The sequence below is a fragment of the Achromobacter sp. LC458 genome, from assembly GCF_001005835.2.
In the GTDB taxonomy this organism is placed as follows: Bacteria; Pseudomonadota; Gammaproteobacteria; order Burkholderiales; family Burkholderiaceae_B; genus Achromobacter; species Achromobacter spanius_B.
Map to the genome: position 1 here is coordinate 57,672 of NZ_LBHW02000013.1, position 101,960 is coordinate 159,631.

Consider the following 101,960-nt stretch of genomic DNA (forward strand, 5'->3'; position numbering starts at 1 on the left):
CACCGGCTTGGCGCCGCCCTGCCCGTCGATGGTCAGGCGCATCAGGCCCAGGCCATACGAACCGGTCGTGGTGGCGTTAAAGCGCAAGGTGGTGCGCTGCTTGTCCTTCAGCGTCACCGTGCGCACGCCGTCCGTAATGGCCAGCGGGTCCAGCGCTTCCAGTTTGATGCTGATCTTTTGCTCGGCGCCGCTCAGGTTGGTCAGGTCCAGCGCAATGGCGGCCTGGTCGCCCGGCGTGATGAAGCGCGGCGTGTTCAATTCGGCGACGATCGGCGCGGCCACCACCATTTCGGTGTCGGTGCTGCCGTAGTTGTCGGCCGTGAACGCCACCGCCATCAGGCGCAAGGTGCCGTTGAAATCGGGCAGGTCCAGCGGGATGTCCGCTTCGCCTTGCGCGTTCAGCGTGACCGGACCCGAGAACAGGTCGACCAGCTTGACCTTCTTGGGCAGGCTCTTGCTGTCGCCGCGCATGGCGGCGTCACCGCCCCACTTCAGCTTGCCCTTGGTGCCGTCCATTTTTTCGATCAGCTTGCCGTACATGTCCAACAGTTCGGGCGCGTAGCGGTGCTTGCCGAAGAAGTAGTCCAGCGGGTCGGGCGTGGCGTACTGGTTGATGTTCAAGATGCCCACGTCCACCGCGGACAGCGTGACCGTGGCTTGCTTGCCCTGCGCGCCGTCGACCTTGACGCGCACCGTCGTCTTGGTTTCGGGCACGGCCTTGGGCGCGGCCGTCAGCTTTACATCCAGCTTGCGATCGGTGCTGGCAATCGGCAGGAATGCCAGGCCCAGCGCACGGGCCGGCGTCACGCGGTCGCCTTCACTGCCCGGGCGGAACACGGCGGCGGCCACGTACAGATCGTGGCGCTTCCAGTCCTTGCTGACCGGGATCTCGACCACGGTGCCCGTTGCCTTCACGGCCACCCAGGTGGACCACAACATGCGGTCGCCTTCGACGGTGACCAGCGCCTGGCCGTCGTGCGGCGGCGTCAAGGTGACCTTGACGGTGTCGCCCGGCTTGGCCGGCACGCCTTCCAGCTTCATCTGCACGCGATCGGGGCGGTTGCCCATCGCGTCGGCGTCCTGCGCGTTCCAGCCGGCATAGAAGCGGTAGCGCATCGTCTCGCCCGTTTCCGGGTCGGCGATTTCAAGGCGGTAACGGCCCCACTTGACCGGCACGGTCAGCTGGGCGCGATCGTTCAGCGCCACTTCGCGCGAATCGATCAGTTCTTCGGTTTCGGTGTAGCCGCTGTTCCAGCCGCGCTGGTCGTCAAAGCGCCAATAGTATTGGCGTTCTTCGCGGAACAAACGCATCTGGGCCTGAGCCAGGGGCTGGATCTCGCCCTGGGCGTTGACGCGGATCACTTCGAATCCGGCGGGTGCGCTCTCGCGCGCCACGTCGCTATCGAACTGGGGCCGCACGGCGATCAGTTTGTCGGCGGGCCAGACGCTGCGTTCGATGGAACGCACCACCGGGCGGCCGCCCGATTCCAGCAGACTGGCCGACACGCGCACCTTCATGGGCGAATGCGTGCCTGCCGCGTTGGGGTTGACGCTGATCTGAGCAGCACCCTTGTCGTCCAGCGCCTCTTCGGGCAGTTCGCCAAACGTGCGGCGCGTGTCATCGGCGACGTCGCCGAAGATGAAGCCGGGCCATTTCTGGGCCTGCGCGAATCGGTCGCGCTTGACCTGGAAGGTGGACAGCAGGCGGTTGCCGGCGGCGGGTGCGCCGTAAAGGTAATCGCCCTGCACATCGACAAGCAGTTCCTCGTCCGGCGACAGCACCTCTTGCTCAGAGGTCAGTGCCATCTTCATACGTTCAGGCAGGAATTCCTCGACCTGGAACTTCCACGACGCATCGGGCGCGCGCGAGGCCGGGTCAACACGCAGCTCCAGCAGCCACGAGCCGGTCTGCGCATCCAGCGGCAATTCGATTGCGCGCTCGACATAGCCGACCAGATCCTTTTTGGGCTGCCACAGCGTGTTCTGCACCACGCGGCCATCGGGACGCTTGATGGTGGCCGTCAGCGGCGCGGGCGTCAGCATGCGGCCGTCCAGGTCGCGCGGCAGCACCGACACGTTGAACGTTTCGCCAGGGCGATACAGATTGCGGCCGGCGTAAATGAACAAGTTATTCGGGCGCGACACATGGCCGCCCGTATCGAACTCCGACAGATCCAGCGCCGGCTCGGCCAATGCCAATACCGTCATTTCCTTGTCGCGCGATGCACGGATGACGCGCGCGTTGGTGAAGCTGCCATCAAAGCGCACATGACCTTGCCCATCGGCGGCGGCCTTGGCCAGCGTCTTGCCGGCGCCGTCGACCAGTTCAAAGACTGCGCCGGAGATGGCCTGGCCGGACTTCAGCGACACGGAATAGGCTTCCACGCGGTCGCTGTAGCGGCGCGCGTGCAGGCCGATATCGCTGACGTAGAAGTACGTGACCTGGTATTCGTAGCGGAAACGGCCGGGCTGGCTCATGACCGCGATATAGATGCCGGGCTCTTGCAGTTCCTTCACGCCTTCAACGGGCAGGAAGGTAACGTGGCGGCGGTTGGGTTTATCGTCGGTAATGAATCGGCCTTGATAGACGCTGGTGGTCAGCGAATTCAGGCGGTCCAGATCCCAGTTGCTGACCGAACCCTTCAGGCCACGGTTGTCGGAATAGCGCCAACTGTCTTCTTCGTTGTAGCCGCCCTCTTCTTCGTCATCGGACGCCTGCGCGGTGTTGCGGCCAATGCCCAGCACCGTTTCGAACAGTTCCGGCACGCGGTCGGGCGCGACACGCAGGAATTGCACGTCCACTTCTGGCACGTTGACGGTAGCCACGGGCAAACCGCCGTTCTGGCCGGCCGGCAGCACCACGCCACGGCTGGCGAAATAGAACGACGGCGGCATCGCCTGCGTGTTCACTTCGCAATTGGACGATTGCGCCAGCACGACCTTGTCACCCACGCCGGGCAAACCGGAGCGGACGGTGATGGCGTACTTGCGTTGCGGCTGGATATACGGGAAATACACCATGCGCGGGTTGTCACCCACAATCCAGCTGCCTTTGACGATCTTGCCTTGCGGGGCGGAGTCGCCCGGCTTCACCGAGGCGGGCTGGTCGCCGGCGTTGGAGGCCGTTTCGCTGTCCTGGTCGGCTTTGCCCGACGAGGCGCCCAGATCGGTGACCTGCAGGAAGTCATCCAGCTTGCCCTTGGCATCCACCGGCTGGGTGAACGTGACGGACAACGACAGCGCGTCGTTATATTGGCGTGGTTGGCAGGTCAGTGCGGCGAACGGATCGGGCGCGCCGACCGTGGCGCTGGCGCCCAGCGTGGGTTTTGCCTCGCCCGGCGGGGCCGCCGCGGGGCTTTGAGCCGGGGCGGACACCGCAGGGGCCGCACCCGGAACCGCAGCCTGCTTGTCCTTGCCCATCCACCAGCCCACGCCTATGGCGCCGGCCAACACCACAACGCCGGCAACCGCCAGCCAGGTCTTACTAACCTTTCCACTCACGGCAAACCCCTCCGCCTACTCGAATACAACGCTCCTTAGCGGCGGAGCTGCCGACCATCCGGATCCGCGCGCTTCCCCAAACGCGGACATTGCCGTGCCATTGGCGCACAGCAGAACGCCGCCTTCGAGGGCGGCGTCTTCATTCTTGGTATTAAACGGGTTCCATCACACATTGCAGCGGGTGCTGGCGCGCCCGCGCATACTGTCCTACCTGGGCGATGCGGGTGGCGGCGAGGTCACGGGGGTACACCCCGCAAACTCCGCGCCCTTCGTGATGCACTTGCAACATGATCCGCGTGGCCTCTTCATGATTTTTATTGAAGAATTTTTGCAGGACTTTCACGACGAATTCCATCGGCGTGTAGTCATCGTTCAACAGCAGAACCTGATACATCGGAGGCGGCGCGGCGCGTGCCGGTGCCTTCTCGACGGCCAAATCATGCTGGGTATCCAAGGTAGAACTCATAGGGCGGCTATTCTATTTAAACTGGGGACGCCTAACGCGCAACTTACTTAAAATTACACGCGGAAATACGTAGTTTCCATACTTGACGACACAAAGAAAAGCGGCGCATTATCACCGCATTCTGGGGTTTTCAACTCATCGAAAATCTGCCAGGAAGCCGGAGGGGGGGACAGAGGTCTAGACCGCGATGCCCTTCTGTCAACATACGATTCAATGAGGCAGTCCGCATGTCTGATACGACCGCAACCGCCGTCCAAGGGGACAATCCCAAATCGACGGGTACCGTCAAATGGTTCAACGATGCAAAGGGGTTTGGCTTCATTACGCCCGACGACGGCGGTGAAGATCTGTTCGCCCACTTCTCGTCCATACAGATGAATGGTTTTAAAACCCTGAAGGAAGGCCAGAAAGTGGCTTTCGAAATCATCCAGGGGCCTAAGGGCAAGCAGGCGCTTAATATCACGGCCGCCTAACACCCTATAAAGTGCAGCGGTAAGGTTGCACCATTATCCAGGCGGGGCTTTCGGGCCCCGCCTTATTATTTTCTTTTTACTGCGCCAGTCATGCTGAAGAATGCGAAGTTATTACCTGCCACTCCTACGTTGTTCAAGACGGCGTTCATAAAACCCGCATTCCTTAAAGCCGTATCGGCGGCACTGGCAAGCGCGGCATTGATGCTGGGCGCGGGCGCCCATGCGCAAACCGGGCCGCAACCGCCCTTGCCCACCACGCAACTGTCAGCCGGCATCCATATTATCCGCGCCGAAGTTGCCAACACCGACGCCACGCGCCAAGCCGGCCTGATGTTCCGCAAAGAGCTGCCAGGCAACGACGGCATGCTGTTCGTCTTCGAGCGGCCCGACGTGCAGTGCTTCTGGATGCGCAACACGCTTTTGCCGCTCTCGATAGCCTTTATCGCCGACGACGGCACGATCGTCAACATCGACGACATGGCGCCGCAGACCGAAGATCCGCATTGCGCCCGCAAGCCCGTGCGCTACGCCCTGGAAATGACCCAAGGTTGGTTCGACGAGCATGGCATCAAGGCGGGCCGGAAAATAGACGGTCTGCCCTGAGCCGGGCGCCCCGGGGCGCCAGTGCGCCAGTCGGATGTAGAAAGGGAGCCCCGAGAGGCTCCCTTTTTTGATTCCGCCGCGAACCGCGCGGCGGAAAAAACAACACTTCAGGTTGCAGGCTTGAAGCCGCAAGCTCAGACGCGTTCGATGATGAGCGCGATGCCCTGGCCCACGCCGATGCACATCGTGCACAGCGCATAGCGACCGCCGGTGCGGTGCAGCTGGTTGATCGCGGTGGTAGCCAGGCGGGCGCCGGATGCGCCCAGCGGGTGACCCAGGGCGATTGCGCCGCCGTTGGGATTCACGCGCGGGTCGTTGTCGGCAATGCCCAGTTGGCGCAGCACGGCCAGGCCCTGCGCGGCAAAGGCTTCGTTCAGTTCAATGACGTCCATCTGGTCCAGCGTCAGGCCGGTCTGGGCCAACACCTTCAGCGTGGCCGGGGCCGGGCCGATACCCATGATGCGCGGCGCGACGCCGGCGGTAGCCATGCCGACCACGCGAGCGCGCGGGGTCAAGCCGTGGCGGGCGGCCGCCTTTTCGTCAGCCAACAGCAGCGCGGCGGCGCCGTCGTTCACGCCCGACGCGTTGCCGGCCGTGACGGTGCCGCCTTCGCGGACCACACCCTTGAGCTTGGCCAACGATTCCAGGCTGGTTTCACGCGGATGCTCGTCCTTGGAGACGATGATGGCATCGCCCTTTTTCTGAGCAATCGAAACCGGCACGATTTCGGCGTCGAACACGCCTTCTTTCTGCGCGCGAGCCGTCTTTTGCTGGCTGGCCAGCGCAAACAGGTCTTGGTCTTCGCGGCTGATGTTGAAGTCGTCAGCGACGTTTTCGGCCGTTTCGGGCATCGAATCGACGCCATATTGCGCCTTCATCAGCTTGTTGACGAAGCGCCAGCCGATGGTGGTGTCGAAAATGGCGGCATTGCGCGAGAACGCGCTGTCGGCCTTGCCCATGACGAAGGGCGCGCGGCTCATGCTTTCAACGCCGCCGGCCAGCATCAGCCCGGCTTCGCCGGCGCGGATGGCGCGGGCGGCGGTGCCAATGGCGTCCAGGCCGGAACCGCACAGGCGGTTGACCGTGGCGCCGGGGACTTCGATGGGCAGGCCGGCCAGCAGCGTGGCCATGCGGGCCACGTTGCGGTTGTCTTCACCGGCCTGGTTGGCGCAGCCCATGATGGCGTCGTCCAGTTCTTCCCAGCGCACGCCGGGGTTGCGCGCTACCAGCGCCTTGATGGCGACGGCGGCGAGGTCATCAGGACGCACGCTGGCCAGCGCACCGCCGTAGCGGCCGAAGGGGGTGCGGATCGCATCACAAATAAAGGCATTCACGGTCATGGGAAGCTCGGAGTGAAGTGAAAAATTCGGGATCGGACGATCTTAGCGCACCGCATTTAGCGCCAAGTTGGTGCACACCTGGGGTGTCCGTCTCATGGACAGTGTCCGGTAGGTGTTCACCCTGATCGCCAAGCCGGACGCAGGCCTTCAGGGCGATGCGGGCTTGGAAGGCGCCGTTGCGGCGCCCGCCCCGGACTGCGCGGCGCGACCCGCCTCGACGATGGCTTGCCGCCGAAAGCGCCCCGCAGCCAGGTGATAGAACGGCTGCGGGCAGAACTGCCGCGACACGCCCGAGGCCAGCAGCGACCCCACCAGCAACCAGAACAACATCGGCTGGCTGCCCGTCATTTCCATGACCACCACGCTGGCCGTCAACGGTGCCTGCGTGGCGGCGGCCAGAAAGGCGGCCATCGACACCAGCACCAGCACACGCTGGTCCACGCCCTCGCCCGCCAGTTCCCAGATGTGTTGGCCGATGCCGGCGCCCGTGGTTAGTGCGGGGGTGAAGATCCCGCCCGGGATGCCCGCCCAATACGACGCGACGGTAGCGGCCAGCTTGGCCAGCCCGAAGCCGACCGGCGCCGTGTCGTTGCCCGACAGCAGATCGGCCGCCACCCCATAGCCCGTGCCGTACACGCTGCCGGCCGTGCACAGGCCAATCACGGCCAGCACCAGGCCCATGATGAAAGCCGTCCAGATGGGATGCGCGCGGATCCAGGCGCGCCAGGCCGCGGGCGCCGCGCCTGCCGCGCCCTTGCCCAGCAGCCGCGCAAAAATACCGCCCAATGCGCCGTTGATCGCGCCGCAGATGACAATCCACATCACCATGCCGTGGGCCAGCGGCGCACCGCCGAACACGCCGAAATACGGGTTGTTGCCTTGCACCGCGACCACCAGAAACCCCGCTGCCAGCACGCCGATCAGCACCAGGCGCTGCCAGCGCAGCACCGTGCCTCGGCCCAGCTCTTCAATGGCGAAGATCACACCGGCAAGCGGCGCGTTGAAGGCGGCGGCAAGGCCGCCGGCCGCGCCGGCCGCGATCAGTTCATTGGCGTGAAAGCCCCGCAGCTTGACGCCACGACGCTTCCAGAAATCCCCCCATGCCAGCATGAGCGCGGCGCCCACCTGCACCGACGGGCCTTCGCGGCCGATCGATGCGCCGGCCAGCATGCCGAAGAATGCCAGGGGAATTTTCCAGAGGGTTTGCGCCAGCGACACCAGGCTGGTCTGGCTGGCCCCCGGCGGCAATGACAGCGCGCCGATGACTTGGGGAATGCCGCTACCGGCCGCGTTGGGCGCGAAGCGCAGCGTCAGCCAGCGCAAGCCGGCCAGGCTGAACGGCAGCACCAGCAAGGCAAGCCAGCCGTTGTGGCCCACCCATTCGCGGTTCCAGTCCAGCGCCTTGTCGGCAAGATACGCAAAACCCAGCGACATCAGCGCGACCAGGCCGGCCCCGCCCAACAGCAGTGCCATTTGCAGGCTCTTGCGCGACAGGCGGTTGATCTGACGCACTTTGCGCCGCATCAGGCGGCGGGTGGCGGCGGAGGTCCGGCGGAAAGGTTCAGTCAGGCTCATGGGCTGCTGGCATGCGGCGGAAAGTCGCTAACCTTAACATTCCCACCTGACTCGCAGCCCACAACTTCGCAGCCTACAACCTCGCCGGCCACAACTTCGCAGCCCACAACTTCGCCGACCACGATTCCGCCATCCATAGACTTACCGCCCGGGCGCTACCGCGCAAGTCCGCGCGGCAGCGCCCGGCGGCTGCTTAGAACGAGGACCAGTCGTCGTCCGACGCGTGCGCCAGCGCCGGCCGCGCCTGGCTGGCGCGCGTCACGGTCGCTGCCGGCTTGCGCGCGGCCAGGGACGCGGGCGTGGGCGTAATCAAGCGCGCCTCGGCACCACGCCCGGAACCCGCGGCGGCGTCCACCTTGAAGCGGCGAACCTCCTGCGCCAGGCGGCCGGCCTGCTCTTGCATGCTGGCGGCCGCGGCGGCGGCTTCTTCAACCAGCGCGGCGTTCTGCTGCGTCACGGTATCCATCTGCGCCACGGCCTGGTTGACCTGGCCGATGCCGGACGATTGCTCTTCGGATGCGCTGGCAATTTCACGCACCAGCGTTGCTACCTGACGCACGCTGTCGACCACTTCGCGCATGGTGCGGCCTGCCTCGTCCACCTGGCGCGTACCGCCCTGCACACGCGCGGCGGATTCGTCGATCAGCGCCTTGATTTCCTTGGCGGCCACCGCCGAGCGTTGCGCCAAGGTGCGCACTTCGCCCGCGACCACGGCAAAGCCCCGGCCCTGCTCGCCCGCGCGCGCCGCTTCCACGGCGGCGTTCAGCGCCAGGATGTTGGTCTGGAAGGCAATACCGTCGATCACACCCGTGATATCGGCGATGCGGCGCGAGCTGTCCGAAATGGCGCTCATGGTCTGCACCACGCCTTCCACCACTTCGCCCCCGCGCACTGCCACGGTGGACGCCTGCGTCACCAGACGATCGGCCTCGCTGGCGTTGTTGGCGTTTTGCTGCACGGTGCTGGTCAGCTCTTCCATCGACGCGGCCGTCTGCTCCAGCGACGAGGCTTGCTCTTCAGTACGTTGCGACAGGTCGGAGTTGCCTTGCGCGATCTGCGAGGACGCCGAGGCGATGCTTTCACAGCCATCGCGCACGTCCGCGACGATGCGCGCCAGGCTTTCGTTCATGGCCTTCAGTGCCGTCATCAAGTCGCCCGTTTCGTCACGCGTGGCCACCTGGATGTCGGTGGTCAGATCGCCCGCGGCGACCTGGCGCGCGGCTTTCACGGCCTGTTCCAGCGGACGCACGATGCCGCGCGTGACCAGCCAGCCCAACAGCATGCCGATCACCACGCCGGCCACGGCCAGGATGATCATCACGGCGCGCACGGTGCCGTACAGGTCGGTGGCTTCGTCCACCGATTGCGCGGTGGCTTTTTCCTTGCCCACGGCCAGGTTGGTCATCAGGTCGTCAAGCTTTTGCGACGAGGCGATAACCCGCTTTTCGATCTCGGCCACACGCGGATCGGTTTGCGTCAGCGACTGCGACTTCGCCGCCGTGAAGAACGCTTCCGACTCCCGCTTCCACACCTGTTCGGTTTCGACAAACTGCGCCAGCAGGCGCTTGCCCTCTTCTTCGTGGAAATTCTTCGCGGCCTTGTCGCGCAGCACGTCCATGTTCTTGACGGCGTCGTCAAACTGCTTTTTCAACGCCTGGCGATCCTGATCGGTGCTGGCGGCCAGGTAGCCGCTGCGGGCGCGGCCCGCGTAGATCAGATTCAGATTGGATTCTTTCAAGTCCGAGATGCCACGCAGCTCGGTGTCGTACAGCCGGTCATTCAATTCGTTGATGCGCGACAGCCCCCAAACACCAAAGGCCCCGATGGCACCGCCGATTACCGCCACGAGCAAAAACGCGCCCGACAGGCGCGCCCCAATGCGCAAGCCTGAAAATAAGCGAAACATGCTTCCCTTCCCTGTAGTTACCCCGGTTGTAAGCGGGCATGCCGCGATCCGTTGGCCCCGTGGTTCAGCCCTGACCACTGGCAACAATAGCGGTCGGGATTCCTAGGGATAACCCTAAAGAAAAGGTTGTTTCTTTGTCATTTCCCTGGAATGAAATCGACAATCGACAGGGTTATGTCAGCTGAATTCTTCCTGAAAGAGAATAAAAAAACCCCTGTGCAAAGCACCAGGGGTTTTTTCTTGCGGGCCCCGTGTGTGGCCCGGCTTGTCTTTACCGATCAGGCAAAGTTCTTGGCGGCGAAATCCCAGTTGGCCAGTGCCCAGAAATTTTCCAGGTACTTGGGACGCGCGTTGCGGTAGTCGATGTAGTACGCGTGTTCCCAGACATCACAGGTCAACAGCGGCTTGTCGGCGGTGGTCAGCGGCGTGGCGGCGTTGCTGGTGTTGACGATGTCAACCGAACCGTCGGCCTTCTTGACCAGCCAGGTCCAGCCCGAACCGAAGTTGCCGGCTGCCGACTTGTTGAACGCTTCCTTGAAAGCGTCAAAGCTGCCCCACTTGGCGTTGATGGCATCAGCCAGCTTGCCGGTGGGTGCGCCGCCGGCCTTGGGGGCCAGGCTGTTCCAGTAGAACGTGTGGTTCCAGACTTGAGCGGCGTTGTTGAAAATGCCACCCGAGGACTTCTTCACGATGTCTTCCAGCGACAGCGTTTCGAATTCCGTACCCGGGATCAGGTTGTTCAGGTTCGTGACGTAAGTCTGGTGATGCTTGCCGTAGTGGAACTCCAGCGTTTCCTTGGAAATGTGCGGGGCCAGGGCGTCGAGTTCGTAAGGCAGGGGGGGAAGAGTATGTGCCATGTGTTGGTTCCTTCTGTTGAGTGCACGATCAAGCCGGTCAATTGTATCGGCAACTAATGAGGATACCGCGTTAACCCCGCGTCCGCGCGGGGTTAACGGCGCGCATGAGCATATGCGCGTTCACGCCGACGCACGGCGTGTCGCGCTGGCTTTTTGTAAACGCTACTCTTTCTCGTATCGCAGTTCCCTGCCGCCTTCCGACTCCACCAGCGTGCCGTCTTTGTGCACGGTGAATGTCTTGTGCAGCGGTGCGCCAGCGGCTTCTTCCGGTACGTCCTGGTCCACGCGTATCGCGCGCGTGCCGGCGTCCAGTTTGCTGATGTCCACCTGATGCCAACGCGCGCCCGAGGGCAGCGGCACAAACACGGCCAGTGTTTTCAAGGCGCCCGGCTCGATGGGTGCGCTGATGCCGTCTTCACCTTCGGACGGGCGCGGACCGCCCCCGTGATCGGCATCCGCCGACGACATCGCCACGTCAACTTTCACCGGGCGATCGCGGTAGAAAACGCGCACGGACAAAAAGCCGGGCTGGGCGGGGCCTGCGGGCCGGGTATCAGCACGCACGTCCTGGATAGGCGAATACGGCTGGATCGGCGGCGTGTCCAGAAACACCTGTTTGCCGTCGCTGCGCCAGGCGCCGCGCGCCGCGATGTCGACGGCGCCGTAGCTCAGCATGTAGTCAAAGCTGCCGTCCGGCGACAACAGCAATTGGCTACCGACTTCACGCACACCGTTCAGCACATACAGGCCCGCCAAGCCCGCGGAGTCGGCGGATTTGCTGGCCACCTTGGCGGCCCCTCGCCTGGACGGCGCGGGGGACGGGCAAGTGGCCGGCAGGGATGCACCGGCCACTTGGACGACACGCTGGAACGCGGGTGCGGACTGGCATGCCAGCGTATGAGCGAAGGACTGGCCAGGCGGTGCGGCGACCTTGTCAAAACGCGCACCGTGGCGCGCCAGCAATGACAGCATGGCGGGCTGGCCGGATTGCAACGCCACCCACGCCGGCCCGCGGCCCATGGCGTCGGCCTGGTCGGGACGCGCGCCGGCCGTGAGCATGGCGCGGACCAGGTCTTCGCGGCCCCGTTCGATTGCGGAGTTCAAGGGCGTCGCGCCGTCGTCCAGGGCCGCGTCCAGCGACCCCCCCGTAGCGTTCACGAACCGCAACAGCTGCACAAGTTCGCCCTGCCGGGCCACGTACCACTGCCGGCTATGAAGCAACTGAACCACGATGCGTCGCGACAGCGGCGCGGCGTCGGGCGCGCAGGTCGAGGGCTTGCCGGTAAAACCGGCCGCCTGCAATGCCGCGATATAGCCCGGCGCTTCGATCAGGCTGGCTTCGCCGCGTTCGGGCATGCAGGCTTGCGCCACGGGTTGGCCGGTGGCTTTGCTGATGCGGCGCACCAGCGCGATGTCGCCCGAGGCCACGGCCGCGTTCAACAGCGCGTACGAAGCCGGGGCGCGCGGCAGGCGTGGATCGTCCAACTTGGCGCCTGCCCGCAGCAGCCGTTCCAGCATCGCGGCGTCTTGCCTGCCGATCAGCCAGTACAGCGCGCTTTCGCCATCGGGCGCCAGGCTGACCGGGTCCGCGCCCTTGGCCAGCAAGGCGTCAACGACGGGCACTTGCCCCGACGCTGCGGCCAGCAGCAACAGCGGCGCGCCGTCGCCGCTGTCCGCGTCCCCCGCCTTCACTTCCGTGGGCACGCCAGCGTCGATCAGCATCAACGCCAATGACGTATCGCGGTTTTCCAGCGCGCGCCGGATCGCCCCCGTGCCCAGCGCCTTCAGGTCGAAGCCCGCATCGGCGAACAGGCGCAGCGTTGCGGCATCGCCCGATTGCACCGCGACATCGACGGGCGATTTCACGTCATAGCCTTCACGCTTGGCGCGGGGGTCGGCGCCCGCGGCCAATAGCAGCTTGATGGCTTGCGGTTTGCGGGCCTGTACCGCATCGGCAAGCGGCGTGTTGCCGTTTTGATCTTGCGGGTCGCCATCGACTGGCGCTCCCAGCGCCAGCAAACGTTGCAGCGTTTGCACGTCGCCACGGCGCGCCGCCAGGTTCATGATGGGCTGGGCGTCGGACTCCACTTTGGTGAACAGCGCCGCGCTGGAACCCGTTTGTGGGCCGCGTTGCGCGAACGGCATGTTCTTTTGCAGCAACTGCGCCGCAATATCGGGATGACCGCCCTGCACCGCCGCCTGCGCGGCGTCCAGCCAGATGTCGTATTGGCCGCTCTGGCCGTAGCCGGTGTTGGGGATTTGGCGCGGCCCAAGTTCCTTCAACACGGGCACCGCGCCGGCATTGCCCAGGTAGGCGGCCAGCGCCAAGGCGGTCAGCCCGTCTTCATACGCCGGCTTGGTGCCGGTGGCGGCCAGCGCCTGCAACGGTGCCGCGCCCTCGGTCAGTTCAACCATGGGCGACCACGCCAGGTAATCCGCCACGTCGGCGCCCGCGTCGGCATAGGGCTTGGCGGCGCCGGCCTTGAACAAGGCCAGCACCATGTGTGTCATTGATGGGCGGTCGACCAGACGCGGCAGATAGGTCATGCGCACCGCGAATTCAAAATCGCGATTCAACAGGAATTCAAGCGGGGTGCGGTGTTCATCGCCGCGCTGATTGGCGTCGGCACCGGCCGCCAGCAGCATGTCCATGAGTTCGGGCGTGCCATACAGCAGCGCCAGATGCAGCGGCGGACGACGCGATTCGTAGGTGACGTCGTTCAGCGGTGGCCGGGTGGCCAGCAGCGCGGCCAGCATGCGCGTGCGAGCAGGCAGCGTGGCCTGGTGAGCTTGGCGTATGCGATCGGCATCCTCGGTTGAAATGCCCCAGTACACGTTCTGAGCGCGCAATTCGCGCGGCGGCTTGAGCAGCGCGTGCAGCAGCGGCACGCCGTCCAGCGCGTAGTCGCCGGGCTGCCGGACCTGCGCCAATGCAGAGGCAAAAGCGTCGGGATCGTTGTTGCGTACGGCGGCAAACAGTGCGCGGGTGTCGGGGGTGTCGGCCTCTTTGTAGTCGCGGTAGGGCGACTGGCAATCGCAGTTGGCGGCGGGGGGCTGGCTTGCGGCCTGAGGCGGTGTCTGGGCCGAGGTCTGGGCCGAGGTCTGGGCCGAGGTCTGGGCCGAGGTCTGAGCCGGGGTCTGAGCCGGTACCTGCGTTGATTCCTGCGCTGATACCCGTGCCGGTCCTTGTGCTGATTCCGGCGATGTTGCCTGCGCTGATACCGGCACTGGTGTTGCCTCTGCCGCTTCCACTAGCGCTACGTGCCCCAGCGCCATGACCGTTCCGGCCAACACACCGGCCATCCAACCCATGCTTTCGTTGTGCCGCATTGCATCGCCTCAGAGTGCGTCAACCTGTCGTGCACCACCCCGCCGGCGCCCCCGCCGAATGCGTGGGCGCTGCCGGCCGGCGGATCGTTTCTGCTTAACCGGCGTCGCGGCTATTGCGGGTTTGCTGCACCTGCACCTGCGCCCCGCCCTGTGCAAAGCTCAGGTCCAGCGCCTGCCCGGCCGCCAGACTTGCGGCATCCCGCACGATGCGGCCATCGGCGTCCCGCGCGATGGCGTAGCCGCGCGACAAGGTATTGCCCGGGTCCAGCGCGCGTAACTGCGCCGTGGCCGCCGCCAACCGGTTGCGACCCTGCACGAGCAGACGCGCATGCGCCTGGCCCAGCTGACGCACGGCGCCTGCCAGGCGGTCGCCGGCGCGCCCGGTATCGGGCACGCGATGCGCCAGGCGTTGCGTCAGCAGATTGACGCGCGCGGTGCGCCGGGCTTGTGGGCCCGACCACGCCGACGCAAGCCGGAAGCGCAGGCTGTTCAGGCGTTCTTGCTGGTGCTCAAGCCGTTGCGACGGCGACACCAACTGCCCGGACGCACGATCCAGGCGCTGCGCGGCGCGTTCCAGCCGCCGTTGCTGGCCCCGAACCATGGCCTGGGCCGACTGCATGACGCGGCCCATCAATTCGGAACGTGGCACGCAGGCCAATTCGGCGGCGGCCGTGGGCGTGGGCGCGCGCACATCGGCCACAAAGTCCACGATGGTGAAGTCGGTTTCATGCCCCACGCCGCTGATCACCGGAATTTCGCTGACCGCGACCTGCCGCGCCAGGTCTTCGTCGTTGAAGCTCCACAGATCTTCGATGCTGCCCCCGCCGCGCACCAGCAGCAAGGTGTCGACCTCGGCGCGGGCGTTGGCCAAGCGCACTTGGGCGGCCAGGCGGCTGGCGGCATCGGCGCCCTGAACCGGGGCCGGATAGATGATGACGGGCACTTGCGGCGCGCGCCGGGCAAGCGCCGACAGCACATCGCGCAGCGCCGCTGCGTGCAGCGACGTAATGACCCCGATTGCACGCGGCAAGCGGGCGGGCTCGCGCTTGCGGGCCGGATCGAACAGGCCTTCCGAGGCCAATTGCTCTTTCAGCCGTAGAAACGCTTCATACAGATTGCCCAGACCGGCCCGGCGCATGGCGTCGGCCTGCAACTGGTAGTCGCCGCGCGGCTCGTACAGGGACACCCGCGCACGGATTTCGACCTGGTCGCCCGCCTTTGGGACAAAGCCGACTGCGCTGGCGCGGCTTCGGAACATGACAGCCCGCACCGAGGCCCGGCTGTCCTTGAGCGTGAAGTACCAATGCCCGGATGCCGCCTGCGTGAAGTTCGAAATCTCTCCGCGCACCCATAAAGCCGGGATGCTGCGCTCCAACAACTGCCCCACTGCTTGGTTTAGCTGGGCAACTGTCAGGATATCCCGCGTGAATGCGTTGTTTGTGACTGCAAATTCAATTGTCATGAGGCTTTCCGATGCGTACCTGTCCACAGGGCATACGTAGCGGGGCGCAATGATACCGCGTCCACAGATTTTTGCAGCGGCAGGCCCGAAAGCCAGCAAACTCCGTGCAAGTCGTTGATTTTCATATGTAAATTATAAAAACTCGATTGCGCTAATTTGAAGCAAACAAGCGCAAGCCCTGTGCCCACAAGCGTTCCGCCGAAGTTTTGCACAGAATTATCCACAATTTCTGTGGATAAATCGCGGGCCTTCCCGCCTTGCCACAAACCCGCCGCACCGTTACAGTTTCGGCTTGATCTGATGCCACGGCGCACGCACTGTTGCCGCCCTATGGCCCCCGGGAGTTGAACGCTTTGCTTTCCATTTTGCGCGAGGCCGGCTGGCCCATCTGGCCCCTGCTGGCGACATCCGTGCTGGGACTGGCGCTGATTTTCGAGCGCTTCCTCTCCCTGCGCCGCAGCCTTATCCTGCCCCGCGGCCTGAACGAACAGGTCGTGGACATGCTGCGCAACCGCCAGGACACCCCCGAAGCCATCAACCGCCTGGAACGAAACTCGCCGCTGGGCCGGGTGCTGGCCGAAGTGATGCGTCACCGCCATCTGCCTCGCGAAGAACTGCGCAACGTGGTCGAAGACACCGGCCGGGCCGTGGCGCATGACCTCAGCCGCTACATCCCCGCCATCGGCACCATCGCCGTCGTCGCGCCCTTGATGGGGCTATTCGGCACCGTGGTCGGCATGATCGAGATCTTCGGCTCGTACACGCCCGGCGGCGGCGACCCCGCCCAACTGGCGCGCGGCATCTCCATCGCGCTGTACAACACCGGCTTCGGCATCCTGATCGCCATTCCCGCCATGATTGCCCACCGCTACCTGCGCGGTCGGGTCGACGGCTATCTCAGCGCCATGGAGCAATCCGCCTCGCGCCTGGTCCGCGCCGTGTCGCCCGTGCCGCCGGCCCCTTCCACCCATCCCGCAGCCCACCCCGCGGCCTACCCCGCACGCGAGGGGCGTTCATGAATTTCCGCGGTTCCCGGGGCGATCGCGACGAGCTGGACATCAACCTGATCCCGCTGATCGACGTCTTGCTGGTCATCCTGATTTTCCTGGCCGCCACCACGTCGTTCACCCGCTTCACGCAGTTGAAGGTGACCCTGCCGCAAGCCTCGTCCGAGCAGGACACGCCGCCGGCGCTGGAAGTGGCCGTCAGCCAGGATGGGCGCTATGCGCTGAACGGCACGCTGATCGACGTCTCCACGCCTCCTGAAATCGCCGACGTACTGCGTCAGGCGGCCGCCGGCAAGACCGAGCCGCTGGTCATCATCAACGCCGACGCCCAAGCCACCCACCAATCCGTGATCAACATCATGGAAGCCGCCCGCCTGGCCGGCATCGGGCGCGTCAACTTCGCCGCCCAGACCTCACGGTGAGCACCCCGCGTTCGTCTCCTTCGCTGCTGGCCCGCCAGTGGCAGCATGGCGGCTGGCTGTCGACCCTGCTGGCGCCCCTGGCTGCGCTGACCGAATGGGCGGTGGCCAGAAAGCGCGCCGCCTACCTCAGCGGCGCCAAGCCCAGCTACCGCGCGCCGGTGCCGGTCGTGGTGGTGGGCAACATCTACGTCGGAGGCACCGGCAAGACCCCCATGGTGATCGCCACGGTGCAAGGCTTGCGGGCGCGCGGGTTCACCCCGGGCGTGGTCAGCCGCGGCTATGGCGTGAAGATCGGCCGCGAAGCCCGGGTCGGCGTCGGTGCATTGGCGGCTGATCGCTTTGGCGACGAGCCCGCGTTGATCGCGCGCGCCACGGGTGCCCCGGTATCCGTGCACCCGAAACGCACGTTAGCCGCCCGTGCGCTGCTCCAGGCGCATCCCGATGTGGACGTGATTGTCTCGGACGACGGCCTGCAACATCTGGCGCTGGCGCGTGACGTCGAAATCGTGGTGCAGGACGCGCGCGGCGTGGGCAACGGTAGGCTGCTGCCCGCCGGCCCACTACGCGAACCCGCGCACCGCTTGCAGGACGTGGATGTGGTCGTCACCAACATCGGCACGCCGGTCGGCCCCGGGGTCCAGGCCAACGCCAACGCTGTTCCCGCCCGCCGCCCGCGTCCGGTGAGGATGTGGCTGGAACCGGGCGACGCCCGCCACATCGAAGACGGCGCGACGCGCCCGCTTTCTGCCTTTGCGGGCCAGCCGCGCGTGGCGGCCGCCGCGGGCATCGGCAACCCGGAACGCTTCTTCTCGACACTGCGCGCGGCCGGAATCGAAGCGGACGCGACGCTGCCCTTGCCCGACCATCACGACTACGCTGATTCGCCCTTCCAGGGCCTGATGGCCGACGCGATCCTGGTGACGTCCAAGGACGCCATCAAATGTGCTGCGCTGCACGACGCGCGCCTGTGGGAAGTCCCCGTCACGGCGGCTTTTTCCGACGCCCGGTTGTTTGACTGGCTGGCACAAACGCTACACCAACGTCTCGCTCCAAAGTCGGCATCGGCAATCACCCAAGCGCGGCCGCCGACTTGAAAATCTGACTCTCGCCCGGGCCCGCCGGGCCTTGCCCGCCGCAAACTGTTTTAGAATTCCCGTCATGGAATCCCGACTTCTCGACATCCTCGTCTGCCCCCTGTGCAAGGGGCGCCTTGAAAACGACCGGCAGCACGCCGAACTCGTTTGCCGCGCCGACCGCCTGGCTTTCCCGATTCGCGACGGCATCCCCGTCATGCTTGAGTCGGAAGCCCGAGTGCTGGACGAAACCGCCCCCACCTGACCGCCGCACCGTGAGTTTCATCGCCTTGATCCCGGCGCGCGCCGCCTCGACCCGCCTGCCCGACAAGCCCCTTGCCGATATCGCCGGCAAGCCGATGGTCGTGCGCACTGCCGACCGCGCTGCGCTGTCCGGCGCATCCCGGCTGTACATCGCCACGGACGACGCGCGCGTGCAGGCGGCCGTGCAGGCCCATGGCCTGACCGCCCTGATGACGCGCGGCGACCATCCCACGGGCACCGACCGGCTTGCCGAAGCCGTCCAGCAACTGGGCTTGGCGGACGACGCCATCGTCGTGAACGTGCAAGGCGATGAACCGCTGATCGAACCCGAACTGATCGACGCCGTGGCGGCCAAGCTGCAAGCCTGCCCCCACGCCGATATCGCCACCGCCGCCTGCCCGCTGGCCGACGCCGAGGCGCTGTTCAACCCGAATGTCGTGAAAGTCGTGTGCACCGCCGACGATCGCGCCCTGTATTTCTCGCGTGCCCCGATTCCCTGGGCGCGCGATGCGCTGGCCAGCGGCGAACGTGTGCTGGCCGACGGGCTGCCCGCCTGGCATCACATCGGCCTGTACGCCTACCGCGTGTCGTTCCTGCGCCGCTTCCCGACGCTGCCGCAAGGCATGCTGGAACGCTTCGAGGCGCTGGAACAGCTGCGCGCCATGGAACATGGCCATCAAATCGTCGTACACCGTACGCTCAACCCTCCCGCAGCGGGCGTAGATACCCCGGCGGATCTGGAACGCGTGCGCTTGGTCTACAGCAAACAGATGTAAGGGTTATTTCCCATGGCGCAGCCCCGCATTGGCTGCTGCGTTGCGGCATAATCCCCCGGATCACAAAAAATAAACCCCATCAGGAGCACTCATGCGTCTCATCTTGCTCGGACCTCCCGGCGCCGGCAAAGGCACCCAGGCCGCGTTTCTCACCCAACACTTCGGCATTCCCCAAATCTCCACCGGCGACATGCTGCGAGCCGCGGTGAAGGCGGGCACGCCCTTGGGTATTGAAGCCAAAAAGGTCATGGATGCCGGCGGTCTGGTTTCCGACGAGATCATCATCGGCCTGGTCCAGGACCGCCTGAAGCAGCCCGACTGCGCCGGCGGCTACCTGTTCGACGGTTTCCCCCGCACCATCCCGCAAGCCGACGCGCTGAAAAGCGCCGGCGTCAAGCTGGACTACGTGGTGGAAATCGAAGTGCCCGAAGAGGACATCATCGAACGCATGAGCGGGCGCCGCGTGCACCAGCCCAGCGGCCGCAGCTACCACGTGCGCTTTAACCCGCCCAAGGTTGAAGGCCGCGACGACCTCACTGGCGAAGAACTGATCCAGCGCGACGACGATCGCGAGGAAACGGTGCGCCATCGCCTGTCCGTGTACCGCGAACAGACCCGTCCGCTGGTTGATTACTACTCGACCTGGGCACAGCAGAACGCCGCCGAAGCCCCGAAGTACCGGAAGATCTCGGGCGTGGGCGCCGTCGACGAAATCAAGTCGCGCCTGTTCGAGGCTGTCAACAGCTGATAGGCGCTTGGTTGGCCCAAAGGCCTTCGGCGCCGGCTGGACGCACCGCGCTCCAGCATCGGCCCGAAGGCCTTGTCGCATTCGGCGCCTGCCGCGCCGCTTTCATCCCCTTTGAATTGAACTGGTGGTAGAGACATGGAAATCGCGAACAAGGTATTCATCGTTACGGGTGGCGCATCGGGACTGGGCGCGGGCACCGTGCGCATGCTGGTGGAAAACGGCGCCAAGGTCGTCATCGCCGACGTGCAGGACGAGCCGGGCCAGGCCCTGGCCAAGGAATTGGGCCAGCGCTACGTGCATTGCGACGTCACGCAGGAAGCCGACGGCAAAAGCGCCGTGGCGGCCGCGCTGGAACTGGGTGCGTTGTTTGGGCTGGTGAACTGCGCGGGCGTCGCGCCTGCCGCAAAGATCGTCGGCAAGAACGGCGCGCACCCGCTGGAACTGTTCCAGAAGGTCGTGTCGATCAACCTGATCGGCAGCTTCAACATGATGCGCCTGGCCGCCGAAGCCATGAGCGCCAATACCCCGGAACCCACGGGCGAACGTGGCGTCATGATCAACACGGCGTCGGTTGCCGCCTTCGACGGCCAGATCGGCCAGGCTGCCTACGCGGCATCGAAGGCGGGCGTGGCGGGCATGACCCTGCCGATCGCGCGCGATTTGGCCAAGACGGGCATCCGCTGCATGACCATCGCCCCGGGCATTTTCGGCACGCCGATGATCTTCGGCATGCCGCAGGAAGTGCAGGATTCGCTGGCCGCCAGCATCCCCTTCCCCGCCCGCCTGGGCCGTCCGGAAGACTACGCCAAGCTGGTCTACAGCATCATCACGAACGACATGCTGAACGGCGAAACCATCCGCCTGGACGGCGCCATCCGCATGCCGCCGAAGTAAGAATGCCCCCACGCCGCGCATGCTTCGCACGCTTGCTGCCCCCCGAGGGGGCGTCTTTCCCCTTGGGGCGGCCCGGCGGGGAAAGGGCATTCTTGCGTAGTGCGTGGGCGGGGAGCGCACCGGTCCTTTCAACAGGCGTTGTGTTTGCGGGGCCAGTCCGCCCCAATTTTTCGTAGTCCCATCCATGAGCCTGTTTCGTTCGGCGGCCACCGTCAGCAGCTTCACCCTGCTGTCCCGCATTTCCGGCCTGATTCGCGACATCCTGGTCGCGCGCGCCTTTGGCGCCGGCCCTATCACCGACGCCTTCTGGGTCGCCTTCCGCATTCCCAACCTGCTGCGCCGCCTGTTCGCCGAGGGCGCGTTTGCCCAGGCGTTCGTGCCCATACTCGGCGCCGCGCGCAACAAGCGGTCTGAAGAAGACGTCCGCATCTTGCTGGACCGCGTGGCGCTGCTGCTGACCGCCACGCTGATGCTGATCACGTTGATCGGCATCGTCGCCGCGCCCTGGGTGGTGTCGGCCATGGCCAGTGGCCTGCGTGGCGCTGCCCGCGATACCGAGTTCGGCGCTGCCGTCTGGATGACGCGGATGATGTTTCCCTACATCTTCTGCATGTCTCTGATTGCGTTCGCCTCCGGCGTGCTGAACACCTGGCGCCGATTCGCCGTACCGGCCTTCACGCCCGTGCTGCTCAACCTGTCGATGATCGCCGCGTGCATCTGGCTGGCGCCGCGCATGGATGTGCCCGTCTACGCACTGGCCGTCGGCGTGATGATCGGCGGCGTGGCGCAACTGGCCGTGCAATGGGTGGCCCTGGCCCGCCTGGGGCTGACTCCGCGCTTTTCGCTGCGCTTTCGCCAAGCCTGGGCCGACCCCACCGTGCAGCGCATCCTCAAGCAAATGGCGCCCGCCACGCTGGGTGTGTCGGTGGCGCAGATATCCCTGCTGATCAACACCAACATCGCCACCTGGCTCACGCCAGGCAGCGTCACGTGGCTGTCCTTCGCCGACCGGCTGATGGAGTTCCCCACCGCCTTGCTGGGCGTGGCGCTAGGCACCGTGCTGCTGCCCAGCCTGTCCGCCGCCCACGCCCGCGATGACCATGGCGGCTACAGCGGCCTGCTGGATTGGGGCTTGCGTCTGGTGCTGCTGCTGGGCCTGCCCGCCGCGGTGGGCATGGCGCTGCTGTCGGACGGCCTGGTAGCCACCCTGTTCCACTATGGCGCCTTCGCCGCGCAAGACGTGCTGCAAACGCGCCTGGCCGTCATGTCGTACTCCGCCGGCTTGATCGGCCTGTTGGCCGTCAAGATTCTTGCCCCGGGGTTCTATGCCAAGCAAGACATCCGCACGCCCGTCAAAATCGCCATCGGCGTGCTGGTTTTGACACAGTTGATGAACCTGGTGCTGGTACCGTTCATGGCGCATGCCGGCTTGGCGCTGGCCATTGGCCTGGGCGCCTGCCTGAACGCCTTGGCGCTTCTGATCGGCTTGCGCCGCCGGGGCGTGTACCAGCCGGGGCCCGGCTGGACCGTGTTCGTGCTGCGCCTGCTGCCCGCCCTGGCGGCGTTGGCGGCATTGCTGTGGTACGCCGACGGCAAAATCGACTGGCTGGGCATGCAGGCCCATGCGGGACAGCGCGCCGGCTTGCTGGGTGGCGTTTTGGTGGCAAGCGGGGTGGTGTACTTCGGAACGTTGTTACTCTTTGGCTTCCGGCTTAAGGACTTTGGACGTCGGCCAAAAGTCTGATTTCGGCCGTTGCGCAGACAATCCCACCAAAAAGCCGGCTTCCCGCCGGCTTTTTGCACTAGATTCGTCAAGAAATGCCAACAGCCCGGTAATCTTTGGTAAAAAACCTTTATTATTTACAAATTGCCATCAAGAGGAACCCCCGCCGATTCACGGGCGGGAACATGAAGTGAAGTACGCCCAAGGACAACCCATGGCGGACCAGGTGATCAATTGGTTGCTACTGCTGCGCTCAGGTAAAGCGACAGCGCAGGACTACAACGACTTCCTGGCGTGGCGTGCGGCTGACCCTGTCCATGAGAACGCCTGGCAACAGCTGACGGGCTCATTGGCAGGTTCGACGTTTGGACGGCTAGGCGACGCTTATCCCGCAGCCGGGTACGCCGCCGGAGCCGCCCCCACGTCGCAGCCGCTGATCCCTCCGCCCCCGGCCATCGTGCCGCCACGCCGCCGATTTCTGGCCGGCTCGCTGGCGCTCGCCAGTACGGCAGCCGGCGCCGCCTATGTCGGCAACGCCTTCTATCCGCTGAGCAACGTTGCCGCCGATGCGGCCACGGCCACCGGCGAACGCCGCCGCTACCTGCTGTCCGACGGCAGCCAATTGCTGCTGGACGCCCGCAGCCGCGTCAACCTGGATTTCACGCCCGCCTACCGACAGGTTCGCCTGCTGGACGGCGCCGTAACAGTCTCGGTGGCGCCCGACGCGCGCCGCCCCTTCCTGGTACAGACCGCCGAAGGCACCGTGCGCGCATTGGGCACCCGGTACATGGTGCGCCAGCAAGCGCAGCGCACCGTGGTCGTGGTGCATGAACACGAGGTCGAAGTCGAAACGATGGCCGGCGCGCACGGCACCGTCCGTGCGGGAACGGGCGCGCGGTTCGACGTGTCACGCATGGATATCCCGCGCGCCGAGCTCATGGCGGAAGCCGCATGGGAGTCCGGCTGGGTCGACGCCCGGGGCCGCCCCCTGGCGGAAGTGATTGCGGCGCTGCGCCCCTATCGCACCGGTACGCTGCGCGTGTCGATGGCGGCCGGCGGCCTGCCCGTCTCGGGGCATTTCCCCCTGGACGACACCAACGCCGCGCTGGACACGTTGCAAGAGATGATGCCCATCCATGTCCGCCGCTTTACCCCGTGGTTTGTCTCTATCAACGTCGCGACGTGACAACGCTATGCCGCGCGCCTGTGCCTGGCGCCCGCTTCGTTGTATACTCAGCACCGTGTTTTTATCCAGTAGGCGCCGCGGGTTTTCCTCAAGGCTGTGTTTCAGGCTTTAGCAGAGGATCATCCGAAAGGGTTCTCTAGCCAGGGCTCTTTAGCCCGGGAACATTTCCCCCCAGCGCCCCCCGCCCGGTTGACGGGCGCTCCATCGACAGATCTGACATTAAAAGCTTGCAATCCCATCGGGACTTGCTACAATGTTCGACTTTGCCGAATTCAACTTATATAGCAACATGGCCAATACCGCCCAAGCCCGCAAGCGCGCTCGCCAATCCGTTGAGCGCAACAAGCACAATTCCAGCCTGCGCTCGATGCTGCGCACCGCCATCAAGCGCGTTCGCCAATCTATCGCCGCTGGCGACAAAGCTGCGGCTGGCGACGTGTTCCAGAAGGCCTCGAGCGTGATCGATCGCGTGGCTGACAAGAACATCATCCACAAGAACAAGGCTGCTCGCCACAAGAGCCGCCTGGCTGCCGCTATCAAGGCGCTGGCCTAAGATTCTGCCGCCCCGCTTTCTGGGGCGTCATGAATACGGCAAATAAAGAAGGATGCCCTCGGGCATCCTTTTTTGTTGCCTGAACGGATCGGCTGCCTGAGTCGGCTGCCTGAGTCGGGCTGCCTGAGTCGGGCTGCCTGAGTCGGGCTGCCTGAGTCGTTTCGGTGCCTGAACGATAGAACAAGCAGAGCCATCATCCGCCGGCCAGCCGGGCCTTGATCGCTTTGGCGGCGTCGGTCAAGGATGCCACGAACGCTTGCACCAAGGGATTGGCGGGCCTGTGTTCAGGAAAGACTGCATTCACGCGAAAGGGCAGCGAACGCCGCAGCGGGCGGATATGCAGGCCCCTGCCGACGAAGTCCAGCGCCGTCAGCGGGTTCACGATGGCCAGCCCCAGCCCTTGCCTGACAAAAGTGCAGACCGACACGGCGGTGGGCGTTTCGACCACCGAGCGCCGCAACACGCCGACTTCAGCAAAGGCTTCGTCAATCTGTACCCGGTAGGGATCGTGGGCGGACAGGCTGACAAAGGCATGCCCTTCGAAATCAGCAAGATCGATTTCCTGGCGCGCCAAGAGCGGATGCCCATCGGGCAACACGCAGACCTCGTCCACTTGCAGCAACAGCTGCAAGCGCGTGCCGGCCGGCGCGGCATCCCGCTCGGTCAACCCAAGATCGTAGCGTTGGGCCGTCAGCCACTCTTCAAGGAAGGGCGATTCTTGCGTCTCCACGGACAGGCTGACGCCAGGATGAAGATCGTGAAAACGCCGAAACGCATCCGGCAAGATGGAATGCGAGAACGCCGGCAAAGCGATCACGGACAGCTGCCCGCCCCGGAATTCGCGCAAGCGGGCCGCCGCCGACACAACGCGCTCCAGCCCCGCATACGATTGCCGGATCTCGTCATACAGCGCCAGCGCCGGCATGGTGGGCCGTAAACGCCCATGCACGCGTTCAAACAAGGCAAAGCCGATGCCCTGCTCCATCCGCGCCAATTCACGGCTGACGGTCGGTTGCGACGTGCTCAAGAGCTGCGCCGCGCGCGTGACGCTGCCCGCGATCATCACCGCGCGGAATACTTCGATATGGCGATGCGTCAACACGGTGCGCTCCATATCAGGAATGAATGATCCTTCAACATATAAGCATTTTACTGGATGACACGAACCCGGCATCATGCCGCCTGGTTTCCTTTCCTTTTTCAAGGTTCATGCTTCATGGCTTTTGATCCGCGCCAACTTACCGAACTCGCCACGCAACATGGCACGCCACTGTGGGTGTACGACGCCAGCGTCATCCGCGAACGCATCGCGCAGCTGCGCCGCTTCGACACCATCCGCTACGCGCAGAAAGCGTGCTCGAACCTGCACATCCTGCGCCTGATGCGCGAGGAAGGCGCGGTGGTCGACGCCGTGTCGCTAGGCGAGATCGAGCGCAGCCTGGCCGCCGGATTCGACCCCAAGGGTGAACCGGAAGGCATGGTCTTCACGGCCGACCTGATCGACCACGCCACGCTGGCCACCGTACTTCGGCACGGCATCACCGTGAACGCCGGCTCGCTGGACATGTTGGACCGCGTGGGCCAGGCCTCGCGCGGCCACCGCGTTTGGCTACGCATCAACCCCGGCTTCGGCCATGGCCACAGCAACAAGACCAACACCGGCGGCCCGCAAAGCAAGCACGGCATCTGGATCGACGACGTGGCCCGGGCCGTGTCCATCGTGCGCCGCCACGGCCTGAAGCTGGTCGGCATTCACATGCACATCGGTTCGGGTGTGGACTACGGCCACCTGTCCAGCGTCTGCGACGCCATGGTCGACGTGGTGCGCTCGCTGGACCACGACATCGAAGCGATCTCGGCCGGGGGCGGCCTGTCGATTCCCTACCGCGATGGCGAGCCGCGCATCGACTGCGACCATTATTTCGAACAATGGGACGCGGCCCGCAAGCGCATCGAACAGTTTCTGCAACACCCAATCCGCCTGGAGATCGAACCCGGACGCTTCCTGGTCGCCGAGGCCGGCGTGCTGGTGACCGAAGTGCACGCCGTCAACCACCGCCCCGAGCGCGACTTCGCACTGGTGGATGCGGGCTTCAATGACTTGATGCGCCCGGCCATGTACGGTAGCTACCACCGCATTTCCGTGCATGCGCCGGACGGTTCCGACCCGCAGGGCGCGGCCCAAACGCGCATTGCCGTCGCTGGGCCGTTGTGCGAATCGGGTGACGTGTTCACGCAGGAAGAAGGCGGCGTGATGTCGGACCAGCTGCTGCCGCAGCCGCGCATTGGCGACTTCATGGTGTTGCACAACGCGGGCGCGTACGGTTCGTCGATGTCATCGAACTACAACAGCCGGCCGCTGGCGCCGGAAGTGTTGCTGGACAACGGCCAGGCGCGGCTGATCCGTCGCCGCCAGACGGTGAGCGAACTGCTGGCGCTGGAAGACTGACCGCCGGGCAACACCGGGCACAACGCTCAAAGCGCCACACCAGAGCACTGAAAGCCAAGCACTGAAAGCAAAGCACCACCAACAAAGCACTGCAAACAGCGCGCGCAATGCAAATCGCCCCGCAGCATCGCGGGGCGTTTTTGCATATCAACGCCGGCCGGCGCAATCAGCTGGGAAAGGTTTCCCGCAAGGCAAACGTGGCCTGCTTGAACACGCCCAGGTCCGTGCCCACCGCTACAAAGTGCATGCCCATGTCCAGATAGCGGCGCGCGTCCGCCTGCACCGGCGCCAGGATTCCCACGGCCTTGCCCTGGGCCGACACGCGTTCGTGCAGATGCCGAATGACCTCTTGCACTTCGGGGTGGCTCGGGTTGCCGATGTGGCCCAACGCGGCCGCCAGGTCCGACGGGCCGATGAACACGCCGTCCACGCCTTCCACCGCCGCAATCTCGTCCGCCGCATCGATGCCCGGACGGCTTTCAATTTGCAGCAGCACGCAGATGTTGTCGTTGATGGTTTGCAGGTAATCGGGCACCGTGCCGTAACGGTTGCTGCGCTGCGCGCCGGCCACCCCGCGTATGCCCTCGGGCGGATAACGGGTGGCGGCCACGGCCAGGCGCGCGTCCGCTTCCGATTCAATGAACGGGATCAGCAGGTTGTAGAAGCCGATATCCAGCAAACGCTTGATCTGCACCGGGTCGTTCCACGACGGACGGCCGACGGCCGCGCTGGCGCTGCCCTGCAACGCCTGTAGCTGCTGCAGGAACATCGGCACTTCGTTCGGCGAATGTTCGCCATCCAGCAGCAGCCAGTCAAAATCCGCCAGGCCGACGAGCTCTGCCGTGATGTGGCTGGACATACACATCCAAAAGCCGATGAGCCGCTCGCGCGCCAGGATGCGTTGGCGGAAACGGTTGGGTAAAGGTGAGTTCATTGCCACGTCCAATGTCGCAAAATAAAAACCAGAAACAACGCGCCGGGCCAAAACCCGGCGCGCCCGTATTAATCCATGCGCGCGCCCGATGCCTTGGCCGCCTTGCCCCACTTGGCGATTTCGTTATCGACAAACGCCGAGAACGACTTCGGGTCGTCGCCCACCACCACAAAGCCCACGCTTTCGAGCTTTTGACGGATCTCGGGCGCCGCCAACGCCTTTACCGTCGCCTGGTTCAAGCGCTGGATCACGGCAGGCGGTGTCTTGGCGGGCGCCGACAAGCCGAACCACGATTCCGCCGAAAAACCGGGATAGCCCGATTCCGCCACCGTGGGCGTGTCGGGATAAGCGGGGTTGCGCTTGGCGCTGGCCACGGCCAACGCGCGCAGCTTGCCCGACCTGACTTGCGGCAGCAGCGTGTCCTGATTCAAGAACATCACTGACACACGCCCGCCGATCATGTCGGTAATCGCGGCCGCGCCGCCCTTGTAGGGCACGTGCACCAAATCAATCTTGGCGTCTTGCTTGAGCATCTCCATGGCCAGATGGCCGGACGAGCCGCTGCCCGAACTCGCATGCGTGTACTTTCCCGGATTTTCGCGCGCCAACTTGATGAAATCGGCGAACGTCTTGCCCGGAAACTCCATGTTCGCGACCAGCACATTGGGGCCGGTGGCCAGCAAGGAGATATGCGCGAAGTCGCTGTTGCGATACGGCATGTTCTGGTAGACCGCGTAGCTGATGGCGTTGGAGCCCACGCCCGATAGCAGCAAGGTATAGCCGTCGGGTTCGGCCTTGGCCACGACGTCCGATCCGATGTTGCCGTTGGCGCCGCCCTTGTTCTCGACGATGACGCTTTGGCCCAGCTCTTTGGAGAGCTCGGCGGCCAGCAGTCGGCCGACCGAATCGGTGCTGCCGCCGGCCGGGAAAGGTACGATCAGCTTGACCGGTTTGGCGGGCCAGGCCGCCTGCGCCATGGCCGCCCCGGGCAATAGCGTCAGGGCGCCAAGCGTGGCCGCCGCGAGCACGGCAAGGCGTCTGCGCGCCGAAGGTTTGGGTTGTTGCATGGTTGTCTCTTCCGTATGGTTTTTCTTGAGGAATGAGCCCGGTGGCCGGGTCTGCTGTTTTGGGTACAACAAAATCAGTGCAACAAGCGCCGTGCGATCAGATATCGTCCAGCAGATAGGGCGTGCCCGCGCGCTCGCAGATGCCGCGCAGGCGTTCGGCCAGGGCTGCCGAAATGGGTATGCCCGCGCGCAACCGACGCGCGCGCTCGGCCGCTTCGGGCTCGCCCGCCACCAGCACGGGTTCGTCGGGATTGGCGGGCGGCGTGTCGTGCAGCGCGTCGATCATGTCGTCCATATCGGATTCGAACGAGCCCGCCGCGCGGAACGCATCGGGGTTAAGCGCCAGGAAGAAGTGGCCCACGTCATCCGGTTCACCGGCCTTGCGCGTAGGCGCGCGGCGCGCGGCAAACGCGCTGCCGCTAAGCGTGCCGCCCAGAATCTGCGCCATCATGGCCAGGCCGTAGCCCTTATGGCTGCTCATTGCGGGTGTGCCGCCCAAGGGAGTCAGCCCGCCTTCGGGCTGCTTGAAGATGTACTGCATGGCCGCGTCGGCATCGGTCACCGCCGCGCCCTGCCCGTCCACCGCCCAGCCGGGCGGCAAGGGCTTGCCCAAAAAGTCATACACCTTGACCTTGTTCGCGGCCACCGTCGTGGTGGCCATGTCCAGAACGAAAGGCTCGTTGTGCGCGGCCGGGGCGCCGAACGCAATGGGGTTGGTGCCCAGCATGGGCATGGCGCCGCGCGTGGGCACCATGATGATGCCGTTGGCGCTGCTGGTCACCAGGCCGACCACCCCGCGTTCCACCGCGATGCGCGCGTAAACGCCGGCCGCGCCGAAGTGATGCGAATTGCAGACGGACACCGCGCCCACCCCGTGTTCCAGCGCCTTGTCCACGGCCAGATGCATGGCCTGCGCCGCCACCGGATAGCCCAGCCCGCCCATGCCGTCGATCAGCGCACTGGCGCCGCTGTCGCGCACCACGCGCGCGCGGGCATCCAGCCGCAACGACCCGGCACGCCACTTTTCCTCGTACGAAGGCAGCATCGAAATGCCATGCGAATCAATTCCCAGCAGATCCGTCCGCGCCATCAGGCCGGCGGTGGTGTGGGCCAGGTCTTCGTCCATGCCCCACGCTTGCAAGACCTGCAATATCTGTTCAAGCACCTGCTCTACCGGCACGTTTCTCGCTGTTGCTCCATTGCCTTGCACGGGTTGTCTCCGTTTGATGTGGTGAAGGGCGGCGGCGCGCCACGCGGGATGGATCAGTCGCGTTCGCGGTCCACCAGCCGATGGCGCGCCTGCCCCAGGTGAAACTGCATGGCGACGCGGGCGCGCTCGCTGTCCTGTTCGCGGATGGCGTCCAGGATGGTGGCGTGCTCGTCCACGACACGCTGCGCGCGCTGGCGCGAGCCGGTGCGGGTCAGGCTCAACGTCAGGCGCATGAAACCGTTGATGGATTCGTGGATGCTTTCCAGCACGCCCAGATAAAAATCATTGCCGCTGGCTTCGGCGATGCTGGCGTGGAAAGCCAGGTCGGCCTCGGGCGAGACCTGGCCATGCGTCAGGCTGTCGGCAAAGGCCGCGTGCGCGTCAGTGATCTTCTTGAGCTGTTCGTCGGTGCGGCGCAGCGCCGCCAACCGCGCGGCATCGCCTTCCAGCGCCACGCGCACCTCTTGTGCGCGCAGGTACGCGCTGACGTTCTGCACATCGTTGAACGTTTTCAGGCGTGGCGCGGGCTGGTGGCTGACGAAGGTGCCCAGCCCCTGATGCGCGGTGATCAGGCCATCGGCGCGCAGCCGCAGCAGCGCTTCGCGCACCACCGGCCGCGAGACCCCGAAGCGTTCCGATATTTCGTTTTCGGACGGCAGCTTGTCGCCGACATTGAGCCCGCCCGACACGATCTGTTCGAAGATTTGCCCGTAGACCTGGTCCGCCAGCCGCACCCGGTGTCCCCGTTCAAGCACATGGGAACCGACGGCTTCGGCCTCGGCCGGCGCTTGCGGTTCGGATGATGGTGTTGCTTTGGATCGGGCCACGAAACCTCCTGAATGCGTAAGGCCTGCCCGCCGTTACGCGGACAGCGCCCATCGTACCGCCAACCGGCGGCAAGACGGGCGATGCGCGGCCGAGCCGTTCACGTTCAGGCCGCCACGGCTTCCCGGTCCCAGGCCGCCAACTCGCGCGCGACAGGCGCCACGCGTTCGCGTTCGGCGCTGGAAATGCCGGTCAGCAGCGGCAACATGGGACCCATGTTCGCCACGCCGGACAAGGTCACCGCGTCGTGCAGCACGCGGATCGGGCTGATGCCGTCGCGGCAGTCTTCCAGGCCCAGATAATGTTGGCGCACGGATTCGGCTTCGTCGTAGCGGCCATCGCGCAGCAGATGCAGCAAGCGCATGGACCCGCGCGGGGCGATGCAGACCGAGCCCGACGTGAAGCTCTTCAAGCCGAAATCGCGATAGTGCACGATGGCGGGGCGTTCACCGATGCCGCTGACAATCCAGCGCGCGTCCACCGCTTGCAGCATCGACGACAGGTACGCGTCCTTGGCCGGTTCATCGCGCACCACCGCGTACTTGAACGCGGCGATGCGGCCTTCTTCGATCAAGCGCGCGGCGGTCTCGGGGGCCAGGTAGTCGGCCGACTTGATATAGACCACGGCCGGCTTGCCCAGCGCATCGGTAAAGCGGCGCACGCCGTCGGCCAGGCCGGCGTCCGTGTACGGGAACGACATCGGCAACAGCATGGCGGTGGGAAACGCGCGCGAACGCAGGATGGCGGCCTGGTCCATCATCTTGCCGTAGTCAGGGCCGACCGACGGCAGGATCCATGTGTCCGCACCGGCCAGGCCGGCCAGCATGTCCACGATGCGCGCGTATTCGCTGACGCCCACGTTGTAGAAATTGGCGTTGCCGCCGTACATGACGTTGCGCACGCCGCCTGCTTCCAGATGGCCAAGCAGGGCCTTGTTGGCGGCTTCGTTCAGCGAAAGATCGTCGTGGCGCGCCAGCGGCGGCACGGCAATGACCGAGCGTTGCAAGTCCTGCGCGGTGACCGGGGAAGTTTTCATGGACGGGGCTCCTGGCTGATCCAGTTGTCAGATAAGTAAGGTGAAAAAAGTATACTTGGTTGACAAGCATATTCTCAATACCTATATTTGTTTGACAAGTGAAACGGCATCACCAAAACATCCCACAAACGATGCGCGGCCACGCGCACACCGAGGAGACAACACCATGCATGCCCTATTCGCGCGACGCCGGCTGCTCGCTGCCGCCAGCCTCACGGCCATCGCCTTGACCTTGCCCGCCGCGCAGGCCCACGCCGACTATCCCGAACGCGACGTGAAGATCATCGTGCCCTTCCCTGCCGGCGGCACCGCCGACATCGCCGCGCGCGTGGTGGCTGCGGAACTGGGCAAAAGCTGGAACAAATCAGTGGTGGTCGACAACAAGGCCGGCGCGGGCGGCAACGTGGGCACGGCCGAAGCCGCGCGCGCCACGGCCGACGGCTACACCTTGCTGATGGGCACCGTCAGCACGCACGCCATCAACCAGTCCGTCTACAGCAAGCTGCCGTACGACCCGGTGAAGGACTTTGTACCGGTCACGCTGGTCATCCCGGTGCCGAACATTCTTGAACTGAACCCCAAATTCGCGGACAAGCATGGCATCCGCACGGTGGCGGACCTGATCAAATACCTGAAGGCCAATCCCGACAGCGTCAACATGGCGTCCACCGGCAACGGCACGTCCACGCACTTGTCGGGCGAACTGTTCCAGACAATGACGGGCACGCGCATGACGCACGTGCCCTACAAGGGCAGCAGCCCCGCGCTGACCGACGTGATGGGCGGTTCGGCCGACCTGATCTTCGACAACCTGCCTTCGTCCATGGGCTACATCAAGGGCGGCAAGCTGCGCCCGCTGGCCGTCACCACGGCGGCCCGCTCACCCGCGCTGCCCGACGTGCCCACGATGGCCGAAGCCGGCGTAAAGGGCTACGAGGCATCCAGCTGGTTCGGCCTGTTGGCGCCTGCCGGCACGCCGCCCGCCATCGTGGAAAAAATCCAGCGCGACGTGGCCGCGGCCTTGCAGCAAGAGCCGGTGCGCGCGCAGTTGCAGGCGCAAGGGGCCACGCCGTCGGGCAACACGCCTACGCAGTTCAAACAGTTCATGGCGCAAGAGACCGTCAAGTGGGCCGAGGTGGTGAAAGCCTCGGGCGCGAAAGTCGACTGAACCAACGCAGATTCAGGCCCGTGCGCAACGCGTGAGCGCCGGGCTTTTCATCACCACGCGAACCAGGAGACAACATGAATAAACTGTTCTGCGCGGCTGCCGCGGCGGGCGCCGTTCTACTTGCCGGACCCGCGGCGCAGGCCGCCGGTTATCCGGAAAAGCCGGTCACCATGATCGTGCCCTTCGTGCCGGGCGGCTCGTCCGACATCACCGCGCGCTCGGTCACGCCCGCGCTGACCAAGATCCTGGGCCAGACCTTCGTGGTCGAGAACAAGCCCGGCGCCAACAGCGCCATCGGTGCACAGGCGCTGGCCCGCAGCACGCCCGACGGCTACACGATGATGGTGGGCTCGATCGGCACCTTCGCCATCAACGAGGCGCTGTACAAGAACCTGTCCTACAACCCCAGCAAGGACTTTGCTTACCTGACGCAGGCGGTGCGCAACCCCAATGTGCTGGTCGCGTCTCCCAACTTTCCCGCCAGCACGGTGGCCGAACTGGTGGCCTATGCCAAGAAGAATCCGGGCAGCGTGTCGTACGCGTCGTCCGGCACCGGGTCGTCCGACCACCTGTCGGCGGTGCTGTTTCGCCAGCGCACGGACAGCACGGGCGTGGACGTGCCCTACAAGGGCGGCGGCGCTGCCATCGCGGACCTGATCGGCGGACAGGTGAACGTGTCGTTCCAGAACCTGGGCGCGGTGCAAAACCACATCAAGGCCGGCAAGCTCAAGGCGCTGGCCATCACCGGCGATGCCCGAGCGACCGACCTGCCCAACGTGCCGACCTTGGCCGAAGCCGGCATCGAGGACATGGTGGTGTATTCGTGGCAAGGCTTTGCCGTGCCCAAGAACACGCCGCCGGCAGTCGTTGAACAGCTGTCCAAGGCTTTGCAGACGGCGCTGCGCGACCCGAAGACCGAGCAGACGCTGCAAGGCCTGGGCTTTGAAGTCGTGGCGAATACTCCGCAGCAGTTCACCGCCTTCCAGCAAGGCGAGGTCAAGCGTTGGAAGGACGTCATCCAGAAGGCGAACATCCAGCTGGAGTGAAAAAGCCGCCACGCCTGATCAAGGCCAAGGCCAGCGCCAAGGCCAGGACCAGGGCCAGGGCCGGGCAACCGCGAGGGGATGCCTACGGGCATCCCCTCAGCGGTTTTCAAGGTCGAATCAAGTAGCATGACCGTTTTGCCACCCATCCGTACGACAACATGACCACCAAGCATCGCATCATCCAGGTCGGCTCGCTGGCCGGCTCGCCTTCCGCCAACAAGAACCTAGCCGAGCGCTATGACGTCGTGGAGCTATGGAAATTCCCCGACCGCAAGGCGGCCTTGGCTGAACATGGCAAGGGCATCGCTGCCGTCGTCACGTCGGCCAACTTTGGCGCGGACGCCGAACTGATCAACGCGCTGCCCGACCTGAAAGCCATTTGCAGCTGGGGCGTGGGCTATGAAACCATCGACGTGGACGCCGCCAAAAAACGCGGCGTGCAGGTCAGCAACACGCCGGACGTGCTGACGGACTGCGTCGCGGATCTGGCCTGGGGCTTGTTGATCGCGGGTGCGCGCCGCATGGGCCAGGGCGAACGCTTTGTGCGCGCCGGCCAATGGGGTCAGGTGCACGGCAGCATCCCGCTGGGCCAGCGCGTCAGCGGCAAGAAGCTGGGCATCGTGGGCCTGGGCCGCATCGGCGAAGCCATCGCCAAGCGTGGCACGGGTTTCGACATGGACGTGCGCTATCACAACCGCAGAAAGCGCGACGACATCGCGTACGGCTACGAAGCATCGCTGGTGGACCTGGCCGCGTGGGCGGACTTCCTGGTGGTCGCCACCGTAGGCGGGCCCAGCACGCGCCACCTGGTCAACCAGGCCGTGCTGGAAGCGTTGGGTCCCAAGGGCATCATCGTCAATATCGCGCGCGGGCCGGTCATTGACGAGGCCGCGCTGGTGGCCGCACTGGAAGCGGGCAAGCTGGGCTGCGCGGCGCTGGACGTGTTCGAGCACGAACCCAAGGTGCCGGACGCATTGAAGACCAGCGACAACGCCGTCGTGCTGCCGCACATCGGCAGCGCCACGCTGGAGACCCGCCTGGCCATGGAAAACCTGATGCTGGACAACCTGAAGGCGTACTTCGACACGGGCCACGTGATTACGCCGGTGGAATGAACGCCGCCGCGCGATGGCGCGGCCAAGCAGATAGCAAAAAAGAAAGCAAAAAAACAGAAAGCAAAAACGAAAAAGCCTCTCGGTGCCCATACCGAGAGGCTTTCGACTTTCCGGCCCCAAGAGGTCGGTAGTCTTCCTGCAAAGGAACTACATCGGGCTTTTCAGCCCCCTGCCTACTTCGCCGGCGTCGTGGCGCCGGAATGGTCCATCTTTGATGCGCCTGATTTCGCGGCCGCCGGTTTGGCGGACGTTTTGTCAGACTTGTGGTGCTTATGCTGCGCGTGGGTCTTGGTATCACCCGCCTTGGTCGTGGCATCGGCGCCCGCCGCGAACGCCGAAGGCGCAGCAGCAAGACCGAGGCACAAGGCCGAGGTGGATAAGAACGCAGCGATACGGGAGTGAGTCGTCATTACATGAACTCCTGAATGTGCAAGGCCGAAGCCTAACCGACACGGGGCGGCAACATCGCCGCTTACCCCGTACTCCGTTTGAAGTTCACCGGCTGCGAAGGTTCAATGCGGAACCAGAAAATTTCGGCTGCTAACGCTTGGAAATATGGCTTGAGGATATGGCTTAAGGATATGGCTTGAAGTTATGCCTACGGTTATGCCTACGACTCAAACGCCAGCAAGGCCACGGTGGCGAACAGCATCAATGCGAAGCAGACTCTCAGCTTGCGTTCAGGCAGCTTGTAGGCCAGGCGCACACCGATCGGCACGAACAGCAGGCTGCCGATGGCCAAGGGCACGCCCACCGTCCAGTCCGCCTGGCCGGCCCATGCATACGTGATCAGCGCGATGGTTGACCCGGGGATCACCATGCTTAGGGCCAAGGCCTGCGCCACCGTCTGCGGCAAGCGGAACACCGTGGTGATGATGGGCACGGCCAGCACCGCACCGCCCACGCCGAAGAAGCCACCCAACGTGCCGCACAGCATGCCCAGCACGCTGGCGCGGCGCGGGGTGAAGACCGGTGCACGCTTGTGGTCGGACTGCGGCTTGTGGTTGGAGTGCAGCTTCTGGTCGGACTGCGCTTTGGACGGCGCTTGCCCTGCTGCACGGCGCGCGGCAAGGCGGCCCGCACGCCAGGTCTGCCAGACGTAGAACAGCGCGATAAAGAACAGGAACACGGCGAAGCTTCGACGCAGCACGCTGGAATCAATGCCCAGCGCCAGCCGCGCGCCCACCCACGTGAACACCACCGCGCCGGCCGCCCCGGCAGCCGCCACGCGCTTGTCGATGCGCGTTTGCTGGTTGTATTTCCGCACCGCCATGGTGATGGCGGGCAGCACCATGATCAGCGCGGTGCCCTGCGCCAACTGCTGCGACATGCCCATCAACAGCACCAACGCCGGAATGGCGATGAGCCCGCCCCCGATGCCCAGCACGCCGCCCATGAAACCAATCAGGCTACCCGCGGCCAGGCACGCGGCAATCACTAACAGACTCACGTCTTGCTCCAACAGCCCTTGCCTGCGCGGCAAGGGGAAAACAGCGCGTCAGCGCAACTTGTCCAACGCGGCGTCCAGCCGGTCCACCGCCCAGATCTCCAACCCTTCAATGGGTTGGCGCGGGGCGTTGGCCTTGGGGATGAGCGCAATTGAAAAACCCAGCTTGGCGGCTTCGCGCAAGCGTTCCTGACCGCGCGGCGCGGGACGGATCTCGCCGGCCAGACCGACTTCGCCGAACGCGATCAGGCCGCGCGGCAAAGGCTTGTCGCGCAACGAAGACATGATGGCCAGCAGCACCGGCAAGTCGGCGGCCGGTTCGGTGATGCGCACGCCGCCCACGGCGTTGACGAACACGTCCTGGTCAAACGTGGTGACACCCGCGTGCCGGTGCATCACCGCCAGCAACATGGCCAGCCGGTTGCCTTCAAGGCCCACCGTCAGGCGGCGCGGATTGGGCGAATGCGAACTGTCGACCAAAGCCTGGATTTCAACCAGCAGCGGGCGCGTGCCCTCTTGCGTGGCCATCACGCAGGAACCGGCCACCTGCTGCTCGTGCTGCGACAGGAACAGCGCGGACGGGTTGGCCACGCCGCGCAGGCCACGGTCGGTCATCGCAAAAACGCCCAGCTCGTTGACGGCGCCAAAGCGGTTCTTGAATGCGCGCACCAGCCGGAACGAGGAATGCGTGTCGCCTTCGAAATACAGCACGGTGTCCACGATGTGCTCCAGCACGCGCGGGCCGGCCAGCGCGCCGTCCTTGGTGACGTGGCCGATCATGACGATCGCGATGCCGGTCTGCTTGGCCAGGCGCGTCAATTGCGCCGCGCATTCGCGCACCTGCGACACCGACCCCGGCGCGGCGCTGAGTTCGCCGCTGTACAGGGTCTGGATGGAGTCGATAACGGCCACGGTGGGCTTCTGTTCGGACACGGCGGCCTGGATCGCTTCCAGGCGGATCTCGGCCAGCAAGTTCACGTTGCCCGTCTGCAAGTCCAGCCGGCGTGCGCGCAAGGCGACCTGTTCGGCCGATTCCTCGCCCGTCACATACAGCACGTTGGTGGTTTCGGACAGCGAGGCCAGCGCCTGCAACAACAGCGTGGATTTGCCGATCCCCGGATCGCCGCCGATCAGCACCACGGCGCCGGCGACCAGGCCGCCGCCCAGGACGCGGTCGAATTCGTCCAGCCCGGTGGGCTGGCGTGGTGTTTCGCGGGCTTCGATTTCAGACAGGCTGCGCACCGGGCTGGCAGAGGCCAGCGGCGCGTAACGGTGCGCGGCGGCGGCGGGCGTCGAGGACTCGACGGTTTCTTCCAGCGTGTTCCAGGCGTTGCAATGCGGGCATTTACCCTGCCACTTCGGGGTGGTGCCGCCGCAGTCGGCGCACACATATACGGTTCGGGATTTGGCCATGCGCGAAAGTGTACCGGCAAGCGCAAGATTTCAATCCGCTTTCAATAACAGGGCCGGGCCAAAATAACATCGCCGCCCTGCAAGAAAACCCCGCCCGGAATCGCGCAAATCGCGCATAATCGTCCAGTGCAGCGCATTGTCGAACCGCCCAGCCCAGGGCGGCATACCCGGCGCCGAACGCCCCTCAGGGCGCGGCAACGGGAATCGCGGCGCATTCGCCCTGCGGCCCTGGCCGCATAAACCGGAACACGACCCTAGCCACGACGAGACCGCCGGACCACCGGCGCGGCGCCCAGCAAGGTCAAACGCGTAGGCGTCTTGCCACCAGACGCCGCCGCGAGGAGTACGCGCATGAGCATTACCTATCGGCCCCCCTTCGACGAAGACGATGAACGGGATCTGCGCGCCCTGTACCGCAAGCCCGGACCCGGCAGCAGTCCCGAACTGGACGCGGCGGTACGTCGTGCCTGGCACCCCGGCCACAGCTGGCACCCGGGCTGGGCAGCCGCCGCCTGCGCCGCCATGGTCGCCGGCTTGTTCGCCTGGACGGACATGCGCGAAGCCGCGGACATGCACGAGCAGAATTTGCCGCTGACCGCTTCCCATGACAGCAGCACCGAACGCAACCCCGCCCCCATTGCATTGACGGACGCGTTGTCGGGCAAGTCGGCTGCCGTGGCGCAACGCGTCTCTGCCCCCCAAAACGAACCTGCCGCTGTCCCGCCGCTACCGGCAGCCACCGCCGAACCGCAACCGCAAGCCGCCCCCGCGGGCGTTGCACAGGAAGGCGACGCCACCGCCACCGAGGTCGTGGCGTTCAGCGAAGCCGATATCGAAGCCCGCGTGGCGCACATCCGGCAGTTGGTGCAAGACGACCAGCAAGCCGATGCCGTGCAGGCCTTGCACGAACTGCAACAAGGCGCGCCCGACCTGACCTTGCCCGACGACTTGCAGGAATTGGCGCAGCAGAATCCCGCCTGACGGCAGGACATAGCGACGCCGCACTGCTTGCCCGCACCGCCGCCCGCCGCGCCCATCAGGCGCCGCCGGCGGCGGTGTTGCGCGCATGACGCATCAAAATTTGTGGTCAAAAAATGGGCGGCTTCTTGCTAACATAGCCGCCATGAGTCCCAGCTTCCACCACCGCAATCTTCCCCACCTGCTGCTATACGCGCGCGAAACCCTGATGGCGCATTTCCGCCCCGTGCTGCACGCGGCCGGCGTCACCGAACAACAATGGCGGGTGTTGCGCACCCTTAGCGAAACGGGCGCGATGGAGCCCAACCAGATTGCGCGCAGTTGCCAGATCCTCAGCCCCAGCCTGACCCGGATGCTGGCCGGCATGGAAGAACAGGGCCTGATCAAGCGCGCCCGCTCCAGCGCGGACCAGCGCCGCCAGGAAATATCCCTGACGCCCAAAAGCCACAAGCTGATCGACCGCATGCGCCCGCAGGTGGACGCGAAGTATCAGGAAATCGAGGCCAAGATCGGCAAGGAATTGCTCGACCGCCTGTATCAGGACGTGGACACAATGGTCGAGCTGATACGCCGCGACCCGCCCCCGGCCGACGCCAATGAAACGGCCGACGCGTAGCCGCGTCGGCCGGCCCCCTGCCGGAACTTAGTCCGGCACCGGAAAGATCGCGTTGATCTGCCCCGTGCCCGAACTGGTGAAGTAGTCGGTGACGATTTCCACCGGCCTGTCGTAGCCGTCCCACCCCAGCAGGCCCAGCAGCATGGCGGTGTCGTGCATGCCGCCCTCGCCCACGCACAAATCGGCGTATTCGGGCAGCATGGCGCAAAACGTCTTCCAGTCGCCCTGGCGCCAAAGATCGACGACGCGCAAGTCCACCTGCTTGAAAAATTCGCGGCTGATCTGGTGCATCGCGGCTTCGGGACTGTTGTTGTCGTTAAAGCGATGCGACAACGACCCGCTGGCCAACACGGCAACGCGGCTGTCGCTGGCCTGGATGGCCTGGCCCAACGCCGCGCCAAAGCGCCGGCTTTCGTCCAGGCCGTGCCAGGCGCACCATGCCGCTACCGACACCACCTTGAAGCGGCCATCGGCGTTCATGTAGCGCATGGGCACCAGCGTGCCGTATTCCAGTTCCAGGCTGTCGATTTCGTGGCTGCGCGTGCCCACGCCCGCCGCGTTGGCGCTTTCGGCGATGCGGCGACCCAGATCGGGGTTGCCGTCGTACGCGTAGTGCATGTCCTTGATGAAATGCGGCAGTTCGTTGCTGGTGTAGCAGCCCTTGAAGGCGCGGTTGGCGTTGACGTGATACCCCGCGTTCACCAGCCAATGCACGTCCAGCACCACGATCGTGTCCACGTCCAGCTCGCGGCAGCGTTGGCCAATGATGCGGTGGCCCTCGATGGCGGCCTCGCGGCAACCGTGATGTTTGCCGGGAAGCTCCGACAAGTACATCGACGGCACGTGGGTCACCTTGGCGGCCAGTGCAAGCTTACCCATGATGGTTGTCTCCTTGTTGCATTCACACGCCCCATCTGGGGATGTGGTGGCTGCCCATCGACACGCACACGTTCTTGATTTCGGCGAACACCTCGTAGCTGTATTCCCCGCCTTCGCGTCCCGTGCCGGATTCCTTGGTGCCGCCGAACGGCTGGCGCAGATCGCGTACGTTTTGGCTGTTGATGAACACCATGCCTGCTTCGATGCCGCGCGCCAAGCGGTGCGCGCGGCCGATGTCGCTCGTCCAGATGTACGAGGCCAGGCCGTATTTGACATCGTTGGCCAGCGCCAGCCCGTGGGCTTCGTCCTTGAACGGGATCAGGCAGGCGACCGGCCCGAAAATTTCTTCCTGCGCGCAACGCATGCGGTTGTCCACGTCGGCCAGCACCGTGGGCCGCACGAAATTGCCGCGCGCCAGATGGGCGGGCAACCCTTCCGGCTTGCCCGCGCCGCCCGCCAGGATACGCGCCCCTTCCTGTTCGGCCAGCTGAATGTAGCCGGTGACCTTTTCCCAATGCTGACGCGTGATCATCGCGCCCACGTGGGTGGCCTCATCAGCAGGGTCGCCGACCACCAGGCGCTGGGTGCGCGCGGCGAACTTTCGCACGAAATCGTCGTAGATGGATTGCTGCACGAAGATGCGCGAACCCGCGGTGCAGCGTTCGCCGTTCAGCGAAAAAATCGTGAAGAGCGCCGCGTCCAGCGCGCGGTCGACATCAGCGTCGTCAAAAATCAGCACGGGCGATTTGCCGCCCAGCTCCATCGAATATTTCTTGATGCCGCCCGCGTTGGCCATGATTTTCTTGCCGGTGACCGTGCCGCCGGTGAACGAGATGGCGCGCACGCCCGGGTGCCGCACCAGCGCATCGCCCGCGTCCGCGCCATAGCCCTGCACCACGTTCAGCACGCCGGCGGGAATGCCGGCTTCAAGCGCCAGCCGGCCCAATTGGTCGGCGGTCAGCGGGGACAATTCAGACATCTTCAACACGGCGGTATTGCCCAGCGCCAGGCACGGCGCCGTCTTCCAGGTGGCCGTCATGAACGGCACGTTCCACGGTGACACCAGCGCGCACACGCCCACCGGCTGATACAGCGTGTAGTTCAGCATTTGATCGTCCACCGGATAGGTGTGGCCGTTCATGCGGGTGCAGACTTCGGCAAAGAAATTGAAGTTCTCGGACGCGCGCGGAATCAGCTGTTTGCGCGTTTGCGAAATGGGCAGGCCCGTGTCCTGGGTTTCCAGTTCGGCCAGGTGCGGCACGTTGGCGTCGATAAGTTCGCCCAGGCGGCGCATCAACCGCGCGCGCTCCTTGGCGGGCGTGTTGGCCCACTTGGGAAACGCGTCCGCCGCCGCCGCCACGGCCGCGTCGATTTCTTTCTGCCCGCCCGCCGCCACTTCGGCAATGGCCTCGCCCGTGGCGGGGTTGTAGGTGACGAACCGGTCAGCGCTATCGACCTGCTGGCCGTTGATCCAATGCTTGATGCTCACGTGCGGCTCCTCGTTCTTATCGCGGCGCAATGCGTCGCCCCATTTAATTAACACGTTAACTTTATGCTGCCGGGATGGCGCTGTCAACGGCGGGATTCCCGGGTCGCATCGCGCGTCTGGCGCATTGCCGCCGGTCCGCTTTCCCGCTATTCTAATTAACATGCTAACTATTTTGGCGGAGACACCATGCCCCATATCTGGATCGAGTATTCAGGCAACCTTGCCCTGGATACCCGTGCGCTGATGCGCGCGGTGCAAGGCGCCGCCGTCGGCGACGGCAGCTTGTTTCCGCTGGCAGGCGCCCGCACCCGGGCACTGCGTGTGGACGACTGCCTGATCGTGGACGGCCACCCCGACAACGCGTTCGTGCACGTGGTGCTGCGCATCGGCCACGGCCGCACCGACGCGCAAAAGGCCGCGTTGGGCGAGCGGGTGTTCCTCGCGCTGAACACCGCGCTGGCGCCGCACCTGGCCATGCGGCCCTTGGGCATTTCGATGCAGATCGAAGAAGCGGACCCGGTGCTGAACTACAAGCACAACAACTACCGCCACTATCTTGCGCAGCGCGCCGAAGCGGCCAGCGCGGCCTTGGCGCAGCCGCCGCGCACCGTGGTCGGTGTGGCGCTTAACACGCGCCAGTCGCTTGACGCATTGGGCGACGCCGTCAACGCGCCGCCCTACAAGGCCGCCCCGCGCGCACCCGTGCTGTACATCAAGCCCGCCAACACCTATGCGCGCGACGGCGACACCATCACGCTACCCGCCGATGTGCAAGAGGTGCAGGTAGGCGCCTGCCTGGGCGTGGTGTTCGCGCGCCGCGCCAGCCGCGTCAGCCAGGCGGATGCGCTGGACTACGTGGCGGGCTATCGCGTGGTGGCGGACCTTTGCGTGCCGCACGACAGCTATTTCCGGCCCGCCCTCAAACAACAGTGCCGCGATGGGTTCTGCCCCATCGCCGACACGCTGGCGCCGGTATCGCCGGCAATCAATCCGGATGCGTTGGACATCGAAGTGCTGGTGGACGGCGTCGTCAGGCAGCGCGCCAGCACGGCCGACCTGTTCCGCCCCGTTGCGCGCCTGATCGCCGACGTGACCGAATTCATGAGCTTTGACGCCGGCGACATCCTGCTGGTGGGTACGCCGCACGATGCGCCACGCGTGCGCGCGGGGCAACGCTATGACATCCGCATCGCGCAGGTCGGCACGCTGGGCAACACGTTGGCCGCAACCTGAGGACATCACCATGAAACACGCACGCATCTCTTACGAAGGCGTCATCCACTCCGTCACCGAAGCCGACGGCGCGCCGGGCAGCGTACTGCTGCCGGACGGGCGCGTCCTGGCCGAAGACGCGGTGACATGGTTGCCGCCCATCGAACCGCGCACCACCTTCACACTGGCCATCAATTACGCGGATCACGCCAAGGAACTGGCGTTCAAGGCGCCCGACGAGCCGCTGGGTTTTCTGAAGGCCGCCAACACGTTCGTGGGCCATCGCGCGCACACGCTGCGCCCGGCCGACGTGGCCTTCATGCACTACGAGTGCGAGCTGGCCGTGGTCATCGGCAAGACGGCGCGCAACGTCACGCGCGGGCAGGCCTACGACTATGTCGCGGGCTACACGGTGGCCAATGACTATGCGCTGCGCGACTACCTTGAAAACTGGTATCGCCCGAACCTGCGCGTGAAAAACCGCGATACCTGCACGCCGCTGGGCCCCTGGCTGGTGGACCGCGACGATGTGCCCGAACCCATGAACCTGACGCTGCGCACCACGGTCAACGGCGTTCAGACCCAGCTTGGCAACACGCGCGACATGGTGTTCGACGTGCCTGCGCTGATTGAATATTTCAGCAGTTTCATGACCTTGTCCCCAGGCGACCTGATCCTGACCGGCACGCCGGACGGCATCGTCAACGTCATGCCCGGCGACGTGGTCGTGACGGAAATCGAAGGCGTCGGAAGGCTGGTCAACACGCTGGCGCCCTTCCCGTCTTAACCCTAATCCGGACCTTCCATGCTAGACACCCAAACCGTACGCAGCATCGCCGCGCGCCTGCATGAAGCAGAACGCACGCGGACGCAGATCCGCCAGATTTCGCTGGACCATCCCGACATCGATATCGCCGACGCCTACGCCGTCCAGCGCGCCTGGATGGACATCAAGCTGGCCGAAGGCCGCACCCGGCGCGGTCACAAGATCGGTCTCACGTCCCGCGCGATGCAGCAGTCATCGCAGATCGACGAGCCCGATTTCGGCATGCTGCTGGACGACATGTTCTTCGAGGACGGCGGCACCATTCCCGCCGGCCGCTTCATCCTGCCGCGTCTGGAAGTCGAGCTGGCCTTCGTGCTGGGCAAGCGGCTGCAAGGCCCGCGCGTGACGCTGTTCCAGGTGTATGACGCGGTGGACTACGTGATCCCCGCGCTGGAGATCATCGACGCGCGCTCGCACGGCATCGACCCCGATACCAAGCGGCCGCGCAAGGTATTCGACACCATCGCCGACAATGCGGCGAACGCAGGCGTGGTGATGGGCGGGCGGCCTATAAAGATGGGCGATTTCGACCTGCGCTGGGTCGGCGCGATTTTGTCGCGCAACGCCGTGATCGAAGAAACCGGCGTGGCGGCGGGCGTCTTGAATCACCCGGCCAATGGCGTAGTATGGCTGGCTAACAAGCTGGCCGCCCACGACGTGGCGCTTGAAGCGGGCGAGATCATTCTGTCGGGTTCCTTCACTCGCCCCGTTGCCGCCCGGCCGGGCGACACCTTCCACGTCGATTACGGGGCGCTGGGTTCCGTCAACTGTCATTTCAACTAACACGGCACGCCGTCCATGGACATCCTGACCAATACCTTCAAGCAAGCCTTGCGCGACCGCCAACCCCAGATCGGCCTGTGGGCTGGCCTGGCCAGCGCCTACACATCTGAAATCATTGCGGGGGCCGGCTTCGACTGGCTGCTGATCGACGGCGAACATGCGCCGAACACCTTGCAGACCACCTTGTCGCAATTGCAATCCGTGGCCGCCTATCCGGTGGCGCCCGTGGTGCGCCCGGCGTGGAACGACCCGGTGCAGATCAAGCAGATCCTGGACACCGGCGCGCAGACCTTGCTGGTGCCGATGATCCAGTCCGCCGACGAAGCGCGCGCGGCCGTGGCGGCGGTGCGCTATCCGCCGGCCGGCATCCGGGGCGTGGGCAGCGCGCTGGCGCGTTCCTCGCGCTGGAACCGCATCCCCAACTACCTGGAACGCGCCAACGATCAGATGTGCGTGCTGGTGCAGATTGAAACGCCGGCCGGCATCGACGCGCTGGACGACATCCTGGCGGTGGATGGCGTGGACGGGGCCTTCATCGGCCCGGCCGATTTGTCCGCGGGCATGGGCTTTTTAGGCCAGCCGGACCACCCCGAGGTGCTGGCAACCATCGACCAGGCCATTGCGCGCATCGTGCGGTCGGGCAAGGCCGCGGGCATCCTGCACAGCGGCGTGGCGCAGGCCAAGCACTACCTGTCGTTGGGCGCGACCTTCGTGGCAGTCGGCGTGGATGCCGTGTTGCTGGCGCGCGCGGCGGAAAACCTGGCCGGCGAATTCAAGGACGTGCGGCCGGTGGCGGCGGGCAAAGGCCCCTACTGAATCCGCGACGCATCAAACGCGCAGAAAAAAAGCGCACCGACTAATTCCGGTGCGCTTTTTGTTTGGACCTGACCGTGATCAGGATCGGCCGGCCACGCTGCCGCCGCCGTCCACGCCCAGCACCTGGCCGGTAATGAACCCCGCGTCGTCCGACAGCAGGAAAGCAATGGCGGCCGCCACTTCGGCCGGCGTGCCCAGGCGCTTCATGGGCACGGAGGCCAGCGCGCGCTTTTCGCCATCGCTACCTGCCGGGCGGGTGGCGCGGAACATTTCCGTTTCAATCGGGCCGGGCGCAACCGCGTTGGCGGTCACGCCGTATTCGGCCAGCTCAAGCGCCCACGTGCGGGTGCAGCCCACCAGTGCGCTCTTGGCGGCCGAGTACGCCGTACGGTCCAACCCGCCATGGATGGCGCGGCTGACCACGTTGACGATGCGGCCGGCGCGGCGCACCTTCATGGATTCGATGAACGCCTGGGTGACCTGCACCGCCACGCGCACATTCAGGTCCAGCACGTTGTACAGCGTGGCCAGGTCGATTTCGCCCAAGGGCTGCGGCGACGCAATGCCCACGTTGTTGACCACGGCGTCCACCGGAAACTTCTCGCGGATTTCGCGCAGCACTTCCTCGGTGCGGCCGGCGTCAGCCAGGTCACAGGCATACAGATAGCCGGGAAAGTCCACATCGGTGGTGTTGCGCGCAATGCCGACCACATGACAGCCCATGTCGGACAGACGCTGCGTCAGCGCCCAGCCTATGCCCTTGGTGGCGCCCGTAATGAGCACACATTTGTCCTTCATGGATTGAAACCTCGTCGTCAGATTGCTGGGTCAAAAACGGGCGCGTGGGCGCCCGGTGTTCCAAGTAGACACCATCCGGGGATGGCTGTCTTGTAAATTGCGTAGCAATTTCTGCCCACCGGACACCCGGCCAAAATCGGCCAGGTCGGGCGGCGATACGCTCAGGCGTCGCGGCTGACCGGCACGCGTGGCGCCAGGGCGCACAGCAATTCGTAGCCGATGGTGCCGGCGGCCTGTGCCACTTCGTCCACCGAGGGGCCGTCTTCGCCCCACAACACGACGGGCGCGCCGACACCGGCGGCGGGAATCGGGTCCAGGTCGACGATCAGCATGTCCATCGACACGCGGCCGACCAATTGCGTACGGATGCCCGCCACGACCACGGGCGTGCCGGTGGTGGCGTGGCGCGGGTAGCCGTCGGCGTAGCCGCAGGCGACGATGCCGATCCGCATGGCGCGTTCGGCGCGGAAAATCGCACCGTAGCCCACGGAATCGCCCGCCTTCAGTTCCTGCACGGCGATGATTTCAGAGGCCAGCGTCATGGCCGGCTTCAGGCCGAAGGACGCGGCTTCGGCATCCGCGAACGGCGACGCGCCGTACAGGCAGATGCCCGGGCGCACCCAATGGGTCTGCGTGGGCGAGCTGACGGCGATGTCGGCAAAGCGCAGCGTGGCGGCCGAGTTGCAGACGCTGATGGTGCCGGGCATCTTATGCGTCACCGAATTAAACAGGGCCAGCTGCTCGCTCACGCCCTGGGGGCCGTCGGCGCAGGCAAAGTGCGTCATCTTGCCCACCGACCCCAGCGTGCCCTGCTGCTGTAGCAACATGGCGCGTTCATGGGCAGCGGGGTAGGAAGCCGGGCTGAAACCCAGGCGGTTCATGCCGCTGTTGAGCTTGAGCATGACATCCACGCGCCGGGTGAAACGGGCGCGCGACAGCATGTCCAGCTGCTCGCGATTGTGTACCGTGGTGCTCAGGTGATAGCGGTCGACCAGATCCAGGTCGGCGGGTTTGAAGAACCCTTCCAGCAGCAGGATCGGGCCGCCCCAACCGGCCTCGCGGCAGCGCACGGCCTCGTCCAGGTCCAGCATGGCCAGGCCCTGCGCCTTGGAAAACCCCGTCACCGCCTGCTCGATGCCATGGCCGTAGGCATTGGCCTTGATGACTGCCCAGATGGACGGCGGCAACCCGCCCGCGGCGGCGGCGGTCTGTTCAAGATGGTGGCGCACGGTGGCAAGATTGTGCGCAAGCGCGGAGACGGAGACGGTGGCGGATATGGGGCGCGGCATGGTGTGGGATCCTGTGGCGCTTAAGTCTAACTGATCGCCGCCCGAGAGGGAGGGCATCTGCAATGACATCTCTGATGGCATCGCGCCCCCAAAGGCGACTACTCTAAAATGGTGCGATCCCGTCCCGGGACCGCCCTCTGTACCGCTATCCATGTCCATCGATCACTACGAGAACTTTCCCGTCGCCTCGCTGCTGTTGCCGCGCAGGCTGCGCGGCGCCGTGACCGATATCTACCGGTTTGCCCGCGCCGCGGACGATATTGCCGATGAAGGCAGCGCGTCCGACGAAGAACGGCTGGCGCAACTGGCGGCTTTCCGCACCGAACTGCACCGCATCGGCGCCGAACCGGGCGTGACGCCCGCGCCGGGCTTGCCGCCGCTGGCCGACATCTTTACGCCGCTGGCCAAGACCATCGCGCGCCATCAACTGCCCATCACGCCGTTCTACGACCTGCTGTCCGCATTCGAGCAGGACATCACCGTCAAGCGCTACGAAGACTACGCCACGCTTGCCGACTACTGCACGCGCTCGGCCAACCCGGTGGGCCGCCTGATGCTGCATCTGTTCGACGCGTGCAGCCCCCAGGACGTGGCCGAAAGCGACGCCATCTGCACCGGCTTGCAGCTGGTGAACTTTTGGCAGGACGTGCGGGTCGATTGGCACAAGCAGCGCGTGTATCTGCCGCAAGAAGACCTGCGCCGCCACGGCATTACCGAAGAAGACCTGGCGGCGTGCCGGCTGACCCCGCAATGGCGCGAGCTGATGGCCTTCGAGGTCGAACGCACGCGTGCGCTGCTACACTTCGGCGCTCCGCTGGCGCGCCGCCTGCCCGGCCGCATCGGCCTGGAGCTGCGCCTGGTGGTGCAAGGCGGGCTGCGCGTGCTGGAGCGTATCGAGGCGAGCGGCTACGATGTATTCATGAACCGCCCCGAATTGGGCGCCAAAGACTGGGCCATCATGCTGTGGCGCTCTATCAAGTAACAGGCCCTGCCTATCTATGACCCCTGACGAATATTGCCAGGAGAAAGCCGCCAAAAGCGGTTCCAGCTTCTACTACTCATTCCTGTTCCTGCCGCCCGAACGCCGCCGCGCGATCACGGCGCTTTACGCCTACTGCCGCGAAGTGGACGACGTGGTCGACGAATGCACCGACCCGTCGCTGGCCCGCATCAAGCTGGCCTGGTGGCGCACGCAGGTCGACCAGATGTTCGACGGCAAGCCCGATCACCCCGTGACGCGCGCGCTGCAACCGCACCTGCAAACCTGTTCCATCACCCGCGAACGCTTGCTGGCCGTGGTGGACGGCATGGAAATGGACCTGGACCAGACGCGCTACCTGGACTGGCCCGGCCTGCGCAAATACTGCTGGCACGCGGCCGGCGTGGTGGGCGAATTGTCCGCCGGCGTGTTCGGCTATAGCGATCCCAAGACGCTGGTCTATGCCGAAAAGCTGGGCCTGGCGTTCCAGATGACGAACATCATCCGCGACGTCGGCGACGACGCGCGCCGGGGCCGCATCTACATCCCGGTCAACGACATGCAGCAATTCGAGGTCAAGGCCTCGGACATCCTGAATGGCGAATACTCCGAGCGCTTCAGCGCGCTGATGAAGTTCCAGGCCGATCGCGCCCGCGAACTCTATCGCGAAGCCATGAGCAACCTGCCCGAGGTCGACCGCCGTTCGCAGCGGCCGGGCTTGATGATGGCGGCCATCTACTACGCGCTGCTTGATGAAATCGAGCGCGACAACTGGCAGGTGCTGCACCAGCGCATCTCGCTCACGCCACTGCGCAAGCTGTGGCTGGCCTGGAAAACGTGGGTGGGCGGCGGACGCGGACTGGTCCGCCGGCTGGCGCGGTGAAGGCGGCGGTAATCGGCGCGGGCTGGGCCGGCTTGGCGGCCTGCATCGCGCTGCGCGAAGCCGGCGCCAAGGTCACGGTGTTTGAAGCCGGCCACACGCCCGGCGGCCGCGCGCGCCGCGTCTTCCATGAATCGTTTGAAGCGCCGCTGGACAACGGCCAGCACATTTTGTCGGGCGCCTACCGGCATACGCTGGCGCTGATGCGCCGCGTGGGCCGCAACCCCGATGCGCTGCTGATGCGCCGGCAGCTGCGGCTGGCCAGCCTGGACGGGCGCTTTCGCCTGTCCGCGCCCCGGCTGCCCGCGCCCCTGCACATGGCCGCCGCCTTGCTGTTTGCACGCGGCCTGAGCTGGGCCGACCGCTATGCGTCGCTGCGCCTGATGCGCGGTTTGAAAGCCATGTCCTGGTCACCGCCGCGCGACTGGACGGTGCTGCATCTGCTGCACTATCACGCGCAGTCCGATGCGCTGATCCGGCAGCTTTGGGAACCGCTGTGCCTGGCGGCGCTGAACACCCCATGCGCCACCGCCAGCGCCACGCTGTTCGCGCGCGTGTTGCGCGACAGCCTGGCGGGCACGCGCGAAGACAGCGATCTGCTGCTGCCCTGCACCGACCTGTCGGCGCTGTGGCCCGACGCCGCGGCGCGCCAGGTCACCATGCGCTACGGCAACACAGTGCGCCAGCTGCATCCGTCGGACGACGGCATTGTGGTCAACCAGGAACGCTTTGACGCCGCCGTGCTGGCCGTGCCCCCGACGTACGCGGCTCGCTTGCTGGACGCGCCCTTGCGCCAGGCCGGCGCGACCGGCCTGCTGGAAGCGCTAAAGGCCTTTGACTACCTGCCCATCGCCACGCTGAACGTGCGCCTGGCCGAACCCTGGCGGCTGCCCGAGCCCATGATGATGCTGCGCGAGGAAGCCGCGCGCGGGCATGTGGGGCAATGGGTTTTTGACCGTGCGCAATTGGCGGGTGACGCCAAGGCGGGCGAATTTGCCGTGGTGGCCAGCGCCGCCACCAGCATCGCCGAACGCAACCGGCGCCAGGTGATCGAAGCGCTGATCGACCAGGTGGCCGAACAGGCGGCGCGCCATCCCGCGCGTTTGCCCGCCATGCCAGAAGTGACGGCGGCCGAACTGCTCATTGAAAAGCGCGCCACTTTCGCGGCGGTGCCGGGCGTGACGCGCCCGCTGAACACCACCCCATGGCGCACGCTGGCCCTGGCGGGCGACTGGACCGACACCGGCTACCCCGGCGTGCTGGAAGGCGCGGTGCGCAGCGGCCTGCAAGCCGCTCGCGTGTTGAACCCCCGCGCCGATTAACGCGTGAACGCGGCGGGCGCAAGCCCGCCGCCCGCGCGTAGCGGCAGGGCTTGGCCGTAGCGCTTGGCCGTAGCGCTTGGCCGTAGCGCTTGGCCGTAGCGCTTGACCGTAGCGCTTGGCCGTAGCACCTAACCCCAGCGTTTTGCCGCGGCAGTTAAACGTGGCGCCTGACGCCTACCGCCTTACGCCTAACGCCCTGCGCATCGCGCATCGCGCCTTGCCCCTAGCGCAGCCAGTGCACCGTGGCGATGCCCGCCGCCGTCAGCGCCAAGGACCCCGCCAGACTCACCCCCGCATAGCCCAGCGCCGTACCATACGCGCCGCGTTCAAGCATCGATACGGTTTCCGCCGAGAAGGTGGAAAACGTCGTCAAGCCTCCCATGAACCCGGTGATGGCGCCCAGCCGGATCCACGTCGGCCATTCGGGGTGCCCGGCCACCAGCGCCAACGCCACGCCCACGAAATAACCGCCCGCCAGATTCACCGTGAACGTGCCCCATGGCCACGACTCGACGTTCAACCACAGGCTGACCAGCCAACGCGTCCAGGCACCCAGCACGGCGCCCAGGCCCACGGCCAGGAAATTCAACGGGATCAGGGTTTGATAGGCAGACATAAGTCGGGGCGCCTGACATCGGCTGGCGCGCAAGGCAAAAGACCAGCAGCAGCATAACGCGCCCAAGGCGCAGCCGCGCAACAACCGTCAACGCGCAGCGGCGTAGGGATCGTCAACGCGCCGGCGCGTGTGAACCGTCAACGCGCCACCCGCTTTGCCCCCGCGCCGCCTTCGAAATCGATTGAAATCAGCGTCCGTGAACCGCCCGGCCTTTTATACGAGTAATTCTCATTAAATGTTAGAATCCGCCGCTTCAAACCGAATCCCGCATGGACAGTCAACCCACTCCACGGCGCCGGGCCTACTGGCTCAAGACGCTGCATCAATGGCATTGGATCAGCTCGGCACTATGCCTGCTGGGCATGCTGCTGTTTGCCGTCACCGGCCTCACGCTGAACAACGCGTCGCACATCGAATCCCGTGCGGTGGTAACGAGCCGGCAAGCGCAATTGCCCGGCCCCGTCCTTAAGCAACTGACCGCGCCGTCCGGCCAGAAAAAGGCGCCGTTGCCGGCCCCTGTCGCACGTTGGCTGGACGATACGCTGGATGCCGGGGCCGCGGGCAAGGCCGCCGAATGGTCCGCCGACGAGGTCTACCTGTCATTGCCCCGCGCGGGCGGCGACGCCTGGCTGTCCATCGACCGCGCCAGCGGCGATGTCGAATACGAGCGCACCGATCGCGGATGGGTGTCTTACCTGAACGATTTGCACAAGGGCCGCAACACCGGCCTGGCCTGGAGCTGGTTCCTGGACATCTTCGCCGTTGCCTGTCTGGTCTTTTCGCTGACCGGGCTGGTGCTGCTGAAGATGCACGCCGGCAACCGCAGCGCCACCTGGCCCATGGTGGGGCTGGGCGTCGTGATTCCCGTCGTCCTGGCGCTGCTCTTCATCCACTGATGCTCGTCCCCTGATTCCTTCGATCCGCCCCTGGAGATTTCCATGCGCAAACTGTTGTTGTCGGCCCTCTTGGCCGGCGCGATCGCCCGAACGGCCAATGCGGCCGACATCGGCCTGTCCATCGAGGTGCCGCGCCTGGATGTGGCCGAATACCACCGCCCGTACGTCGCGATCTGGATCGAAAACCCCGACCAGAGCGTGGCCGCCGACCTGGCCGTCTGGTACGACGTGGCCAAGAAGAACAACGAAGGCACCGAGTGGCTCAAGGACATGCGCCAATGGTGGCGCCGCAGCGGCCGCAACCAGCAGTTCCCGGTGGACGGAGTCAGCGGCGCGACCAAGCCCGTGGGCAAGCACACGCTGAGCTTTGACGCGGCCTCCAAGCCCTTGGCATCGCTCAAACCCGGCCAGTACGCGGTCGTGGTGGAAGCGGCGCGTGAAGTCGGCGGCCGTGAATTGGTGCGCATTCCCTTCCAGTGGCCCGCGCAAAAGGCCGAACAACTGACCGCGCAAGGCGAACACGAATTGGGCGCCATCGCGCTCAACCTCAAACCCTGATGCCCCACATGCCTTCAAGGACCGCAACCATGAAATCCGCCGCCAAACTGGCCGCCGCCCTGGCGCTGTGCCTGCCCTTTGCCGCCCACGCGCATGACGTGTGGATCGTGCCGTCGTCCACCGTGCTGTCGGGCACCGACAGCTGGATCACCGTTGACGCCGCCGTCGGCAACGACAAGTTCTACTTCAACCATGCGCCGATGCGCCTGGACGGCCTGGCCGTCATCGCGCCGGACGGCAACCCCGCCGAAGCCGAAAACCTGAACCGTGGCAAGCTGCGCAGCACGTTCGACCTGCAACTGAAGCAAAGCGGCACGTATCGCGTGGCCGTGGTCAACGACGGCGTGTTTGCGCGCTGGAAGGAAGACGGCAAGAACAAGCGCTACTTCGGCAAGGTCGAAGGCATGGCGCAGGCGGTACCCGCCAACGCGCAAGAACTGGAAGTGTCCCAAAGCCTGGGCCGAGTCGAAACGTTCGTGACGGCGGGCAAGCCGTCGACCATCAAGCCGGTGGGCCGTGGCCTGGAGCTGGCGCCGGTCACGCACCCGAACGATTTATTCACGGACGAAGCGGCCAGCTTCCAGATGCTGCTGGACGGCCAGCCCGCCGCCAACCTGGAAGTCAACGTCGTGCCCGGCGGTAGCCGCTATCGCGACAAGGTCGGCGAGATCAAGCTGACCACCGACAAGGACGGCAAGTTCTCGGTCAAGTGGCCGCAGCCCGGCCTGTACTGGATCGAGGCCGGCATGGAAGACGGCAAGGTCAGCGTGCCGAAGGCAACCAAGCGCCGCCTGTCCTACGCCGGCACCGTCGAAGTGCTGCAACCCTGAGGCGCGCGCGTGTCGGCAGCCCGGTCCTATGCGCCTAGCGGCACGGCGCCCCCCGCCGTGCGCGTAAGCTATGGCGCCATGCCGGCGGCGCGCCCCGCATCGCCAGCGTTGTCAGCATCGCCAGCGTTGTCAGCGTCGCCAGCCTTGTCAGCGTTGCCCGCCGTGGCCACGTGGTCCGCGCCGACCGCGCTGCCTGCCCCGCCCGCACAGCCCGCGCTGGCAGCGTTGGCGGGCGCGACCATGGGCACAACGTGGTCCGCACGCCTGGCGCTGCCGGCCGGCATCGACAGTGACGCCGCGCGCCGCGCTATCCAGGCGGCGCTGGACGACGTCGTGGCGCAGATGAGTACCTGGGAATCGGCCTCCGACATCACGCGGTTCAACCGGGCCCCAGAAGGCTGGCAGGTGCTGCCCGACGGTTTTTTCTACGTGCTGCGCCATGCCCTGGCCTTGGCCGAGGACAGCGGCGGCGCGTATGACCCAACGGTGGGGCCGCTGGTCAACGCCTGGGGCTTTGGCGCGCATCAGCGCGCGTTTGAACCGCCCTCGCCTGCCGCCATCGACGCGGCGCGCGCGCGCTGCGGTTGGCGCCGCGTGCCGCTGGACGTGGCACGGCAAGCCGCCATGCAAGCCGGCGGCACATATCTGGATCTGTCTTCCATTGCCAAAGGCCATGGCGTGGACCGCGCGGCCTTGGCGCTGGACGCGCTCGGTATCTCGCAATACCTGGTGGAAGTGGGCGGCGAATTGCGCGCGCGCGGCAGGCGGCCCGATGGCCAAGCCTGGCGCGTCGCGATCGAGGTGCCGGATGCCAGCGACGAGCACGCGCTGGCCTTGCCCCTGCAAGACCTTTGCATCGCCACGTCCGGCGACTATCGGCGACACGCTGGCAGCGGCGACGCACGCTATGCCCACACCATCGATCCGCGTAGCGGGCAGCCGGTGCGCAACAACGTGGCGTCCGTGTCCGTGCTGCACGCCGAATGCATGCAGGCGGACGCGCTGGCCACGGTCTTGACGGTGCTGGGCGAGGCCGACGGCCTGGCCTACGCCCGCCGCCACGACCTGGCGGCCCTGTTCATCCTGCGCGACGCCCACGATTACCGCGTCGTCGCCACCCCGGCGTTTCAGGCGCTGGCCCAAACTTCCTGACCCGATGAGCCCTACCCGATTGTTCGCCGCAGCGTGCGTGGTGGCAGTGTGGCTGCTGCTGTGCCTGTGGGCGTGGCGCCGCGCGCGGCGGCATCAGGCCAGCCAGGCGCGGGCGCTGGCCGCCTTGAGCCTGAACGCCGACTGGGGTTCTGATTCCGATGCCGTGCTGATCGCATATGCCAGCCAGACCGGCTATGCGGAGGCCCTGGCCGAACAAACCGCGCAATCACTGCGCGCGGGCGGCCTGACGGTGCATGTGGCGTCGCTGGGGCAGCTGGATGTGGCGCGCTTGTCGGGGCAATCGCCCGTCTACCGCCGCGTGCTGTTCGTGGTCAGCACCTATGGCGAAGGCGATCCGCCCGACGCCGCAGCCGCCTTTGCCAGCCAGATGCAGGCCGCGCCCTCGCGGGCATTGGCCGGTGTGCAGGTTGCGGTGCTGGCGCTGGGCGATAGCGAATACACGCGGTTCTGCGGTTTTGGGCATCAGCTGAACGACTGGCTGCACGCCCAGGGCGCTACGCCCTTGTTCGACATGGTGGAAGTGGACAACGGCGACCCCGCTGCGCTGCGCCACTGGCAACATCACCTGAGCCTGTTGACCGGCCGCAGCGACCTGCCCGATTGGCAGGCGCCGGACTACGAACCGTGGCGGCTCGCAGCGCGCACGCTGCAAAACCCCGGCAGCGCAGGCGGGCCTTGCTACCTGTTGACGCTAACCCCGCCGGCCCACGGCACGCCAAGTTGGCTGGCTGGCGATATCGCGGAAATCGGCCCCCGGCTGGAACGCGACGGGCCGCTGCAAGCACACCGCGAATATTCCATTGCGTCGCTGCCGGAAGAGGGGGCCATTGACCTGCTGGTGCGCCAGATGCCCGGGGCAGACGGCGGCCTGGGCGTAGGTAGCGGCTGGCTGACACAGGTGGCGCAGGTGGGCGATCAGATCGATCTGCGCGTACGCACCAATCGCAACTTCCATGCGCCGGACGATGGCCGCCCGATGATATTGGTGGGTAACGGCACCGGGCTGGCTGGCCTGCGCGCGCTGATCAAGGCGCGACGCGCGGCGGGGCATCGGCGCAACTGGCTGATCTTTGGCGAACGCAACGCCGCGCACGATGCGTTTTGCCGCGCCGACATCGACGTCTGGAAAGCGGACGGCACGCTGGAACGCGTGGACACCGTTTATTCGCGCGACCAAGCCCAGCGCCGCTACGTGCAACACGTGCTGCGCGAGCAAGCCGATGCGTTGCGCGCCTGGGTGGCGGACGGCGCCGCCATCTACGTCTGCGGCAGCCTGCAAGGCATGGCGTCCGGGGTAGACGCGGCACTGCAAGACGTGCTGGGCGACGACGCCTTGCAGGCGTTGCTGCACGCCGGCCGTTACCGGCGCGACGTGTACTAAGGCTACGGCGCTGCGCCCGACACTATCGCAGCCGGGACCTGCCGCAGCCCGGCCCCAGTTGCTGATTGCGGCTTGGTCTCGCGCGGATCGATCTCATTGCAGCTTGATCGCATCGCAGCTTGATCGCATCACAGCCGGCCCGCATCGCAGCCAGATCTCATTGCAGCTTGATCTGCGCGCGGTCGATCACCGTTTTCCAGCGGTCGCGTTCCGTGCGAATCTGTTCCGCGAATTCCGCCGGCGTATTGCCCAGTGCAAAGGCACCCGTTTCCTCCATCTTCGCCGCCGTGGCCGGGTCGCGCACGGCTTGCGCAAACGCCTGGGCCAGCTTGTCGCGCACATCGGCGGGCATGCCGGCCGGGCCCACCACGCCGTACCAGGCCGTGACGTCGTAGTCCTTGTAACCCTGCTCGGCGAACGTCGGCACATCAGGCAGGCGCGGGTTGCGCTCGGTGCCCGTGATGGCCAGCGCGTGCAGATGCTTGCTTTTCACATACGGCAGCGACGACGGGAAATTATCGAAGATGACCGGCACCACGCCGCCCACCGTATCGGTTAACGCCGGCGCCGAGCCCCGGTACGAAATGCTGTTCATCTTGCCGCGGATGATCTGCAAGAACCAGATCATGCCCAAGTCGTTCACCCCGCCCGCGCCCGCGTTGGCGTAGCCGTCCTTGTTCGGATTGGCGCGCACGTGCGCCACAAAATCGGCCAGCGTCCGTGCCGGATAGCTCGGGTTGACGCTAAGAATATTGGGGCTGGTGACCAGGTTGCTGATCGGCGTGAAATCCTTGACCGGGTCGTAGGCCAGGTTGGGGAACAAGTGCGGCGCGGTGCCGTGCGTGCTGACGGTGGCCAGGCCCACGGTGTAGCCGTCGGGTTTGGCGCGCGCCGTGGCCGCCATGCCGATGGTGCCGGACGCGCCGGTACGGTTTTCCACCACGATCTGCTGGCCCAGGATCTCGCCCGCCTTGGCCGCCGCGACACGGCCGACGATGTCGGTGGGGCCACCCGCCGGGAACGGCACGATAAGGGTGATGGGATGGTCCGGGAACGCGGCGTGGGCGGTGGGCAACAGCGCCGCCAGCGCCAGGGTAATCAATGTCTTTTGCATCATGATGGGTTTGTCTCCTTGGGGTTTTTGTATGTAGCTTCGCGCCGCAAGATCTTGCCGGGGCGGTTCATGCCCGGCGTTTCCGGGAATACCGGTTGGCCATTGACCAGCACGTGTTCCACGCCAATGGACGGCAGCGTCGGCGCGTCCCAGGTGGCGCAATCGCCCACGGTGTCCGCGTCGAACACCACGATGTCCGCCCAGGCGCCCACGCTGAGCCGGCCGCGCCCGGACAGCCCGAACACGCGCGCGGGCAACGCCGTCATCTTGGCCACGGCGGCTTCAAGCGTCAGCAATTCGGCCTCGCGCACATAGCGGCCCAGCACCCGCGTGAAGCTGCCCCACAGGCGCGGATGCGGGTGCGCATCATTGGGCAGGCCGTCCGACCCGACCATGCAGCATTCGTGTTGAAAGATGCGCTGCACTTCCGTCTCGTCCATGGCGAAGTAAATGGCGCCTGCCGGGCACAGCCGCTGTGCGGCCTGCGTCTTGTCGCAGCCCCAGCGCGCGGCAATGTCGGCCAGCGATTCGCCGCTGCATTCCGGATGCGGTACCGACCACGTAATGCGAATGTCGTCGATGCTGTCTGCGCGTTCGGGAATCAGGATCGTCGAGCTGCCGGGATACGGGTAGATGTCCAGCGCCACGTCGATGTCCTCGGCGCGCGCGCGGTCGATGTTGGCCAGCGTGACGCGGCTTTTGCCCCAGTTGCGCGGCATCATGCACTTGTGGTGCGACAGCACCGTGGCGCAGCCCGTGTTGCGCCCGACGGAAAGCACCTCGTCCACGGCGGCTTCAACCTCGTCGCCTTCGTTGCGGATGTGGCTGGTGTGCAGCGCGCCGTGCGCGGCCGCCACGCGGGCCAGGCCGTCCAGTTCATCTTGTTGCGCGGCGCCGCCCGGCTGGTAGGCCAGCCCTGTGCTGAAACCCACCGCGCCGGCCGTCAACGCATCGTCCAGCATGCGCTGCATGGTGTCCTGCTCGTCCGGCGTTGGCGTGGCGGTCGGGTCGCGCATGGCGGCCAGGCGCAGGTTGGCGTGGCCCACCAGCGCCGCGACGTTGATCATGGGTTGCTGCGCGCGCAGGGTATCGAAATAGGCGTGCATGTCGGCAAACAGCGGCGTTTCGCCCAGCAGCGCCAAGGCCGCCGCCGTATTGCCCGGCAAGGGCGCGGGCGCGCCGCTGACGCCGCAATTGCCCACCACCACCGACGTAATGCCCTGGCTGGTCTTCCACGGCAAGCCGGGCTTTTCCACGAACATCAAGTCATCGTGACCGTGCGAATCGATGAACCCGGGCGCCACGATCTTGCCGCGCGCATCGATGCGGCGCGTGGCCTGGACCTGGGCCAGGTCGCCGATGGCCGCCACGCGTTCGTCTTTCACCCCTACGTCCGCCAACCGTCGCGGGCCGCCCAGGCCATCGATGACCGAGCCGCCTTCAATGATCAGATCCAATTTTCCGTGTTGCATGTTCGTCCCGCCTGGATGAAGCCCCTAGTATCGTCCGTCCGATCAATCTGGAAAAATTGTTTTTATTGATCCATCTATCGTTGTTTGAAATGAATCGCCTGCCCAAGCATGTCACCTTGAAGCACCTGACCGCGTTTGTCGCGGTGGCCCAGGAATCCAGCTTCACGCACGCCGCCAAGCGGCTGTTCCAGACCCAATCGTCCGTGACCAGCCTGGTGCGCCAGCTGGAAGACGCGCTGGCCACGCAGCTGTTCGCGCGCACCAGCCGGCGCGTGCTGCTGACCGCGGCGGGCGAAGAATTTTTGCCGCGCGTGATGCGCTTGCTGGCCGATTTTGATGGCGTGATCGAAGACGTGGTGCGCTATGGCGCGCTGGAGCGCGGGCGCGTGGGCGTGGCCGCCGCGCCATCGGCCATCACCGAAATCATCGCGCCGGCGGCGGCCGCATTCGCGGCCCAATATCCCGCCGTGCGCCTATACCTGAGCGACGACAATTCCGGCCGCATCCAGCGCAAGGTGGCGGCGCGCGAAGTGGACTTCGGCTTGACCAGCCGGTGGGCCGATGCGCCCGGTCTGCACTTTGAACCCTTGCTGGAAGACCGCTTCGGCGTGTTGTACCGGGCCGATGACCCGCATCTGAAGCCGGGGCGGGAGGGCACGATGCGCTGGTCGGACCTGGCGGGGCGCAAATTGGTGGGGGTGGTGGACGAAACCGGCATCATGGCGCTGCTGCGCGCCCGCGCCGACTTGCCGATCGAGGCCGGCGCACCGTTCTACGAAGCGTCCAGCACCACGTCGCAGGCGGCGCTGGTCAAGGCCGGGCTGGGCGTGGCGCTGTTGCCGGCGCTGGCCGCCGCCCGGGTACAGGAACCCGGCTTGGCCTATGCGCTGCTGGCGCGCCCGACGGTGGTGCGCACGGTGTGCGTCATCCGCCATAAGGAATACCCGACAAGCCCGGCGGCGCAGGCGTTGATCCGCGCGATCCACGATTACCTGCGCGGCGCGCCACTGCCCGCCGGGTGCAAGCGCGTGCCTGCCAGCCGCAAGACGCTGGCCGAAATGCCGCTGACCTAAATGCTGCTGAAATAAATGCCGCTGACCGAAATGCCGCTGACCTAAATGCCGCTGACCTAGCGGAGGCGACTGCGCTATCCGCTATGCGTGGCCGGCGCGCAGCTTTTCGTCCAGCGCCGCCAGGCCCGCCGCGAACACATTCTGCCCCACGGCATGGGCCACATCGGCAAGCTCGGCGCCTTCGACACGGAAGTCCGCCCACCATTGCACCAGCGTGTGTTCGCCCGATGGCAGCCCCGATGTCTGCTCAGACTGCGTGATGCGATGCAAGGACACGCCCGCCGTGTAGTCGCGCATGGGCAGGTCGGTTTCAATGATCGAATAGCGCAGCGCCGCGTTGGGGTCGTCCAGCATCAACAACTGTTCGCGCACAAAGCCCGATGGTTTAAGCGCCAAATACCGCACGCTGCCCACCGCGTCATGGTGCCCGTCCGCTTCCAGGCGGCTTTGCGCCACGCCCGGATGCCAGGCGGCCAGGCCGTCGAAATCGCGAAAGCACGGCCACACCTGTTCAAGCGGTGCGTGGATAACGGCACTGACGAAGACGGTATGCGACATGAGAACCTCAGAAGGTCAGGTTTTTGAATTCGCGGGTGGCGGCGGTCAAGGCCAGTTCCGTGGGCAAGCGTTCCATCGAACTGGCGCCGTAGAAACCATGGCATTGCTTGCAGTGGCGCAGCACGTAAGCGGCGTCCTCGGGGGTGGCGATGGGCCCGCCGTGGCATAGCACGATGATATCCGGACGCACCGCCAGCGCGGCATCGGCAATGCGGTCGATGGCGGCAACGCAATCGTCCAGCGTCTGCGACGTTTCCGCGCCGATGGACCCGCCCGTCGTCAGGCCCATATGGGCCACGATGATGTCCGCGCCCGCTTTCGACATGGCGACGGCGTCGTCCTCGTTGAAAACGTACGGCGTGGTCAGCATGCCCTTTTGATGGGCCAAGCGGATCATGTCGACTTCCAGCGCGTAGCCCATGCCGGTTTCTTCAAGGTTGGCGCGGAACGTGCCGTCGATCAGGCCGACGGTGGGAAAGTTCTGCACGCCGGCAAAGCCCTGGCGTGTCAGGTCATCCAGGAACACATCGAAATCGCAGAACGGATCGGTGCCGTTCACGCCGGCCAGCACGGGCGTCTTCTTGACCACCGGCAGCACTTCGCGGCCCATGTCGACCACGATCTCGTTGGCGTTGCCGTAGGCCAGCAAGCCGGCCAGCGAGCCGCGTCCCGCCATGCGATAGCGGCCCGAGTTATAGATGACGATCAGGTCGATGCCACCCGCTTCCTCGCACTTGGCCGACAAGCCCGTGCCCGCGCCACCGCCGACGATAGGCGTGCGGGCGCGCACCATGGCGCGAAACTTGTCCAGCAGTTCGTTACGGTCAAAACGCGGCATGGGGCCTTCCTTAATGGGTAGCGAATTCAATGGATAGCGAATTCAACGGGTAGCGATGTCAAGAAATTGGTCCACCGCCGTCCTGGCGAACAGCGGGTCGTTGATATGGCACGGCACGCGCACCAGGCGGCGGTCGGCGGTCTGCACCACATTGGCCTCAAGCGCCGCGAACAAGGCGGCGTCGGCCTCGGGGTTCCAGAACGCCTGGCCCGGTGCATCCAGCGCTGATACGCCGCCTTCCGGTATCAAGAAGCGCACGGGTCCATTGCATTGGTTCAGCTTCTCGGCGATCCACTCGCCCTGCCGTCGATTTTCCTCGACCGTGGTGCGCATCAGCGTCACCTGCGGATTGTGCGGATAGAACTGGCGGCCCTGATAGCGCTCGGGAACGGTGTCCATGCCGCCAAAATTGACCATGTCCAGCGCGCCGCAAGACCCCACATAGGGCGCGCCCGTGCGGGCCACGGCGCCGAAGCGGTCTTGCGTGCAGGCCAGCACGCCGCCAAAAAGAAAGTCGCAGACTTCGGTGGTCGTCAGGTCCAGCACGCCGGCCAGCAAGCCGCTGTCCAACAGCTTTTCCATCGACTGCCCGCCCGTGCCCGTGGCGTGGAACACCAGGCAGTCATAGCGCGATTCCAGCAGCGGGGTCACCTGCTGCACGCAGGCCGTCGTGACGCCGAACATGGTGATGCCCACGGCGGGGCGGCCATCATCGGCTGTGGCGCTGGCCGCGGCCATGCGATGCGCGCCGGCAATGGCCCCCGCCGCATTGGCCAGCACGCGGCGCGAAATGCGGTTCAGCCCGGCCACGTCCGTCACGGAATACATCATTGCGATGTCGGACGGGCCGACATAGGGCGCGACGTTGCCCGATGCCATCGTGGACACCATCACCTTGGGCGTGCCGATGGGCAGCGCGCGCATGGCCGGCGCGATCAGCGCCGTGCCGCCGGAGCCGCCCAGGCCCAACAGCGCGCCGATGCCGGCGTGGCCGGCCACGTAGCGCTCGAACGCCAGCGCCATGGCGGCGATGGCCGTGCCGCGATCGCCGGTGAACACGGCGTCCGCCCCGCCCGGGTGGCTGGCGGCGACGTCGCGCGCCTGAATCTGCGCGGCACTGGGCGCGCCCGTGGTGGACACGTCCACCGACACCACGTCCACGCCGTCGCGGCGCAGCAGGTCCACCACGTACTCGGCTTCCTGGCCCTTGGTGTCATAGGTGGCGGCAACAAATACCCGCCGGTTCGAATGCGTCATGGCTCCTCCGCGGGCGGCTACACTCGGTGCGCGCCTCGATATGTGAGGCCCTGAAGGCCTGTGTAGAATCAAGAAATGAGACGAAAGAATCATACTGAGACGCCTGTCTCACGTCAAACTCCCGCCATCCCGGCCAGCCGTTCGGCCACGAGCGGCACGGCGCGGCTGATCGCGCCCGCCAGCCGTCAGGCCGAGGCCAGCGGCGAACCGCCGCACGGGCCGCGCGCCCGCATGCGCAAGACCTTGCTGGACGCAGCGCAACAGCTGATGGCCCAGGGCATCACCCCGTCGGTAGCGGAATTGGCGGAACATGCCAAGGTGTCGCGCGCAACCGCGTATCGCTACTTTCCCAGCCAAAGCGCGTTGATCGCGGCCGTGGTGGACGAAAGCCTGGGCCCCATCCTCGCCTGGGATTCCGACTCGTCCGACGCAGCCGCCCGTGTCGACGAACTGCTGCGCTTTGCCTACCCCCGGCTGGCGTCCCACGAAGCGCCGCTGCGCGCGGCCATCATGGTGTCGCTACAGCAGCATGCGCAAGCCAGCGCCGGCAAGGACGCCGCCGAGCCTCGACTGGTGCGCGGCCATCGCGTCGACATCCTCAAGCGCGCCATCGCGCCGCTGGCGCAGACATTGACATCCGCGCAACAGGACCGCGTGGCGCAAGCGCTTTCGCTGGTGTATGGCACCGAAGTGTTCCTGGTGTTGAAAGACATCTGGCAACTGGACCTGCCCGCCGTCACGGACGTGGTGCGCTGGACGGCCAACGCCATCATCACGCAGGCGCTCGCCGAAGCGGGCGCGGGCGCGGGCACCGGCGCGGGCTCGGGCGTGGGCAAGGCCAAGGGCGGCAGCACGCGCAAGCGTTAGGCACCCGCGTCGTATCGCGGTGGCCTGCTGTCATGCCCGCGTCACCCGTCGTGGGCATAGTTCGGCGTTTTGCGGCCCGCCGTTGCGGGTCGCCAGACGTTGGAGTGTGTCCATGCAGTTCGAAGTATCCCGCGTGCGGCGGGCCATCTTGCCCCTGTCGCTGGCTTGCGTCACCTTGTTGAGCGCTTGCGGTGGCAGCGACGACGACGATGAACCCGTCGCGCCCCCCACCCCGCCTGTGGTGACCGAGCCGGCGCCGCCGGTCGAGCCCACCAAGCCCGTCGAAACCGGCGCCTGGACCACGGGCGACCTGCACGTGCACACCTATCAGTCCGACGACGCGCAGGTCAGCCTGGAAAGCGCGCTGGACCAGGCCTTTGACCGCTACCAGCTGGACTGGGCGGCCATTTCAAACCACCTGCGGCTATCGGGACGCGACCATACCGGCACTACGCTGGCAGGCGGCGCCATCCCGTTTTCCACCGGCATGGCGCAGTATGAAGTGCCGTTCATCAAGACCGCGCAGGCCGCCGGGCGCTATGCCGACAAAATCATCTTCTCGTCGTTCGAATGGGACATGCCGACGCATGACCACGTGAACATCGGCATCGGCACCGACGACCCGCTGTCGGACAAGTCGCTGCAAGCCGTGGCCGAATTCGAATACCTGTTCACCAACCGCGCCCCTGCCCTGTTCGACCCCTTGCTGGTGTCGCGCCTGGCGGGCCAGACGCGCGCCTACACCACGCATGCCGATTCGCTGGCGGCGTTGGCGTGGCTGCGCGACAAGCACCCCGACAGCTACATGCTGCTGAACCACCCGTCGCGTTATGCGGGCAAGTACACCGCCGCGCAGCTGCGCGAAATGAATGACCTGGCGCCCGGCATCTTCTTCGCCATCGAAGGCATGGTCGGCAACCAGATGGAACCGGATCGCGGCGGCTACGCCACGGCCTACACCAACGCGTTCCTGCCCAACCGCACGTACGGCGGCGTGGACTATCTGGTGGCGCACCTGGGCGGCACCTGGGACGCGCTGCTGGGCGAAGGCCGACGCATCTGGACGGTGGCCGATTCCGACTTCCACTTCCGCACCGCCTCAGGGCTGTACAGCTCGGGCTACGCGCCGGGCGAATACGCCAAGACGCATGTGTGGAAGGACGGCGACGACATGAAGGCGGTGGTGGCCGGCTTGAAAAGCGGCCGGGTCTTCGGCGTGTTCGGCGACCTGATCGATGCGCTGGACTTCCAGGCGCAAGGCTCGGCCGGCGTCGTGCACATGGGCGGCGAACTGCAAGCCACCATGGGCGAAAAGGTGGAAGTCACCATCCGCTTTCGCAGCCCGGACAGCAACCATTACGAATACCCGATCGAAAGCGGCAACCCCACCTACGTCAAGCCCACCGTCAACCACGTGGACCTGATCGTGGGCGACGTCGGGGCACGCGCCGCCGCCGGCACCCCGGGATATGACGCCGACACCAACCCGTCCACCCGTGTGCTGGCCCGCTACACACGCGCCGACTGGACGGTGGACGCCGACGGCTACAACGTCATCAAGACCACGATCACGGCAGACAAGAGCCAGTACCTGCGTTTGCGCGGCACCAATCTTGGCGTTGACGTTACCGGCGAGACGGCGGCCGGTGAACCGCTGCCCGACGCCAAGGTGGACCTGGCCGACAACGTCGCGCGCTTTAACGCGATCAACGCGCGCAACTACAACGATTTGTGGTTCTATTCGAACCCGGTGTTCGTGACGGTTGCGCAGTAAGTCCTGCACAGAGCGTAAAAAAAGCCTGGCATTTTTCAATGCCAGGCTTTTTGTTTACCGAAACGCTACCGGTTTACTGCAACGTGCGGGTGAACACGAATTCCCCGTCGCGCCAATCCACCGGCACGACATCGCGCGGCCCGAACTTGCCTTCCAGGATCAGGCGCGCGACCGGGTTTTCGATCTGCTGCTGGATGGCACGCTTCAAGGGGCGTGCGCCAAACACCGGATCGAAGCCGGAACGCGCCAGTTCCGCCAGCGCGGCCTCGGTGACTTCCAGCCGCATCTCCTGCTTTTCCAGCCGGGCGCCAAGGCGGCGCAACTGGATCCGGGCGATGGACTCGATGTGCTGCGCTTCCAGCCCATGGAACACCACCACTTCGTCGATACGGTTCAGGAACTCAGGACGCAGGGTCTGCTTGAGCTCGCCCCACACCACTTCCTTGACCACGTCGTACGGCTGGCCCGCCAGGCTCTGGATGTGATGCGAACCCAGGTTGGACGTCATCACGATCACCGTGTTGCGGAAGTCCACCGTGCGGCCCTGGCCATCGGTCAGGCGACCGTCGTCCAGCACTTGCAGCAGCACGTTGAACACGTCCGGATGCGCCTTTTCGACTTCATCCAGCAGCACCACGCTGTACGGCTTGCGACGCACGGCCTCGGTCAGGTAGCCGCCCTCTTCGTAGCCCACATATCCGGGCGGCGCACCGATCAGCCGCGCCACCGAATGCTTCTCCATGAACTCGCTCATGTCGATGCGAATCAGGTGCTCTTCAGAGTCGAACATGAACTCGGCCAGCGCACGCGTCAGTTCGGTCTTGCCTACCCCGGTGGGGCCCAGGAACAGGAACGATCCATAAGGCCGAGCCGGGTCCGCCAAGCCCGCACGCGAACGGCGGATGGCGTCCGACACCAGGCGCACGGCCTCGTCCTGGCCGACCACGCGCTTGTGCAGGAATTCCTCCATGTGCAGCAGCTTTTCGCGTTCGCCCTGCATCATCTTGGACACCGGAATACCGGTGGCGCGCGAGACGACTTCGGCGATCTCTTCCGCCCCCACACGCGTGCGCAACAGACGCGGACGGCCATTGTCGCCCTCTGCGTTTTCCGCGGCCTGCGCGGCGCCCACTTCGGCGGCCTTCAGGCGCGATTCCAGGTCGGGCAGCTTGCCGTATTGCAGTTCGGCCAGCTTGTCGAATTGGCCCTTGCGCTGCAATTCCGCCATTTCGGCGCGCACGCTGTCGATCTCTTCCTTGATGGCCTGCGTGCCTTGCACGGCGGCCTTCTCGGCCTTCCAGATTTCCTCGAAGTCGTTGTATTCGCGTTGCAGCTTTTCCAGCTCGTCTTCGATGACCCCCAGGCGGCGCTTGGAGGCGTCGTCGGTTTCCTTCTTGACGGCTTCGCGCTCGATCTTCAGCTGGATGATGCGACGGTCAAGCTTGTCCATCACTTCCGGCTTGGAATCGATTTCCATGCGGATGCGCGCGCCGGCCTCGTCAATCAGGTCGATGGCCTTGTCGGGCAGGAAGCGGTCGGTGATGTAGCGGTGCGACAGCTCAGCGGCGGCGACGATGGCCGGGTCGGTGATTTCAACACCGTGGTGTATCTCGTAGCGCTCTTGCAGGCCGCGCAGGATGGCGATGGTGGATTCCACGTCGGGCTCGTCCACCAGCACCTTCTGGAAGCGGCGTTCAAGCGCGGCATCCTTTTCGATGTACTTGCGGTATTCGTCCAGTGTGGTCGCGCCAATGCAGTGCAGCTCGCCGCGTGCCAACGCGGGCTTGAGCATGTTGCCCGCGTCCATCGCGCCCTCGGCCTTGCCCGCGCCGACCATGGTGTGCAGCTCGTCGATGAAGACGATGTTGCTGCCGTCGTCCTGGCCCAATTCCTTGAGCACGGCCTTCAGGCGTTCTTCGAATTCGCCACGGAACTTGGCGCCGGCCAAAAGCGCCGCCAGGTCCAGCGACAGCACGCGCTTGCCGCGCAGGCTTTCGGGCACTTCGTCGTTGACGATGCGCTGCGCCAGGCCTTCGACGATGGCGGTCTTGCCCACGCCGGGTTCGCCGATCAGCACGGGGTTGTTCTTGGTGCGGCGTTGCAGGATCTGGATGGTGCGGCGGATTTCATCATCGCGGCCGATCACGGGATCCAGCTTGCCCTGGCGCGCGCGCTCGGTCAGGTCCAGGGTGTACTTGGACAGGGCTTCGCGGTTGGATTCGCCTTCGGCGCCGGACACGTTTTCGCCCCCGCGCACGGCGTCGATGGCGGCTTCCAGGGCTTTCTTCTGCAACCCCGCTTCGCGCAGGATGCGGCCGGCCTCGCCTTTGTCTTCGGCCAGCGCCAGCAGGAACAGCTCGCTGGCAATGTAGGTGTCGCCACGGCGCGCGGCTTCCTTGTCGGTGCGGGTCAGCACCGCGTTCAGGTCGCGGCCCACTTGCACGTTGTCGTCGCCCTGCACTTGCGGCAACGACTTCATCGCTGCTTCAAGCGCGGGGGTCAGGCGGTTGACCGCCACGCCCGCTCGCGCCAGCAGGCTGCCCGCGCCGCTGTCCGGGTCGGATAGCAGCGCCGACAGCACGTGCACGGGCTCGATATAGGGGTGGTCGTTGCGCGCGGCCAGACTTTGGGCGTCGGCCAGGGCTTGCTGGAACTTGGTGGTTAGTTTGTCGAATCGCATAATGGTCGTTTGGCTTGTTGGAGAGCCTGACCGATACGTGCCGGCTGGCTCGATACCCTGAATATGTGGCCGGATGACAAAATTTCAACACCCTGCCGCCCACTTCACTGCTTCGACGTGCGAGATAAACCGATTTATGAGCATATACGTTTTCGTCTACGGCACCCTACGCACGGGCGAAATCAATGATCTGGCGCAAGCCGCCGCCCGGCGCGGCCTGCCCGAGGCCCATTGGATAGGCCCGGCCACGGTGCCCGGCATGCTGGTCGACTTCGGCTCATGGCCCGGTCTAATCCCGGTGGATGACGGGCGGCGGGTGCGCGGCGACGTGTATCGGGTCGACCCGGCGCTGATCGCGCTGATGGACGAGATCGAAGAATACGTACCCGGGCAAGCCTGCTGTTTCGTGCGCCGGGAGACCATCGCGCGCCTGGATTCACCCCTGAACGGCGCGCGGGACGTGCACTGCCAGTACTATCCCATTGATCCGTCGCTGCGAGCGTTGGCCTTGGATATCTCGGCAGACGACTGGATCGCCTATCGGCAATCGCGTCCGGCAACCAAGGGCACGTAAGACGCCCGTAGTAACAACCGACTACAATGCTTTTTGTCTTCACGCTTGTACACCCGTACGCGCCATTCCTGGCGCGACGGGCACTATAAAGGTCATCGTATGCAAAAACGGGTTCCCGTCGCCCCGGATGCCGCCCACTGTTCCACGTGTATGTTGGGCCACGTGTGTGTGCCCGTGGGCATGGCAGCCGCCGAAGTGGAAAAGCTGGACGAGCTGGTGCAAGAACGCGTACGCCTTGAGAAAGGCAAGATGCTGTACTCGCTGGACCACCCGCTTGATGCTGTCTATGGCGTGCGCTTTGGCAGCATCAAGACGCAGCTGGAAGACGCCACCGGCCAGATCCAGATCACCGGCTTTCACCTGCCGGGCGAAATCGTCGGCATGGACGGCATGCTTGAAGGCAAGCACGTGTCCGCCGCCGTCGCGTTGGAAGACTCCGAGGTTTGCGTCATCCGCCTGAACGAAGTGGATCGCGTGGCCGCGCACCTGCCCTCGCTGCAACAGCAGTTTCGCCGCCTGATGAGCCGCGAGATCACGCGGTCGCACCAGATGCTGGCCTCGTTGGGTTCGATGCGTTCCGAGCAGCGCCTGGCCGCCTTCCTGTTGAATCTGTCGCAACGCTATGCCTCGCTGGGCTATTCGTCGACCGAGTTCGTGCTGCGCATGAGCCGCGAAGAAATCGGCAACTTCCTGGGCTTGACCTTGGAAACCGTCAGCCGATTGTTCTCCCGATTCGCGCGCGAAGGCCTGATCAAGATCAACCAGCGCGAGGTCCGCATCCTGGACCTGCCCGCCCTGAAGCAACTGCTGGGCCACGAGGCCTGCTGAACGCCCGCCGCGCCATGCGACGCGCGCCTGCCCCTTCCGCTGCCCACGCCGCGCTCGCCAGCGTTCGTGCCGCCGTCGGCTCCACCACGCGCCCCGCCTCCTGGCGGGCGTCTGGCGTAGCGCTGGGCGTGTCGCTGGCCCTGGCTGCCTTGCTGGCGCCAAGGCTTGCCCCCGCGCAGACACCCTTGCCCGACCCCTACGACTACGACGAAACGGTGCCCGCGCCCAAACGCGCCGCGCCCTTGCGTTGGCAGCCCGTTGAACTGGGCAAGCCGGGCCATCGCTACAAGATTCCCGTCTACGCCAACCGCAACCTGACCAAGGACGACCTGCGCGACATCAAGCAGGTGTTGATCGTGGTGCACGGCGTCAAGCGCGACGCCGACCGCTACTACGACACCGCCGCGCAGCTGCTGTCGCACAACCCCGACCGCGCCCGCGACACCTTGATTCTGGCGCCCCGGTTTTCGGGGTCGATCGACTCGGGCTTTGGCGGCATGGCCGCGTGGCGCAAATCCAGTTGGGAAGACGGCGAAGACAGCATCCAGGCCAGCGGCCGCCCCGCGCCGGTGGCCTCGTTCCAGGTGCTGGACGACCTGCTGCGCAGCCTGGACGACCGCAAGCGCCTGCCCGCCTTGGCAGGCATCGTGCTGGCCGGCCACTCCGCCGGCGCGCAGCTGGTGCAACGCTACGCCATCCTGAACAACGTTGACGGCGCGCTGCGGCGCGATGGCCTGGCGTTGCGCTACGTCATCGCCAACCCGTCGTCCTACCTGTACCTGACCAACGAGCGCCCCCGCGCCGACGGCAAGGGCTACGCGCCCTACGAACGCGGCATCTGCCCCACCTACAACCAGTACAAGTACGGCACCGACAAGCTGCCGGCCTACGCCCGCGAAACCGACGATACCCGGCTGTTCGTGCGCTACGCGGCGCGCGACGTCACCTATCTGTTGGGCGGCGCCGACAACAACCCCGAACACCGGCTGCTGGACAAGACCTGCGGCGCCGAAGCGCAGGGCGCCACGCGCCTGGCCCGTGGCACGGGCTATATCCAATACGAATATGTGCTGGCCGGGCGTGGCCCGAAACCCGTGCCTTTGCATCGCAGCAGCTTCGAGGTGGGCGGCGTCGGGCATGACAACAAGGGCATGTTCACATCGGTCTGCGGCGCCCAGGCGTTGCTGGGCAGCGACGCCCAGACGGACGACCGCGCCGCCGCGTGCGACATCATCAAGCCGCGCGGCAAATAGGTGGCAAACAGAGGCGGCAAACAGCCTCTATAGCGTGCCTGCCGCGGCGCTCCGCGATGCCTGCCGATGCACGGCAATGGAGCGGAATGTGTCTAGGCCGCAAGCGCCATACCTGACTACATCCTTAAAGAATCGCCCTTGCCGACGCGTGCATTTCGCGGCGGCCAGGCGCAAGATATTGCCCATGCGTGTTCCATTTCGCGGTTGACCTTGCGATTTTGACGGGCGAGGACAAGGCGCGCTCGCGTGTCCGGCGACTCCCCGACAAGCTCACCTTGAGAACAGTCATGACGCAAACGTATCTGGCCATGCCCGACGCAAAACGCCGCATCAAGGCCATCTTCATCGGCTCCATGGGCAACTTGGTCGAGTGGTACGACTTCTACGCCTACACCGCCTTCGCGCTGTATTTCGCGCCCGCCTTTTTTCCTTCGCACGATCCCGTCGTCCAGCAGCTGAATGCGGCCACGCTGTTCGCGGCCGGCTTCATCGTGCGGCCATTGGGCGGTTGGCTGTTCGGCCACCTTGCAGACCGGCACGGCCGGCGCCTGTCGTTGATGGTATCGGTGGGGATGATGTGCGTGGGCTCGCTGATCATCGCGCTGACGCCCACCTACGCCACGATCGGCTTGGCCGCGCCCGCCCTGCTGGCGCTGGCGCGCGTGGTCGAAGGCCTGAGCCTGGGCGGCGAGTATGGCGCCAGCGCTACCTACCTGACCGAAATTGCCGACCCCGAACATCGCGGCTTTTATTCCAGCTTCCAATACGTCACGCTGATCGGCGGCCAGCTTTGCGCCATCCTGGTATTGCTGCTGTTGCAGAACGTGTTCCTGACGCATGAAGAACTGGTGCAATGGGGTTGGCGCATTCCGTTCGTGATCGGCGCATTGCTGGCCATCGTGACGGCGCTGATGCGGCGCGACATGCCGGAAACCGATTCGTATAAAGCGGCGCAAGAGGCACAAAAAGCCAAGCCCAGAACGAGTTCGCTGCGCGGCCTGACAAAGTATCCGCGCGAGGTCGCCATCGTGGTTGGCCTGACAGCCGGCGGCACGGCTGCGTTCTACACGTTCACCACGTATATGCAGACCTTTGTTCGCCAGACGGCGGGCTTTACCGACATCACCACCACCTACATCATCGCCGGCTCGTTGATCTTTGCCTTGATCCTTCAGCCGCTGTATGGCGCGCTGTCCGACAAGGTAGGCCGCAAGCCGCTGCTGATTTTCTTCGGCGTTGCGGGCGCGGCGCTGACCGTGCCCATTTTGATGACCCTGTCGCACACCCGGTCCCCTTTCATCGCGTTCCTGCTGATCTGCGGCGCCTGGGTTTTCACGGCGGGCTACACATCGATCAACGCCGTCGTGAAGGCGGAATTGTTTCCCACCAACATCCGCGCCACGGGCGTGGCCGTGCCCTACGCCATCACCGTGTCGATCTTCGGCGGCACCGCGCCGGCCATCGCGCTGTTCTTCAAGCAGCAAGGCCACGAGCAATGGTTCTACTACTACCTGGCGGGCGTGATCTTCGTGTCCCTGCTGGTGTATGCCACGATGCGAGACACCAAGCATCAATCCGCCATGCACCGCCACGATTGACGTCAGGGAAATTCCCAATCACCGCCGGCTTGACGCCGGCTTTTTTCCGGGCGGATACTTAACCTTATGGTTAACTTAAACGATGACACGCTGGACAGCGTCTTTTCCGCCCTGGCCGACAGCACGCGGCGCCGGGTGCTGGCCGACCTGGAAAACGGCGCCGCGTCAGTCAGCGAACTGGCGCGCCCGCACGCCATGTCTTTGCCCGCCTTCCTGAAGCACCTGCGGGTGCTGCAAGACGCGGGGCTGATCTCACGGGCCAAGGACGGGCGCGTGGTCAGCTGCACCTTGTCGCCCGAGCCGATGCGGGCCGCATCCGACTGGCTGGCGCGCTACGAGAAGTTCTGGACCGGGCAACTGGATTCACTGGCCCGATATCTGTATCACGACGAGGAGATCCACCCATGCCCACCGACCCCATCCCGAACAAGCCCGGCGACAACGCCGCAACTTCCGGCCGCGACGCCGACGCTAGCGCCCCGCTTGAACTCCGACTCACCCGACGCTTCACCGCGTCGGCCGAACGCCTCTGGCGCGCGTGGACCGACCCGCACGCGCTAATGCAATGGTTCGGCCCGGCCGGCACGCAGCGCGTGTTGCAGGCCGACACCGACGTGCGCGTAGGCGGCGCCTATGAAGTGGGCTTTGTGACGGAAGACGGCCAGGCGCATTACGCCAGCGGCGTGTACCAGGAAGTCGAACCGCAGCGCCGCCTGGTGTTCACCTGGGCATGGCGCGACACGCCCGACGACACCTCATTGATCACCCTTGAATTCACCCCCGCGCAGGGCGGCACCGAACTGGCCTTCCTGCAAACCCCGTTTGTCGATCAGCCCACCCGAGACGGCCACGAAGCCGGCTGGGCGGGCGCCATGGATCGGCTGGCGGATCACCTGGCAAGCGCCGTCTGAGTTGCCTTGCCGCCCGCGGGCCGGACCGGCCCGCCATCAGGAGCCGCATCATGCAGACAAATCACGCCGTCGTATCACGCCCCGAATGGGAAGCCGCGCGCCTGGCGCTGCTGGCCCGCGAAAAAGCACTGACCCGCAACCAGGACGCGCTGGCCCGCGAACGCCTTGAGCTGCCCTGGGTACAGGTGGACAAACGCTACCAGTTTCAAGGCGAGCACGGGCCGATGGGCTTGGCCGATCTGTTCGCCAGCAACAGCCAGTTGCTGGTCTACCACTTCATGTATGGCCCGGATTGGCAGGAAGGCTGCGTAGGTTGCTCGTTCCTGGTCGACCATATGGAGGCGGCAATGATGCATCTGCGCCATCACGACGTGTCGGTAGTTGCCGTATCGCGCGCGCCGCTGGGCAAGCTGCAAGCGTTCAAGCAACGGATGGGCTGGCAGTTTCCATGGGTGTCGTCCGAAGGTTGCGACTTTAACTTCGACATGCAGGCCTCGGTGGCCCAGGCTGACGGCAGCGTTCAAGAGCGATCAGGCATCAGCGCGTTTTTCCGTGACCCGGACGGTGAGATTTTCCACACCTATTCAACGTTCGAACGCGGCGTGGAACGCCTGGCGGGCGCCTACAACTACCTGGAATTCGCGCCACTGGGCCGTAACGAATCCGGCCCGCACTTCAACCTGGGCGACTGGGTGCGCCACCATGACCGGTACGACAACGCCCCGTCGGCCTGCCACGCGTGCGGCTAGCACGGCGCGGGCGGCTACGCGGGCAGCGCGCGCCATGGCATGGCTATGGCTGGCTTGCGTGGCGGCCATGCTCATCGGGCTGGCCATCGACACACGCCAGACGCCCGCGCCCTTGCTCGCCAGCGAATGCGGCGCGCCGGGCACCTGGTGGGGGTTGGCGTGGCGGCATGCCGTCCTGATGCCCGCCACCAGCGTCGCGATGGCACTGGCGGCGCTGGCACCCTGGCCCGGCGCGCCGTCGGCCGCGGCGCGCATGTTGTGCGCCGCGCTGATGGCTGCCGGCATGGTGGTCGGCGCACGGCTGGGCGTGGGGATGGCGCTAGCGGCCGGCGCCGCGCCGTTTGCTGGCTTGGTACTGGGCATGGCGGCAGGCATGGCGATGGCGGTACTGCCTTTGGCCGCGCAGAGATGGGCTTAGGGCGTGCAGAGAGGGGCTTAGCGCGAGCAGAGATGGGTTTAGGGCGAGCAGAGATGGGTTTAGGGCGTGCAGAGACGGGCTTAAGGCGCGCAGAGACGGGCTTAAGGCGTGCAGAGACGGGCTTAAGGCGCGCAGAGACGGACTTAGGGCGGGTATAGACGGGCTCAGGGCGCTCGAGCTTCCTTGGCTGCCTTCAGCGCCGCGCCCCGGTCAACGGGCGCGCGACCGGCGCCGTGGGCGCAAGCGGCTCGGCAAGCGGGGCCTGGATCTCAAGCGCCGAGGTCGCGCGGGCCACGCATGGCAGGATCCAACCCTCTTCCTTTTCGTCCCGCGACAACCCGGGCCATTGCACCGAGTACGTCACCGAGCCATCCAGCATCAGGCACATGCAGGCCCGGCACGTGCCGTTGCGGCACGAACTGGGCAGCTTGATGCCGGCCGCCTGGGCCGCCAACAGCACCGAGCTGTCCGCCTCGGCATCGAAACGCAGGCCGGACGGCTGGACCAGGACAGGGAATGCGGCCATGGCGACTGGCTTGCCGTGACGGCTAGGCGGCGTTGTCTTGCCAGTCCAACTTCCACGCGCCCGACAAGACGTTTTGCATCCACAACACGCACGTCAAGGTCTTGGCGTCGGTGACTTCGCCACGGCTGCATGCAGCCAGAAGTTCGCTGGGTTCGGCGCTGATCACATCCAGGAATTCGTCCTGGTCCAGTTGCCTGTCGCCAGCGCGCAGGCCGCGCGCAAAAAAGATGTGGATGATCTCGGTGGAATAGGCAATCGCCAGATGCAACGCGCCGGCATGCGCCCACTGGTCGGCGATATAGCCGGTTTCTTCAAGCAATTCGCGTTTGCCGCACACCAGCGGGTCTTCGCCGGGGTCGAGCTTGCCGGCGGGGAATTCGGTCATGACGCGACCGATCGGGTAGCGGAACTGGCGTTCAAGCAGAACCCGGCCGTCGTCAAGCAACGGAATCACCACGACAGCGCCCGGATGCACGATGTATTCGCGGGTGGCGGTGTGGCCGTTGGGCAGGCTGACGGTATCGCGGCGAACCTTCAAAAAGCTGCCTTCAAACGGCGCTTCGCTGTTCACCAGCGTTTCGACAAGATGCGTATCGCTAACGGAAGATGGGCGGGTCATGACGGCAACTGGGTCTGTTGAAACAAGCGGGCGGCGGGCCGCCCCGGGGCAAGCTTTGCAGCTTACCATCGCCGCCGGGCGCGACACATTAACGGGTCGCGCACGGGCTTGAACCCGCTTGTCTCAGGCGTCCAGGGCCGGACTGAAGCAAGGCCTCCGTGCCCCCGGCGTCCAGCAACGGCAAGAGGCTTAGTCGAACTTGCGCCTGGCGTCCAGCGCCAAGCCGGCGCCGATGCTGCCGAACAGGTCGCCTTCCACGCTGCGCGCGCCCGGCACCAGGGCCGACACGGTCTCGCGCAAGCGCGGCACCCGGCTGGAGCCGCCAGTAAAAAACACCGTGTCCACATCGGCCGTGGCCACGCCCGCGTCGCGCAGCAAGGCCCCAACGGTGATTTCCACCTTTTCAATCAGGCGGCTGACGCAGGCGTCAAACGAGGCCCGCGTCACGTCCACGCCCAAGTCCGGGGCCACGCGCGACAGATCAATGCGCGCGGCCGGATTTTCAGACAGCGCGATCTTGGCCTCTTCCACCTGCACCGCCACCCAGTGGCCGGCACGCTGCTTCACCAGGTTCAACAGCAGGTCAATCTTGTCGCGGTCGCCGGCTTCGGCACGGATGTACGCAAAGTGCTCTGCCGCCTTGCGCGTGTAGGCCTGGTTGATGGTGTGCCAGCAGGCCAGGTTGCCGTATTGGGTCGACGGCACATCCTTGCCGCTACGCAACTGGCTGCCCAGCCCCAGCAAGGGCATCACGTGCGCCAGACTCAGTTGCTTATCGAAATCCACCCCGCCGATATGCACGCCGCCGTACGCCAGGATATCTTCGCGCCGGTCCGCCTTGGCGGCGCGGCCCGGACCCAGGCGGATCAAGGAAAAGTCGGACGTACCGCCGCCGATGTCGATGACCAGCACCAGCTCTTCGCGGTCAATCTGCGATTCGTAGTCGAACGCGGCGGCCAGCGGCTCAAACTGGAATTCAATATCGGTGAACCCGACGCTGCGCGCGATCTCGCCCAGCGTATCCTGCGCGGTCTGGTCGGCGGTGGTGTTGTCATCAACAAAGAACACCGGCCGGCCCAGCACGGCGCGCGTAAAGTCCCGGCCGGCAGCCGTTTCGGCGCGCCGCTTCAGCTCGGCGATAAAGCGCGTCAGCAGCACGCGGAACGGAATGGAACGCCCCTGCACTTCCGTGGACCCGTCGATCAGCGAACTGCCCAGCAAGCTTTTCATCGAACGCATCAAGCGTCCGTCGTAACCCGCCAGATAATCGGAAATCGCCGCGCGGCCGTAGCTGACCTCGGCGTCTTCGTCATGGAAGAAAATGGCCGACGGCAAGGTGGTCTTGCCGTCTTCCAGGGCGAGAAGCGCGCGCTGATCGGGGCGGCTCCAGCCGACGGTGGAGTTAGACGTACCGAAGTCGACGCCGCATGCGGTGGAAATCATGGAGAATTCTGGGGCTGAAAGCAAAACGGCGGACAAGTGTACTCGCTTCGCCCGGACGCAGCGGTCATGGTCCGTCCCTATCTTGGTCCATTCGAGTGCTGGTGCCCCCCGCGTCTGACCACACCGCCTGGCGCCGTCGATCGTGCCTTCAAGCGGGAAACTGTTGTACGGCAGCAATGAAAGGTGAGTTTTTATATGTGTCTGGGGTAACCGAATATTTGAAAGATCTTAGCTTTGTCCAGGAAAGGCCGTCGAATATGGCCCTTATTTGTATATCTAGAACCATTACGTCGTTTTCAGTTTCATCTATCCGGACGGTCTTGCCTATTGTTGATGCCGGGGCTGCTTTCACGTTGCTGAAAGCAGGCATACAAGCCTTAAAACCGGATGTGAATATGAAACCAACAAAAACCTTGCTCGTAGGCGCTATCTTGGCTGGCATGGCCGGCGCAGCGCAGGCCGAAACGTCCGTCACCCTTTACGGCATCGTCGATCTGGGCCTGACCTATCAACGCGGCAAGGTCGGCACCACGGATTCGAATCGTGGCGTCAACGGCGGTGATTACCACTCGCGCATCGGCATGAACGATGGCATCCAGAACGGTTCGCGCTTTGGCTTGCGGGGTACGGAAGACCTGGGCGATGGGCTGTCGGCTGTCTTCACGCTGGAAAGCGGCTTCACGGCCAACAACGGCAATCGTTCGCAAGGTGACCGCCTGTTTGGGCGCCAAGCCACGGTTGGCTTGAACAGCGACACGTGGGGTCTGTTGGAATTGGGCCGCCAGACGAACATCGCGTCCAAGTACTTCGGCGACATCGATCCGTTCGCGTTGGACTACCTGAACGCCAACATGGGCCTGGCCTTCAGCGCGGCTAACACCGTCCGCTACGACAACATGGTCATGTACCAAACGCCGGTCTACAGCGGCTTCCAAGGCGGTGTGGGCTACTCGTTCTCCACGGATGACGTCGAAGGGCCGACGGCCTTCAAGACAAAGGAAAACAACCGCGCCTGGACAGCCGGCGTGCGCTATGACAACGGCCCCCTGAAACTGGCCCTGTCCTACGACGTCCAATACCGCAAGCCGAATCAGCCGCAACCGCAGCAGTTCATCATCGGCGGCGCCTACGACTTCGAAGTCGTCAAGCTGTCGCTGGCCTACGGTCGTTCCGAAGACGGCGTCTTCGCTGGCCAGGACTTCTCGCTGATGGGTGGACGCCAACAAGCCGGCGGCTCCGCGCAAGGCCAGGGTTTCACCAACGGCCGCTTCACGTGGGATGGGTTGCGCATCAACTCGTACATGGTTGGTGTAAGCGCTCCGATCGGCGCTGCCAGCAACATCTTCGCTTCGTGGCAGCGCGCTGACCCGAACAAGAACTTGTACGCGATGGACATCTACAGCGTCGGCTACACCTACGACTTGTCTAAGCGCACGAACTTGTACGCCTTGGCTTCCTACGCCGACGGCGCCGCCTTTATCAATGGCAACAAGATCAGCACCGTGGGCGCTGGCATTCGCCACCGCTTCTAAGCAGGCTGCGGGCCGCCCAACTGAGCAGAGTCGGGCGGCTGCCTTTAATCACGCCATCCTGTAAAGGGTGGCGTTTTTTTTCGACTTCTGTGGCAGATCACATCGACGGCTACAAGCACCGGTGCGGCGCAAAGAAAGCGTTTAACCGCTCAATGTGGCTGCGGCGGGATGCTTGACGGCAGGAGCATGCGCGCGCGGGACAGGCGCAGCGGCGACAGAACGACGAACAGCTCGGCGCGTGGCAGCCCAGTCGTAAAGTGCCACGCCGGGCTGGCGCAGCAGGACCGCGCCAAGAAAGACCAAAACAACCGCCATGAACAGGGCCAGCCAAAACATCTGACGCCCTCCTTATAAGACGCTCCGGCACGGAAACCGGATGAAAAACTGCATGCAGAAAATAACACTCGGAAGCAAATGTACCGCACGAATCGTGAAGTAAGCGTGAAATGGGGGATGGAAAACACTGTTCCGTAACGCTGGGAAACATCTGGCGGGAAAGTGATCGTTCCGGTTGCAGCCAGCGGCTCAGCGCCGAATCCGCCTCGAAAACGCCACCGGATCCTCCTCCGGCGTCGTCGGCGCCCCCACCGCCGCCCGCTTGCGCAGCGCGTCCAGCGGCACACTGGGGTCCAGGCCGCCCTGTTCATACAGGTATTCGGGCAGGTAGCCCGACAGCAGCAGGCGGTAATCCAGTGGCAGGCCGGGCACGATGGCGTTGACCATGTGATAGACCAGCGTGGTGCAGTTGGCGGTGACCGTGTGATAGAAGCGCGGCGTGGTGGTCAGGGCGTTGGCCGTGTCCACGTAGGACAGGAACAGCCGGCGCATGGCGTCCGGGGGCATGTGGACCGGGTACAGGTAGACGTTTTCGCCACGCGGCCCGGCGCGGACATACAGGATGTCGCGTTCTTCGGCGGCCACGACGCTGAGTTCGAACTGCTTGAAGAAGCCGCCGATTTCCGAGAATTGCTCGCCGCGTTCTTTGCGGATTTCAACCGAGAAAACAACGTGGCGGCCGTCGGCAAAGCCGAAGGACACCAGCGTATGGGCAATGGCCGGGCCGTCCCAGTACGACAGCACCATGTCAACGGACACGAGCTGGCCCAGATCGTATTGGCGCGTCTCCCAGCGGACGGTGTAGTCGTCGTCCGCGCGCCAATCGAAATTACGGACGTTTTGCAAGGTGACGACGGAACCTTGCACGGACCCGCGTAACATACGGGCCACGTCGTCGGCCCAGATGCGGTCGTTGGAGGGTGCCAGCGTTTGCCACCAGGCGCACAGCAACGCCAGCCCGACTACGTAGGCCCAGCCCGCGCGCCGTCGCCACGGTGCTGCCCGCCACACGGCCACCATCGCCACCACGCAAAGCGCCGTCCATGCGACGCCCGCAGCGCCCTTGCCCCAGTTGCCGCCGGGCGCCTGATAGGCCAGCGCCAGGCATCCCCACAACGCTGACCCCGCCAACAGCAAGGTCAGCAACACACGTCCCGCCATGGCCGCCGCCCTGCGCACCGCCTTCTTAGCCACCGGCATGAACGCCCACGATTTCCATAACGCCGTTGATGACGAATTGCACGCCCATGCACACCAGCAAAAAGCCCATGACGCGCGAAATGGCCTCAACGCCGCTTTGCCCGATCACGGCGACGATACGGCCCGCTGATCGCAGGCACACCCAGAACAACAGGCCCAGCAGCGCGAACACGATGACCGGCGTCACGGCAACGACCCACGGCGCGTATTGCGGCGTGATGGTTGCGTCCACCGAGGCCGCGCCGCTGATGATCATGGCGATGGTGCCGGGCCCCGCCGTGCCCGGCAAGGCCAGCGGCACGAAGGCGATGTTGGGCGTTTGCCGTGTCTGTGCGTCGGCAGCGGCTTCGGCGGCCAGCGTGCGCGGTTCAGCGGGCGGAAACAGCATGCTGAAGCCGATACTGACCACGATCAGCCCGCCCGCGATGCGCAATCCGGGAATCGAAATTCCAAAGGTATGCATGATCCACGCGCCGGCGTAGTAGGTGACCAGCATCACGCCCACCACGTAAAACGCCGCTTGCGTAACCTGGCGTTCGCGTTCCTTGTAGGGAATCTGCGCGCCCAGCGACAGCAGCAGCGTCATGGAAGTCAGCGGATTGGCCAACGGCAGCATCAGCGCCAGACCCAGGCTGATCAGCTTGCCCAGTTGGATCAGGTCATCAATCATGGAACTCCCGATAAAAGGACGCGCAATTCGCGACAGGCGCCTTGCCGGGCGCAACGGTTCAATCATGCAATGCCCGCTACCTTACACACTTCCGGCCGCGTTCGGCGCCATGCCAGGCGCGATGCCGGGCGCAATGGCAGCCCGCCTCACACCGATCTGCTTCACGACTTTCTGATTATCAACGTCTATTAAACTGCTGCAATTGTCGCGGTGGCGTGCGTTGCCCAGGATACAGGCGCTGAACAGGCGCGAAACACATGGGCTGAACACAGGCGCTGAACACAGGCGCAACGCAAGGGCGCCACACCAAAGCGCCCTGCATATAGGCGCCACGCCGCGGCCGACGCATTTGCCGCACCTTTATTTTGTGACCCGGAGTTTTCCCTTGAGCGATCTTTTCCATTTCAGCCGTGGCACCGCCCCGCTGCTGATCTCCATTCCCCACCTTGGCAGCCAGATTCCCGACGCGCAGCGCCCGCAGATGACGCCGCTGGCCTTGCAGTCCGGCGACACCGACTGGCATCTGGACACGCTGTACCAATTTGCCCAGGCGATGGGTGCGTCGGTGCTGGGCGCGCGTTATTCGCGCTACGTGGTGGACCTGAACCGCCCGCCCAACGATGAAAGCCTGTATCCCGGCCAGACAAAAACCGGCCTGTGCCCGACGCAGACCTTTCGCGGCGAAGCGCTGTACCAGAACGAAGGCGTGCTGACCGACGCCGAACGCGCACACCGCCTGCAAGCCTATTGGCAGCCGTATCACGCCCAACTGCGCAGCGAGCTGGATCGCATCAAGGCCGAGCACGGCACCGTGCTGCTGTGGGAAGCGCATTCCATCGCCAGCGTGCTGCCGCGCCTGTTCGAAGGCAAGCTGCCGGACCTGAACATCGGCACGTCCGACGGCGCGGCCTGCGCGCCCGACATCCTGGCCGCCGTGCAGGCGCAACTGGACACTTGCAAGGACTACACCTGGGCGGTGAACGGCCGCTTCAAGGGCGGGTACATCACGCGCCACTACGGTTCGCCGGCCGACAACGTGCATGCCATCCAACTGGAAATGTGCCAGTCCACCTACATGGACGAAACGTACCCCTACGGCTACCGCCCGGATCTGGCCGACAAGGTCATCCCGGTGGTGCAGGCGATGGTCGGCGCTGCGCTCAAGCAGACGACGGCGCGCCGGGGATGAGCCCCAAGAGCCCTACTAACTAAAGCAGCGCAATTAGCCCCGGCCCGCGCGCCTGGCCGGCGTGCGCAGCCGGCCCATCTCATGCACGGGATGTGGCGCCGCGGGCTGCGCGCGCCTGACGCCGACGTCGGACCGGCGTTAGGGGCTTTTGCGGACGATGCCGACGCTGACGTTGAAGCTGGGAATCTGGTCCCACTGTGCGCGCGGCAAGCGTGGCGTTTCGACGCCCATGCCGATGTCGTAGGCGACGCCGCCGGGTCCCCTGCGCCAGGCGAACGAGGCCGGGCTGGCCCAGCCGCAGCAGACGTATTCCAGCGCGGGCATGCCGAATTCGTGCATCAGATAGGCTTCCAGTTTGACGGCGGATGAACCGCTGACGCGGTAGTTCGCCCGCATCGGCTGGATGTAGGAATCGTCGTCCTGCTCGCAGCCCAGGTACTCAAGATAGTCGGGCTTTCTGCCCAGGGTTTGCAGAAAGTCCTGGCACGGCGTGTCGGGTGGCGCGATGCCGGCAGCCCGGTCATCGGCTTCCCACCGTGCCAGCGTGGCCCCGGAAGCCCCCGCGGTCGATGCTGCGGCAGCCGATGCTGCGGCAGCCGGCGCTGCGGCAGCCGTCACCCCCGCAGCCGTCACCCCCACAGCCATTGCCCCACCCGCCGCAACGCTCAGCCATAACCCCAGACACACGCCTGCCACACCCGCGCGACCCGGCCCGGTCCCATACCCATTCGATCTCATCGTCATGTCCTTGCGGCGTCCGCCACATCCCCCGCACGCGAGCCGGGCGGAACACCATGATTCTGCGCGTCCACCTTGCCGCGCCCTTCCTCGGCCAGGAATTCCACCAGCGCGGGTAGCGATGCGTCCATGGGACGGTTCGCGTGCACGCGCATGACATAGCCCCACGACCCCGGCATCCGCAATTGCGGCACCAGCGGCACCAGCCGGCCACTGGCCAGGTCTTCGTCGATCAGCGGCGCGCGTCCCAAGGCGATGCCCACGCCCGCGGCGGCGGCGGCCACGACGGTGCTCAGCCCGCTTAGCACCATCGGTTCCTGCCAATCGGAATCAGCCAGCCCCAGGCGCGGGCTCCAGGTTCGCCAGTCCGTTTCCGGGCTATCGATGTGCTTTTCCTCCAGCCAGCGATGCCGCAGGAACACGCGCGGGTCGTTGCGGTCGGCTTCGGGGATCAGGGCCGGGCTGCACACGGGCACCACGGTTTCGGTCATCAGCGCGATGTCGCCGGCCTCGGCCACATGCGGGCCGCCGGTGCGCACGTGTAGAAAAGCCAGGTCGATATCCTGGCTTTTCCAGGCGGGATCCTGGCTGGCGTGCAGATAGACCTGCACGCCGATGTCCGGGTGCAGTTCGATGAAGCGGCCGATGCGCGGCGCTAGCCACAGCGCCGCCAGCGACGGGTTGGCCGACACGTTCAGCGTGTAGCGGCGCTTGCCTCGCGCCGTGGCGCGAACCTGGCGGCAGGCGGTGTCCAATAGGGTCAAGGCCTGTTGTACGGAAACCAGAAGCTCGCTGCCCGCCGGGGTGGTTTCAGCGCGGCGCACGGTGCCACCCCGTCGCAACAGCGGCACGCCCAGATCCGCCTCCAATGACCGCAGTTGATGGCTGACCGCGCTCTTGGTGACATGCAGTTCTGCGGCGGCGCGGCTCAGGCTGCCCAGGCGGGCAACGGCTTCAAAGGCGCGCAGGGCCGCCAGGGGTGGCGTGTGGCTGGGCTGATCGGGCATCGGTTGAGTTTATCTCAACCCATGATTGAAAAACACTCGCTATCGCGAAGCCGTCGGATCAGCGACCATGCTGGCTCTGGATGGAGCACTGATATGTATTTCGACTCTCGATTGTGGCGAATGACGGCGGGGTTGCGCGCCGGCATGGCGGGCGGCATCGTCCTGGGCCTGTTGGCGCTGGGCGCGGGCATTGCCCGTTATGTCTTCCTGGGCCAGCTGCTGGCCCGCGTGTTCAACGGCGCCCCTTGGCAAGACTGGATCACGCCCGCGCTGTGCGTGGGCGCGATGGTGCTGCTGCGCGCGCTGTTCGACCACTGGCGCACCGTGCAGGCCAACCACACATCGGCCCAGATCCAGCAAAGCCTGCGCGGCAAGCTGTATGACCGTATCGTCGCGCTCGGACCCGCGTGGTTTGCCAACCAGCGCACCGGCGGCGTCATGCTGACGGTGGTCGATGGCGTCGAGCAGCTGCAAACGTTTTTCGGCCAGTACCTGCCGCAAGTGGCCATCGCGGCCGTCGCACCCTTCGCGATCTTTGCGGTGATTGCATTCTGGGACGTGCCCACGGCGCTGGTGTTTCTGGCGGCGGCGCTGTTCGCCCTGTTCGGCCCCATGGCCGTGCACATGCTGGACCGGCGCGCCAGCCAGGCGCGCACCCGCGCGCTGAATGCGTTCGGCGAAGACTTCCTGGATGCGGTGCAAGGCCTGCCCACCTTGAAGTCCTATGGTCAGGGCAAGGCGTGGGGCCGGCGCTTGGCCGCGCGCGCCCGCAGCTTGTCCGACAACACGTTCTGGGTGTTGTCCGTCAGCTTGCTGACGCGCGGCATCAGCGATCTGGGCGTGGCGCTGGGCGCCGCGCTGGCGCTGACCCTGGGCGCGTGGCGCGTGGCCGCTGGCGACATGAGCGTGGAAGCGCTGCTGATCGTGCTGATGGCCGGCACTGAGATCTTCCGGCCGTTGCGTGACCTGCGCTCGGTCTTGCATCGCGGCATGCTGGGCCAATCCGCCGCCGTCAGCATCCATGCGCTGATGGATGCGCAACCGCTTACGCCCGTGCCTGTGTCCGTGTCGGCTTCCGTGTCGGCTTCCGTGCCCGCGTCCGTGGCCCGAGACGGTGCACAAGGTGGCCACGCTGTTGCCGCGCCGCCCACATCCGGCAAGCTGGCGCCCACCATCGAATTCGACAACGTGGCGTTTGCCTACACGCCCGAACGCCGCGCGCATCAGGGGCTGGCGTTCACCATCGCGGCGGGCGAACGCGTTGGCGTGGTCGGTCCAAGCGGCGCGGGCAAGTCCACTATCGTGCGCCTGCTGCTGCGCGAATGCGTGCCGCAGGCGGGCGTTATCCGCGTCGGCGGGCACGACGTGAACACGCTGGACACGCAAACGCTGCTGTCGCAGATCGCGCTGGTCAGCCAGGACATCACGCTGTTTCACGGCACCATCGACGACAACCTGCGGCTGGGTCGGCCGGACGCCACGCATGAACAGGTGCGCGCCGCCGCCCGCGCCGCCAATATCGATGACTTCATCATGGCGCTGCCCGCCGGATATGCCACGCGCATCGGCGAGCGCGGCCTGCAATTGTCGGGCGGCCAGCGCCAGCGCGTGGCCATTGCCCGCGCCCTGCTGCGCGACGCGCCCATCCTGATCCTGGACGAAGCGCTGTCGTCGGTGGACACCGAAAACGAAGCGCTGATCCAACAGGCGCTGGACCGCCTGATGGCGGGCCGCACCACGCTGATCCTGGCGCATCGGCTGGCCAGCGTGATCGGGGCCGATCGCAATCTTGTGCTGGACCACGGGCGCATTGTCGAAGCCGGCCCACACGCGCAGTTGATGCAGCAGCGCGGGCTGTATTACCGGCTGATGCACGAACAGGCCGAAGCGCATGAGAATCCGTCGGCCGGGGTGGCGGTGGCATCGCTCAACACGCCCCTCAACGCGCTGAACGACGCATCCATCAACGCAACCGCAGACGCCCCCGTCGACGCCACCAACACCCGCACGGCCGACGCCGCCAAATCCCTGCAAGACAATGACGACCGCGCCCAGGGCCCTGCCCTGCGCCCGCTGGACGCCGACGCCGAACAGGTCGGCTGGCGCGCCACGCTGGGCACCTTGTTGTCCGTGGTCCGGCCATGGCGTGGCACCTTGACCGCCACCATCTTGCTGGGCGTGGCGCGCGTGGCGGCCTTTATCGGCGTTGGCGTATTCAGCGCCCTGATCGTGGCCGCTATCCGCGATGGCCGCGATATTGGCGGTCTGGTCGCCGGCCTGCTGGTCTGCGCGCCGCTGGCCGCGCTGTTCCACTGGCTGGAGTCGTGGTTGGCGCATGCGATGGCGTATCAGTTGCTGGCCGACATGCGCGTCAAGCTTTTCGACAAGCTGGAACGGCTGGCGCCCGCCTATCTGTTGCAGCGCCGTTCTGGCGACCTGGTAGCGCTGGCGACGCAGGACGTCGAAATGGTCGAGTACTTCTATGCGCACACCATCGCCCCGGCCATCGTGTCGGTGCTGGTGCCGCTGTCGGTGCTGGGCTTTTTGGCCGTCTACAGCTGGCCCGTGGCGCTGGCGCTGCTGCCCTTTCTGGCGTACGCGCTGGTCTCGCCCGTGCGCGGCCGCCGTCATGTGGACGCCCTGGGCGACAAGGCGCGCCAGGCCTTGGGCGAAATGAGCGCGCACGCCACGGACACCATCCAGGGGCTGGCCGACCTGACCGCGTTCCAGGCCACCGGCCGCCGCCGTGGAGAATTCCTGAAAGTGGCCGACGCCTACCGCGTCCGCCGCCTTGCCATCCTGCGGGACCTGTCAAAGCAGAACGCCTGGTTTGAAGTGGCGATGGGCCTGGGCGGGTTGGCGGTGGCGGTGGTGGGCGCATTACAGGTGTCAGCCGGCGCCTTGTCGGCCGGGATGCTGCCCCTGCTGGTGCTGATCGCCATGGCGACCTTCCTGCCCGTTTCCGAAATTTCGCAAGTCAGCCGCCAGTTGGCGGACACCATCGCGGCCACGCGCCGGCTGCATGTGGTCAGCAACGAACCCGAGCCCGTGACCGACGGACCGCTGGCGCCGCCCATGGCCACGCACGGTCTGGCGCTGGCGTTTGAACACGTGACCTTCGCGTACCCGGGCAAAGAGGAAGACACGCTGAACGACCTTAGCTTCAAGGTGCCGGCCGGCGCCACGGTGGCCATCGTGGGCGCATCGGGCGCGGGCAAAAGCACGGTGGCCAGCCTGTTGCTGCGCTTCTGGGACCCCCGCCTGGGCGCGGTCAAGCTGGACGGCATGGACGTGCGCCAACTGCAACTGGACGGCCTGCGCGACCGCGTGGCGCTGGTCACGCAGGACACGTATTTGTTTAACGACACGCTGGAGGCAAACATCCGGTTGGCGCGCCCCGAGGCCACGCCCGACGAGGTAGCGCGCGCGCTGGACCAGGCGGCGCTGACCGACTTCGTGAAGCAGCTGCCCGACGGTCTGGCAACGCCCGTCGGCGAACGCGGCATGCAGTTATCCGGCGGCCAGCGCCAGCGCATCTCGATTGCGCGCGCCTTTTTGAAGAATGCGCCCGTGCTGATTCTGGACGAAGCGACCTCGCACCTGGACACCTTGTCCGAGCTACAGGTGCGAGGCGCGCTGGATGCGCTGATGCAGCACCGCACAACACTGGTCATTGCGCACCGCCTGTCCACCATCCGCAATGCCGACCTGATCCTGGTGCTGGACCGGGGCACGCTGGCCGAGGCCGGCACGCACGACCAATTGCTTGCCAGGCAAGGGGCTTATGCGCGCCTGGCCAGCCACCAGGGCGGCTACGCGGTCAGTAGCGCAACGTCTCTACCGACTTAGCGTTGGCGCGCACTTCGGCGGGCGTGAACCAGACACGCTTGCTGCCGAAGTCCCGGTACATGTCGAACTGGTCGCGCGAGTGGACGGACGCTGTGCCGTCCGGGGCGACAAAGCCGCTTTGCCCCGGCGCCACCACGTCCACCGCGCGCACGCCCTTGCCGTCGAACACCGTCATGTTGTTCTCGGTGCCCCGGTTCTGGGTGGACGGAAAGCTCAGCACCGCCTTGTCGTCCGCCTGCGGCACGCCCAGGAAGTTCTTGGGCGCAAACACCATCGGCGCGGCCGGAATGCGCCACGCGGCCGGGTCCTGGCCATAGGTCTTTTGCAAGGTGGCCAGGGCATCGTCCAGCGCGGCCAGCGTGACGAATTCGGGGCGCTTGCCGTTGAAGAAGTCGTAGGTTTGCGGCACGCCGGCATCAGGGCCGGCCAGCGCGTTGAACAACACCTTCACGCCCACCGTCAGGTTCAGCGAACCCACGGCCGGCGCGGCCGGTGTGGGATAGCCGGTGGCGCTGTACCACTTGAAGAAATCGGCCGGCATGTCGTCGGCCAAGGTCGCGCGCAGCATGGCGCGCAGCCACGCGTCCATCACCGCCGGGCCGACGTTGTCGTAGTAACCCGGCTGCTTATCGCTGGTGCCCATGCCGTCCCAGGCGGTCAGCCCTGCCACCAGTTTGGCGCGGGCATCATCGGCCGGCAGGCCCGCCACCGCGCGTTGCAGGAACGGCAGGAAATGGCGGCGGTTCACGTCCGCGTAGCTGGTGGTGCGGATCAGGTCCCACATCTGCTGCGCGCTGACCTTGCCGCCGTTGGCCGTCATGGCCTTCAGGCGCGTTTCGATTTCGGCGTAGCGGTCGGCCTGGCCCCACACGATGGCGAACAAGTCGGTGGACGGATAGCCGCGCATGGGCTGGTTGTTCCAGTTGCCGATGAAGCCTTGGCGCGGGTTGTAGACCTGCGGATTGGTGGCAAACGGCAGCATGCCGTCCCAGTCCATTTCGCCGGTGCCCGGCACGGGCAGGCGCGGGTCGTGGCCGGGTTTGCGCTTGGGATAAAAACCGGTGTGGGCGTAGCCGATATTGCCGCGATCGTCCGCGTAGTACCAGTTGATGGTCAACGCGTGGCGCGCGGCCTGCTGCTTCCATTCGTCCCAGTTGCGCACCTGCGCCTTGTGCGTCCAGGCCATCAGCGATTGCAGCTCGTACCCTTCCCAGGCGCGCGCCTTGGCGTAGGCCACATGCTGCTTGTCGTCGAACTTGGTGACGATGCCGTGCACCGTGCGGTACACGTCCATCAGCACCGGCTGGCCGCCCTTGACCGGGATCAGCTCGGTGCGCTTTTCCATCGTCTTCCACTGGCCGTCATGGAAATAACGGGTGCGGTCGGCGGGGTCGAGCTTTTCGGCGTAGATGTCCACGTCGTCGCCAAAGCCGGCCGTCGAGCCCCAGGTGACATGGGCGTTGTGGCCGAACAGGATGCTGGGATAGGCGAACGGGGTGTTGCCCACCACGTCGAACCCGGCGCCGTGCAGGCCGATGCCGTAGGTGTAGGCGGGGTTCCACCAGCCGAATTGCGGGCCATTGAGCAAGATGGACCTGGCGTCCTTGGCGTGCTCGCGACCCACGATCCACATATTGCTGGTGGTGGGAAAGCCGGCGATGCCGGGTTGGCCTGATTCGGCGAACTGCGCCAGCATGCGGGCAGGTGCATCGGCGGCGGGGTCGGTGGCGTTGTCGGTGTGCGTATCGGACAGCACACCGCGCGTCTGCGGGTCGCGCGCCACGCGTTCGAGCATGGGCGGTGTGCCGTCGTAGCGCGGCAAGGCATACGACAGCTTGGCCGGTGCCGGCGCCGCGGCCAACGGGGCTCCCGGCTGATACACGCCCTCTTCTTCGGGCACGGTCGTGGGCGCGCGGCTATCGGTCATCCAGCGCAGCTGGTTGAAGATCTGCATGGCGCGCGCCTCACCGTGCCTGTCCTTCAAGGCGGTCAGCAGGGCCAGGTTGTCGACCTCGCTGTTGGCATCCGAAAACCGGTTGGCCATGGTGCCCACGAACACCATGGCGACGTCATAGGCTGTCCAGTTGGTCGGCTGAAATTGCAGGTCGTTGAATTCCTTGGGCATCAGCGTGTCGGGCTGGGCGCGCACGCGCCCGATCCACGCGTTCATGCCGGCCGCATAGCCGTCCAGAATCTGGCGTTCGGAATCGGGCAGCGCGGCCAGCTGGCGCTGGATGCGTTCGGGCGAAAAATTGCCACGTATGGACTTGTCGAACGCCACCATTTTTTCGCCCAGCACTTCAGCGACCTGCCCCTGCGTGCTGCGGCGCGCCATCTCCATCTGGAACAAGCGGTCTTGCGCCACCGCGTAGCCGTAGCCATAGAACAGGCCGTAGACCGTGTCGGCGTACACGTGGGGCATGCCGTAGCCATCGCGGCGGATGGTGACGGCCTTGGATGCAGCCGGGGACGCCTGGCCGCCGGTGGCGGATACGGGCGCCGAGCCTTGCATGGCAGGCTGGGCGGAATTCGCGTTCCGGGATGTTTCCAAGGCCAGGGCCGGGGCCGCGCCCACGCTGGCGCAGGCCGCCAGGATGGCGGCCGACAACAAATGCTGCTTCATTGAATCTGTCTCCGAATTGATAAGCCGCGCCCATCGTGCGAGTGCCCAGGCGCGGGATGCGGCGCCTCTGTCGGGCGCCGTCGGGGACCATGATAAGAAGGCATTACTTATAATGCCAATGCATTTATGTCATGACTTTGATGCGGAAAGGTTATGGATTTTCAAAAGCTCAAGCACCTGCTGGCGGTGGTGGAATACGGCACTTTTTCGCTGGCGGCGCAAAAGGTGAACTTGTCGCAGCCCGCCTTAAGCCGCAGCATCCAGGCGCTGGAGGCCGAGCTGGGCTTGCCGTTGCTGGACCGGGGCACCCGCCAGGTTCACCTGACGCCCTATGGCGCTTGCGTGGCCGAACGCGCGCGTCGCATGCGCTTCGAAGAAGCCGAGCTGCAACGCGAACTCAAGGCGCTGCACAGTGGCGATTCCGGCACGTTGACGATCGGCCTGAGCCCCACGCCGGCCTCGTTGCTGCTGTCGCCTTTTCTGGCGCACATGGCGGCCAATCGCCCGCAGGTGCGCGTGGGTGTCGAACTGGGCGCCACCGCCGCGTTGCTGGACATGCTGCGGGCGGAACGCATCGACGCCATGGTGTGCGATGCGCGCATGCTGTATGACGCCGCCGACATCGACACGCGCCCGCTGGTGCCGCTGCGCGCCGGCATGGTGTGCCGCCCCGGCCACCCCATCCTGGCGCACAAGCAGGTTGGTATCGAGCACGTGCGGCAGTACCCGGTGGCGTCCAGCACGTTGAGCCCCGAGGTCTCGCTGCGACTAGCCGAGACGCTGGGTCCGGGCGGCGCGCCCGAGCAGATGGTCACCTTGCGTTGCGAAAACCTGGAGCCGCTGGTGGATCTGGCGCTGCATACCGACACGCTGCTGCTGGGCGTGATCTGCGTGACGCAGCGCGAGCAAGAGGCCGGGCGGCTTGTCGAAGTGCCCTTGCCGTCCGACCCGCAGCGCCAAGGCCATTACGTGCTGGCGCGCCTGGCCGGGCGCACGCCGTTGACGGCGCAAGATGCGCTGTACGACTTCACGCAGCAATGCTGGGCCGGCTTCGCCTCCTTCCGGCCACGCAGCCGCCCGCGTTGAAAAAAACCCACATCGGCGGCCCGCGCGCGCGGCGCCCCGTTGATTCCCTTAACTCATCTCTATAGAATCAGCAATTCGGGCGTTCGCCCATTTCTTTTTCACTCACTTCACTTACCGCCAGGGAGGCCGCATGATGTATCACCCCATGCCGTACGCCGTCCCGCGCGTGTCCCCGCGACGCCATTAAGTCGTCGCCCGCGCGGACCCATCGCTAGACCGTTACCTAGCGACTGGTCCTCCGTGCCCGCCCCAAAAACATAAACGCAGTCGCCGGCGCTCATTGCGCCCGGCATGTCATCCCCGCTTTCATCACAAGGACATCCTGGCGTGTCTTGTGCCGCCAGGCCATTGTTATGGCTAGAAAAAAAATCGACTTACGAGGACAGGCCTTCAAGGACGTCCTGGGCTTTACCTTTCGGCATTGGGCCTTCCAGCCGTGGCGCACGCTCGTCATCGTGCTGCTGGCCTTGCTGTCGGCCGTCGCCGACATCCTGACGCCGATGTATGCCGGCCGCCTGGTCGACGCCGTGGCGTCCGGCTCGTCCGGCGATGCGCTGGCCTGGAGCGCCGCCATCACCGCCTTCTGGCTGCTGGTGGCGCTGGGCGTGGGCGGCACGCTGCTGCGTCAGGCGGTGTTCCAGAACATCATCACGTTTACGTTGAAGATGATGAACGGCATCGTGTCCAACGCCTTTTATCGGGTACAGCGCTTCTCGACGGATTGGCACGCCAACAGCTTCGCGGGTTCCACCGTGCGCAAGATCACGCGCGGCATGTGGGCCGTGGACATCCTGAACGACACGCTGCTGATCGCGCTGTTGCCGTCGGTGGTGATGCTGGTGGGGGCAACGGCGTTGCTGGGCGCGCACTGGCCGGTGATGGGGCTGGTGGTTGGGCTGGGCTCGGTGCTGTACATCGCCGTTACCGTGGCGCTGTCGTTGGGCTATGTGGCGCCGGCCGCGCGCCTGGGCAACGCCTGGGACACGCGCATGGGCGGCGCGCTGGCGGACGCCGTCAGCTGCAACGCGGTGGTCAAGGCATTCGGCGCCGAAACGCGCGAAGAAGTACGCCTGGACCGCGTGGTGAACAAGTGGCGCAACCGCACGCGCCGCACCTGGGTGCGCGCCACGCTGAACGGCGGCATTCAGGGCGCGATGCTGGTGGCGATGCAGGCAGCCATCCTGGGCGCCTCCTTGCTGCTGTGGTCGCGCAACCAGGCCACGGTGGGCGACATCACGTTCACGCTCACGATGTTCTTCGTGCTGCAAGGCTATCTGCGCGACGTGGGCATGCACATCCGCAACCTGCAACGCTCGGTCAACGACATGGAAGAACTGGTGGCGATGGAACGCCAGCCCCTGGGCGTGGCTGACCGGCCGGGCGCGGGCGCCATCCGCGTCAGCGCGGGCGAGATCCGCTTTGAGGATGTGACGTTCCGCTATGGCGCGCACAACACGCCGCTGTACGACAAGTTCTCGGCGCGCATCGCGCCGGGTGAACGCGTCGGGCTGGTGGGGCATTCCGGGTCGGGCAAGACCACGTTCATCAAGCTGATCCAGCGCCTGTATGACGTCAACGAAGGCCGCATCACGATCGACGGGCAAGACATTGCCCAAGTGAAGCAGGCGTCGCTGCGCAGCCAGATCGCGATCGTGCAGCAGGACCCGGTACTGTTTCACCGCACGTTGGCGGAGAACATCGCCTATGCCCGCCCGGGCGCCACGCAGGCCGAGATCGAGAAGGCCGCCCGCTTGGCCAGCGCGCATGATTTCATCATGTCGCTGCCCAAGGGTTACGACACGCTGGTGGGCGAGCGCGGCGTGAAGCTGTCGGGTGGCGAGCGCCAGCGCGTGGCCATTGCGCGGGCTTTCCTGGCGGATTCGCCCATCCTGATCCTGGACGAAGCCACCTCCAGCCTGGATAGCGAAAGCGAGGTACTGATCCAGCAGGCCATGGACCGCCTGATGGTGGGCCGCACCACGCTGGTGGTGGCGCACCGGTTGTCGACGGTGCGCGCGCTGGACCGACTGCTGGTGATGGACCATGGCCGCATCATTGAAGAAGGCAGCCATGACCAGTTGATCCGCTTGAAGGGTGGCCTGTACCGGCGCCTGTTCGAACGCCAGGCCCTGGAACTGACCAAGGGCATGACGCCGGCCGAAATGCTGCAAGACGGCGCCACGCCCCCGCCCGTGAAAGAGCAGGTGGACAACGACGACGTGGACGCCGGGGAGTTTGCGTTCGGCAAGTAAACGAGCAGGACGCGGCGTGCGGTTGGGGATGGGCGTCTGGGCCAATGCCTGGCGTCCGCCCCTGCTGGCATCACGCCGGGCGCTGCGCGAAGGTCAGGCGCAGGCCGAAGGCGATCAGCGCCGTGCCGAAGACCACGCTTTGCACTTTCTGGGCGCGGGGGCTGGCAGACATCCAGCGCCCCACCGCCCCGCCCGCCAAGGCGCAGATCACATCGAACGTCAGCCCCAAGCTGACGAGAATGACGCCCAGCACCGCAAACTGTTGCCCGATGGACCCCTGCGCGGGTGACACGAATTGCGGCAGCAGCACCGAGCAAAACAGCAGGGCCTTCGGGTTGAGCACATTGGTCAACACGCCGCTTAGCAAGGCGGCGCCCAGGCCCTTGCCGCGCGCCGCCTGCGGGCCAGTGGCGTCAAGCACGACCGGCTTGGCCCGCAACAGCTTCACGCCCAGCCACATGAGATAACACCCGCCCACCGTGCGCGCGGCGTCGAAGGCCCAGGGATGGGTCTTGAACAAGGCCGCCAGGCCCAGCGCGGCCAAGGTAACGTGCGCGGCGCGTGCAATGGCCAGCCCGACCGCCACCGCCAGCGCCTGCCCGCGCCCGCGCAGCACGCCGGTTTCCAGCAACAGGATCATGTCCGGGCCGGGCACCACGTATACAACCAGCAAAGCCCCAAGAAACAACGCCATATCGGCCATATCCGCGCTCCCACGCATGCTGTTTAACGCGGTGATTCTAGGGAAATCGGGCTGGCATGTGCTTGCGATTCATGCCAAGGGAATTATGATGATTGGCATATCAAGCCAATACATCCCCCCATTTCCATCACCCATGCCAAAACACGAACTGGACGCTTACGACCGCCGCATTCTAGAGGCCTTGCAGAAGAACGGCCGCCTGACCAATGTAGAGCTGGCCGAGCAGATTGGCCTGTCGCCATCGCCCTGCCTGCGGCGCGTGCGCATGCTGGAAGAATCGGGCGTCATTCAGGGCTACGAAGCGCGGCTGGCGCCTGACGAAGTGGGCCTGGGCCTGACGGTGTTCGTCGGGGTGAAGGTCGAGCGACACCACGAGCGCGACGCCGAGCAGTTCCGCAAGGAAGTCAGCGCCCTGCCCGAAGTCATTGCGGCGCACCTGGTATCGGGCGAGTCCGACTTCCTGCTGCAAGTGGTGGTGCCGGACCTGCGCGGCTACGAGCGCTTTTTGCTGGGCACGCTATTGAAGCTGACCGGCGTGAAAGACATCCGCAGCAACTTCGCCATTCAAACCGTTAAACCGCAAAGCCCGCTTCCGCTGGACCACCTGAGCAAGTAGCCCCGCCTGTTTTCACGGCGGCATGTTCGCCGCCGCCTGATCCACCCGGGCGGCGCGACGGTCAAAGCGCGCCTGCGACATCGACAAATAACGCTGGACCACGGCGGGCTCGGAGGTGGCTGGCGTGCCGCCGGGAAACGGCGGCTTGGGGTCGTACTCGATTTGCAACTGGATCAGCTTGGCGACGTCTTCGCCGCATAGCGCCGCCACCACCTTCAAGCCCATGTCGATGCCCGACGTGACGCCACCGGCCGTATAGGTGTTGCCGTCCACGCACAGACGTTCTTCGCTGGGAATCGCGCCAAACCGCGACAGCAGTTCGCGCGCGCGCCAATGGCTGGACGCCCGCTTGCCGCGCAGCAACCCCGCCGCGCCCAGCAACAACGAACCGGTGCAGATGCCGAATACATAGCGCGCCGCCAAGCCCTGCCGCCGCGTGAAGGCCACCCAATCGGCGTCGACGATGGCATCATCCGTGCCCGGCCCGCCCGGCACCACCAGCAGGTCGCATTGCCGCGCCGACGCCAGCGTTTGCGTGGGCACGAACTGCAAGCCGCGATCGCACCGTACCGGATCACGCGTTTTTGCGACAAAATCCACCGTGAAGCCCGGCGCGTTCGCCAAGACCTCGTAGGGCCCGGTCATATCCAGCTGGGTCAGCCCTTCGAACAAGAGAAAATTCACATGCATGACGATGCTCCCTTGAAAACGCCAGCGTCCAGCATAGGCGGACGCGCCCGCGCCGGTGCGCCAGAAGCGGATGAATTTGCGCCACAACGCGTGTTGTTCCTGCTGTACGACGGCTTTCAGCCGCTGGACCTGGCAGGCCCGTGGCAGGCGTTCACGTCCGCCAACGAAGAGGCCGGCAAACCGCTCTACCAACTGCGCACCATCGCGGCAACGCCGGTGGTCGCCACCTGGGAACAGGGGCTGCGCATGCAGGTGGACGGCACCTTCGAACACGATGCCGATGCACCGATCGACATGATGTTCGTGCCGGGCGGCCCGGGGGTGGACCGCGCCAGCGCCCACGCCGAAACCATGGCCTGGCTGCGACGCCGCGACGCCCTTGCCCCGCGTACGTGCAGCGTTTGCACGGGCGCCTTCGTGCTGGCCGCCGCCGGCCTGCTCAATGGCCGCGCGGTCACCACGCATTGGCGATCCGCGGACCGACTCCGGCTGATGTACCCCGCGTTGCGCGTGCAAGACGACCGCATCTTTATCGAAAGCGGCAAGTACTGGACGTCGGCGGGGGTGACGGCGGGTATCGACCTGGCGCTGGCGCTGATCGAACGCGACTTTGGCGCGGCGCTATCGCAGCAAGTGGCCCGCCGCCTGGTCGTCTTCATGCGACGCGATGGCGATCAGCGCCAGTACAGCCAAACGCTGCGCTTGCAGGACCGCGTGGCCGCGCCGTTCCGGGACCTGGTCGAGAAGATCGAGGCAAAGCTGTCGGCGCGCTGGACGGTGGACGACATGGCCGATGCCTGCCATATGTCGCGCCGCACGTTCCAGCGAAAATTTGCCGCGCACTTCGGCGTGGCGCCCACCGAAGTGCTGCGGCGGCTGCGCCAAGAGCGCGCCGACGCGTTGCAGGCGACCGGTAAGATGTCGAAAAAATCGGTCCGACGATTTGTCGGGCCACTCCACAACAGGCCCGCTCCATGACCACACCCGCTGTCCCTTGCAAGCCCTTGCGTCGTGCCCTTGCGCTGTTGGCCGTGGGCCTTGCCCTGCCGCTGCTGGCCGGTTGCGACGACCCCGCCGGCCCGCCCAAGCTGACCCTGGAACAGCGCCTGTTCAAAGACCTGACGCCCAACCGCGAGTTCAAGGGCGACCTTAACGGCCAGCCGGTGCACCTGATCGTCAACGATTGCGAGGTCTACCTGAACGAAGCCGATCCGGAAAGTACATCCGGCGGGCGCCGCTGGACCAAGGTGCTGGAACCCGAGTTCTACCCATCGTTCATGGACTGCCAGCGGCAGTCGTTAAGCCGCGTGGGCAAGATGGTGGAAGCCGAGATCGGCGAAATGGCGATGGGCGCGGGCGGATGCTGCGCCACCGGCGGCCGCTTCCGTTCCACGGATGGCCGCGTATGGAAGCCGCAGTAGGCTGCGCGCACCGCTGCCGGATGCCGCGCAGCGTCGCGACCCCGACGCCCCGACGTCCCGACCCGCGTCAGCCCGCCAGGCCCACCGACATCCCGCCACAGACATACAGCAGTTGCCCGGTCATGAACCCGGCCTGCCGGTCCAGGAACATTGCGACGCTGTGCGCGACCTCTTCCGGCTGACCCACCCGCTGCACGGGAATGGAGGCTTGCAGGGCCAGCGTCTTCGGCGCCCCCGGGGGGTTGGACTGGTTGAACAATTCGGTGGCGATCGGCCCGGGCGCCACCGTGTTGACCGTGATGCCGTCGGCCGCCAGCTCCAGTGCCCAGGTGCGCGTCATGCCGGCCAGCCCGGCCTTGGACGCGCCATAGACCGTGCGCCCGCCCTTGCCCAGCGCCGCGCGGCTGCCGATATTGACCACGCGCCCGTACTTGGCCTGGCGCATCGCGGGCAGCAGCGCCTGTAGCAGCAGCACGGGCGCGGTCAGGTTCAAGGCCAGCGTGCGGTGGAGGTCGGCCTCGGTCACGTCCGCGATATCCGCCACCTGGATCATGCCGGCGTTGTTCACCAGATGCAGCACGCGGCGCTCGGCCGCAAGCGCTTGCGCGGCCTGGCGCGTGGCGGCCGCATCGCCCAGGTCGACCGAACGGAAGGTCTCGCCCGGCAGCACCGCATCGGGCGGACGGCGGCTGAAATTGACGACCTGATACCCGTCATTAAGGAGGCGGGCCACGATGGCGCGGCCGATGCCGCGGCTACCGCCGGTGACAAGTGCGATGGGCGTGTTCATTGCGCGGTGATTCCTTGGTCTTTGATAAGCCCGCCCCATTTCTTGCGCTCGGCGCGTTCGAAGGCGGCCAGGTCGGGGCCGAAAAGCGTACCGGGTTTTGCGCCCATGGTGGCGAAATTCGTGGCCACGGCCGCGCTTTGCAAACCGCTGCGCGCGGCCTCGATCAGCTGCTTGACCACCGGCGCCGGTGTGTCGCGCGGGGCATACAAGGCGAACCACGCCGTCACGTCGAAACCGGGCAGGCCGGATTCGGCAACGGTCGGCAGATCAGGCACCGACGCGTCGCGTTCGGCCGACGTCACGGCCACGCCGCGCACCAGGTTGCCATCCTTGATCTGCGCCAGCGCGCCGGGCAGGTTGTCGAACAGCAGGTCCACCTGCCCGCCCGCCACGGCCGGCAGCGACGCAGACGTGCCCTTGAACGGCACATGCAACATCTTCACGCCCGCCATCGCTTCGAAATAGGCGCCGGTCAGGTGCACCGACGAGCCGATGCCCGGCGATGCGTAGGTCAGCTTTTTGTCGGGCGATTGCTTGGCGGCGCGGATAACGTCGGCCACCGTCTTGTAAGGCGACTTTGCGCTGACGGCAATCACATTGGGCGTAGTGGACACCAGGGCAATCGGCACCAGGTCGCGCTCCGGATCGAACGCCATGTTGCTGTACAGGAACTGGTTGATGGTCTGCGTGCCGATGGTGCCCAGGCCCAGCGTATAGCCGTCGGGCTTGGCGCGCGCCACATGAGCCATGCCGATGTTGCCGCCCGCGCCGGGCTTGTTTTCCACCAGCACTGTCTGCTTCAGCCCGGGCTGCAAGGCGTTGGCGATGGCACGGCCGAAGATATCGGCGCCGCCGCCCGGCGGATACGGCACCACCACGGTCACGGGGTGGTCGGGATAGCCGGCGGCATGCGCCACGGGCAACGCCAACAACGCCAGGGCGGCCAGCGCCAGCCGGCGCCGCCCGGCGCGCGGGGAAACGGATTGGGTCATGAACTTGTCTCCTGTCGAACCCGCTGTTTGCGGATTTCTTTTGAATTGAACGGCGGCGAAAACGGCAGCTAGTGACGGCGCCTGCTCAAAGTACGTAAATACGTACTATAGTTATAAAAACATAGAAATCGGATAGGAGACAAGCAATGAAACGTTGGACGCAACGCCCGGAAGGATCCACCTGGGGCGACTTCGGCCCGGACGACGAGCTGGGCCGGCTGAACCTGCTGACCGAGGAAAAGGTCTTGCAGGCGGTGCGCGAAGTGCGCGCGGGCAAGGTGTTCTGCCTGTCGCTGCCGCTGGACCTGCCCGGCGGCAACGTGCTCAATCCCCGCCGCCATGCGCCCACGCTGAAACCCACGTTCCGTGAAGGCACGCCGTACCTGAACTTTGCGATGTCGCAGTTGCAGCCCGAGGCCGTCGACGTGCTGTCCGACGACCAGGTCACGCTGTCGATGCAATATTCCACGCAGTGGGATGGCCTGTGCCACGTTGGCGCCTTGTTCGACATCCAGGGCGACGGCGAAGCGCGCCGCGTCTACTACAACGGCTACGCCGCGGGCGTGGACGTGTTTGGCGGCGCTGACCCGGATACGGCTGCCGATGCCTGCTGCCCACCCGGCGGCTCGTTTGCGCGCAAGCTCAGCGTCAGCCGCTATGCCGAAAAAGGCATGCAGGGGCGTGGCGTGCTGGTGGACCTGGAACGCGCGTTCGGCCCAGGTCGCACCTTGGTCGGCCATGAGCAGCTGCAAGCGGCCATGCGCGAACAAAAGGTGCACGTGGAAACGGGCGACATGCTGGTGCTGCGCACCGGCTTTGCCGACCGTTTGATCGAGATGAACGGCCAGCCCGACCCGCACGCGCTGGAACAGACCGGCGCGGTGCTGGACGGCGCCGACAGCGCCTTGCTGGACTGGATCAGCGCCAGCGGCGTAGCCGCCATCTGCGCCGACAACTACGCGGTGGAATCGTATCCGGCGCGCACGTCCGGCCCCGGCCATTCCATCCTGCCGCTGCATCACCATTGCCTCTTCAAGCTTGGCGTACCGCTGGCCGAGCTTTGGTATTTGAAGGACCTGGCCGACTGGCTGCACGCCAACGGGCGCAACCGTTTCCTGCTGACCGCCCCGCCGCTGCGCATGCCCGGCGCGGTGGGCTCGCCGGTGACGCCCATTGCCACGGTGTAAGCCATGACGCCGCCTTTTTCGACCTTTGCCGCGCACCTGGACGCGCTGGTTGGCAGCCGCCCCGAGTCCCCACTGCTGATCGACCAGAACGTGCCAATCAGCGCGCGCCAGCTACGCGATCAAAGCCGCGCGTTGGCGGCGGGCTTGGCGCATATCGGCGTGCGCCCCGGCCACCGCGTGGCGGTGTGGTTGCCCAACTGCGCCGCCTGGGTAGAGTCCTTCCTGGCGTGCGCGCATCTGGGCGCGCTGGTGCTGGCCGTCAACACGCGCTTTCGCGCGCTGGAAGTGGCCGACATATTGGGACGAGGCCAGGCCGACTGGCTGGTGTTCTGGCCGGGATTCAAGGGCATCGATTTCGCGGGCATTCTGGCCGATGTGCCCCCACAGGAATTGACGCGCCTGCAAGGGGTCGTGGCCATTGCCGACTCCGACGCGGGCGCCCGCTCGGCGTCCCTGCACGGCAAGCCCGCGCATCGCTATGCCGACCTGCTCGCCACCCAGGCCCCGCCCCCTTCCCCGCACGGCAACGCCGGGGTGCTTTGCTTCACCACGTCCGGCACCACGTCCAAACCCAAATTTGTTTTGCACGACCAGCAAACGTTGCTGCGCCACGGCGCGACGGTGGCCGACGCTTTCGAATACGACGACGAAAGCTGCATCCTGGCCAGCGCACCGTTCTGCGGCGCGTTCGGTTTTGCCACGCTGGTGGGCGGCCTGGCGCGCGGCGTGCCGGTCGTGTGCGCGCCCGTGTTCAACGCAGCCGAATCGGCCGACGCCATCGCGCGCCATGCCGTCACGCACACCTATGCCAACAACGAGGCGCTGGTGGGCATGATGCAGGCGGCGCCGGCCAGCGCTTTCACGTCCGCGCGGCTGTTCGGCTTTGCCAGCTTTACCCCCGCGCTGGACAACATGCTGGACCTGGCGCGCCAGGCGGGCGTGCCGCTGACCGGCCTGTACGGCTCCAGCGAGCTGATCGCGCTGGTGGCGGGCCAGCCCCGCGATGCGGCCGAAGGCGACGTGGCCGCGCGGCATCAGCCCGGCGGCACCCTGATCTATCGGGACGCCCGCGTGCGCGCCCGCGACCCCGACAGCGGCCAAGTGTTGCCGCACGGCCAATCGGGCGAGATCGAAATCCTGTCGCCCAGCCTGATGCAAGGCTATCTGGACAACCCGGATGCAACGCGCAACGCCGTCACCGCCGACGGCTATTTCAAGACGGGCGACCTGGGCTACACCCTGACCGAGCGCCAGTTTGTGTTCCAGACCCGCATGGGCGATTCGCTGCGGCTATCGGGCTTTCTGGTGAACCCGGTGGAAATCGAACAGGTGGTTGAAACGCTGCCCGGCGTGCGCGCGTGCCAGGTGGTGGGCGCCACGCGCCACGGCAAGTTCGTGCCCTACGCCTTTGTGCTGCTGCAAGACGGCGCGCACGCCGATCCCGCCGCCTGGACCGCTGCCTGCAAGGCGGCGATGGCCGGCTTCAAGGTGCCGGTGGGCTACACGGTGCTGGACGCCTTTCCCTCGGTGGAAAGCGCCAATTCGGTCAAGATCCAGAAACATCGGCTGCGCGACATGGCAAACGCTATGCTCTCGGATCCTTCCTCACCGCCCGCGCCCTGACCCCATGCCCGCCCGCAAGCTTTTTTCGCGCAGCCCCCAGCCGCTTTACCTGCAAGCGGCGGCGCTGTTTCGCAGCCATATCCAGAATCGAACCTGGCGGCCGGGCCAACAGATTCCACCGCTGGAATCGCTGATGGAAACCTATGGCATTTCGCGGGCGACCATCCGGCAGGCGTTCGGCCTGCTGGAGCAGGACGGGTTGATCCGGCGTTCACGCGGCTCGGGCACTTTCGTCAACGCCGAATTACCGGAAACGCCCACGCTGCTGATACCCAAGACCTGGGCCGAAACCGTGGAACTGAGCAACCAGCTGGGCACGGTGTCGCTGGTGGAATCCAGCGCCGACTCGCCACTGCCCGACACGCTGGGCATGCCTTGCGAGGCCGACCGCGGCGGGTTGTTCCAGTATTTGCGGCGCGTGCACACGACGGATGCCGGCCCCTTTTGCTACAGCGAGGTGTTCCTGGAAAGCGGACTGTTTCGCAAGCATCGCACCCGGATTCAGAAAAGCACCGTGGCGCCCGTGCTGGACCAGTTCTACGGCACCCGCATCACCGAAGCGCGCCAGGTGTTGAACGTGATTGAAGCCGGCCAGGAGTCGGCCGAATCCTTGCAGATTCCCGTGTCGTCCCCGGTGGCGGAGCTGCGTCGCTACGCCTGCATCGACGGCCGCGTGGTGTATTTCGCGCGGCTGGAATTTCCGTTTCGCAAGGT

At 65.6% G+C, this 101,960-nt stretch carries 92 protein-coding genes and 1 pseudogene (1 of these 93 only partly in view); 52 read left to right on the top strand and 41 right to left on the bottom strand.

The features are described 5' to 3' along the window. Positions 1 to 3,501, bottom strand: the 5' portion of a protein-coding gene (locus YH64_RS13200; protein WP_370512744.1) for an alpha-2-macroglobulin. It extends 1,728 nt beyond the left edge of the window; 3,501 of the gene's 5,229 nt are visible here — the first part of the coding sequence; the start codon lies at positions 3,499 to 3,501; its stop codon lies off the left edge, out of view. Between the two features lie 151 nt (positions 3,502 to 3,652). Continuing rightward, entirely contained in the window at positions 3,653 to 3,967 is a 315-nt protein-coding gene (gene clpS, locus YH64_RS13205) for an ATP-dependent Clp protease adapter ClpS (protein ID WP_006220276.1), read from the bottom strand. 227 nt (positions 3,968 to 4,194) lie between these two features. On the opposite strand from clpS, the gene YH64_RS13210 reads away from it, so the two are divergent. Together YH64_RS13210 and YH64_RS13215 are read left to right on the top strand one after the other, a co-directional pair. Further along, complete coding sequence (locus YH64_RS13210; RefSeq protein ID WP_006220277.1) at positions 4,195 to 4,440, top strand: cold-shock protein; 246 nt, start codon at positions 4,195 to 4,197, stop codon at positions 4,438 to 4,440. Positions 4,441 to 4,641: 201 nt separating this feature from the next. Then, positions 4,642 to 5,043, top strand: coding sequence for a DUF192 domain-containing protein (locus tag YH64_RS13215; RefSeq protein WP_240434153.1), 402 nt, complete (start codon positions 4,642 to 4,644; stop codon positions 5,041 to 5,043). 134 nt (positions 5,044 to 5,177) lie between these two features. Here YH64_RS13215 and pcaF read toward each other — a convergent pair whose 3' ends face one another. From pcaF to xseA, 6 genes are all read right to left on the bottom strand, one after another. Then, positions 5,178 to 6,383 (bottom strand): 3-oxoadipyl-CoA thiolase, encoded by a 1,206-nt coding sequence (pcaF, locus tag YH64_RS13220; RefSeq protein ID WP_046804699.1) that lies wholly within the window; start codon positions 6,381 to 6,383, stop codon positions 5,178 to 5,180. A 147-nt stretch (positions 6,384 to 6,530) separates the two neighbouring features. After that, positions 6,531 to 7,958 carry a chloride channel protein gene (locus tag YH64_RS13225; protein ID WP_046804700.1) on the bottom strand — a complete coding sequence of 476 codons (1,428 nt, stop codon included), beginning with the start codon at positions 7,956 to 7,958 and terminating at the stop codon, positions 6,531 to 6,533. Positions 7,959 to 8,151: 193 nt separating this feature from the next. Further along, positions 8,152 to 9,864 carry a methyl-accepting chemotaxis protein gene (locus YH64_RS13235; RefSeq protein WP_046804701.1) on the bottom strand — a complete coding sequence of 571 codons (1,713 nt, stop codon included), beginning with the start codon at positions 9,862 to 9,864 and terminating at the stop codon, positions 8,152 to 8,154. Between the two features lie 278 nt (positions 9,865 to 10,142). Further along, a complete protein-coding gene (sodB, locus tag YH64_RS13240) occupies positions 10,143 to 10,721 on the bottom strand; it encodes a superoxide dismutase [Fe] (RefSeq protein ID WP_046804702.1) in 579 nt (192 codons plus the stop codon). Positions 10,722 to 10,883: 162 nt separating this feature from the next. Continuing rightward, positions 10,884 to 14,051, bottom strand: coding sequence for an ankyrin repeat domain-containing protein (locus YH64_RS13245; RefSeq protein WP_255444401.1), 3,168 nt, complete (start codon positions 14,049 to 14,051; stop codon positions 10,884 to 10,886). Positions 14,052 to 14,145: 94 nt separating this feature from the next. Further along, positions 14,146 to 15,513, bottom strand: coding sequence for an exodeoxyribonuclease VII large subunit (gene xseA, locus YH64_RS13250; protein ID WP_046804703.1), 1,368 nt, complete (start codon positions 15,511 to 15,513; stop codon positions 14,146 to 14,148). A 353-nt stretch (positions 15,514 to 15,866) separates the two neighbouring features. Here xseA and YH64_RS13255 point away from each other — a divergent pair, with 353 nt between their 5' ends. The 10 genes from YH64_RS13255 to rpsT all read left to right on the top strand — a co-directional run bounded on the left by YH64_RS13255 (position 15,867) and on the right by rpsT (position 24,159). Continuing rightward, the gene (locus YH64_RS13255) at positions 15,867 to 16,532 is read left to right on the top strand and encodes a MotA/TolQ/ExbB proton channel family protein (RefSeq protein WP_046804704.1); all 666 of its coding nucleotides are present in this window, start codon (positions 15,867 to 15,869) and stop codon (positions 16,530 to 16,532) included. Further along, positions 16,529 to 16,942, top strand: coding sequence for a biopolymer transporter ExbD (locus YH64_RS13260; RefSeq protein ID WP_046804705.1), 414 nt, complete (start codon positions 16,529 to 16,531; stop codon positions 16,940 to 16,942). Before YH64_RS13255 ends, YH64_RS13260 begins: the two co-directional genes overlap by 4 nt. Further along, positions 16,939 to 18,036, top strand: a complete 1,098-nt coding sequence (lpxK, locus tag YH64_RS13265; protein ID WP_143215371.1) for a tetraacyldisaccharide 4'-kinase — start codon at positions 16,939 to 16,941, stop codon at positions 18,034 to 18,036. The genes YH64_RS13260 and lpxK overlap by 4 nt, the downstream gene beginning before the upstream one ends. A gap of 64 nt (positions 18,037 to 18,100) precedes the next feature. Continuing rightward, positions 18,101 to 18,280, top strand: a complete 180-nt coding sequence (locus YH64_RS13270; protein ID WP_120156251.1) for a Trm112 family protein — start codon at positions 18,101 to 18,103, stop codon at positions 18,278 to 18,280. Positions 18,281 to 18,290: 10 nt separating this feature from the next. Beyond that, a complete protein-coding gene (kdsB, locus tag YH64_RS13275) occupies positions 18,291 to 19,055 on the top strand; it encodes a 3-deoxy-manno-octulosonate cytidylyltransferase (protein WP_046804708.1) in 765 nt (254 codons plus the stop codon). Between the two features lie 91 nt (positions 19,056 to 19,146). Continuing rightward, a complete protein-coding gene (gene adk / locus YH64_RS13280) occupies positions 19,147 to 19,803 on the top strand; it encodes an adenylate kinase (protein ID WP_046804709.1) in 657 nt (218 codons plus the stop codon). Between the two features lie 135 nt (positions 19,804 to 19,938). Further along, complete coding sequence (locus YH64_RS13285; RefSeq protein WP_046804710.1) at positions 19,939 to 20,697, top strand: 3-hydroxyacyl-CoA dehydrogenase; 759 nt, start codon at positions 19,939 to 19,941, stop codon at positions 20,695 to 20,697. Between the two features lie 184 nt (positions 20,698 to 20,881). Continuing rightward, entirely contained in the window at positions 20,882 to 22,441 is a 1,560-nt protein-coding gene (gene murJ, locus YH64_RS13290) for a murein biosynthesis integral membrane protein MurJ (protein WP_046804711.1), read from the top strand. Positions 22,442 to 22,634: 193 nt separating this feature from the next. After that, positions 22,635 to 23,606, top strand: a complete 972-nt coding sequence (locus tag YH64_RS13295; protein WP_046804712.1) for a FecR domain-containing protein — start codon at positions 22,635 to 22,637, stop codon at positions 23,604 to 23,606. Positions 23,607 to 23,895: 289 nt separating this feature from the next. Then, entirely contained in the window at positions 23,896 to 24,159 is a 264-nt protein-coding gene (rpsT, locus tag YH64_RS13300; protein WP_025135824.1) for a 30S ribosomal protein S20, read from the top strand. A 193-nt stretch (positions 24,160 to 24,352) separates the two neighbouring features. Here the strand turns inward: rpsT and YH64_RS13305 are convergent, their stop codons facing one another. Then, positions 24,353 to 25,261: a LysR family transcriptional regulator gene (locus YH64_RS13305; RefSeq protein ID WP_046804783.1), complete on the bottom strand. Its 909-nt coding sequence runs from the start codon at positions 25,259 to 25,261 to the stop codon at positions 24,353 to 24,355. Between the two features lie 114 nt (positions 25,262 to 25,375). Between YH64_RS13305 and lysA the strand changes: the two genes are divergently transcribed. Then, positions 25,376 to 26,608 carry a diaminopimelate decarboxylase gene (lysA, locus tag YH64_RS13310; protein WP_046804713.1) on the top strand — a complete coding sequence of 411 codons (1,233 nt, stop codon included), beginning with the start codon at positions 25,376 to 25,378 and terminating at the stop codon, positions 26,606 to 26,608. Positions 26,609 to 26,774: 166 nt separating this feature from the next. On the opposite strand, the gene garL is transcribed toward lysA, so the two are convergent. The 5 genes from garL to YH64_RS13335 form a co-directional block, all read right to left on the bottom strand. Then, positions 26,775 to 27,542, bottom strand: a complete 768-nt coding sequence (gene garL / locus YH64_RS13315) for a 2-dehydro-3-deoxyglucarate aldolase (RefSeq protein WP_046804714.1) — start codon at positions 27,540 to 27,542, stop codon at positions 26,775 to 26,777. Between the two features lie 68 nt (positions 27,543 to 27,610). Beyond that, on the bottom strand, positions 27,611 to 28,609 hold the full coding sequence (locus YH64_RS13320) for a tripartite tricarboxylate transporter substrate binding protein (RefSeq protein WP_046804715.1): 999 nt from the start codon (positions 28,607 to 28,609) through the stop codon (positions 27,611 to 27,613). Positions 28,610 to 28,706: 97 nt separating this feature from the next. Beyond that, entirely contained in the window at positions 28,707 to 29,819 is a 1,113-nt protein-coding gene (locus YH64_RS13325) for an Ldh family oxidoreductase (RefSeq protein ID WP_046804716.1), read from the bottom strand. 53 nt (positions 29,820 to 29,872) lie between these two features. Next, entirely contained in the window at positions 29,873 to 30,646 is a 774-nt protein-coding gene (locus YH64_RS13330; protein WP_046804717.1) for a FadR/GntR family transcriptional regulator, read from the bottom strand. Between the two features lie 104 nt (positions 30,647 to 30,750). Then, positions 30,751 to 31,680 carry a dihydrodipicolinate synthase family protein gene (locus YH64_RS13335; protein WP_046804718.1) on the bottom strand — a complete coding sequence of 310 codons (930 nt, stop codon included), beginning with the start codon at positions 31,678 to 31,680 and terminating at the stop codon, positions 30,751 to 30,753. A 166-nt stretch (positions 31,681 to 31,846) separates the two neighbouring features. On the opposite strand from YH64_RS13335, the gene YH64_RS13340 reads away from it, so the two are divergent. From YH64_RS13340 to YH64_RS13350, 3 genes are all read left to right on the top strand, one after another. After that, on the top strand, positions 31,847 to 32,848 hold the full coding sequence (locus YH64_RS13340; protein WP_046804719.1) for a tripartite tricarboxylate transporter substrate binding protein: 1,002 nt from the start codon (positions 31,847 to 31,849) through the stop codon (positions 32,846 to 32,848). A gap of 74 nt (positions 32,849 to 32,922) precedes the next feature. Beyond that, positions 32,923 to 33,894, top strand: a complete 972-nt coding sequence (locus tag YH64_RS13345) for a tripartite tricarboxylate transporter substrate binding protein (RefSeq protein WP_046804720.1) — start codon at positions 32,923 to 32,925, stop codon at positions 33,892 to 33,894. A gap of 158 nt (positions 33,895 to 34,052) precedes the next feature. Next, positions 34,053 to 35,009 carry a 2-hydroxyacid dehydrogenase gene (locus YH64_RS13350; protein ID WP_046804721.1) on the top strand — a complete coding sequence of 319 codons (957 nt, stop codon included), beginning with the start codon at positions 34,053 to 34,055 and terminating at the stop codon, positions 35,007 to 35,009. A gap of 173 nt (positions 35,010 to 35,182) precedes the next feature. Here the strand turns inward: YH64_RS13350 and YH64_RS13355 are convergent, their stop codons facing one another. The 3 genes from YH64_RS13355 to radA form a co-directional block, all read right to left on the bottom strand. After that, positions 35,183 to 35,419, bottom strand: coding sequence for a hypothetical protein (locus YH64_RS13355; protein ID WP_046804722.1), 237 nt, complete (start codon positions 35,417 to 35,419; stop codon positions 35,183 to 35,185). A 200-nt stretch (positions 35,420 to 35,619) separates the two neighbouring features. Continuing rightward, positions 35,620 to 36,459: a sulfite exporter TauE/SafE family protein gene (locus YH64_RS13360; RefSeq protein WP_046804784.1), complete on the bottom strand. Its 840-nt coding sequence runs from the start codon at positions 36,457 to 36,459 to the stop codon at positions 35,620 to 35,622. Positions 36,460 to 36,507: 48 nt separating this feature from the next. Further along, positions 36,508 to 37,869, bottom strand: coding sequence for a DNA repair protein RadA (gene radA, locus YH64_RS13365; RefSeq protein WP_046804723.1), 1,362 nt, complete (start codon positions 37,867 to 37,869; stop codon positions 36,508 to 36,510). 351 nt (positions 37,870 to 38,220) lie between these two features. Between radA and YH64_RS13370 the strand changes: the two genes are divergently transcribed. Beyond that, a complete protein-coding gene (locus YH64_RS13370) occupies positions 38,221 to 38,850 on the top strand; it encodes a hypothetical protein (protein WP_046804724.1) in 630 nt (209 codons plus the stop codon). A gap of 142 nt (positions 38,851 to 38,992) precedes the next feature. Then, the gene (gene hpaR, locus YH64_RS13375; protein ID WP_046804725.1) at positions 38,993 to 39,463 is read left to right on the top strand and encodes a homoprotocatechuate degradation operon regulator HpaR; all 471 of its coding nucleotides are present in this window, start codon (positions 38,993 to 38,995) and stop codon (positions 39,461 to 39,463) included. 27 nt (positions 39,464 to 39,490) lie between these two features. On the opposite strand, the gene hpaD is transcribed toward hpaR, so the two are convergent. Both hpaD and hpaE read right to left on the bottom strand, forming a co-directional pair. Next, positions 39,491 to 40,342, bottom strand: coding sequence for a 3,4-dihydroxyphenylacetate 2,3-dioxygenase (gene hpaD, locus YH64_RS13380; protein WP_046804726.1), 852 nt, complete (start codon positions 40,340 to 40,342; stop codon positions 39,491 to 39,493). 22 nt (positions 40,343 to 40,364) lie between these two features. Further along, on the bottom strand, positions 40,365 to 41,831 hold the full coding sequence (hpaE, locus tag YH64_RS13385; RefSeq protein ID WP_046804727.1) for a 5-carboxymethyl-2-hydroxymuconate semialdehyde dehydrogenase: 1,467 nt from the start codon (positions 41,829 to 41,831) through the stop codon (positions 40,365 to 40,367). A 186-nt stretch (positions 41,832 to 42,017) separates the two neighbouring features. Here hpaE and YH64_RS13390 point away from each other — a divergent pair, with 186 nt between their 5' ends. Genes YH64_RS13390 through hpaI form a run of 4 tightly spaced genes read left to right on the top strand, consistent with a single transcriptional unit; the run spans position 42,018 to position 45,468 of the window. Further along, complete coding sequence (locus tag YH64_RS13390; protein WP_046804728.1) at positions 42,018 to 43,064, top strand: fumarylacetoacetate hydrolase family protein; 1,047 nt, start codon at positions 42,018 to 42,020, stop codon at positions 43,062 to 43,064. Positions 43,065 to 43,074: 10 nt separating this feature from the next. Continuing rightward, complete coding sequence (locus tag YH64_RS13395; RefSeq protein WP_046804729.1) at positions 43,075 to 43,830, top strand: fumarylacetoacetate hydrolase family protein; 756 nt, start codon at positions 43,075 to 43,077, stop codon at positions 43,828 to 43,830. Between the two features lie 18 nt (positions 43,831 to 43,848). Next, positions 43,849 to 44,652, top strand: coding sequence for a 2-oxo-hept-4-ene-1,7-dioate hydratase (gene hpaH, locus YH64_RS13400; protein ID WP_046804730.1), 804 nt, complete (start codon positions 43,849 to 43,851; stop codon positions 44,650 to 44,652). 15 nt (positions 44,653 to 44,667) lie between these two features. Continuing rightward, a complete protein-coding gene (gene hpaI, locus YH64_RS13405; RefSeq protein ID WP_046804731.1) occupies positions 44,668 to 45,468 on the top strand; it encodes a 4-hydroxy-2-oxoheptanedioate aldolase in 801 nt (266 codons plus the stop codon). A gap of 78 nt (positions 45,469 to 45,546) precedes the next feature. Here the strand turns inward: hpaI and YH64_RS13410 are convergent, their stop codons facing one another. Together YH64_RS13410 and alr are read right to left on the bottom strand one after the other, a co-directional pair. Next, entirely contained in the window at positions 45,547 to 46,266 is a 720-nt protein-coding gene (locus YH64_RS13410; RefSeq protein ID WP_046804732.1) for an SDR family oxidoreductase, read from the bottom strand. A 161-nt stretch (positions 46,267 to 46,427) separates the two neighbouring features. Next, positions 46,428 to 47,555, bottom strand: a complete 1,128-nt coding sequence (alr, locus tag YH64_RS13415; RefSeq protein WP_046804733.1) for an alanine racemase — start codon at positions 47,553 to 47,555, stop codon at positions 46,428 to 46,430. A 151-nt stretch (positions 47,556 to 47,706) separates the two neighbouring features. Here alr and hpnC point away from each other — a divergent pair, with 151 nt between their 5' ends. From hpnC to hpnE, 3 genes are read left to right on the top strand one after another with little or no spacing between them, the layout of a single operon-like run. Next, a complete protein-coding gene (gene hpnC / locus YH64_RS13420) occupies positions 47,707 to 48,537 on the top strand; it encodes a squalene synthase HpnC (RefSeq protein ID WP_046804734.1) in 831 nt (276 codons plus the stop codon). 16 nt (positions 48,538 to 48,553) lie between these two features. Further along, positions 48,554 to 49,417 carry a presqualene diphosphate synthase HpnD gene (hpnD, locus tag YH64_RS13425; protein WP_046804735.1) on the top strand — a complete coding sequence of 288 codons (864 nt, stop codon included), beginning with the start codon at positions 48,554 to 48,556 and terminating at the stop codon, positions 49,415 to 49,417. Next, positions 49,414 to 50,736 (top strand): hydroxysqualene dehydroxylase HpnE, encoded by a 1,323-nt coding sequence (gene hpnE, locus YH64_RS13430; protein ID WP_046804736.1) that lies wholly within the window; start codon positions 49,414 to 49,416, stop codon positions 50,734 to 50,736. The genes hpnD and hpnE overlap by 4 nt, the downstream gene beginning before the upstream one ends. A gap of 223 nt (positions 50,737 to 50,959) precedes the next feature. Here hpnE and crcB read toward each other — a convergent pair whose 3' ends face one another. Next, complete coding sequence (crcB, locus tag YH64_RS13435; RefSeq protein ID WP_046804737.1) at positions 50,960 to 51,352, bottom strand: fluoride efflux transporter CrcB; 393 nt, start codon at positions 51,350 to 51,352, stop codon at positions 50,960 to 50,962. Positions 51,353 to 51,621: 269 nt separating this feature from the next. Here crcB and YH64_RS13440 point away from each other — a divergent pair, with 269 nt between their 5' ends. The 5 genes from YH64_RS13440 (at position 51,622) to YH64_RS13460 (ending at position 56,190) form a co-directional block, all read left to right on the top strand. Beyond that, the gene (locus YH64_RS13440; RefSeq protein ID WP_046804738.1) at positions 51,622 to 52,248 is read left to right on the top strand and encodes a PepSY-associated TM helix domain-containing protein; all 627 of its coding nucleotides are present in this window, start codon (positions 51,622 to 51,624) and stop codon (positions 52,246 to 52,248) included. 42 nt (positions 52,249 to 52,290) lie between these two features. Next, on the top strand, positions 52,291 to 52,806 hold the full coding sequence (locus tag YH64_RS13445; protein WP_046804739.1) for a DUF2271 domain-containing protein: 516 nt from the start codon (positions 52,291 to 52,293) through the stop codon (positions 52,804 to 52,806). A gap of 29 nt (positions 52,807 to 52,835) precedes the next feature. Further along, positions 52,836 to 53,636, top strand: coding sequence for a DUF4198 domain-containing protein (locus tag YH64_RS13450; protein WP_046804740.1), 801 nt, complete (start codon positions 52,836 to 52,838; stop codon positions 53,634 to 53,636). A gap of 153 nt (positions 53,637 to 53,789) precedes the next feature. Next, positions 53,790 to 54,788, top strand: a complete 999-nt coding sequence (locus YH64_RS13455) for an FAD:protein FMN transferase (RefSeq protein ID WP_370512745.1) — start codon at positions 53,790 to 53,792, stop codon at positions 54,786 to 54,788. Between the two features lie 4 nt (positions 54,789 to 54,792). Continuing rightward, entirely contained in the window at positions 54,793 to 56,190 is a 1,398-nt protein-coding gene (locus YH64_RS13460) for a sulfite reductase subunit alpha (RefSeq protein WP_046804741.1), read from the top strand. A 157-nt stretch (positions 56,191 to 56,347) separates the two neighbouring features. On the opposite strand, the gene YH64_RS13465 is transcribed toward YH64_RS13460, so the two are convergent. Next, a complete protein-coding gene (locus YH64_RS13465; RefSeq protein WP_143215378.1) occupies positions 56,348 to 57,304 on the bottom strand; it encodes a tripartite tricarboxylate transporter substrate binding protein BugE in 957 nt (318 codons plus the stop codon). After that, positions 57,304 to 58,776 carry an amidohydrolase family protein gene (locus tag YH64_RS13470; protein ID WP_046804743.1) on the bottom strand — a complete coding sequence of 491 codons (1,473 nt, stop codon included), beginning with the start codon at positions 58,774 to 58,776 and terminating at the stop codon, positions 57,304 to 57,306. Before YH64_RS13470 ends, YH64_RS13465 begins: the two co-directional genes overlap by 1 nt. 89 nt (positions 58,777 to 58,865) lie before the next feature. Between YH64_RS13470 and YH64_RS13475 the strand changes: the two genes are divergently transcribed. Next, positions 58,866 to 59,849 (top strand): LysR family transcriptional regulator, encoded by a 984-nt coding sequence (locus YH64_RS13475; protein WP_046804786.1) that lies wholly within the window; start codon positions 58,866 to 58,868, stop codon positions 59,847 to 59,849. An 81-nt stretch (positions 59,850 to 59,930) separates the two neighbouring features. Here YH64_RS13475 and YH64_RS13480 read toward each other — a convergent pair whose 3' ends face one another. From YH64_RS13480 to YH64_RS13490, 3 genes are read right to left on the bottom strand one after another with little or no spacing between them, the layout of a single operon-like run. Next, positions 59,931 to 60,407, bottom strand: coding sequence for an SRPBCC family protein (locus YH64_RS13480; RefSeq protein WP_046804744.1), 477 nt, complete (start codon positions 60,405 to 60,407; stop codon positions 59,931 to 59,933). A gap of 7 nt (positions 60,408 to 60,414) precedes the next feature. Further along, positions 60,415 to 61,245 carry a phosphoenolpyruvate hydrolase family protein gene (locus tag YH64_RS13485; protein WP_046804745.1) on the bottom strand — a complete coding sequence of 277 codons (831 nt, stop codon included), beginning with the start codon at positions 61,243 to 61,245 and terminating at the stop codon, positions 60,415 to 60,417. 42 nt (positions 61,246 to 61,287) lie between these two features. Then, entirely contained in the window at positions 61,288 to 62,502 is a 1,215-nt protein-coding gene (locus YH64_RS13490; RefSeq protein WP_046804746.1) for a Tm-1-like ATP-binding domain-containing protein, read from the bottom strand. 165 nt (positions 62,503 to 62,667) lie between these two features. Here YH64_RS13490 and YH64_RS13495 point away from each other — a divergent pair, with 165 nt between their 5' ends. Then, positions 62,668 to 63,369 carry a TetR/AcrR family transcriptional regulator gene (locus YH64_RS13495; RefSeq protein ID WP_255444419.1) on the top strand — a complete coding sequence of 234 codons (702 nt, stop codon included), beginning with the start codon at positions 62,668 to 62,670 and terminating at the stop codon, positions 63,367 to 63,369. 112 nt (positions 63,370 to 63,481) lie between these two features. After that, the gene (locus tag YH64_RS13500; RefSeq protein ID WP_143215373.1) at positions 63,482 to 65,143 is read left to right on the top strand and encodes an S-layer protein; all 1,662 of its coding nucleotides are present in this window, start codon (positions 63,482 to 63,484) and stop codon (positions 65,141 to 65,143) included. 73 nt (positions 65,144 to 65,216) lie between these two features. Here the strand turns inward: YH64_RS13500 and clpB are convergent, their stop codons facing one another. Then, positions 65,217 to 67,823 carry an ATP-dependent chaperone ClpB gene (clpB, locus tag YH64_RS13505; protein ID WP_046804749.1) on the bottom strand — a complete coding sequence of 869 codons (2,607 nt, stop codon included), beginning with the start codon at positions 67,821 to 67,823 and terminating at the stop codon, positions 65,217 to 65,219. 136 nt (positions 67,824 to 67,959) lie between these two features. On the opposite strand from clpB, the gene YH64_RS13510 reads away from it, so the two are divergent. The 8 genes and pseudogenes from YH64_RS13510 to YH64_RS13545 all read left to right on the top strand — a co-directional run bounded on the left by YH64_RS13510 (position 67,960) and on the right by YH64_RS13545 (position 74,154). Further along, the gene (locus YH64_RS13510; protein ID WP_046804750.1) at positions 67,960 to 68,397 is read left to right on the top strand and encodes a gamma-glutamylcyclotransferase; all 438 of its coding nucleotides are present in this window, start codon (positions 67,960 to 67,962) and stop codon (positions 68,395 to 68,397) included. 99 nt (positions 68,398 to 68,496) lie between these two features. Then, positions 68,497 to 69,225, top strand: a complete 729-nt coding sequence (locus YH64_RS13515) for a helix-turn-helix domain-containing protein (protein ID WP_046804751.1) — start codon at positions 68,497 to 68,499, stop codon at positions 69,223 to 69,225. 14 nt (positions 69,226 to 69,239) lie between these two features. Next, positions 69,240 to 70,478 carry a hypothetical protein gene (locus YH64_RS13520; protein WP_143215374.1) on the top strand — a complete coding sequence of 413 codons (1,239 nt, stop codon included), beginning with the start codon at positions 69,240 to 69,242 and terminating at the stop codon, positions 70,476 to 70,478. 287 nt (positions 70,479 to 70,765) lie between these two features. Further along, positions 70,766 to 72,076 carry an MFS transporter gene (locus tag YH64_RS13525; RefSeq protein WP_046804752.1) on the top strand — a complete coding sequence of 437 codons (1,311 nt, stop codon included), beginning with the start codon at positions 70,766 to 70,768 and terminating at the stop codon, positions 72,074 to 72,076. Between the two features lie 66 nt (positions 72,077 to 72,142). Then, entirely contained in the window at positions 72,143 to 72,637 is a 495-nt protein-coding gene (locus tag YH64_RS13530) for a metalloregulator ArsR/SmtB family transcription factor (RefSeq protein WP_046804753.1), read from the top strand. Continuing rightward, a pseudogene (locus YH64_RS13535) lies at positions 72,625 to 72,987 on the top strand (SRPBCC domain-containing protein); the annotation flags it as partial. The gene YH64_RS13530 and the pseudogene YH64_RS13535, both read left to right, overlap by 13 nt. Before the next feature lie 50 nt (positions 72,988 to 73,037). Next, on the top strand, positions 73,038 to 73,736 hold the full coding sequence (locus YH64_RS13540) for a thioredoxin family protein (RefSeq protein ID WP_046804755.1): 699 nt from the start codon (positions 73,038 to 73,040) through the stop codon (positions 73,734 to 73,736). A gap of 34 nt (positions 73,737 to 73,770) precedes the next feature. Further along, on the top strand, positions 73,771 to 74,154 hold the full coding sequence (locus tag YH64_RS13545; RefSeq protein ID WP_046804756.1) for a hypothetical protein: 384 nt from the start codon (positions 73,771 to 73,773) through the stop codon (positions 74,152 to 74,154). Positions 74,155 to 74,347: 193 nt separating this feature from the next. Here the strand turns inward: YH64_RS13545 and YH64_RS13550 are convergent, their stop codons facing one another. The 3 genes from YH64_RS13550 to YH64_RS13560 all read right to left on the bottom strand — a co-directional run bounded on the left by YH64_RS13550 (position 74,348) and on the right by YH64_RS13560 (position 76,742). Further along, on the bottom strand, positions 74,348 to 74,680 hold the full coding sequence (locus tag YH64_RS13550) for a 2Fe-2S iron-sulfur cluster-binding protein (protein ID WP_046804757.1): 333 nt from the start codon (positions 74,678 to 74,680) through the stop codon (positions 74,348 to 74,350). A 22-nt stretch (positions 74,681 to 74,702) separates the two neighbouring features. Then, positions 74,703 to 75,299, bottom strand: coding sequence for an NUDIX domain-containing protein (locus YH64_RS13555; protein ID WP_046804758.1), 597 nt, complete (start codon positions 75,297 to 75,299; stop codon positions 74,703 to 74,705). A 189-nt stretch (positions 75,300 to 75,488) separates the two neighbouring features. Further along, positions 75,489 to 76,742, bottom strand: a complete 1,254-nt coding sequence (locus YH64_RS13560; protein WP_046804759.1) for an Hsp70 family protein — start codon at positions 76,740 to 76,742, stop codon at positions 75,489 to 75,491. 395 nt (positions 76,743 to 77,137) lie between these two features. On the opposite strand from YH64_RS13560, the gene YH64_RS13565 reads away from it, so the two are divergent. Next, a complete protein-coding gene (locus YH64_RS13565; RefSeq protein WP_046804760.1) occupies positions 77,138 to 78,274 on the top strand; it encodes a porin in 1,137 nt (378 codons plus the stop codon). Between the two features lie 141 nt (positions 78,275 to 78,415). Here YH64_RS13565 and YH64_RS13570 read toward each other — a convergent pair whose 3' ends face one another. The 3 genes from YH64_RS13570 to YH64_RS13580 form a co-directional block, all read right to left on the bottom strand. Beyond that, positions 78,416 to 78,610 carry a hypothetical protein gene (locus YH64_RS13570; RefSeq protein ID WP_143215375.1) on the bottom strand — a complete coding sequence of 65 codons (195 nt, stop codon included), beginning with the start codon at positions 78,608 to 78,610 and terminating at the stop codon, positions 78,416 to 78,418. 189 nt (positions 78,611 to 78,799) lie between these two features. Further along, positions 78,800 to 79,810: a DUF4105 domain-containing protein gene (locus tag YH64_RS13575; protein ID WP_046804761.1), complete on the bottom strand. Its 1,011-nt coding sequence runs from the start codon at positions 79,808 to 79,810 to the stop codon at positions 78,800 to 78,802. Continuing rightward, positions 79,797 to 80,480, bottom strand: coding sequence for a MarC family NAAT transporter (locus tag YH64_RS13580; protein WP_046804762.1), 684 nt, complete (start codon positions 80,478 to 80,480; stop codon positions 79,797 to 79,799). Before YH64_RS13580 ends, YH64_RS13575 begins: the two co-directional genes overlap by 14 nt. 385 nt (positions 80,481 to 80,865) lie before the next feature. Between YH64_RS13580 and hutG the strand changes: the two genes are divergently transcribed. Further along, positions 80,866 to 81,669: an N-formylglutamate deformylase gene (gene hutG / locus YH64_RS13585; protein WP_046804763.1), complete on the top strand. Its 804-nt coding sequence runs from the start codon at positions 80,866 to 80,868 to the stop codon at positions 81,667 to 81,669. A gap of 138 nt (positions 81,670 to 81,807) precedes the next feature. On the opposite strand, the gene YH64_RS13590 is transcribed toward hutG, so the two are convergent. Next, positions 81,808 to 82,287, bottom strand: coding sequence for a DUF4952 domain-containing protein (locus YH64_RS13590; protein WP_052946011.1), 480 nt, complete (start codon positions 82,285 to 82,287; stop codon positions 81,808 to 81,810). Between the two features lie 122 nt (positions 82,288 to 82,409). Next, entirely contained in the window at positions 82,410 to 83,414 is a 1,005-nt protein-coding gene (locus tag YH64_RS13595) for a LysR substrate-binding domain-containing protein (RefSeq protein ID WP_046804765.1), read from the bottom strand. Between the two features lie 93 nt (positions 83,415 to 83,507). On the opposite strand from YH64_RS13595, the gene YH64_RS13600 reads away from it, so the two are divergent. Further along, positions 83,508 to 87,263: an ABC transporter ATP-binding protein gene (locus tag YH64_RS13600; RefSeq protein ID WP_046804766.1), complete on the top strand. Its 3,756-nt coding sequence runs from the start codon at positions 83,508 to 83,510 to the stop codon at positions 87,261 to 87,263. Here the strand turns inward: YH64_RS13600 and YH64_RS13605 are convergent. Next, positions 87,235 to 89,886: a penicillin G acylase gene (locus YH64_RS13605; protein WP_046804767.1), complete on the bottom strand. Its 2,652-nt coding sequence runs from the start codon at positions 89,884 to 89,886 to the stop codon at positions 87,235 to 87,237. The two genes, YH64_RS13600 and YH64_RS13605, sit on opposite strands and share 29 nt — an antisense overlap. A gap of 153 nt (positions 89,887 to 90,039) precedes the next feature. Between YH64_RS13605 and YH64_RS13610 the strand changes: the two genes are divergently transcribed. Further along, the gene (locus YH64_RS13610; RefSeq protein WP_046804768.1) at positions 90,040 to 90,972 is read left to right on the top strand and encodes a LysR family transcriptional regulator; all 933 of its coding nucleotides are present in this window, start codon (positions 90,040 to 90,042) and stop codon (positions 90,970 to 90,972) included. A 353-nt stretch (positions 90,973 to 91,325) separates the two neighbouring features. Further along, on the top strand, positions 91,326 to 93,224 hold the full coding sequence (locus YH64_RS13615; protein ID WP_046804769.1) for an ABC transporter ATP-binding protein: 1,899 nt from the start codon (positions 91,326 to 91,328) through the stop codon (positions 93,222 to 93,224). 70 nt (positions 93,225 to 93,294) lie between these two features. On the opposite strand, the gene YH64_RS13620 is transcribed toward YH64_RS13615, so the two are convergent. After that, entirely contained in the window at positions 93,295 to 93,918 is a 624-nt protein-coding gene (locus tag YH64_RS13620; RefSeq protein ID WP_240434072.1) for a LysE family translocator, read from the bottom strand. A gap of 142 nt (positions 93,919 to 94,060) precedes the next feature. Here YH64_RS13620 and YH64_RS13625 point away from each other — a divergent pair, with 142 nt between their 5' ends. Next, the gene (locus YH64_RS13625) at positions 94,061 to 94,543 is read left to right on the top strand and encodes an Lrp/AsnC family transcriptional regulator (RefSeq protein WP_046804771.1); all 483 of its coding nucleotides are present in this window, start codon (positions 94,061 to 94,063) and stop codon (positions 94,541 to 94,543) included. 12 nt (positions 94,544 to 94,555) lie between these two features. Here YH64_RS13625 and YH64_RS13630 read toward each other — a convergent pair whose 3' ends face one another. Next, a complete protein-coding gene (locus YH64_RS13630; RefSeq protein WP_046804788.1) occupies positions 94,556 to 95,233 on the bottom strand; it encodes a DJ-1/PfpI family protein in 678 nt (225 codons plus the stop codon). 90 nt (positions 95,234 to 95,323) lie between these two features. On the opposite strand from YH64_RS13630, the gene YH64_RS13635 reads away from it, so the two are divergent. Continuing rightward, positions 95,324 to 96,211, top strand: a complete 888-nt coding sequence (locus YH64_RS13635) for a GlxA family transcriptional regulator (RefSeq protein WP_046804772.1) — start codon at positions 95,324 to 95,326, stop codon at positions 96,209 to 96,211. After that, entirely contained in the window at positions 96,208 to 96,654 is a 447-nt protein-coding gene (locus YH64_RS13640; RefSeq protein ID WP_240434071.1) for a hypothetical protein, read from the top strand. Before YH64_RS13635 ends, YH64_RS13640 begins: the two co-directional genes overlap by 4 nt. Positions 96,655 to 96,721: 67 nt before the next feature. On the opposite strand, the gene YH64_RS13645 is transcribed toward YH64_RS13640, so the two are convergent. Continuing rightward, positions 96,722 to 97,444: an SDR family oxidoreductase gene (locus YH64_RS13645; protein WP_046804773.1), complete on the bottom strand. Its 723-nt coding sequence runs from the start codon at positions 97,442 to 97,444 to the stop codon at positions 96,722 to 96,724. After that, on the bottom strand, positions 97,441 to 98,436 hold the full coding sequence (locus YH64_RS13650) for a tripartite tricarboxylate transporter substrate binding protein (protein WP_046804774.1): 996 nt from the start codon (positions 98,434 to 98,436) through the stop codon (positions 97,441 to 97,443). The genes YH64_RS13645 and YH64_RS13650 overlap by 4 nt, the downstream gene beginning before the upstream one ends. Positions 98,437 to 98,582: 146 nt before the next feature. Between YH64_RS13650 and YH64_RS13655 the strand changes: the two genes are divergently transcribed. From YH64_RS13655 to YH64_RS13665, 3 genes are all read left to right on the top strand, one after another. Beyond that, the gene (locus YH64_RS13655) at positions 98,583 to 99,623 is read left to right on the top strand and encodes a cyclase family protein (RefSeq protein ID WP_046804775.1); all 1,041 of its coding nucleotides are present in this window, start codon (positions 98,583 to 98,585) and stop codon (positions 99,621 to 99,623) included. A gap of 3 nt (positions 99,624 to 99,626) precedes the next feature. Then, positions 99,627 to 101,246 (top strand): AMP-binding protein, encoded by a 1,620-nt coding sequence (locus YH64_RS13660; RefSeq protein ID WP_046804776.1) that lies wholly within the window; start codon positions 99,627 to 99,629, stop codon positions 101,244 to 101,246. Positions 101,247 to 101,250: 4 nt separating this feature from the next. Next, positions 101,251 to 101,960 (top strand): GntR family transcriptional regulator (locus YH64_RS13665; protein WP_143215376.1); only part of this gene is annotated, 710 nt, incomplete at its 3' end.

Bases quoted from the DNA above. Each gene is read 5' to 3' on its own strand.
- YH64_RS13645 (WP_046804773.1), bottom strand. From the start codon at position 97,444: ATGAACACGCCCATCGCACTTGTCACCGGCGGTAGCCGCGGCATCGGC.
- sodB (WP_046804702.1), bottom strand. From the start codon at position 10,721: ATGGCACATACTCTTCCCCCCCTGCCTTACGAACTCGACGCCCTGGCC.
- YH64_RS13355 (WP_046804722.1), bottom strand. From the start codon at position 35,419: ATGACGACTCACTCCCGTATCGCTGCGTTCTTATCCACCTCGGCCTTG.
- YH64_RS13320 (WP_046804715.1), bottom strand. From the start codon at position 28,609: ATGCAACAACCCAAACCTTCGGCGCGCAGACGCCTTGCCGTGCTCGCG.
- radA (WP_046804723.1), bottom strand. From the start codon at position 37,869: ATGGCCAAATCCCGAACCGTATATGTGTGCGCCGACTGCGGCGGCACC.
- YH64_RS13565 (WP_046804760.1), top strand. From the start codon at position 77,138: ATGAAACCAACAAAAACCTTGCTCGTAGGCGCTATCTTGGCTGGCATG.
- YH64_RS13450 (WP_046804740.1), top strand. From the start codon at position 52,836: ATGAAATCCGCCGCCAAACTGGCCGCCGCCCTGGCGCTGTGCCTGCCC.
- YH64_RS13610 (WP_046804768.1), top strand. From the start codon at position 90,040: ATGGATTTTCAAAAGCTCAAGCACCTGCTGGCGGTGGTGGAATACGGC.
- YH64_RS13520 (WP_143215374.1), top strand. From the start codon at position 69,240: ATGCGACGCGCGCCTGCCCCTTCCGCTGCCCACGCCGCGCTCGCCAGC.
- YH64_RS13655 (WP_046804775.1), top strand. From the start codon at position 98,583: ATGAAACGTTGGACGCAACGCCCGGAAGGATCCACCTGGGGCGACTTC.
- adk (WP_046804709.1), top strand. From the start codon at position 19,147: ATGCGTCTCATCTTGCTCGGACCTCCCGGCGCCGGCAAAGGCACCCAG.
- YH64_RS13395 (WP_046804729.1), top strand. From the start codon at position 43,075: ATGAAACACGCACGCATCTCTTACGAAGGCGTCATCCACTCCGTCACC.
- YH64_RS13390 (WP_046804728.1), top strand. From the start codon at position 42,018: ATGCCCCATATCTGGATCGAGTATTCAGGCAACCTTGCCCTGGATACC.
- YH64_RS13490 (WP_046804746.1), bottom strand. From the start codon at position 62,502: ATGACGCATTCGAACCGGCGGGTATTTGTTGCCGCCACCTATGACACC.
- crcB (WP_046804737.1), bottom strand. From the start codon at position 51,352: ATGTCTGCCTATCAAACCCTGATCCCGTTGAATTTCCTGGCCGTGGGC.
- YH64_RS13475 (WP_046804786.1), top strand. From the start codon at position 58,866: ATGAATCGCCTGCCCAAGCATGTCACCTTGAAGCACCTGACCGCGTTT.
- YH64_RS13630 (WP_046804788.1), bottom strand. From the start codon at position 95,233: ATGCATGTGAATTTTCTCTTGTTCGAAGGGCTGACCCAGCTGGATATG.
- YH64_RS13480 (WP_046804744.1), bottom strand. From the start codon at position 60,407: ATGTCGCATACCGTCTTCGTCAGTGCCGTTATCCACGCACCGCTTGAA.
- YH64_RS13370 (WP_046804724.1), top strand. From the start codon at position 38,221: ATGAGCATTACCTATCGGCCCCCCTTCGACGAAGACGATGAACGGGAT.
- hpnD (WP_046804735.1), top strand. From the start codon at position 48,554: ATGACCCCTGACGAATATTGCCAGGAGAAAGCCGCCAAAAGCGGTTCC.
- lysA (WP_046804713.1), top strand. From the start codon at position 25,376: ATGGCTTTTGATCCGCGCCAACTTACCGAACTCGCCACGCAACATGGC.
- pcaF (WP_046804699.1), bottom strand. From the start codon at position 6,383: ATGACCGTGAATGCCTTTATTTGTGATGCGATCCGCACCCCCTTCGGC.
- YH64_RS13465 (WP_143215378.1), bottom strand. From the start codon at position 57,304: ATGCAAAAGACATTGATTACCCTGGCGCTGGCGGCGCTGTTGCCCACC.
- YH64_RS13580 (WP_046804762.1), bottom strand. From the start codon at position 80,480: ATGATTGATGACCTGATCCAACTGGGCAAGCTGATCAGCCTGGGTCTG.
- YH64_RS13595 (WP_046804765.1), bottom strand. From the start codon at position 83,414: ATGCCCGATCAGCCCAGCCACACGCCACCCCTGGCGGCCCTGCGCGCC.
- YH64_RS13440 (WP_046804738.1), top strand. From the start codon at position 51,622: ATGGACAGTCAACCCACTCCACGGCGCCGGGCCTACTGGCTCAAGACG.
- YH64_RS13500 (WP_143215373.1), top strand. From the start codon at position 63,482: ATGCAGTTCGAAGTATCCCGCGTGCGGCGGGCCATCTTGCCCCTGTCG.
- YH64_RS13210 (WP_006220277.1), top strand. From the start codon at position 4,195: ATGTCTGATACGACCGCAACCGCCGTCCAAGGGGACAATCCCAAATCG.
- clpB (WP_046804749.1), bottom strand. From the start codon at position 67,823: ATGCGATTCGACAAACTAACCACCAAGTTCCAGCAAGCCCTGGCCGAC.
- hpnC (WP_046804734.1), top strand. From the start codon at position 47,707: ATGTCCATCGATCACTACGAGAACTTTCCCGTCGCCTCGCTGCTGTTG.
- YH64_RS13525 (WP_046804752.1), top strand. From the start codon at position 70,766: ATGACGCAAACGTATCTGGCCATGCCCGACGCAAAACGCCGCATCAAG.
- YH64_RS13295 (WP_046804712.1), top strand. From the start codon at position 22,635: ATGGCGGACCAGGTGATCAATTGGTTGCTACTGCTGCGCTCAGGTAAA.
- YH64_RS13485 (WP_046804745.1), bottom strand. From the start codon at position 61,245: ATGCCGCGTTTTGACCGTAACGAACTGCTGGACAAGTTTCGCGCCATG.
- rpsT (WP_025135824.1), top strand. From the start codon at position 23,896: ATGGCCAATACCGCCCAAGCCCGCAAGCGCGCTCGCCAATCCGTTGAG.
- YH64_RS13245 (WP_255444401.1), bottom strand. From the start codon at position 14,051: ATGCGGCACAACGAAAGCATGGGTTGGATGGCCGGTGTGTTGGCCGGA.
- garL (WP_046804714.1), bottom strand. From the start codon at position 27,542: ATGAACTCACCTTTACCCAACCGTTTCCGCCAACGCATCCTGGCGCGC.
- YH64_RS13640 (WP_240434071.1), top strand. From the start codon at position 96,208: ATGACCACACCCGCTGTCCCTTGCAAGCCCTTGCGTCGTGCCCTTGCG.
- hpaI (WP_046804731.1), top strand. From the start codon at position 44,668: ATGGACATCCTGACCAATACCTTCAAGCAAGCCTTGCGCGACCGCCAA.
- YH64_RS13660 (WP_046804776.1), top strand. From the start codon at position 99,627: ATGACGCCGCCTTTTTCGACCTTTGCCGCGCACCTGGACGCGCTGGTT.
- YH64_RS13470 (WP_046804743.1), bottom strand. From the start codon at position 58,776: ATGCAACACGGAAAATTGGATCTGATCATTGAAGGCGGCTCGGTCATC.
- YH64_RS13260 (WP_046804705.1), top strand. From the start codon at position 16,529: ATGAATTTCCGCGGTTCCCGGGGCGATCGCGACGAGCTGGACATCAAC.
- YH64_RS13510 (WP_046804750.1), top strand. From the start codon at position 67,960: ATGAGCATATACGTTTTCGTCTACGGCACCCTACGCACGGGCGAAATC.
- YH64_RS13555 (WP_046804758.1), bottom strand. From the start codon at position 75,299: ATGACCCGCCCATCTTCCGTTAGCGATACGCATCTTGTCGAAACGCTG.
- YH64_RS13570 (WP_143215375.1), bottom strand. From the start codon at position 78,610: ATGTTTTGGCTGGCCCTGTTCATGGCGGTTGTTTTGGTCTTTCTTGGC.
- YH64_RS13600 (WP_046804766.1), top strand. From the start codon at position 83,508: ATGTATTTCGACTCTCGATTGTGGCGAATGACGGCGGGGTTGCGCGCC.
- YH64_RS13575 (WP_046804761.1), bottom strand. From the start codon at position 79,810: ATGCCGGTGGCTAAGAAGGCGGTGCGCAGGGCGGCGGCCATGGCGGGA.
- YH64_RS13605 (WP_046804767.1), bottom strand. From the start codon at position 89,886: ATGAAGCAGCATTTGTTGTCGGCCGCCATCCTGGCGGCCTGCGCCAGC.
- YH64_RS13340 (WP_046804719.1), top strand. From the start codon at position 31,847: ATGCATGCCCTATTCGCGCGACGCCGGCTGCTCGCTGCCGCCAGCCTC.
- YH64_RS13540 (WP_046804755.1), top strand. From the start codon at position 73,038: ATGCAGACAAATCACGCCGTCGTATCACGCCCCGAATGGGAAGCCGCG.
- YH64_RS13625 (WP_046804771.1), top strand. From the start codon at position 94,061: ATGCCAAAACACGAACTGGACGCTTACGACCGCCGCATTCTAGAGGCC.
- hpaH (WP_046804730.1), top strand. From the start codon at position 43,849: ATGCTAGACACCCAAACCGTACGCAGCATCGCCGCGCGCCTGCATGAA.
- YH64_RS13270 (WP_120156251.1), top strand. From the start codon at position 18,101: ATGGAATCCCGACTTCTCGACATCCTCGTCTGCCCCCTGTGCAAGGGG.
- hpaD (WP_046804726.1), bottom strand. From the start codon at position 40,342: ATGGGTAAGCTTGCACTGGCCGCCAAGGTGACCCACGTGCCGTCGATG.
- murJ (WP_046804711.1), top strand. From the start codon at position 20,882: ATGAGCCTGTTTCGTTCGGCGGCCACCGTCAGCAGCTTCACCCTGCTG.
- YH64_RS13515 (WP_046804751.1), top strand. From the start codon at position 68,497: ATGCAAAAACGGGTTCCCGTCGCCCCGGATGCCGCCCACTGTTCCACG.
- YH64_RS13620 (WP_240434072.1), bottom strand. From the start codon at position 93,918: ATGGCGTTGTTTCTTGGGGCTTTGCTGGTTGTATACGTGGTGCCCGGC.
- YH64_RS13215 (WP_240434153.1), top strand. From the start codon at position 4,642: ATGCTGGGCGCGGGCGCCCATGCGCAAACCGGGCCGCAACCGCCCTTG.
- YH64_RS13530 (WP_046804753.1), top strand. From the start codon at position 72,143: ATGGTTAACTTAAACGATGACACGCTGGACAGCGTCTTTTCCGCCCTG.
- YH64_RS13335 (WP_046804718.1), bottom strand. From the start codon at position 31,680: ATGAAAACTTCCCCGGTCACCGCGCAGGACTTGCAACGCTCGGTCATT.
- YH64_RS13225 (WP_046804700.1), bottom strand. From the start codon at position 7,958: ATGAGCCTGACTGAACCTTTCCGCCGGACCTCCGCCGCCACCCGCCGC.
- YH64_RS13460 (WP_046804741.1), top strand. From the start codon at position 54,793: ATGAGCCCTACCCGATTGTTCGCCGCAGCGTGCGTGGTGGCAGTGTGG.
- YH64_RS13235 (WP_046804701.1), bottom strand. From the start codon at position 9,864: ATGTTTCGCTTATTTTCAGGCTTGCGCATTGGGGCGCGCCTGTCGGGC.
- YH64_RS13560 (WP_046804759.1), bottom strand. From the start codon at position 76,742: ATGATTTCCACCGCATGCGGCGTCGACTTCGGTACGTCTAACTCCACC.
- YH64_RS13615 (WP_046804769.1), top strand. From the start codon at position 91,326: ATGGCTAGAAAAAAAATCGACTTACGAGGACAGGCCTTCAAGGACGTC.
- YH64_RS13445 (WP_046804739.1), top strand. From the start codon at position 52,291: ATGCGCAAACTGTTGTTGTCGGCCCTCTTGGCCGGCGCGATCGCCCGA.
- YH64_RS13350 (WP_046804721.1), top strand. From the start codon at position 34,053: ATGACCACCAAGCATCGCATCATCCAGGTCGGCTCGCTGGCCGGCTCG.
- xseA (WP_046804703.1), bottom strand. From the start codon at position 15,513: ATGACAATTGAATTTGCAGTCACAAACAACGCATTCACGCGGGATATC.
- YH64_RS13545 (WP_046804756.1), top strand. From the start codon at position 73,771: ATGGCATGGCTATGGCTGGCTTGCGTGGCGGCCATGCTCATCGGGCTG.
- YH64_RS13285 (WP_046804710.1), top strand. From the start codon at position 19,939: ATGGAAATCGCGAACAAGGTATTCATCGTTACGGGTGGCGCATCGGGA.
- clpS (WP_006220276.1), bottom strand. From the start codon at position 3,967: ATGAGTTCTACCTTGGATACCCAGCATGATTTGGCCGTCGAGAAGGCA.
- hpaR (WP_046804725.1), top strand. From the start codon at position 38,993: ATGAGTCCCAGCTTCCACCACCGCAATCTTCCCCACCTGCTGCTATAC.
- YH64_RS13550 (WP_046804757.1), bottom strand. From the start codon at position 74,680: ATGGCCGCATTCCCTGTCCTGGTCCAGCCGTCCGGCCTGCGTTTCGAT.
- alr (WP_046804733.1), bottom strand. From the start codon at position 47,555: ATGCCGCGCCCCATATCCGCCACCGTCTCCGTCTCCGCGCTTGCGCAC.
- YH64_RS13345 (WP_046804720.1), top strand. From the start codon at position 32,923: ATGAATAAACTGTTCTGCGCGGCTGCCGCGGCGGGCGCCGTTCTACTT.
- YH64_RS13410 (WP_046804732.1), bottom strand. From the start codon at position 46,266: ATGAAGGACAAATGTGTGCTCATTACGGGCGCCACCAAGGGCATAGGC.
- YH64_RS13650 (WP_046804774.1), bottom strand. From the start codon at position 98,436: ATGACCCAATCCGTTTCCCCGCGCGCCGGGCGGCGCCGGCTGGCGCTG.